Annotated in this window: 103 protein-coding genes, 2 tRNA genes and 2 pseudogenes (2 of these 107 only partly in view); 50 read left to right on the top strand and 57 right to left on the bottom strand. The window is 62.7% G+C overall.

Annotated features, from left to right (window positions below; all coding sequences use genetic code 11):
- On the top strand, nt 1–727 hold the 3' portion of the coding sequence (locus HNO52_RS20575) for an NAD-dependent epimerase/dehydratase family protein (RefSeq protein ID WP_197567006.1). 146 nt of this gene lie to the left of the window's left edge; only the last 727 of its 873 coding nucleotides appear in the window; the start codon falls outside the window, past its left edge; it ends in the stop codon at nt 725–727.
- A gap of 90 nt (nt 728–817) precedes the next feature.
- Here the strand turns inward: HNO52_RS20575 and HNO52_RS20570 are convergent, their stop codons facing one another.
- From HNO52_RS20570 to HNO52_RS20525, 13 genes and pseudogenes are all read right to left on the bottom strand, one after another.
- Nucleotides 818–1,324 carry an acyloxyacyl hydrolase gene (locus HNO52_RS20570; protein WP_197567005.1) on the bottom strand — a complete coding sequence of 169 codons (507 nt, stop codon included), beginning with the start codon at nt 1,322–1,324 and terminating at the stop codon, nt 818–820.
- 69 nt (nt 1,325–1,393) lie between these two features.
- Entirely contained in the window at nt 1,394–1,906 is a 513-nt protein-coding gene (thpR, locus tag HNO52_RS20565; protein WP_197567004.1) for an RNA 2',3'-cyclic phosphodiesterase, read from the bottom strand.
- 7 nt (nt 1,907–1,913) lie between these two features.
- Entirely contained in the window at nt 1,914–2,303 is a 390-nt protein-coding gene (ridA, locus tag HNO52_RS20560) for a deaminase RidA (RefSeq protein ID WP_167112872.1), read from the bottom strand.
- Between the two features lie 89 nt (nt 2,304–2,392).
- Nucleotides 2,393–4,528 (bottom strand): RelA/SpoT family protein, encoded by a 2,136-nt coding sequence (locus HNO52_RS20555; protein WP_197567003.1) that lies wholly within the window; start codon nt 4,526–4,528, stop codon nt 2,393–2,395.
- Between the two features lie 22 nt (nt 4,529–4,550).
- Complete coding sequence (gene rpoZ / locus HNO52_RS20550) at nt 4,551–4,811, bottom strand: DNA-directed RNA polymerase subunit omega (RefSeq protein ID WP_167112868.1); 261 nt, start codon at nt 4,809–4,811, stop codon at nt 4,551–4,553.
- A 164-nt stretch (nt 4,812–4,975) separates the two neighbouring features.
- Nucleotides 4,976–5,590 carry a guanylate kinase gene (gmk, locus tag HNO52_RS20545; RefSeq protein WP_197567002.1) on the bottom strand — a complete coding sequence of 205 codons (615 nt, stop codon included), beginning with the start codon at nt 5,588–5,590 and terminating at the stop codon, nt 4,976–4,978.
- Between the two features lie 141 nt (nt 5,591–5,731).
- Nucleotides 5,732–5,860, bottom strand: coding sequence for a glutaminase (locus HNO52_RS21370; protein WP_332107655.1), 129 nt, complete (start codon nt 5,858–5,860; stop codon nt 5,732–5,734).
- A gap of 48 nt (nt 5,861–5,908) precedes the next feature.
- Nucleotides 5,909–6,154 (bottom strand): glutaminase, encoded by a 246-nt coding sequence (locus HNO52_RS21365; protein WP_442907187.1) that lies wholly within the window; start codon nt 6,152–6,154, stop codon nt 5,909–5,911.
- Nucleotides 6,155–6,241: 87 nt separating this feature from the next.
- Nucleotides 6,242–6,376: pseudogene (locus HNO52_RS20535) on the bottom strand (sigma 54-interacting transcriptional regulator); the annotation flags it as partial.
- Nucleotides 6,377–6,476: 100 nt separating this feature from the next.
- Nucleotides 6,477–6,611, bottom strand: a pseudogene (locus tag HNO52_RS21180) (ATP-binding protein); the annotation flags it as partial.
- Between the two features lie 54 nt (nt 6,612–6,665).
- Nucleotides 6,666–7,604: a hypothetical protein gene (locus tag HNO52_RS21360; protein WP_442907083.1), complete on the bottom strand. Its 939-nt coding sequence runs from the start codon at nt 7,602–7,604 to the stop codon at nt 6,666–6,668.
- Between the two features lie 15 nt (nt 7,605–7,619).
- Nucleotides 7,620–8,195, bottom strand: a complete 576-nt coding sequence (locus tag HNO52_RS21515; protein ID WP_442907082.1) for a transporter substrate-binding domain-containing protein — start codon at nt 8,193–8,195, stop codon at nt 7,620–7,622.
- A complete protein-coding gene (locus HNO52_RS20525) occupies nt 8,196–9,482 on the bottom strand; it encodes a cation:proton antiporter (RefSeq protein ID WP_197567001.1) in 1,287 nt (428 codons plus the stop codon).
- A gap of 379 nt (nt 9,483–9,861) precedes the next feature.
- On the opposite strand from HNO52_RS20525, the gene HNO52_RS20520 reads away from it, so the two are divergent.
- Nucleotides 9,862–10,482 carry an SOS response-associated peptidase gene (locus tag HNO52_RS20520; RefSeq protein ID WP_197567000.1) on the top strand — a complete coding sequence of 207 codons (621 nt, stop codon included), beginning with the start codon at nt 9,862–9,864 and terminating at the stop codon, nt 10,480–10,482.
- A gap of 88 nt (nt 10,483–10,570) precedes the next feature.
- Here HNO52_RS20520 and istB read toward each other — a convergent pair whose 3' ends face one another.
- From istB to HNO52_RS20505, 3 genes are all read right to left on the bottom strand, one after another.
- Nucleotides 10,571–11,374: an IS21-like element helper ATPase IstB gene (gene istB / locus HNO52_RS20515; protein ID WP_442907081.1), complete on the bottom strand. Its 804-nt coding sequence runs from the start codon at nt 11,372–11,374 to the stop codon at nt 10,571–10,573.
- Nucleotides 11,374–12,555 carry an IS21 family transposase gene (istA, locus tag HNO52_RS20510; RefSeq protein WP_197566998.1) on the bottom strand — a complete coding sequence of 394 codons (1,182 nt, stop codon included), beginning with the start codon at nt 12,553–12,555 and terminating at the stop codon, nt 11,374–11,376. Before istA ends, istB begins: the two co-directional genes overlap by 1 nt.
- A gap of 1,069 nt (nt 12,556–13,624) precedes the next feature.
- Nucleotides 13,625–14,368 (bottom strand): hypothetical protein, encoded by a 744-nt coding sequence (locus HNO52_RS20505; RefSeq protein ID WP_197566997.1) that lies wholly within the window; start codon nt 14,366–14,368, stop codon nt 13,625–13,627.
- Between the two features lie 149 nt (nt 14,369–14,517).
- On the opposite strand from HNO52_RS20505, the gene HNO52_RS20500 reads away from it, so the two are divergent.
- From HNO52_RS20500 to HNO52_RS20485, 4 genes are all read left to right on the top strand, one after another.
- Entirely contained in the window at nt 14,518–15,954 is a 1,437-nt protein-coding gene (locus HNO52_RS20500) for a hypothetical protein (protein ID WP_197566996.1), read from the top strand.
- A gap of 53 nt (nt 15,955–16,007) precedes the next feature.
- Nucleotides 16,008–16,205 (top strand): helix-turn-helix transcriptional regulator, encoded by a 198-nt coding sequence (locus HNO52_RS20495; RefSeq protein WP_197566995.1) that lies wholly within the window; start codon nt 16,008–16,010, stop codon nt 16,203–16,205.
- A gap of 275 nt (nt 16,206–16,480) precedes the next feature.
- On the top strand, nt 16,481–17,188 hold the full coding sequence (locus HNO52_RS20490) for an inovirus Gp2 family protein (RefSeq protein ID WP_197566994.1): 708 nt from the start codon (nt 16,481–16,483) through the stop codon (nt 17,186–17,188).
- 7 nt (nt 17,189–17,195) lie between these two features.
- Nucleotides 17,196–17,738, top strand: coding sequence for a DUF4236 domain-containing protein (locus HNO52_RS20485; protein WP_332107653.1), 543 nt, complete (start codon nt 17,196–17,198; stop codon nt 17,736–17,738).
- On the opposite strand, the gene HNO52_RS20480 is transcribed toward HNO52_RS20485, so the two are convergent.
- The 18 genes from HNO52_RS20480 to HNO52_RS20395 form a co-directional block, all read right to left on the bottom strand.
- Nucleotides 17,664–18,314, bottom strand: a complete 651-nt coding sequence (locus tag HNO52_RS20480; protein WP_232090425.1) for a hypothetical protein — start codon at nt 18,312–18,314, stop codon at nt 17,664–17,666. The two genes, HNO52_RS20485 and HNO52_RS20480, sit on opposite strands and share 75 nt — an antisense overlap.
- Nucleotides 18,315–18,391: 77 nt before the next feature.
- Nucleotides 18,392–20,422, bottom strand: coding sequence for a BREX-3 system phosphatase PglZ (pglZ, locus tag HNO52_RS20475; protein WP_197566991.1), 2,031 nt, complete (start codon nt 20,420–20,422; stop codon nt 18,392–18,394).
- Nucleotides 20,419–23,115, bottom strand: coding sequence for a DEAD/DEAH box helicase (locus tag HNO52_RS20470; protein ID WP_232090424.1), 2,697 nt, complete (start codon nt 23,113–23,115; stop codon nt 20,419–20,421). The genes pglZ and HNO52_RS20470 overlap by 4 nt, the downstream gene beginning before the upstream one ends.
- A gap of 137 nt (nt 23,116–23,252) precedes the next feature.
- The gene (locus HNO52_RS20465) at nt 23,253–25,088 is read right to left on the bottom strand and encodes an RNA/DNA-binding domain-containing protein (RefSeq protein WP_232090423.1); all 1,836 of its coding nucleotides are present in this window, start codon (nt 25,086–25,088) and stop codon (nt 23,253–23,255) included.
- Nucleotides 25,078–27,942, bottom strand: a complete 2,865-nt coding sequence (locus tag HNO52_RS21165) for a DNA methyltransferase (protein ID WP_232090422.1) — start codon at nt 27,940–27,942, stop codon at nt 25,078–25,080. The genes HNO52_RS20465 and HNO52_RS21165 overlap by 11 nt, the downstream gene beginning before the upstream one ends.
- Nucleotides 27,943–28,105: 163 nt before the next feature.
- Nucleotides 28,106–31,831: a DUF6079 family protein gene (locus tag HNO52_RS20455; protein ID WP_197566989.1), complete on the bottom strand. Its 3,726-nt coding sequence runs from the start codon at nt 31,829–31,831 to the stop codon at nt 28,106–28,108.
- 11 nt (nt 31,832–31,842) lie between these two features.
- Nucleotides 31,843–32,310, bottom strand: coding sequence for a BREX-3 system P-loop-containing protein BrxF (gene brxF / locus HNO52_RS20450; RefSeq protein ID WP_197566988.1), 468 nt, complete (start codon nt 32,308–32,310; stop codon nt 31,843–31,845).
- Nucleotides 32,311–32,317: 7 nt separating this feature from the next.
- Nucleotides 32,318–33,229 (bottom strand): helix-turn-helix transcriptional regulator, encoded by a 912-nt coding sequence (locus tag HNO52_RS20445; RefSeq protein WP_197566987.1) that lies wholly within the window; start codon nt 33,227–33,229, stop codon nt 32,318–32,320.
- A 275-nt stretch (nt 33,230–33,504) separates the two neighbouring features.
- Entirely contained in the window at nt 33,505–34,002 is a 498-nt protein-coding gene (gene radC, locus HNO52_RS20440; protein WP_197566986.1) for a RadC family protein, read from the bottom strand.
- A 10-nt stretch (nt 34,003–34,012) separates the two neighbouring features.
- A complete protein-coding gene (locus HNO52_RS20435; RefSeq protein ID WP_197566985.1) occupies nt 34,013–34,624 on the bottom strand; it encodes a lambda exonuclease family protein in 612 nt (203 codons plus the stop codon).
- A 112-nt stretch (nt 34,625–34,736) separates the two neighbouring features.
- Nucleotides 34,737–35,525 carry an ERF family protein gene (locus HNO52_RS20430; protein WP_197566984.1) on the bottom strand — a complete coding sequence of 263 codons (789 nt, stop codon included), beginning with the start codon at nt 35,523–35,525 and terminating at the stop codon, nt 34,737–34,739.
- 11 nt (nt 35,526–35,536) lie between these two features.
- On the bottom strand, nt 35,537–35,722 hold the full coding sequence (locus HNO52_RS20425; protein WP_197566983.1) for a hypothetical protein: 186 nt from the start codon (nt 35,720–35,722) through the stop codon (nt 35,537–35,539).
- Between the two features lie 112 nt (nt 35,723–35,834).
- On the bottom strand, nt 35,835–36,803 hold the full coding sequence (locus tag HNO52_RS20420; protein ID WP_197566982.1) for a DUF932 domain-containing protein: 969 nt from the start codon (nt 36,801–36,803) through the stop codon (nt 35,835–35,837).
- A 64-nt stretch (nt 36,804–36,867) separates the two neighbouring features.
- On the bottom strand, nt 36,868–37,185 hold the full coding sequence (locus HNO52_RS20415; protein ID WP_197566981.1) for a hypothetical protein: 318 nt from the start codon (nt 37,183–37,185) through the stop codon (nt 36,868–36,870).
- 191 nt (nt 37,186–37,376) lie between these two features.
- Complete coding sequence (locus tag HNO52_RS20410; RefSeq protein ID WP_197566980.1) at nt 37,377–38,147, bottom strand: hypothetical protein; 771 nt, start codon at nt 38,145–38,147, stop codon at nt 37,377–37,379.
- Nucleotides 38,144–39,229: a hypothetical protein gene (locus HNO52_RS20405; RefSeq protein ID WP_197566979.1), complete on the bottom strand. Its 1,086-nt coding sequence runs from the start codon at nt 39,227–39,229 to the stop codon at nt 38,144–38,146. The genes HNO52_RS20410 and HNO52_RS20405 overlap by 4 nt, the downstream gene beginning before the upstream one ends.
- 432 nt (nt 39,230–39,661) lie before the next feature.
- The gene (locus HNO52_RS20400) at nt 39,662–40,903 is read right to left on the bottom strand and encodes a tyrosine-type recombinase/integrase (RefSeq protein WP_197566978.1); all 1,242 of its coding nucleotides are present in this window, start codon (nt 40,901–40,903) and stop codon (nt 39,662–39,664) included.
- A gap of 349 nt (nt 40,904–41,252) precedes the next feature.
- Nucleotides 41,253–42,131 carry a YicC/YloC family endoribonuclease gene (locus HNO52_RS20395; RefSeq protein ID WP_197566977.1) on the bottom strand — a complete coding sequence of 293 codons (879 nt, stop codon included), beginning with the start codon at nt 42,129–42,131 and terminating at the stop codon, nt 41,253–41,255.
- Nucleotides 42,132–42,295: 164 nt separating this feature from the next.
- Between HNO52_RS20395 and rph the strand changes: the two genes are divergently transcribed.
- A complete protein-coding gene (gene rph, locus HNO52_RS20390; RefSeq protein ID WP_197566976.1) occupies nt 42,296–43,033 on the top strand; it encodes a ribonuclease PH in 738 nt (245 codons plus the stop codon).
- An 85-nt stretch (nt 43,034–43,118) separates the two neighbouring features.
- Here rph and HNO52_RS20385 read toward each other — a convergent pair whose 3' ends face one another.
- Nucleotides 43,119–43,886 carry an exodeoxyribonuclease III gene (locus HNO52_RS20385; RefSeq protein WP_197566975.1) on the bottom strand — a complete coding sequence of 256 codons (768 nt, stop codon included), beginning with the start codon at nt 43,884–43,886 and terminating at the stop codon, nt 43,119–43,121.
- A gap of 142 nt (nt 43,887–44,028) precedes the next feature.
- Here HNO52_RS20385 and pyrE point away from each other — a divergent pair, with 142 nt between their 5' ends.
- From pyrE to rep, 4 genes are all read left to right on the top strand, one after another.
- Complete coding sequence (pyrE, locus tag HNO52_RS20380) at nt 44,029–44,700, top strand: orotate phosphoribosyltransferase (protein WP_197569324.1); 672 nt, start codon at nt 44,029–44,031, stop codon at nt 44,698–44,700.
- Nucleotides 44,701–44,741: 41 nt separating this feature from the next.
- Complete coding sequence (locus HNO52_RS20375; protein WP_197566974.1) at nt 44,742–45,308, top strand: YfaZ family outer membrane protein; 567 nt, start codon at nt 44,742–44,744, stop codon at nt 45,306–45,308.
- Nucleotides 45,309–45,370: 62 nt separating this feature from the next.
- Nucleotides 45,371–45,844 (top strand): tRNA (uridine(34)/cytosine(34)/5-carboxymethylaminomethyluridine(34)-2'-O)-methyltransferase TrmL, encoded by a 474-nt coding sequence (trmL, locus tag HNO52_RS20370; protein ID WP_197566973.1) that lies wholly within the window; start codon nt 45,371–45,373, stop codon nt 45,842–45,844.
- A gap of 4 nt (nt 45,845–45,848) precedes the next feature.
- On the top strand, nt 45,849–47,900 hold the full coding sequence (gene rep, locus HNO52_RS20365; RefSeq protein ID WP_197566972.1) for a DNA helicase Rep: 2,052 nt from the start codon (nt 45,849–45,851) through the stop codon (nt 47,898–47,900).
- 89 nt (nt 47,901–47,989) lie between these two features.
- Here rep and HNO52_RS20360 read toward each other — a convergent pair whose 3' ends face one another.
- Nucleotides 47,990–49,255, bottom strand: a complete 1,266-nt coding sequence (locus tag HNO52_RS20360; RefSeq protein ID WP_232090421.1) for a c-type cytochrome — start codon at nt 49,253–49,255, stop codon at nt 47,990–47,992.
- Nucleotides 49,256–49,499: 244 nt separating this feature from the next.
- Here HNO52_RS20360 and lhgD point away from each other — a divergent pair, with 244 nt between their 5' ends.
- The 4 genes from lhgD (at nt 49,500) to HNO52_RS20340 (ending at nt 52,905) form a co-directional block, all read left to right on the top strand.
- Entirely contained in the window at nt 49,500–50,699 is a 1,200-nt protein-coding gene (lhgD, locus tag HNO52_RS20355; protein ID WP_197566971.1) for an L-2-hydroxyglutarate dehydrogenase, read from the top strand.
- A 61-nt stretch (nt 50,700–50,760) separates the two neighbouring features.
- Nucleotides 50,761–51,588, top strand: coding sequence for a hypothetical protein (locus HNO52_RS20350; RefSeq protein ID WP_197566970.1), 828 nt, complete (start codon nt 50,761–50,763; stop codon nt 51,586–51,588).
- The gene (locus HNO52_RS20345) at nt 51,585–52,703 is read left to right on the top strand and encodes a hypothetical protein (RefSeq protein WP_197566969.1); all 1,119 of its coding nucleotides are present in this window, start codon (nt 51,585–51,587) and stop codon (nt 52,701–52,703) included. The genes HNO52_RS20350 and HNO52_RS20345 overlap by 4 nt, the downstream gene beginning before the upstream one ends.
- A 125-nt stretch (nt 52,704–52,828) precedes the next feature.
- Nucleotides 52,829–52,905: transfer RNA gene (locus tag HNO52_RS20340), tRNA-Arg, on the top strand.
- A 5-nt stretch (nt 52,906–52,910) separates the two neighbouring features.
- On the opposite strand, the gene HNO52_RS20335 is transcribed toward HNO52_RS20340, so the two are convergent.
- Complete coding sequence (locus tag HNO52_RS20335) at nt 52,911–53,135, bottom strand: amphi-Trp domain-containing protein (protein WP_197566968.1); 225 nt, start codon at nt 53,133–53,135, stop codon at nt 52,911–52,913.
- 157 nt (nt 53,136–53,292) lie between these two features.
- On the opposite strand from HNO52_RS20335, the gene HNO52_RS20330 reads away from it, so the two are divergent.
- Nucleotides 53,293–54,336, top strand: a complete 1,044-nt coding sequence (locus tag HNO52_RS20330; protein WP_197566967.1) for a hypothetical protein — start codon at nt 53,293–53,295, stop codon at nt 54,334–54,336.
- A gap of 91 nt (nt 54,337–54,427) precedes the next feature.
- On the opposite strand, the gene HNO52_RS20325 is transcribed toward HNO52_RS20330, so the two are convergent.
- The 5 genes from HNO52_RS20325 to HNO52_RS20305 form a co-directional block, all read right to left on the bottom strand.
- Nucleotides 54,428–55,186 (bottom strand): M15 family metallopeptidase, encoded by a 759-nt coding sequence (locus HNO52_RS20325; protein ID WP_197566966.1) that lies wholly within the window; start codon nt 55,184–55,186, stop codon nt 54,428–54,430.
- A 4-nt stretch (nt 55,187–55,190) separates the two neighbouring features.
- Nucleotides 55,191–56,468 (bottom strand): TRAP transporter large permease, encoded by a 1,278-nt coding sequence (locus HNO52_RS20320; protein ID WP_197566965.1) that lies wholly within the window; start codon nt 56,466–56,468, stop codon nt 55,191–55,193.
- Nucleotides 56,465–56,956, bottom strand: a complete 492-nt coding sequence (locus HNO52_RS20315) for a TRAP transporter small permease (RefSeq protein ID WP_197566964.1) — start codon at nt 56,954–56,956, stop codon at nt 56,465–56,467. Before HNO52_RS20315 ends, HNO52_RS20320 begins: the two co-directional genes overlap by 4 nt.
- 68 nt (nt 56,957–57,024) lie before the next feature.
- Nucleotides 57,025–58,062 (bottom strand): TRAP transporter substrate-binding protein DctP, encoded by a 1,038-nt coding sequence (gene dctP, locus HNO52_RS20310; RefSeq protein ID WP_197566963.1) that lies wholly within the window; start codon nt 58,060–58,062, stop codon nt 57,025–57,027.
- 119 nt (nt 58,063–58,181) lie between these two features.
- Entirely contained in the window at nt 58,182–59,126 is a 945-nt protein-coding gene (locus tag HNO52_RS20305; RefSeq protein WP_197566962.1) for a LysR family transcriptional regulator, read from the bottom strand.
- 202 nt (nt 59,127–59,328) lie between these two features.
- On the opposite strand from HNO52_RS20305, the gene HNO52_RS20300 reads away from it, so the two are divergent.
- The 8 genes from HNO52_RS20300 to etfB all read left to right on the top strand — a co-directional run bounded on the left by HNO52_RS20300 (nt 59,329) and on the right by etfB (nt 69,679).
- Entirely contained in the window at nt 59,329–60,066 is a 738-nt protein-coding gene (locus tag HNO52_RS20300; protein WP_197566961.1) for a FadR/GntR family transcriptional regulator, read from the top strand.
- A 280-nt stretch (nt 60,067–60,346) separates the two neighbouring features.
- Nucleotides 60,347–61,504, top strand: a complete 1,158-nt coding sequence (gbdR, locus tag HNO52_RS20295) for a choline metabolism transcriptional regulator GbdR (protein WP_197566960.1) — start codon at nt 60,347–60,349, stop codon at nt 61,502–61,504.
- Nucleotides 61,505–61,771: 267 nt separating this feature from the next.
- Entirely contained in the window at nt 61,772–62,749 is a 978-nt protein-coding gene (locus HNO52_RS20290; protein WP_197566959.1) for a dipeptidase, read from the top strand.
- A 67-nt stretch (nt 62,750–62,816) separates the two neighbouring features.
- Entirely contained in the window at nt 62,817–63,362 is a 546-nt protein-coding gene (locus HNO52_RS20285; protein ID WP_197566958.1) for a DUF5943 domain-containing protein, read from the top strand.
- A 10-nt stretch (nt 63,363–63,372) separates the two neighbouring features.
- Nucleotides 63,373–65,445: a dimethylglycine demethylation protein DgcA gene (gene dgcA / locus HNO52_RS20280; RefSeq protein ID WP_197566957.1), complete on the top strand. Its 2,073-nt coding sequence runs from the start codon at nt 63,373–63,375 to the stop codon at nt 65,443–65,445.
- A 187-nt stretch (nt 65,446–65,632) separates the two neighbouring features.
- The gene (locus HNO52_RS20275; RefSeq protein ID WP_197566956.1) at nt 65,633–67,600 is read left to right on the top strand and encodes a (Fe-S)-binding protein; all 1,968 of its coding nucleotides are present in this window, start codon (nt 65,633–65,635) and stop codon (nt 67,598–67,600) included.
- Nucleotides 67,597–68,871 (top strand): electron transfer flavoprotein subunit alpha, encoded by a 1,275-nt coding sequence (gene etfA, locus HNO52_RS20270; RefSeq protein ID WP_197566955.1) that lies wholly within the window; start codon nt 67,597–67,599, stop codon nt 68,869–68,871. The genes HNO52_RS20275 and etfA overlap by 4 nt, the downstream gene beginning before the upstream one ends.
- Complete coding sequence (gene etfB, locus HNO52_RS20265; RefSeq protein ID WP_197566954.1) at nt 68,861–69,679, top strand: electron transfer flavoprotein subunit beta; 819 nt, start codon at nt 68,861–68,863, stop codon at nt 69,677–69,679. Before etfA ends, etfB begins: the two co-directional genes overlap by 11 nt.
- A 70-nt stretch (nt 69,680–69,749) precedes the next feature.
- Here the strand turns inward: etfB and HNO52_RS20260 are convergent, their stop codons facing one another.
- Nucleotides 69,750–70,277 carry an invasion associated locus B family protein gene (locus HNO52_RS20260; protein WP_197566953.1) on the bottom strand — a complete coding sequence of 176 codons (528 nt, stop codon included), beginning with the start codon at nt 70,275–70,277 and terminating at the stop codon, nt 69,750–69,752.
- Between the two features lie 234 nt (nt 70,278–70,511).
- A complete protein-coding gene (locus HNO52_RS20255) occupies nt 70,512–72,083 on the bottom strand; it encodes a BCCT family transporter (RefSeq protein WP_197566952.1) in 1,572 nt (523 codons plus the stop codon).
- Between the two features lie 278 nt (nt 72,084–72,361).
- Between HNO52_RS20255 and fdhA the strand changes: the two genes are divergently transcribed.
- Together fdhA and HNO52_RS20245 are read left to right on the top strand one after the other, a co-directional pair.
- On the top strand, nt 72,362–73,555 hold the full coding sequence (gene fdhA / locus HNO52_RS20250; protein WP_197566951.1) for a formaldehyde dehydrogenase, glutathione-independent: 1,194 nt from the start codon (nt 72,362–72,364) through the stop codon (nt 73,553–73,555).
- Nucleotides 73,556–73,819: 264 nt separating this feature from the next.
- A complete protein-coding gene (locus HNO52_RS20245) occupies nt 73,820–74,059 on the top strand; it encodes a hypothetical protein (protein ID WP_197566950.1) in 240 nt (79 codons plus the stop codon).
- A 102-nt stretch (nt 74,060–74,161) separates the two neighbouring features.
- On the opposite strand, the gene gbca is transcribed toward HNO52_RS20245, so the two are convergent.
- A complete protein-coding gene (gbca, locus tag HNO52_RS20240; protein ID WP_197566949.1) occupies nt 74,162–75,448 on the bottom strand; it encodes a glycine betaine monooxygenase oxygenase subunit in 1,287 nt (428 codons plus the stop codon).
- A gap of 329 nt (nt 75,449–75,777) precedes the next feature.
- Between gbca and gbcB the strand changes: the two genes are divergently transcribed.
- Nucleotides 75,778–76,884: a glycine betaine monooxygenase reductase subunit gene (gene gbcB, locus HNO52_RS20235; protein ID WP_197566948.1), complete on the top strand. Its 1,107-nt coding sequence runs from the start codon at nt 75,778–75,780 to the stop codon at nt 76,882–76,884.
- 11 nt (nt 76,885–76,895) lie between these two features.
- Here the strand turns inward: gbcB and HNO52_RS20230 are convergent, their stop codons facing one another.
- Nucleotides 76,896–77,969, bottom strand: a complete 1,074-nt coding sequence (locus HNO52_RS20230) for a substrate-binding domain-containing protein (RefSeq protein WP_197566947.1) — start codon at nt 77,967–77,969, stop codon at nt 76,896–76,898.
- A 194-nt stretch (nt 77,970–78,163) separates the two neighbouring features.
- Here HNO52_RS20230 and HNO52_RS20225 point away from each other — a divergent pair, with 194 nt between their 5' ends.
- From HNO52_RS20225 to HNO52_RS20200, 6 genes are all read left to right on the top strand, one after another.
- Entirely contained in the window at nt 78,164–78,661 is a 498-nt protein-coding gene (locus HNO52_RS20225) for a formate dehydrogenase subunit gamma (RefSeq protein WP_197566946.1), read from the top strand.
- Complete coding sequence (locus HNO52_RS20220; protein WP_197566945.1) at nt 78,661–80,196, top strand: formate dehydrogenase beta subunit; 1,536 nt, start codon at nt 78,661–78,663, stop codon at nt 80,194–80,196. The genes HNO52_RS20225 and HNO52_RS20220 overlap by 1 nt, the downstream gene beginning before the upstream one ends.
- Before the next feature lie 17 nt (nt 80,197–80,213).
- On the top strand, nt 80,214–83,114 hold the full coding sequence (fdhF, locus tag HNO52_RS20215; RefSeq protein WP_197566944.1) for a formate dehydrogenase subunit alpha: 2,901 nt from the start codon (nt 80,214–80,216) through the stop codon (nt 83,112–83,114).
- Entirely contained in the window at nt 83,107–83,931 is an 825-nt protein-coding gene (fdhD, locus tag HNO52_RS20210; protein WP_197566943.1) for a formate dehydrogenase accessory sulfurtransferase FdhD, read from the top strand. The genes fdhF and fdhD overlap by 8 nt, the downstream gene beginning before the upstream one ends.
- A gap of 7 nt (nt 83,932–83,938) precedes the next feature.
- Nucleotides 83,939–84,181, top strand: coding sequence for a formate dehydrogenase subunit delta (locus HNO52_RS20205; RefSeq protein ID WP_197566942.1), 243 nt, complete (start codon nt 83,939–83,941; stop codon nt 84,179–84,181).
- Nucleotides 84,182–84,485: 304 nt separating this feature from the next.
- Entirely contained in the window at nt 84,486–85,136 is a 651-nt protein-coding gene (locus tag HNO52_RS20200) for a L,D-transpeptidase (RefSeq protein ID WP_197566941.1), read from the top strand.
- Nucleotides 85,137–85,151: 15 nt separating this feature from the next.
- On the opposite strand, the gene HNO52_RS20195 is transcribed toward HNO52_RS20200, so the two are convergent.
- The 9 genes from HNO52_RS20195 to HNO52_RS20160 all read right to left on the bottom strand — a co-directional run bounded on the left by HNO52_RS20195 (nt 85,152) and on the right by HNO52_RS20160 (nt 94,996).
- Nucleotides 85,152–85,247: transfer RNA gene (locus tag HNO52_RS20195), tRNA-Sec, on the bottom strand.
- A gap of 28 nt (nt 85,248–85,275) precedes the next feature.
- On the bottom strand, nt 85,276–87,204 hold the full coding sequence (gene selB / locus HNO52_RS20190) for a selenocysteine-specific translation elongation factor (RefSeq protein ID WP_197566940.1): 1,929 nt from the start codon (nt 87,202–87,204) through the stop codon (nt 85,276–85,278).
- On the bottom strand, nt 87,201–88,766 hold the full coding sequence (selA, locus tag HNO52_RS20185; RefSeq protein ID WP_232090420.1) for an L-seryl-tRNA(Sec) selenium transferase: 1,566 nt from the start codon (nt 88,764–88,766) through the stop codon (nt 87,201–87,203). Before selA ends, selB begins: the two co-directional genes overlap by 4 nt.
- Nucleotides 88,767–88,830: 64 nt before the next feature.
- On the bottom strand, nt 88,831–89,760 hold the full coding sequence (gene fdhE, locus HNO52_RS20180; RefSeq protein ID WP_197566939.1) for a formate dehydrogenase accessory protein FdhE: 930 nt from the start codon (nt 89,758–89,760) through the stop codon (nt 88,831–88,833).
- A complete protein-coding gene (locus tag HNO52_RS20175; protein ID WP_197566938.1) occupies nt 89,757–90,452 on the bottom strand; it encodes a formate dehydrogenase subunit gamma in 696 nt (231 codons plus the stop codon). The genes fdhE and HNO52_RS20175 overlap by 4 nt, the downstream gene beginning before the upstream one ends.
- Nucleotides 90,449–91,378 (bottom strand): formate dehydrogenase subunit beta, encoded by a 930-nt coding sequence (gene fdxH, locus HNO52_RS20170; protein WP_197566937.1) that lies wholly within the window; start codon nt 91,376–91,378, stop codon nt 90,449–90,451. The genes HNO52_RS20175 and fdxH overlap by 4 nt, the downstream gene beginning before the upstream one ends.
- A 16-nt stretch (nt 91,379–91,394) precedes the next feature.
- Nucleotides 91,395–93,857 carry a formate dehydrogenase-N subunit alpha gene (gene fdnG, locus HNO52_RS20165; RefSeq protein WP_503488602.1) on the bottom strand — a complete coding sequence of 821 codons (2,463 nt, stop codon included), beginning with the start codon at nt 93,855–93,857 and terminating at the stop codon, nt 91,395–91,397.
- A gap of 12 nt (nt 93,858–93,869) precedes the next feature.
- Nucleotides 93,870–94,463: a molybdopterin-dependent oxidoreductase gene (locus tag HNO52_RS21525; protein WP_232090417.1), complete on the bottom strand. Its 594-nt coding sequence runs from the start codon at nt 94,461–94,463 to the stop codon at nt 93,870–93,872.
- Nucleotides 94,464–94,522: 59 nt separating this feature from the next.
- Complete coding sequence (locus HNO52_RS20160; RefSeq protein WP_197566935.1) at nt 94,523–94,996, bottom strand: hypothetical protein; 474 nt, start codon at nt 94,994–94,996, stop codon at nt 94,523–94,525.
- 271 nt (nt 94,997–95,267) lie between these two features.
- Here HNO52_RS20160 and HNO52_RS20155 point away from each other — a divergent pair, with 271 nt between their 5' ends.
- From HNO52_RS20155 to HNO52_RS20105, 11 genes are all read left to right on the top strand, one after another.
- Nucleotides 95,268–97,448: a S8 family serine peptidase gene (locus tag HNO52_RS20155; RefSeq protein ID WP_197566934.1), complete on the top strand. Its 2,181-nt coding sequence runs from the start codon at nt 95,268–95,270 to the stop codon at nt 97,446–97,448.
- A gap of 137 nt (nt 97,449–97,585) precedes the next feature.
- Nucleotides 97,586–98,890, top strand: a complete 1,305-nt coding sequence (locus tag HNO52_RS20150; protein ID WP_197566933.1) for an MFS transporter — start codon at nt 97,586–97,588, stop codon at nt 98,888–98,890.
- Nucleotides 98,891–98,947: 57 nt separating this feature from the next.
- The gene (locus tag HNO52_RS20145; protein ID WP_197566932.1) at nt 98,948–100,108 is read left to right on the top strand and encodes a ChaN family lipoprotein; all 1,161 of its coding nucleotides are present in this window, start codon (nt 98,948–98,950) and stop codon (nt 100,106–100,108) included.
- Nucleotides 100,109–100,220: 112 nt separating this feature from the next.
- Complete coding sequence (locus tag HNO52_RS20140) at nt 100,221–100,625, top strand: ribonucleotide reductase subunit alpha (RefSeq protein ID WP_197566931.1); 405 nt, start codon at nt 100,221–100,223, stop codon at nt 100,623–100,625.
- A gap of 132 nt (nt 100,626–100,757) precedes the next feature.
- Nucleotides 100,758–101,321 carry an alkyl hydroperoxide reductase subunit C gene (gene ahpC / locus HNO52_RS20135; RefSeq protein WP_197566930.1) on the top strand — a complete coding sequence of 188 codons (564 nt, stop codon included), beginning with the start codon at nt 100,758–100,760 and terminating at the stop codon, nt 101,319–101,321.
- Nucleotides 101,322–101,498: 177 nt separating this feature from the next.
- A complete protein-coding gene (gene ahpF, locus HNO52_RS20130; protein WP_197566929.1) occupies nt 101,499–103,055 on the top strand; it encodes an alkyl hydroperoxide reductase subunit F in 1,557 nt (518 codons plus the stop codon).
- Between the two features lie 195 nt (nt 103,056–103,250).
- The gene (locus HNO52_RS20125) at nt 103,251–104,273 is read left to right on the top strand and encodes an amino acid ABC transporter substrate-binding protein (protein WP_197566928.1); all 1,023 of its coding nucleotides are present in this window, start codon (nt 103,251–103,253) and stop codon (nt 104,271–104,273) included.
- A gap of 176 nt (nt 104,274–104,449) precedes the next feature.
- On the top strand, nt 104,450–105,478 hold the full coding sequence (locus tag HNO52_RS20120; protein ID WP_197566927.1) for an amino acid ABC transporter substrate-binding protein: 1,029 nt from the start codon (nt 104,450–104,452) through the stop codon (nt 105,476–105,478).
- 116 nt (nt 105,479–105,594) lie between these two features.
- A complete protein-coding gene (locus HNO52_RS20115; RefSeq protein ID WP_197566926.1) occupies nt 105,595–106,785 on the top strand; it encodes an amino acid ABC transporter permease in 1,191 nt (396 codons plus the stop codon).
- A gap of 10 nt (nt 106,786–106,795) precedes the next feature.
- A complete protein-coding gene (locus HNO52_RS20110) occupies nt 106,796–107,896 on the top strand; it encodes an amino acid ABC transporter permease (RefSeq protein WP_197566925.1) in 1,101 nt (366 codons plus the stop codon).
- 51 nt (nt 107,897–107,947) lie between these two features.
- Complete coding sequence (locus HNO52_RS20105) at nt 107,948–108,676, top strand: amino acid ABC transporter ATP-binding protein (protein ID WP_197569321.1); 729 nt, start codon at nt 107,948–107,950, stop codon at nt 108,674–108,676.
- 145 nt (nt 108,677–108,821) lie between these two features.
- On the opposite strand, the gene HNO52_RS20100 is transcribed toward HNO52_RS20105, so the two are convergent.
- Together HNO52_RS20100 and HNO52_RS20095 are read right to left on the bottom strand one after the other, a co-directional pair.
- Nucleotides 108,822–109,250: a hypothetical protein gene (locus HNO52_RS20100; protein WP_197566924.1), complete on the bottom strand. Its 429-nt coding sequence runs from the start codon at nt 109,248–109,250 to the stop codon at nt 108,822–108,824.
- Nucleotides 109,251–109,363: 113 nt separating this feature from the next.
- Entirely contained in the window at nt 109,364–109,954 is a 591-nt protein-coding gene (locus HNO52_RS20095; RefSeq protein ID WP_197566923.1) for a histidine phosphatase family protein, read from the bottom strand.
- 159 nt (nt 109,955–110,113) lie between these two features.
- On the opposite strand from HNO52_RS20095, the gene phnD reads away from it, so the two are divergent.
- From phnD to HNO52_RS20065, 6 genes are all read left to right on the top strand, one after another.
- Nucleotides 110,114–111,127, top strand: coding sequence for a phosphate/phosphite/phosphonate ABC transporter substrate-binding protein (gene phnD / locus HNO52_RS20090; RefSeq protein WP_197566922.1), 1,014 nt, complete (start codon nt 110,114–110,116; stop codon nt 111,125–111,127).
- 59 nt (nt 111,128–111,186) lie between these two features.
- Nucleotides 111,187–111,993, top strand: coding sequence for a phosphonate ABC transporter ATP-binding protein (gene phnC, locus HNO52_RS20085; protein WP_197566921.1), 807 nt, complete (start codon nt 111,187–111,189; stop codon nt 111,991–111,993).
- On the top strand, nt 111,980–112,789 hold the full coding sequence (phnE, locus tag HNO52_RS20080; protein ID WP_197566920.1) for a phosphonate ABC transporter, permease protein PhnE: 810 nt from the start codon (nt 111,980–111,982) through the stop codon (nt 112,787–112,789). Before phnC ends, phnE (HNO52_RS20080) begins: the two co-directional genes overlap by 14 nt.
- Nucleotides 112,783–113,592: a phosphonate ABC transporter, permease protein PhnE gene (gene phnE, locus HNO52_RS20075; protein WP_197566919.1), complete on the top strand. Its 810-nt coding sequence runs from the start codon at nt 112,783–112,785 to the stop codon at nt 113,590–113,592. The genes phnE (HNO52_RS20080) and phnE (HNO52_RS20075) overlap by 7 nt, the downstream gene beginning before the upstream one ends.
- Nucleotides 113,593–113,687: 95 nt before the next feature.
- Nucleotides 113,688–114,116: a host attachment protein gene (locus tag HNO52_RS20070; RefSeq protein WP_197566918.1), complete on the top strand. Its 429-nt coding sequence runs from the start codon at nt 113,688–113,690 to the stop codon at nt 114,114–114,116.
- A 123-nt stretch (nt 114,117–114,239) separates the two neighbouring features.
- A protein-coding gene (locus HNO52_RS20065) for a methyl-accepting chemotaxis protein (protein WP_197566917.1) crosses the window boundary here: on the top strand, nt 114,240–114,507 show its beginning. 1,802 nt of this gene lie beyond the right edge of the window; the window shows 268 of its 2,070 coding nt (coding positions 1–268); the start codon lies at nt 114,240–114,242; its stop codon lies off the right edge, out of view.

Genomic DNA, 114,507 nt, shown 5'->3' with positions numbered 1-114,507 from the left:
CCTGGTCGACGAAGACGCGCTGTCAACCCTGCCCGATGCCGATTACGTGGTCTACATCCTCAGCGCCGACCGCTTCGACGAGGCGGCCTATCGGACTGCCTATCGCGATGGCCTCATGGCAGTGCTGCGCACCTATGAGGGTCGTGAGACGGCACCGGAGCGCCTGTTTTTCGTCTCTTCCACCAGCGTCTATGCCCAGAAGGAGGGCGAGCAGGTCGATGAGGAGAGCCCAGCGGAAGCGGCCGGCTTCTCCGGAACGGTGATGCGCGAGGCCGAGCAGGCCCTGCGCGAGAGTGCGTTGGCCGGCACCACGGTGCGCTTCTCCGGCATCTACGGTCCGGGACGGGATCGCCTGATCCGCCAGGTGCTGGAAGGCCGCATCGCGCCCAAGGCTCCGCCGATGTACTCCAACCGCATTCACCGCGACGACTGTGCCGGCGTACTGTCCCATCTGATCGGCCTCGATATGGCGGGTAAGCCGCTCGACGACCTCTACCTGGCCAGCGACTGCGCAGCGGAGCCGCTCCATGAGGTCATGCTATGGCTCGCCGGCCAGCTCAAGGTGGAACCCACCGAAGTAATCCAGGCTCCCTTGCGCAAGCGCGCCAGCAAGCGCTGCGACAACTCGCGCTTGCTCGAGACGGGCTACGTCTTCCGCTACCCCAGCTACCGCGAAGGCTATGCCCAGGTGATGAAAGAGGGCGGCTTCCTGGTCGAACCCGTCTGATGACATTCTGACGCGACGGGCGCTGCGAGAAACAGCGTCCGTCGCTTCGGTGCCCGTCATTGCTCGCTGCCGGGTTCGATCGCCCGACGCTCACAGCGGCAAGCGATAGCCCAGGGCCAGTACCTCGATGCCCTCGTTGGGGTCCTTGATCCCCCCATTGGAATAGTGCGTGAAGCTCAATGAGAGTTCGCCAGGCCCCATCGAGCCTCCCAGAGCCAGGCGGTCCTGGAATTGGAACGCCGTCGAAAGGTCGCGTGAACCTATTCGCGCGTCGAGAAATATAGCGGCGCCGATGCCCCCTTCGACGAAGACGTTACGCTCCCCGTCGAAGGTATAGCGCAGCATTGGGGTAAGCAACCAGGCGGCATTCTCGTCGCTCTCATCTCCATCGAGCAGCAGCAGACCGGTAGCCAGACGAAGATCGAACTGCGGATGCAGATGATCAAGGCCGATCAGGGTGTCGAATTCGACTCGAGCGGCGGCGGCCGTTTCGCTGGTGATGCCACCTGCCACGTAAAGATCTGCCAGACAGGCCTGGCTGACGGCCATCGCGAGGCTGGCGGCGAGCCCAGCCAACTGGGTCCTTGTTCGAAGCATGTCGTTTTTCCTTTTCTTGTGTGCCATTAATTGGTCGGCCAATAAAAGGCTCACCTTCATCCTTGATGTTCAGCTCTGCGATATGGCTAGACGCCGGTAACGGGCACCTCGTTCGTCGGTGATCGATTGAATCAGCTCAAGCTGATTATAGAACCACGACAGCTCAATGGGGGGAAGGTACTCCAACGGTAGTGTCGCAGCGCGTCGCAGCAGGGTGACATGCGGGACGAACTGGGTGGGGCGCGTGCCGAAACCGAGCGGCTCGAGGGTGCTCCAGAGCCGGCCCTGCAGCTGCGACAGGGCCGGATCCGCTGCCTGAGCGCCGACCCAGACAATGCCGGGTCGGCGAAAGCCGCCCCAGCAGTCGAGGTGCCACTCGCCGGGTGGGATGGTGAGGCCTTGTACCCATTCGACCAGTTCGGCCGCTCTCGCTTCCTCCACTTCGCCGAGAAAGGCCAGCGTCAGGTGCAGGCTCTCATCGGGCATGCGGCGCCCGCCACAGCGGGCATGGGCGATTTCCGCCAGTTCTCCGAGTCGCTCTCGCAGCTCGGGCGGCGGCATCAGGGCCAGGAAGAGGCGCACGCTTGCCTCAATCTCCTATCACCATCACCGCTTCCGCTTCGAACTGCGCCCCTTTGGGTAGCGCCTTCACGCCCACCGCGGCGCGCGCCGGGTAGGGCTTGGCGAAAAACTCCTCCATGACTTGGTTGACGATGGCGAAGTTGCCCAGGTCGACCAGGTAGAGGTTGATCTTGACGATCTCGCCGAGCGAGCCGGCAGCCTCCTCGCATACCGCCTTGAGGTTGGTGAAGACCTGGCGTGCCTGGGCCTCGAAGTCGTCGGAAACCAGTTCCATGGTGGCCGGGTCCAGCGGGATCTGGCCGGAAAGATAAACGGTGTTACCGGCCTTGATGGCCTGGGAGTAAGGGCCGATGGCGGCGGGAGCCTTTTCGGTATTGATGACGGCCTTGTTGCTCATGACGCTCTCCTTGTGATGTTCGCGTTGTGTCGCAAGGGTCAATGAAAAACCCGTCCGCCGCGGTCGGCGGCGGACGGGCCGAAACGGGTTCAATTACCTACGCGGGTGATCTTGCCGACGTGGGACAGGTTGCGGATGCGCTTGATTAGTCGCGCCAGATGCACGCGATCGCGTACCGCCAGGGTCAGATGCACGATGGACAGGCGGGCGTCACGCTCCTCGATGCCGATACGCTCGATGTTGGCGTCGGCGTCGGTGACCAGGCTGGCGAGCTCGGCTACCAAACCGCGGCGGCTCTCGATCTCGATACGCAGCGCCACCGGGAAGTCCTCGCTGATCTGGTTGGACCACTCCAGCGCGAACAGCTTGTCGGGATCGTTCTTCAGCTCGTCGAGGTTGCGGCACTCGGTACGGTGCACCACGATGCCCTTGCCCACCGACAGATGACCGACCACCGGATCGCCCGGCAAGGGATGGCAGCAGCGGGCGAACTTGATCACCATGCCCTCGGCGCCACTGATGACGATGGGCCCCTGAGGCGTGAGCACACGCTCGCTGGCTTCGGCCGAGTCGCCGTGGAGCAGGTCGATCAGGCGCCGCGCCACCACATGGGCCACCCGCGTGCCGAGGCCGATCGATTCCAGCAGGCTCTCCTCGCCCTTCAGCGACAGCTCATCCAGTAGCTCCGGCAACACATTTTCCGGCAGCTCCTCCAAGCTGGTCTCGAAATCGGCCAGGGCCTTGTTGAGCAGTCGCCGGCCGAGTTGCACCGCCTCGGTGTGCTGTTGATGCTTGAGCGCATGGCGGATCGCCGAACGTGCCTTGGCGGTGACCACGAAGTTGAGCCAGGCCAGGTTGGGTCGTGCCCCGGGCGCGGTGATGATCTCCAGCGTCTGGCCGCTCTCGAGGCGGGTGGAGAGCGGCGCCAGATGGCGATCGATGCGACAGGCGATGCAGCTGTTACCGATATCGGTATGCACGGCGTAGGCGAAGTCGATCACCGTGGCTCCCTGGGGAAGCTCCATGATGTCGCCGCGCGGCGTGAATACGTAGATGTCGTCGGGGAACAGGTCGTTCTTGACGTGCTCGATGAACTCCAGCGAATCGCCGGCGTGGCGCTGCATCTCGAGCAGCCCCTTGACCCACTCGCGAGCGCGGGCGTGGCTGCCCTCGGCGATGGGATGGTCGGTCTGGCCGGCCTTGTAGAGCCAGTGGGCGGCAATGCCGTTGTTGGCCATGGCTTCCATCTCGCGGGTGCGGATCTGCACCTCGATGGGCATGCCGCCGCTGCCGAACAGGGTGGTGTGCAGGCTCTGGTAGCCGTTGGCCTTGGGTATGGCGATGTAGTCCTTGAAGCGCCCCGGTACCGGCTTGTAGAGGTTGTGCACCACGCCGAGGATGCGATAGCAGCTGTCGACGTCCTCGGTGATGATGCGAAAACCGAACACGTCCATGATCTCGGCGAACGGCTTGCGCTGGTCGCGCATCTTCTTGTAGATCGACAGCAGGTGCTTCTGGCGGCCCATCACGGTGCCCGGCAGGCCCTCGTCGTCGAGGCTCCGCTGCAGGGCATTCTGGATCTGGCGTATTGCCGAGCGGCGGTGGCCACGGGCGCTGGAGACGGCGCGCTTGATGCGCTCGGCGCGCATCGGGTGCAGGGCCTGGAAGGAGAGATCCTCGAGCTCCACGCGGATGGTGTTGATACCCAGGCGGCTGGCGATGCGGGCGTAGATCTCCAGCGTCTCGCGGGCGATGCGGCGCTTCTTCTCCGGACGAAGGGCGCCCAGGGTGCGCATGTTGTGCAGGCGGTCGGCGAGCTTGACGATGATCACGCGGATGTCACGCGACATCGCCAGCACCATCTTCTGGAAGTTCTCGGCCTGGGCGACGGCCTTGTCCTCGAAGGTGATCTGGGTCAGCTTCGAGACGCCGTCCACCAGCTCCGCCACCGGCTTGCCGAACTGTTCGGCAAGGGCCTCCTTGGAGACGCCGGTATCCTCGATAACGTCGTGCAGCATGGCCGACATCAGACTCTGATGGTCCATGTGCATGTTGGCGAGGATGTTGGCCACGGCGAGGGGGTGGGTCACGTAGGGCTCGCCGGAACGCCGGCGCTGGCCGTCATGGGCCTGCTCGGCATAGTAGAAGGCGCGCTTGACCTGCTGGATCTCGTCGGGAGGAAGGTAGCCGCCGAGTCTGTCGGCCAGGTCGTCGATGGTGAACATTAGCGCGCCTTGGGTGACAGCCTTACTCCTCGAAGGACATGCCCGGTTCGCCTTCGCGGCGAATCCTGACCGGCGCCTCGATCGGCTCGTCCAGCACGGTATGGTCGACCAGCCCGGCGGCGATCTCGCGCAGCGCCATCACGGTGGGCTTGTCGTTTTCCCACGGCAGCTGGGCGTCGCGCGAACCGCGCGAGAGCTGACGAGCGCGCTGGGTGGAGATCATCACCAGCTTGAAGCGATTTTCGACGTTATCCAGACAATCTTCGACGGTGACACGCGCCATATTGGGGTCTTCCGAAAGCGTTTGGGGATTAGCCAATCAGCGGCAATCCAGGGTGGAACAGGACAGACTAGATTACTCGACGCCCGGCGGCTCTGACAAGCGCCAGCGGCCGGGGGAAGGACAAGCGCCTGAGACTGAGGTCATGACAAGCGCCGGCGGCTGGGTTATGACAACAGCGCCGCCAGCAGCGGGCCATGCGACTCCTGCACCCGGGCCAGGCTGAGGCGTCGGCCGATCACCAGCGACTGCAACTCGCGCAGGGCGGTGGTGAAATCGTCGTTGATGACCAGGTAATCGTACTCGTCATAGTGCGACATCTCACTGACTGCGTCACGCATGCGCCGGGCAATGGTGGCGTGCTCGTCGGTGCCGCGGCTGGCCAGGCGCCGCTCCAGCTCGTCGCGTGAAGGCGGCAGGATGAAAATAGAGACCGCTTCGGGCATCTGCTCGCGGACCTGGCGCGCGCCCTGCCAGTCGATCTCGAGAATCACGTCCTGGCCGGCATCGAGCAGGGCTTCCACCGCCGGCCGCGACGTGCCATAGAAGTTGTCGAATACACGGGCGTACTCGAAGAACTCGCCGCGTGCGATCATCGCTTCGAACTCGCCGACCTCCACGAAGTGGTAGTTGACGCCGTCCACCTCGCCACGCCGCCGGGCCCGGGTGGTGTGCGACACCGAGACCCGAATGCCATCGAGGCTCTCGATCAGCTCGCGCACCAGAGTGGTCTTGCCGGCGCCGGAAGGCGCGGAAATGATGAAAAGCGTACCTTGGGACATATCGGGCTCCGGATCGCAAATGCCCCCGTTCGCACGAGGCAAAGGGGGGCGAGCGCCATGGCTGCGCATTCGAGCGGAACAGTATACCCGCCCGGCCGTGGGCGCGTCATGGGCTGCGGCCGACGGCACGGGCCAGGCGCCTCATGTTGCCATCTGGTGTGAATCGAATTCCTCGGCGAACAGCTCCAGGGCGTGCTGGGCGGCGACCCAGTTGCCGTTCCCGTCGAGCGCCGGCGACCAAGCGCAGACAGTCATCCTGCCCGGTACCACCGCGACGATACCGCCGCCGACACCGCTCTTGGCCGGCAGACCGACACGCTAGGCGAAGTCGCCGGCCGCGTCGTACATGCCACAGATGGTCATGGTACGCAGGGCGAGGGTAAGCAGCAGCACCTTGGCGATGCTCTGGATCGAGAAGGGAGTCCCGGCGTCACCGGCGGTATACAGTTCGCCGGCATTGGTATACACGGCGATGCCGAGCCGTTCGGGATCCTGCTGGGCCAACGCCGGGATATAGCTGGCGACGCGACCTTGGCCGAGCCGCGTTTGCGCTCGCGTGTGGATACTTTCTATCCAGCTCTACATGTCCGTCCTCTGCGGCCGAGCCCCCATGCCTGGGTCTGTTCGGCCGGCCTCGACGTATCGAGGCCGACCCGCCACGTTGACGCTGATCAGTGGACCCTGCCGGCCGCTCAGGGTATGGGCCGCCCGGGCGATCAGCTCCTTGCCCACGCCGCTCTCGCCGGAGATCAGAATCGACTGCTGTGTCAGCGCCACCGACTCTATCGGTGGCGCCGCTCGGCACCGCCGCGGTAGGGGGCGCGGTCGTCAGCGACAGGGTCACACAGGTTCCCCGGCCGGGCTGGGAGTCGAAGGTCAGGCTGCCCTGGTGTTCGCCGACGATGCCGGCGGAAACGGAGAGGCCCAGGCCGGTGCCGCCACACTCACGGCGGGTGGTGAAAAAGGGGTCGGTCAGCCGATGCATGGCGTCGGGCGCGATGCATCGGCCCTGGTCGCGCACTTCCAGCGCGACCCTACCCTGGGCGCGGTCGTGGCGTGTGGTCAGGCGGATTCCCTACGCAGGCTGCTCGAGGGCCTGGCAGGCGTTGAGCACCAGGTTGATCACCACCTGCTCGATGCGCTGGGCATTGCCCGAAAGCGCCGGAAGATCGCTGGCGTAGTGCGTCTCGAAACGGCTGGTCGCCTGGCGGATCGAGTTGTCGACCAGGCGCACGGCGGTGGCCACCATCGTATTGAGATCGAAGCTTTCGGCCTGTTCGTCGCCGCCCTGGCGGGCAAAGTCCTTGAGGTCGCCGACGATGCGCTTGATGCGCCGGGTGCCCTCCTGCATGTCGTCGATCATGCCGGGAATCTCCTCGCGCATCCGCGAATAGGGCAGCCCGCCCAACGGGAAGTCGCCATGGTCACGGTAATGCGCTTCGAGAATCGGCTCGGCGTCGGCAAAGGCGTCGCGCAGCACCGGCAGGTTCAGCAGCAGCAGGCTGCTGGGGTTGTTGATCTCGTGGGCCACGCCCGAGACGAGCACGCCGAGCGAGGCCATCTTGTCGGCCTGGATAAGCTGCTGCTGATGCTGGTGCAGCTCCGCGGTGCGCGCTGCCACTTCGCGCTTGAGCATGCGGTTCCAGATCACGATGGCGCCCAGAATCAGCAACAGCAGTGCGGAGAGCGCCGCACCGATCTGGCCGACCTTCTGCCACGGGATACCCTCGCGGCCCTCCAAAGGGCCCAACCACTTGTCGTAGATCGCCTGGTGGCGGCCGGTGTTCTTGAGAATGGCCAGCCCCTCGCTGAACTTGGCCAGCAGGTTGGCGTCGCCCTGGCGCACCGCATAGCCGTAGCGCAGCGCGAAGGGCCGCGCCACCGGCATCAGGTTGGTCAGCCCCAGTTCGCGGCTGAGGTAGAGCGCCGGCAGGTTGGCGACCAGGGCGTAGTCGTGCTGACCGGCGGCCAGCGCCCGCAGCGCGTCGGCGTGGGTATCCACGGGGATCACCACGGCGCCGATGTCGTTCTAGACCAGGTAGTCGTGCATGATGTCGCCGCGCTGGACGATCACTTCCTTGCCGCGCAGCTCCTCGACCTCCACCAGCGGGTCGCCGCGGCGGGCGAAGATTGACTGGTGGACGATGGCGTGGGGCGGCGAGAAGTCGAAGCGTTCGGTAGGTGCCTCGGAGTACGACATGCCTTGGAGAATGTCGATCTCACTCTGCTCCAGCCCGCGGCGCACCTCGCTCCACGGCTTCAGCTCGATGCGCACCTCGATGCCCATCAACTCGGCGATGGCCTGGGTCAGCTCCACGTTGTAGCCGGCCGGCTCACCGTCCTCGTCGAGGAACTCGTAGGGCGGATGAAGTGATCGCCACCGACGACGATCGTCTCGCCCGTGCCGTCGGCTGTGGCGTCGGGCGAGGGTTGCCCCCAGCCCGGCAGGGGCACAGCAAGGCAAGCGGATAGCGCCGCCAGCCGCATCCACACCATGATGCTGGAAGGAAACCTTCGATTGGGCAGCGCCCGGCTTGCCGTCATTAAGGAACGACTCGATGTTCTGAATCTTGAAAGTAGGGCATGGAGAATTTTCATAATCCAATCAAATTCGAGGCTTTCGCGAACGCCAATAACGCTTAATGGTAGGCTTTACGCTGATCCCGTGAACCAGTATCGACAAGGCAATTACCACGAGCGTCAAGTGTATCAGCTCCAGTGCGATCTCCTCTGGCAGCCCATGCTGGATGGCGTACATCAGGTAGTACAGTGAGCCGATACCACGAACACCAAACCAACCCATGAGGTTGCGCATCCGCTTAGGCGCCCTGCTCCCGAGTACGCCAAGATGCACGCTGATGGGGCGGGCAATAAAAAACAGAAATGCCGCGAAACCCACGGCTCGCCAACTCCAGGAGTCCCAAAAGATCGAACCTCCGAGCAGTAAGACCAGCACGATTTCTGCCAGCCGTTCGAGGTGCTCATTAAAGGCTAGAGAGCTTTCGCTGACGTGCACATGCGCTTGCGGCTCACCTTCACGGCGTGCCTCGACAGCTGTCGAGTAACCTTGCATGAGGCCGGCCAATTTCAATTCGGTATGGCGCAGAGCGACTGCGGCACAAAAAACGGCCAGAAACCCCCAGGCATTCACTAACAGACTGATTCCGTATGCGAATGCGATCAGCCCCAAACCGAGAAAACTTTCCAGAAAAGCAGTGTTTGCATAGCTAGTGCGTATCTTGGTTACCAGCCAACCGACACCGGAGCCGGCCAAGATTCCGATGCCGATGCCTGTACCGCTTGCCCAGAACACATCGACTGCCAGCCACCGCCAACCGGCATCGCCAAGATCGTGCAGACCCAGCAACCCCAGGCCGAGCATCACGAACGGGAAGGCGCTGCCGTCGTTCATTCCGGCCTCGCAGGTCAAAGAAAAGCGGAGTTCGTCAGGGTCATCAGCGTGACGCACCTGAACCTCGGTCGCCAGGACTGGGTCGGTTGGTGCCACAACAGCACCCAGCAACACGGCAGCCCCAAGGGGGAGAGCGAGCCCGTAGTAACCGAACAGCGTCACTAGTCCGACGGTAAGCACCATCGAAAACGTCGCCAGCTGCAGAGGCGTTCGCCATCGCTTCATGGACACCGGCGCAGGCATTTTCACGCCGGCACAATATAAGGAAATCAGAACGGCTATTTCGGTCAAAAGTTCTAATAAAGCCGATTCTTGGAATGGATTGAAATGGAACAACTCAAAACCCATCGGCCCCACGATGAAACCGACGGAAAGGTATATAATGGCGGAAGTGGCTGGCACGCTTTTGATGTAGGAGAAGGTAAATCCTACAATCAACAGCAACAAACCAATCAGAATAAACCAAGTGGCGGTTGTCATAGATGGCTCGTCAGGTGTGCACGAACACATAAATGTGCTCGCCCGTAATTCAAAAACCAGCCCCCCATGATACCCTCCACTTGGCCTGTCTTAACTCGTTTTTATCGACAATGTTCTGACATCACTCGATATTCTGGATCTGAAAATAGTGCGTGAATAATTTTCATAATCCAATCAGGCGCTTGCGGGAAAAATGAGCAGCCAGGCGTGACTTTACTCCCCAGAGTACTCCCCGTTTGGCTGAGGTTGTACGATGCCGCCCTTGTCTGGCAGGTAGCTTGGAGTGAAGGGAACATTCTACCCAAGCGCTGGCGCAGTGGCTATCAAGCGAAAAGATGGGGATGATGGATCTTCTGTCGGCATTGTGGAGACGTCTCGCATGTGTGGCCGTTTCGCTTCCTACAGCGCCTATCCCAAGCTCGCTCGGCGGATGGGTGTCGTGATAGCAGAGGAGGGACCGCCGCCTCGCTACAATATCCCGCCGGGAACTTGGATCAGCGGGTTTCGTCAGGTGGCGCATGAAGCCCCACCCGAGCAATTTGAGCTGTGGTGGGGCTACCGGCCGAAGTGGGCCAAGGGCAAGGCAGCACAGCCAATCAATGCCCGAGTCGAGACGGTGGCCGCCAGCGGCTACTTCAATTACGCCTTCGCAAAGCAGCGCTGTCTCATTCCCGCCGACGGCTGGTTCGAGTGGTTAGTGACCGAAACCGGCAAGCAGCCGCACTACCTTACCCGTACCGAGCGCGAGGATGGCAGCCTGGGCTGTGCAATCCTCACCGCGCCTGCACGCGGTACCGCCGCTGAAGTGCACGACCGCATGCCATTGATCCTGGACGACGCGAGCCTCGAGCCATGGCTCGATCCCGACCTGACGGATCGGGAGACGATTCGGCATGTGGTGCGCCACTTGGATGCGTCACTGATCGAGCATTGGGCGGTGAGCCGGGCCGTGAACCGGCCGGGCAACGATGAGGATGCGGGGCTGATCAACCCCGCCTAGTGACCGTGTCGAGATTGCAACAAAAAGAAGCGTGTCAACGTCAGCGAAGGTTGCCCGCTTTTTATCAATACAGATTGTCCGGTTTTCATCAGTGCTCTTTTATCGGAACAGATTCAGGGTCGTGTGAGGGGTCGTCCTCCTTCTTGGCTTGGGTGGTCACCAGTCCGGCGCGTCGCTTGTCCTTCAGCCGGTAGCTTTCGCCCTTGATGTTCAGCGTGGTCGAGTGGTGCAGCAGCCGATCCAGGATCGCCGTAGCGATGACCTGATCGCCAAAGATCTCGCCCCAGTCCATGAACGATTTGTTCGAGGTCAGGATGGTGCTGGCTCGCTCGTAGCGCCGATTGATCAAGCGGAAGAACAGGCTGGCCTCTTCGCGAGTCATGGGCAGGTAGCCCATCTCGTCGAGCACTAGCACCTTGGGGTAGGTCAGCTGCTGGAGCTGGCGATCCAGGCGGTTCTCCTGCCGTGAGCGCATCAGCGTGCTGACCAATCGATCCAGAGTCATGAACAGCACGCGGTGGCCGGCTTCGGCGGCCTTCACTGCTAACGCCACGGCGAGGTGCGTCTTGCCCACCCCGGGCGGGCCGAGCAGCACCACGTTTTCGCCACGTTCGACGAAGCCCAGGCCGGCCAGGTCGCGCACGATCTTGTGATCGATGCTGGGCTGGAAGCTGAAGTCGAACTGCTCCAGGGTCTTGATCCAGGGCAGTCGAGCCTGCTTCAGGCGGGACTCAAGTCCCTTCTGGTGGCGGCCGCCCCACTCCTGGGCGAGGGCCTGCTCGAGGAACTCGCGGTAGTTCAGGTCCTGCTTGCTGGCGTGCTCGCAGAGGCTGTCGAGCGAGGCCTGCAGGTGCTCCATCTTCAGGCGGTTGAGTAGCTGATCCAGGGCCATCACAGCACCTCCTCGTAGACGCTCAGGTCGCGCTGCTGAACGGCGTGGGTCTGCTGCCACAGGGCGGCATGGTGCTCCGGCACGGTGCGCCAGCCGGCCTGTGGGGCCTGGAGGCGATGCTGGGCGATCCGGTCACCGGCCGGGGTATAAACGCTCAGTTCGTCATCCAGGCTCAAGCGAATCACTACGGCCTGGCCGCAGTAGCCATCGGGCACGCTGTAGCGGTTGCCACGCACTTCGATGTAGCCGTCCCAGCCGACCTGGCGCAGATCATGGTAACGAGTATCGAAGTCCGTTGTCGGCAGCGTCTGGAGGGCTTCCAGTTCGGTGGTAAAACGTTCGGCCGGAGTTTGCCGGAACTGCCGTAGCGGTCGCTGATCGGCCACTCGCTCCAGCCATTGCTGGAGCAGCTGGTTGAGATGGGCATAGCTCTCGAACTGCCGGTAGCGCTGGAAGAAATGCTGCTTCACGTAGCCCACCATGCGCTCGGTCTTGCCCTTGGTGCGTGGACGCTGCGGGCGGCATGCCTTGGGGGCGAAACCGTAGTGGTTGGCCAGTTGCAGAAAGCCGGCATTGAAGATGACGCGGTGATCCCGGTCATGCTTGAGTACCGCGGCCTTCTGGTTATCTACCAGCACCGTGCGCGGCACGCCGCCGAAGTGACGGAAGGCCTGCACCAACGCTTCGTAGGTATGCTCGGCATCCTGGCTGGGCGCTGCCCAGGCATGGAAGCGGCGCGAATAGCCCAACGTGTTAACCGCGAAGTTGACCTTGCAGCGCTCACCGGCCACCACCGTTTCAATCTCGCCCCAGTCATGTTGTAGCTGGAAGCCGGGCGGGGTCTCGAAGCGCACGGTCTGCTTGCTGGGCCGCAGAGCTCGCTTGGGCTGGACGTACATCCGCACCATGGTGCTACCGCCGGTATAGCCCTGCTCACGGATCAACTGGAAAATCACCGTGGCGTTCCAGACGTTATCGGCCAACAGCTGATCGATGACCGGCTTGTAGGAATCCAGCTTGCTCGCTCGTGGCTTGGTCGGACGGCCGGTCGGCGCTGCCTCGCGGCCCAGATGACGGCGTACGGTACGTTCACAGCAGCCGATCTGATGGGCGATGTCCACGAGGTGAGCGCCTCGCTGGTGAAGTTGCTTTATCATGAGAAAGTCCTCTCGGCTCAGCATGGCCAAGTCTCTTGTAGGCTTCGTCACCAACAAGGGAAGGCCATGCGGGTCGGGGGGACAATCTGTTTTGATGATCTACGGACTTATAGCTCTGACGCTGACAAGCGAAGACTTACAGCGCTTCATAACGTGGGTTAACACGGTTTTCGTTCAGGTCTACTACCTTGGTGGATAACGGGCTAGGGAGAGCCCTACAGGGAAGGCCGAGCGATGGAGCGCTCAGAACCAAGGATGCTTGGGCAGGAAGCCTAAGGTTGGTTTGATAGGGAAGCGTTGTTAGCAAGCCCGGCCCCAGTGGTCGGGCTTCTTTCTGCAGGCCGACTCGGCGTATGGCTCCCTATTGCAGGTTTCCCCCTGCGAGAGACGCTTTGGATTCGCGTTCTCCATGGGTTCGCCAAAATATCGCGTCTCATCGCGCCTGCCCTGGCTACTGCCAGGGCTCTTTTACTTGGCCCGTGCGATCGGCAGTTCGTTCCATCGCGTCGAATAATGCAGCATGAAATTGGCGTAGCGAATTTACCGGTAGGCACCTATGATGGGCGTGCCGAGCATCACCGTAACTCGGCTCATCCTGGTGTTCAGATTGAGCATCACGTTCATCAGCTTCAGGCTGCGCCATTGACAACGACATTGCTTTAGGGCGCGTAGAGTAATAGTAGCTGCTGGTGACTGGTATCGATCAGATCGAGCCACATCCCTACGGATTTCTACTACCGGAGACGGTATTAGCGAGGGCCTAAAGGCATTACCTCATCCTTCTGGGGCATTTTCCCCTCTTGGAGAAAGATTACCTCCGTGTGGATTATAGCCACGTTCTTATTTTCTTCTTATTCAAGCGCCTTTTCCTGCACGCGCCTAAGTAAATCACGCCTCGAGTAAGAAACCATAACGCCTCGATTCTGTGGGGTTGAGTGCTCGCATGATGATCTCTCTTCCGCTTAAGCGCGTGAGCTTAATCGACTGCTTGAGCCAAGCTAAAAGAAACTGGCTTGAGCTGGGCTGCGAGTGGAGATTATTCGTTAAGCATTAAACCTGTTTTTCCTTTATCTTGGTTTAACTAAACGTTCGTCTATCCATCAGAATGTGTCTTATCCTCCAAAAGGTTTTGTGTTGTTGATAAGTAGGCTCTAATTGGTTTAATTCCAGTCCTAAGTAGGCGAATATCTGATATTGGCTCTAAAATTTCTTCGATTCTCTTCCGTAGAGTCTCGTTAAATTTTTCATTTTTAAATTCTTCCAGCTCTTCTTTATTTATTGGCCCCATGGCTTCTTCATATAAACTTCTGAGCATGACCTCTTCGGCGAGCTTTTCTGAGAGGGTGTTGATGATTTTGTTGCGAATTTTTTCAGCCGCGGCCTTTTCGCCGCTTAGCGCTTTTAAATTCTTCTGCAGAGTTTCGATTTTTTTCTTTGATTGCTTGTTTAAGCGTTGATTTTGATTTGCTGCATCGTGGATGATCTGTCGCAACGTTTGTGTCCTTGAATGACTTCTATCTTTCGCTATTTTTTCCAATTCGCTGACTGTTTTTTCGGGAAGCTGAAAGCTGACCTGCTTACCTTTTTTCTTCCGGTATGATTGTTGATGCCAGGCGGCTCGCATCTTCCTTATAATTTCGCGAAATTCAGCATTGGGAAGTTCCTTCTCAAATATTTTTATAAGTGTTTGATTGCTACCATCAAGGGTAAAAAAACCCCCTAGAAACGCTTGCATATTTTTCTTGTAGAGATAGTCCACTATCCAGTCTATTTGATCCTGGTTTTCATTAGTCATCCAGTTAAGTAGTGACTGATGCTCAGCGTGACAGCGCTCCATGGCCTTCTCCGAATGCAATATGCTTCGCTACGTGCAACCACCCGTAAATATACATGAACAATCACACTGTGACCATACCAGTGCTAAGCTGGTATGGTGCTAGGGTTCATTTCGGAACAAAAAAAGGAAAATGGTGTTACCATGTACTCATGGACACTCGCATCCTTCACTATGTAGAACCTGGCTTGGGCCCGGAAGAGCGCTGGTTTTTACTTCAGTGGTCGATGGTCTTTGGGCTTGATCAGATGCTTACGTGCACCTTGTTGGAGCTCAACAACCGCCTTGGGTTGTCGCCCCAGCATGCGAAAAAGGCACTGGCATCCTTGAAAGTAAACGGCTATCTCTCTTGTGAGACTGTTCGCCATGGCAGGGGACGCCCTGTCTCTAGCCACCGTGTCTCGTCAAGGCTTCTTCGCAGTCTCGAAAAGTTGGATGCGACTATACCTCCCCACCAGCCGGAAATCGAAGCGCTCTGCCGCAATGCAATTACTATCCGGGCATCCCGCAAAGAAAAGACACAAAACCTGATGAGCGGCGAGCAGAGATCCAATATTTTAGTCCCTGCTACTTATTGGCTGCTGACTGTTCTCCTCGCCCATGCAGACACACCAGGAATTGTCAGAGGCGTAAGTTTTGGGAATCTCAGATCAGTCACTGGAATGACGAAGGAAAGGTTGAAAAGCCAACTTTCCAAGCTCAAGAAGCTTGGGGTCATTGCCAATCATGAGCCAGGCGTATTGAGAAGCCAAGAAGGGAGTATGCGTTCCGTTTTTTTTCTCAATCTGGCTCACCCTCTTCTTATGGGAGAAGACTCCAGAGGTCTATCAGTAATTATCAGTTCCACTGGTCGGCCTGGGAATAAAAACTTCCTTTCGGGCTTCTATGATGCAGCCTTGGTCGCCAGCGAGGTGATTGAGAATGCCGAGAAGATACGTGAAAAGATCGATGAGATCACTGTCGTAGATTTGGGTTTAGAAGAGCATGAAGCCCAATGGGAGAGCATGCTCTTGAAGAATCGCTACGCGAATACCTACAACCACCTGCTCCAAAATGCACGATCTCTGCTCCCCCCACTAAAATTCTTGGAGCCGGTAGTCGACGAAGTTTTGGAGTTTCACCGGCTAGGCATGGGATCCATCCTCAAAGCTCATATCCTCAGCTATGCCGTTATGCTACTTTCCAACCATTGGGTCGAGATCGAGCATGGGCGGGGAAAACCCAGCGACCCCATCGGTTCTATAATGACGACAATTAAGAGGGACTGTTCATCCTTGGTTGTGGCTGATGACAGCCAAGATGCTGTCGATTTCCACACCTTCATCTATGCCTTGGCACACCACCTAGCAGTGGAGCTATATTACGTTTTGAAACAAGTCGAGCAGCAGCAGTTCGATTGCGATTTTGCTGTTGCCTTCTTTTCAGTAGAACCGTTAAAGCATGAAGGAAATGAATTATGGAAACTAGATGTTCACTTTCGCCCATCGGATGGAGTCATGTATCTCAATAATGTCCTCATTTCTATCCGCAGCGTCAACATTTCATTGCCTGTGGAATTTAATGTGCTTGCGGGGGGTAAGGAAAATTAATGTAAAGTAATACTCGCCTGCTTCATCTCATGAACGAATCACAGGAGTTCGTCATGAGCATGAAACTGATCCGCATTAAGGAGGTCATGGACCGCACCGGACTCGGTCGGTCCACGGTCTACAAGTACATGAACCTCGGGCTTTTCCCCAAGCCCATCAAGCTTGGCACTCGGGCCGTGGCCTGGGTCGAGAGTGAGGTGGTGGCATGGATTCAACTCGGCATCGAATGTCGGGATGGCGAGTCCACCTAGTATCCTTTTTTAGTAAGACCTGATTTAATTAAAGAGCGGAGAATCCGCCTTCATCCCCGCTGTCCCATCAGTGCCCACCTGCATTTCTGGTCCTCGCATCAGCATTTACGGCCCTTGTTTAATTGTTATTACCGTAATCAAGAGAGCAGGGAGGGGCCTTCAGCCCCGAATCCAAGCGAGCAAGGGAAGAGTCACAGCAACAGCAGCATCCACCCACCTACCAACCCTGAATCCAGCATTAGCTGGAGGATTAATCGTGCCTGATATCAGCGCCGATGACCGACAAGGCATCGGCGTTTACTCATGTCACTGGAGATTTGAAAATGACTACGAGACACCCCACCAATCCCAACCTTCACCTGACTCACTCCGCCTCGTTCAACGGGATGGATGTCCAAGAGAGGGCCTTACCCATGGTGAGTGAATACTTACAGGCGCTCCAAGACACGCTAGAGCGAGCCACCAGCGACTACCAGCGAGTGCTGGCCTTCCGTGTTGACCCGGTCATCCCTACAGCGATCAGCGACCGTATGACGCTGCAAGACCATCAGAGCCTGATTCGGCGGTTCATCGCTGCCCTCAAGGCCATTATCAAGCACGACCAAGAAATGAAGCTTCGGAGCGGCTGGAGGCCAGGAACTAAGGTTCGCTACGTCTGGTGCCGTGAGGTCGGCGACAATGGCAAACCGCATTATCATTTCTTCCTGATTTTCAACCGCGAGGCCTATCACAGGCCAGGAAGGGCATGCTCGTCCAACGAGAACCTTATCAGCCGTATCTCTCGGGCCTGGTACAGCGCGTTAGGGGTGGCGTGGAACCCCCAGGAACCCTGGATTCATGTTCCACAGAACCCGTGGTACTGGGTCGACCGAGATGATGCGAAAAGCTTTGAGGAGGCCTTCTACCGGGCATCGTACCTCTGCAAGGCCGAGACGAAGCTCTACGGACAGGGGATGAGGGCATTCAGTACCAGTCGGAACTGAGAATACTATGCCCCTGCCTACACAGCAGGGGCAGTTTCTTTTTTGGTTTCGTGGACCAGACGTTATTCAGGGAGGGTTTATGGCTTTTCGATCCCAGCGCCGTATCACCCTCGCGCCAAGGCTGCGGCTGAACCTCAGCAAGCGTGGCCTTGGTCTGTCGGTGGGTCCGCGCGGGGTTAGTCTCAGCGTTGGCTCAGTGGGATGTAGGTCATGCCGGCCTTCCGGCACAGGCCTGGCTTACCGCCAGAAGCTCGACAACAAAGATGCTGATCGTCGGGGTGCTGCTTCTCCGTCATCAGCAGGGTGCAGTGCCGCGACAGTCCTGGAGGAGTTGATGGCCGAAGGCGCTTGCCTGCCGGTGCACCTGGAGGTTCTCGACAACGTGAAGTTCGATTACTTCCACGTCTTCGGTTATGAAGAACGGCTCAGGTTGATCGCTCTCTTGGATCGATACGTTTTCGTCTTGAATCAAGTCTTAGTCATCCGTCCGCAAGCCGACCACCTGGCTGCCAGGGCCTTGGGCGTGGAGCGTCAGGCTCGGGCTTTGTGACGCCAAGTAGCCCAACGGTTGATCGAGAACGAATGGATAGAGCACGGCCAAGGATGACAGGGCTGGCACGGACACCGATTTGCCGCCGTAGCGCAAGGCAGCCTCGATCAGCCAGGCGATCGTCTCGGCATCATTGAGCACCAGGGGTTTCAGGCGGACCAGGCGATTGCCTTTCTCCGCGCGCTCGATGGCGCCCCAGTTGGCTTGCGACTGCAGGACCATGTTGGTCATGCGGTAGGTGCCTTCCCGTTCACCATAGACTTCGCTCATACGACGATGGACTTCTGTCGAGGCGCAGTCTCCCTGGAGTGCGGACAAGCGGCCCACCAATTCAGCGACCTTGCCGAAGAATGGGTAACTGGCGATTGCCATTCCCCAGGTCAAGGCAGCGGTTGGAACGCCAGGGTTGGCCTTGTAGAGGGCGATACCGCGTTCAGCGAAGCTGGCCAGTTCCGGTCGTGGTTCGAGCCATAGGCGATTCAGTACGGTGCGCGTCTTTTTGCGCGCCGCCACGCCGAGCCCAGCCTCATCCAGCAGGGCATTCAAGTCATCGGGTTCAGCCAGGCCTGCACGCATCCGTAAAGCCGCTGATGCCCACTCCAGCGCTATGTATCGGTCAAAGCCGATTTTTGGGGCAGGCGGATTGGTCGTTTTCAATTGACGTAACTCACTTTCACAAAGGGCACGATAAGTTCTTCCAGGGACATGCCACCGTGAACCACCACCTGGTCCCCCTTTGGAACAAAGGCTCCGCGCTCTCCTGCAAACAGCGGCATGAAGTTGGCCGGCAGTCCAGCGATATCCAGACGAAAGCTGGCCGGTATCGCAGTTGCTGTCTCGGCAATCATAGTTTCACTGCGATAGGTGCGCACCCGTTCGCCGCGCAGCTCCGAGGCAACCCCCTGATTTGGGCGGCCAATGCCCACGGCTTCCGCATTGCCGTGGTCGGCAGTCAGGTAAATGTGGAAGCCCTGGTCGAGCAGCATTGCTAACAGCCGATCAACAAACCCCGACTCACACCAGCTGTTGATCTGCGCAGCCACTCCGCGTTTGCCGAGCACAGCGCCGTGGATGATTTCATCCACGGTATCCACCACCAGGCCGGCGACTTTCAGGGCAGGATTCGAGAGCAGCTCCTGCAACTCCGGCAGCTCATCAGTGCGCTTGATCGCCTTTCGATAGAGGATCTCGTTGGCACGCAATCCCTGGTCCTGCCAGAATCGGGTCCAATGCTGAGGTTCTTTTGAGGTTGTCTCGATGTGCTCAGCGAACTCGCGTGGGCGCAGGCCGGAGAATAACGCCTGCCTGGAAATGGATGTCAGCGTAGGCAGCCAGGCAAAGCAGGCGTTTTCATTAAACATCAGACGCGGCGCATGCTGGATGAGGTTCTCGCGAATCTGTGTCCACTGATCGACAGCCAACCCGTCGAAGACGACCAGCGCAATTTTTTCCTCACCGTTTGCTCGGCGCATCGCCAGGTAGCGCGGCACTTGATGCACCATCACCGGCCCCTTGGCAGCGGGCAGGGAAGGTAGGTCAGCGTAGTGCGCCTGAACCCAGGTTTGCAGCTCACTGTCGGCGCGAGCCACCAGATCCTTCATGTCCGCCTTCAGACCTTCTGCACGCACGGCATCCAGGCTATGGAAGCGCGAAATTACTTCACCAAGCCGCCGCGCAAAGTGGGTCCAGTCCCTGTGCGGCGATGTGACGCCAGGCAGCTCTTCACTGAGGCTCTTGATGCCCTCCAGCACCAGGTTGCGCATTGCTGCCGGGTCCTGCACTACGCCAGCCTTTGCCCATTCCGGCAAGCTGACCGGTACGCCCTGAATGGCCAGCGGGTGTAGCGTGCCGTCCAGGAACATCGAATCAACGATGACGCGGATGTCGTGATGTTCGAAGGGAATGTCGAGCTGCGGTATGTAGTCCGGCGCTACCGGCTCCGCCGTGCGCCTGCCGATCAGCCCCAGTTTGTTCAGGTAGCGGTACCAGGCGTCCTGCACCACACGCAGCGCATAACTTCTGTTGGAGAACAGCTCGGCAATCGGGCTGCTGGCGAACACCTGTCGGTCAGCCAATACTTGGTGGATATGCTCGGCCAGGGTCTGAGGTAGCAGCGTCTCGCGATAGTGCAGCCGCAGCAGCTCACGCCACAAATCCTCTGGGCGGCTAATCAAGTGGGGGCTTACCCGGTAGATGTGCGTCAGCACAAACTCTTTTGTGGCGGCTTCGCCCATCGCCTGAGTCGCGTGGCGCGCCTGCACCTCGAACAGCGACGGCAAGATCTCACTACCCAGCTGCCTGAGCACCGTATAGCTGAGTTTTGGAAACAGCTCTGCGAGCGAGAGACTGACCTTGCGCGCCTGGCGTAAGTAATCCCAAGGCAGCTCCGCAGTGCTGGAATCGCGCACCTGGATGACCAGGGCGCCGGGTGCATTGGGCTCTCCAGCCTCCCAGGCGGCGCGGTAGCGTTCTTCGTATTCGGCACGAAAGGCGATGCTGTCCTCAAACGGCAGCACCTCGAAGCCGCGTTCACGCAGTCCGGCCAGTACCTGCTCGTCCAGCAGCACGTTGTCCGGGTCCGCCACAATCCACAGCCGGGCCAGGTCGGACGGGAATTCCTTCAAAATGCGTTCAGCCAGCAGCGTGCTGCGGTGGGCGACATTGTCCTTGGATAAGTACGTCATGCTGCGGCCCCTCCCGCCGAGCCAATGCGCAGTATCAGCACGGCATTCAGCTCTGGCGTGCAGGCTTCTGCTTCCGCGAGATCTGCCATACGGGCCTGATGTTCGGTTTCAAGGCGCTTACGCCGGTGCTCGCGGACGGCAGGCAGGCCGATTCGGCCAATGGCCTGAAAGCGCGACTCGAAGGCATAGCGGGCGCGCTCACGTTCCTCGGCAAGCCAGGTTCGGTGCTCTTCCAGCAGCTCGGAGAACAGCCGCTCACCCTGACCTTTGGCTGCCGTCAGCGATTGCTCAAAGAGTGCGGCTGCATGCTCACTGTCCGGGTCCGCCGTCAGGCGCACCTCTTCAGTCAGCAACAGATCCCAGATCCGCTTGGCGGTGGGAACAAAGCTGCGTCCATCATCGGTAATAAAGATCGGCAGGAAACGACGCCGGATGAAGTTGGCCGAGCTGTTGGAAGCAGCCAGGCTCACGCTCCACAGCGACCAGGTGCCCTGTATGGTGTCAGGGAGACCGGTTACCTGAACAACAGGCAGCGGCTGGCCGGCCACGCAGCGCGGCAGATCGCCGATCAGCGCACGGGCTCGGGGATCTTCCAGCGTGATCCACTCCATCTCCGGGTTCTGCTCAGCGGTTCGCGCATCAAAGCAGACAGGGAAAGATTCACTGCCATCCGCCCACATTAAACGCCAGGTATGGTCTGACTGCTCCGCTGCGCCGCCACGGGTGGGCAAGCCGGTTGTTACCGCACGCTCCAGCCAGTACTGCGCTGGGTGGTCCCGCCATTTCTGGGACTCAACCGCTTCCAGCGAGTGATCATCGGTCAACAGATCCGTATCGGCACGGCTTGCGGCCACTTTCTCGCGTACCTGGTTGATGACTGCGTCGCACTCCTTGTCGATGGACGCTGGATCTTGCAAGCCATACACAAACAGCTCATCAAACAGCGGCTCGACTTCCACGGAGTCCATCACGTCGGCGGCTTTATCGACTCCGAACTCCTGGGCAATGATCTCCAGCTTCTGTTCCAGCACCTCGCGCACCCGGTGCTCCACCGTGTCTTCCAGCACGAAGTTGATGGCGCGCACCACATGGGGCTGTCCAATACGGTCAACGCGGCCGATTCGCTGTTCCAGACGCATCGGGTTCCAGGGCATATCGAAGTTGACGATCACATGGCAGAACTGCAGGTTCAGGCCTTCACCACCGGCGTCGGTAGAGATCAGTACCCGTACGTCGCGAGAAAATGCCTGCTGGGCGCGGGTGCGCGCCTCCAGATCCATGCCGCCGTTAAGCAGGACAATGGAAAACCCGCGGCTTTCCAGAAACTCGGCCAGCATGGCTTGGGTGGGCACAAACTCAGTGAACACCAGCACCTTCAGTTCAGGGTCGTTCTCTTCCTGTTGCAGCTTGTAGATCAGCTCCAGCAGCGCTTCGGCCTTGGCATCGGTGCCTTGCCGCTCGGTTTCCCGAGCCAGATCAAGCAGCATCTCGACTTCGGCTTTTTCCTGCTCCCAGTTGCTGGCCTGCAGCGCCACGTCGAGTTGTGACTGCCCGTCGAGCTCAGCCCACTCGTCCAGGTCCACGCTATCAAACAGCGTAGCCTGTGGCTGTGGCGCATCCAGCAAGGCCTGGCGTCTCTCCAGCGTGGCACGGATGGCTGCGGTGCTGGAGGTCACCAGCCGTTGCATCAGGATCATCAGAAACCCGATGTGGCGCTGCTTGGCGGCCATGGCCTGGTTGTAGCCGTGGCGCACATAGTCGGTGACTGCGTCATACAGCTGCTTCTGCGCCGTGTGCCGTGCCTGCCAGGCAACCGCCTGCAGCCGCGTAGAGCGTGGCTTGAACAAGGGCAGGCCATCGGCGTTGATGGCGGAACGCTTTTCGGTGCGGATGACAAAGGGCTGCACCCGGTCACGGTGGATGCTGCCTTCATCAACAAAGGCCTCGCGGTCGAGCAACTGCATCAGGCGCAAAAACTGATCAGTCTTGCCCTGGTGTGGCGTAGCGGACAGCAGCAACAGGTAAGGGGCAGCTTCTGCCAGAGCGGCGCCCAGCTTGTAGCGGGCGACCTGGTCGGTACTGCCACCCATGCGGTGGGACTCATCAATGATCACCAGATCCCAGCCGGCGGAAACCAGATCTTCGAATCGCTCGCGGTTGTAGGTGTTGAGTTGTTCCAGGCTCCAGCCACGGCGGCCCTCAATGGGCTTGACCGAGTCCAGCGACACGATCACCTGGTCGTGCATAGCCCAGAGGTTGTCGTCGTTCTGGGTGCCCTCAGCGCGCCAGGCGCGAAAGGCTGCCAGCTCGGTGGCTTCGATAAAGCGCAGGTGCTCGCCGAAATGCAAACGCATCTCCGCCTGCCATTGCCGGATCAGGCCTTTGGGGGCCACCACCAGCACCCGTCGCACCATGCCGCGCAGCTTCAGCTCGCGCAGGATCAGGCCAGCCTCGATGGTCTTGCCCAGGCCCACCTCGTCGGCCAGCAGGTAGCGAATGCGGTCGCGGCTCATGGCCCGGTTCAGCGCGTACAGCTGGTGGGGCAGCGGCACCACACTGGACTGGACGGGGGCCAGCAGCAAGTTGTCTTCCAAAGCATCCAACAGCTTTGCGGATGCCGCCGTATGCAGGATCTGCTCAACCGCCGGGCGCACCGCTGCCAGGTCATCGAGATCCTGGGCGCGGGCACGCACCACCGTATTCTTGGCCGGCAGCCACACACGATAGGCCACTTCGCCCCACACGTCCTGGCGTTCAACGACGCGGCACGGAGTTGCCTGCCGGACGAACCAGCACCAATCGCCAATGGTGTAATCGCCTGGTCGCCGTGTCATTCGCCGTCACCATCACGCAGCGCCTCGCCTTGCTCGGTGAGTCGATAGCGTTGTTTACTGGAGCGAGGCTTGTCCGGCTGGGTCATCTCAACAAGGTTCAACTCCAGTAAGGGGGTCAGTACCGCCTCTCGGAACTTGCTGCGATTACTGCGTCCTGCCCATTCCATCAGGGTGGCGATATCGTGCTCATCCTCTAATCGCATCAACACCGTGCGTTGTTCAGCACTGAGCCCCGACATGATCCCGACTTGGTCCCGACTTGGTCCCGACTTGGTCCCGACTTGGTCCCCGGCCGGAGCTTCTGCCTCACGAGCAAAACGCTGACGGATTTCCTCCCGCACCTGGTATTGGGTATCACTGAGCTTGTCGAGCAGCTGCTGCAGCACCAGATGATCAGCCACTGCCCGGGCTTGTTGGGTGGTGCTGATGCCCAGGCTGCGGATTGCGGTGAGGGTCAATGGCTCGTCTTGCGGCAGGGTCAGTGCCAAGGCCAGCGCGTCGGCCTGCTCCGGCGTCAGGGTCGCGCCCAGGGTTTCACGAAAACGCTGCATGGCATCGGTGACCAACGGCTGGTTGATCAGCTCCAGCTCGAACTCCTTGCGTGCCTTGTCGTTGTTCAGTCGTGGCGGCGTGCGCCCCAGCTCGTGCCAGTTGCGGAAGATGGCGCGAATCCCGGTACCAGCCTGGTCTGATAAACCAATACGGCGGAAGGCCTTCACGATGGCAGGGTTGCGCACTTCCTTCTCGGTCGGGTCCAGCAACTCCGCTTCGGTGGCAAAGGCATCGCCGGGGTTCCAGAACACCGTGCGGTCGGTAAAGAGCTTGATGGATGCCTTGCGGCCGTGATCACCGTAATCCTGGTGGATCAGCAGGTTGATGGCCGCTTCGCGAAAGGCCACATAGTCCGGCGGATCGTCGTTGCGGCGCAGTGTTGCCGGGTCGAGTGAAAACGGATGTTCGGCAATGCGCATATAACGCGCCACCAGCCCTTGCCAGGTCTGGAAGATGTTTTCTTCAAACACATAGCGGTCATGCCAGCGCTGATCGGCCGACCAGTTGCCGAAGCTGGTATCAATACGCTGATAGTCGAGCACAGGGCGGGGCAGAATCTGGCGAACATAGCGGCCAGTACCAAACAGCAGCACGCCAGCACGGGTTGGCAATGTATTGCCACCCTGTTCAACCACAAAATTCCAGTTCAGAAGAAAGGCAATCGGATCAGTGATCTCCACGTGCTCGGGATTACGCCGGGCAAACTGTTCCTGGTACCAACGCACGGTGGTTTCATCAAAGCACTGGTCGACCGGGATGTCGGTGAGTACCACGCCGTCGTATCTGTCCTGCGCGGCATCACGCAGGAAGCGTTCCAGCTCACTTTGGGTAACCTGTTCATCCCCCGCCGCACGCCGAATGTAACTCTGCCGGGGGTCGCCCTTGAGGTAGACAGGCTTTTCAGACCGGGATAGCTCTGGCACATGGAAGGCAAATACATGCTTGCCGTCGATCTCGAAACGATGGGCATCGACCACAATCACCCGATTCAGCTTTTGCCCACCGCGCAGCACCGCCAGGAAATCATTCTGGACCTTGTCCGGCTCCGAGACGCCGGTCACTTCCAGCTGGCCGTTGGCCTCACTGACACCGAACACCAACCAGCCGCCCGCAGTATTAGCAAAGGCAGACACGGTCTTGTAGGCATCCTCCGGCACACCACGCTGGGCTCGCTTGCACTCGAAATCAATCCATTCGATGCCGTTAAGCCGTGCCAGCAATTCGTCCTGGTTCATTGCACAGCGACCTTTGCCGAAATCAGGAATGGCCTCATAGGCCATCCTCGGTACGTGTCAGAGCATAGTCATACCACCGCAGCAGCTTTTCGTCTTCTTGGAGTGCCTGCTCGGGGATCTTTTGTGCTACAGCAAGGATGGTTTGGTAGTCCTTCTTGCCCCAGGCATCATTGAAGCCGGCGCGCAGCGCTTCCAGACGGAACTCCTTGAGGCGGCGGCCAGTGAAGGCCTCGTACTCCTGGAATTCCTTGAGCAGTGCCTTTTCGCGCTTCTTCTCCAGATCTTGTGCCTTGTTCGGATCAGGCACAAACCAACGGTCTTTGGCTTTTGCGATCAGGCGCGGGTCGCTTTTCTCCAGACCACGCAGATCCTTGTGGTTGGTGGAGAGGTAGCTGTGAATCTGGCTGGGCACTTCGCCAGTGCCGTCGTATTTCAGGAAGTTGTTTTCCAGCAGTGCCATCAGCTCAGGCTTGGCTTCGTGTTTCTTCCAACCGGCGCCAAGTTGAGCAGTGAGCTCAGGATGGACCTCTTGATAGGTCGAGGGACGGCGCTTCAAGAAGTCGGTCAACCAGTCGATGGCGCTGCGCTCGTCAGAAACAAACAGATCCATCTGCGGAGCCTGGGCGACTTGGGCACGCTTCTTGTCATACTCGGCCACTTGGTCAGACAGAAAAACCATGCCGTCGCGGTCGGGGAAGCGACTACGCAGACCGTCTCGAAACTCCTGACTGGAAAACGGCACGGGCGCGCTATGTCTCACGAACCACGCCACCATTCGGTCAAACAGGATGCGCGGATCACGCTCAGCGACAAACTCCAGTTCGCCGTTCCTCATCTTCACCACGGGTAGTTGCTTTAGGTGGGTCTGAACAAAGTCCCATGCCGATTCCGGTGTGGCCCCGCGTTGTGCGAAACGTTGCTCCAAGCCACCGTTGGGTTTGTAGGCGGAGATGACCAGATCTTGTTTGACCGCAGTCACGCCAACAATTGCGTTCAACCCCCCACGTTTCTTGTCAAGGGCGGACACATTGGCAACAACAAAACCTGCCTCTTGCAATCCCGTCTGAATTGCGTTCCAAATAACGGCTTGTGTGTTTGAAAACTCCACTGTCATCCAACGACCTGGTTTCAGCACCCTATAAGCCTCTTTAAAGCACCGTATCATCAAGTCCCGGTACTCATTAACCGACTTTTTCTGGTGTCGATCTTCGATCGCCTCCGGCTCTCGGTTAGTCATAACTCCAAGCCAAGACTCCATAATGGAGTTAAGTTCTGAGTAGCTAATATTTTTACCGAACGGCGGGTCAAAAAAGAAATAATCAACAGAATCATCGGGCATCAAGAGTTGAGTAGTCGATTGTGTTGAAATCGCAGGCCTGCCTAGGTCATTTGATAGTATTGCCTTTCTGAATGCGGCGAGTCGGTCAGAAATCAAGCCAATAGCGTTCACCTCGACCTGATTGGAAGGCACGTATAATGTCCCCCGGCGGTGTCCTGCTGTAGCGCCTCCTACACCTGCTTTTTCACCGCCAACGCGAGTGATAGCGATCTGATGCTGCTTTGATCCTCTTTGAAGGCTGCCAGAAACAGCCCACTTCAGATCAAATGGCATTTTCTCGAAGGCATAGGCGAAGACAGAGAGGTTTCTTTTCGTGTAGAAGTGATGGACATGTGTAATTCCGATTGGGTCGTTACGTCGGGTCTCACCACCCTTGAATAGTCGATTCGAGGGGTATTGAGCTTCAATATCTTCTTTGTCTACCCGAGCGCATAGCGTGAGGTCGGCGACATCTGGGCTCTTGTCGAATCTTTTTGATCCAACCGAATAATTTATTCTTACGGGTGCTATTTTCGCCTGTTTAACAATATCTCCGACAGCCGAGTCATGAAAGCTGACAAGGGCATGATCGAGAGATCTTTTCGTTTGTGTCGACTGGCAATGCGGACAAGGGAAGCTCTCCCTGACTTTTCCGTTTTCAACATCTACCGCGGAGTTCCAAAAAACGATCTCGCCAGCACATTCAGGGCAACTGAAAACATCAGACCAAACAACATAGTTGATGCGGCCTATTTTTACGCCGCTCACCGACTCCAGAGTCCCGCCTGCTATTAACTCTTGACATGTGGCTTCCAGCTCAGCTTGAGTAGGCAGGTGTAGTGTTTGGTACATCCAACCAAATCGTTTCTCAAGCTCAAAGATTGCGTCTTTTGCCCGGATATCGAATTCTATTCTGTCTTTGGGAACGTTGTAGTTATGGGAGATGAAAGTTGCTGCGGGTGACAAGTCCCCAAGCAAGGCACGCCTAGCTCCCAGCTTAGAAAATTTGGTCCATGTAGCTTGGCCATTGTCTTGATCCTCTTGGAAGATATTCCCTTCAGAATCAATTCGGTAGCCAAGTGACTGAACAGCTGCTCGATCCCCACAAAGTTGCGCAGCAACCCCTGTCATACCGGTTCCGCAGAACCCATCAAAAACAACATCGCCAGGCTGTGTATAATGCAAGATATACCGCATGATTGCTTTATGCGGAACCTTTGTGTGGTAACCGTGTGCATTGTATATAGGGTCGTTCTTTCCCTCGGTCACATCCGTAGCAAATGGCTCTTTGCTGTATGGAGTTGACGGATCATACGCCTTGCCATAACTGCGAACGAAATCTTCGATGAATGGATTGGGACAAGCTGTGAAGTATGGCGGATCTGAAAGCCTCAGTATGGCTTCATCAGATCCAGTGGGGAAACCTTCGATTTTCCTAAATTCAGGATCTTTCAGCTTTTCAGCCAGCAGCTTCAGATAATGCTCGCGGCGTACCTGGTCGCTGGGGAAGGTTTGGCCCAGGCATTCCACCGGGCCAGCGGTGGCCTCTGATCTCAAATCCAGGGTATCAGTCGAATTCATTGCGGTACGTCCGTTGTCTGTTGGCCTGCAAGTTGGCAAGAGCCACGACTTGCGGTCGAATATTGATTAGCCGAACAAGTGACTGAACATGTGCGGCAGAAGCCTGCTGCGCCTAGTTCAGTCACTTGTTCAGAGATTGTCTGTACGGTGGTTTCGGTCACGGTCACTCCACCACAAACCGCAGTTTGCTGGCGTCCTTACCCTTGCAGCGCTCGGTCATGAATGACTCGAAGCGTCGGCGCAGGTCTTCCGGAGTGGCCGGAGAGCCGCCGGCCAGCAGTGCCTGTTTGATGTCGTCGCCGGTGACCAGGATCTTCTCCAGGCCGGACAGCGCCTCCTGAATCGTGGCCACAAATTCGGGCGTGGCCGGGTCGGGCAGTGTTTTGGTCGCCAGGAACGCGGTGATCAGCTCGCGTTGGTTACCCTTTAGCAGCTCGAAGTTGGCTTGGATAGTGGGGTCATCAAGGTTGTCCAGCAGGGTCTGTTGCCAGCCTTCGAGCAGGCGGTCCAGCTCTTCATCCAAAGCCTTGAGTACGTTGGCTGCCGGCAGCAGGTCGGCTTGCTCGTTGGCCGGCCGGAAACCGCAGTGCGGGCATACCGGGCTGGTGGCCAGCTCGGCCTCGATCAGCGAGGCACAGCTTTTGAGCTTGTCGAGCTTGTCTTCGAAGCTGGTGAGCTGTCCGGTAGGCATCAGCGAGATGCCCGCCAGGGCGCGCAGCGTGGTGATGCGCGAGTCGCGGCGCAGGGCTGTCTTGGTCTTGTCCTCGGCTACCCCGAGGCGTGCCTTGCTGTGCTGGGCCACATAAGCGTTGATGTAGTCCTTCTTGAGAGCTGCCAGCTGTTGGCGGTAGGCGGCGGCGTGGGCTGCGCTCTTGTCCTGGGCGAGCTTATCGAGAATGTCATTGCGGGCCGACTGAGCCTGCTGCACCCAGGCGTGGTCACTCGGCAGGACCATTTCCGCCTGGGACAGGTAGCCGGCCACACTGCCCAGCTCGGTGACCAGGTCACGTAGTTTCTCAACGGCGGTGAGCACGTCCAGGTTCTTTTGCTGTGCCTCGATGTCGGCCTGGGTGATCCGCAGGTTCTTCAGCTTACCCACAGTGTTGTAGGGCGACAGGCTTTCCAGGAAGCTCTTGAGGGCCTCCAGGCGGCCCCGCCAATCACGCAGTTCTTCCTCGCGCAGCAGGGATTGACCCCAGAAGCTCAGACGGGTTTCCAGGTCGGTACCTACGGTAAGCACCCGGTTGACCAGTTTGGCAACAGCCTCCAGCAGCTCCTTGACAGGTTCTTCCTTGCCCTGGGTTGCCATCTGCGCAAAACCGCTAGGTAGGCCCAGTAGTTCGAACAATGAGCGCAGGACGGCGACGTTGATTTCCTTGGGAGCTTCAACGTGCTTGAAGGTCTTCAGATCATCCTGGGCGCGTTCCACCAGCAGGGAGAGTTTACCGGAGTCGATCTTGTCGCCGGTGATGGCGAGCACAATGTCGCCGGAGTAGACCAGCCCACCCAGCACGGCCATCAGCAGATCGGGCTCCAGGCGGAAGCGTATCGGTGCGAAGTACTCGACATCGGTGGCGCCACTGATCAGTTCGGCGCGGTTAAGAACTTGGCCATGGCCCTTGGCGGTGAGGCGGCTCAGGATTTCCTGGGCGTAGCGGGAGCGGGTCGGCTCAATGCGGTCCCCGTCGAGCATTTCCAGGGCATCCAGGATGACGATAGCGTCCTTGGTGCGGGTGCCGCCGGCAAGTGCCTTCAGCGCATTACCGATGAGCTGCTTGCGGTTGGCTTCGGTAACCAGCGCGGAAAACGTCGGATACTCCGGTGCCAGATCGGCAAAATGGGTGCCGAGGGCCAGGCCTGAGGTAACGTTGACGATGTCACGGAAGTTGGCGCGCTCATCCGGCCCCAGGCGCAGTTTGTCACGCATGGAAACGCCCTTGGCCCACTCCTGCAGGGATTTGGTCTTGCCCTGGTAGGTGACTTCGAAGGCCGTCATCTGCTTGTCCTGCAGCCACTTGCTCATGTCGCGCAGAGCTTCTTTTGCCTTGTCCAGATACACCGACTTGGCGCCACCGCTGGCCGAGGAAGCCAGCTCCTGGGCTGCGGCATAGCAGGCCAGGTAGCGTTTGATGGCATCGTCCAGGCCTTTCAGGCGGAAGAACACTTCATCCGTGCGGCTGTCGTCGCGAAAGCGCGGGGGCTCGAACGGCTGGATGAAGTAGATGTAGAAATCGCGCTCCGGCTGGGCGGTCGGCCGGTCGTTGGGGGCGCCAAGGAACAGGTAGCCGTTGCGTTCGACACGCCGCTCCTGCCATTCCACCTGGTGTTGCCAGATCCGGTAGCCGGTTACGTAGGTGTCTTCCTCGGTGCGCTCCATCAACTGCATGAGGGCGCCGTAGTAGGCACGATCCAGGGCGTCGTCGGACAGGGCTTCGGCGCGCTTTTCGATTTGTGCGTCGTAGTCGACGTCTTTCTTTAGGTCGAGATAGTACTGCTCGGTATCGGGAGCCTTGGAGATAAACTGCCCGTTCACCGTCTTGACGATCTCGCGCAGGGTGGTTTGCACGGCAGTCAGCAGGTCGTCCGCCGGCTCGCCGCCCATGTCCTCAATGCCGGGCTGGTACAGACACAGGGTGTCGCGCAGCTCTTCTGCGGTCGGCCCCACGGGCACGTAGATATCGCCACCGGTGGTCAGGCGGTGGACTGACAGGCCCTTGATGACGCGCACGGCCATAGCCTTGTAGGCAGGGCGAGAAAACGCTTTTTGCACGCGCTCGCCCAGCACTTCAGCGACATTGAGTACCGGACCGATATTCGGGTCTGAGCGCAGGACCGAGTTGGATGTGACCGTTTCCCAGAATTTGTCGAAGCCGATCAGACCAGGGCGGTCGGTGGGCACTTCATCGTCCAGGATGGCCTGGATCTGGTCGCGCAAGGTGACCAGCGCGCCGCGCTTTTCGGTAAAGATCAGGCGCTCGAAGGTGCCGATGTAGTCCGGGTGCACCGGAAATAGTCGCACGTATTCATCCATCCGCTCGTTCATGTTGTGGTAGAACTTGGCGAAGGGTGTGAGGTAGGTGCGGATCTTGTGCTGCTGGTCAGCGGATTTTTTCAGCAGCCGCTCGGCGACCACGAAGCTGACATCCTGACGGGCCAGCAACACCTGGGCGAAACGCTCATTCACGCGGCGCAGGCTGTCGGCAACATGCTGGAAGCGGCTGTTATCGAAAATGGCTTCCTGTACGCCGGCCACAAAACGGAAACGCAGGTGCTTGGTGACTTCGCCGATCTCGCGCAGGAAAGACAGATCCAGCACCAGGTCGTGGTCCTTGCGCGAGCGCAGGAACTCAAGGAACTCGTCGACCACCAGCAGCACGCCCTTGCCAGGGTGTACTTCGTCAAAGGCGGCCATCATTTCCTCGAACGCTGCCTTGTTATTGACGACTTTGTCGGCCGGTGGGAAGGCGTAGCTGACGCCCTGCTTCTCCAGGAAGATCTCTAGCTCCTGGGTGATGATGTCGCGCAGGGACATCTGGCTGGAGATCTCGATGCGGTGCACCTTGAACTTGCCGGCGATGCTGCCGGCCGTCTCGGCGACTTTGGGGTGCTGAACCATCGGCACATAGGCGGCGTCTTCGGCGATCAGAGACAGCACCGACATCAAGTGCGATTTACCGGTGCCGTAGTTGCCGACCACCAGCACGCCTTTATGGTCAACCGACTCATCGAAGGAGAGCTGCGGGATCATCTGCTTGGCAATGCGCTCGGCCATGTCATCGGAAATGACATAGGTGGCGACGAGCTTCTTGGCCTCGTCGGGCCGATTGGCGTCGAGCAGCTGAATGACCGACTCAATCGGCTCGAACTGAATAAGATCCCCGTAGCGCATGTGCTTCCCCTTTACCCCATCGATTCAATTTCAAATGGAACCAGGCCATCCAGGCCGTAGTCCTGATATTCCGGATGCCCCATCTCGGCATAGACGAGCCGGCCTTCGCGCAGCTCACCCGGCCACACTGCGACTACGCGGCGGCCATGGGCGTGGCGCTTGAGCAGATCCAGCGGGTCCAGCTTGAGCGAGCGGTCAAACAGCAGCTCGAGATTGTCGAGCAACAGCAGGTCGCCCTCGGCATATTCATCAGCCAGATCCCGCAGGACCACATTTGCCTGAAGTGCTCGCTGCCGCTGAGACATCGCAGCCAATTGGCGGCCCAAGGCGGCACCAACATTCATCACACGGATGCCGTGTTGCTTCGCTAATGCACCGATCAAGGCACTCTTGCCGCTACCAGGGCGGCCAATCAGCAGGACCAGCTTGGTTTGCAAGGCGCCTACTTCGTTAACTCGTTGTTCGAGCTGCTCCAGCATGGCGGCCTCAGTCCAGTTCGACCGCTTGCTGCTGCTCTGACGAGCAGTAGCCGGGTGCGAGCAAAGCGCTCTTGACGCCATAAATGGCCAGGTGATCTTTCAGCCACAGGCGATACTCTGGCCCCCGCAGGCTGTGATCCGGGGAGCAGTCGACGCTCCATTTGCGCAGGATGTATCCCGCCGTGGCAGCCCGCAGCTTCATGCGCAGGCTGCCGTCATCCATGCCGTAATCCATTTGGGTGATCTCTGGGCGCGGTTGTGCTGGATGCGGGACCAGTTCCAGCTCCACGATGCGGGTCCACTGGATATCCTGGTCGCTGCGCTCGTAGGCTTGCACGCCGGCATCCCGTGGACCCGTCGGGCGCTTTATCCGTGTAATCACGAAATCCCTGAATTCCTGGGTTTTGCGATCAAAAGCGCGGACGTGCCAGCGCAGCCCGTTGTCGATCAGGGCAAAGGGCACGATTTCGCGCTGGGTGCGGCCGCTGGAAATGGAGTGATATTCGATGGCCAGGGGCCGCTCTTGGTGAATGGAGCGGGTGACGGCGGCCAGCACGTCCAGATCTGGATGCGTGAGTCTGGATGGGATCTCACTGGCTACCCAGGCCCTCAGCCGGGAGGGTTCACCATCGCCAAACCCTTGGGTCAACCAGGCCAGGACCCGCTCGGCCTGGAAGTCAAAAACGGGTTTGAAATGCTCGCCAAGGATGTAGTACTTCGCTTTGGTGTCGTATTCAATATTGCCTGGCGCCAATTCCTTGTAGATCGCCAGATCCCTCGTGGCAGCGGCCGACTGGATGCCGAAGCGCGATACCAGATCCTGGCGGCGGATATCCCCAATGAAGCGCACCCGCAGCTCTACAAAGGCAAGGCGGTCGCGCTGCGGCTGGGTAAGGTCGTCAAGCTGTTCGTTGGACATTCCTGAGACTCATGCTGGAATCGGGCCTTGATTGTTTCAGAAAGTATATGGCACGCCCGAGCATGCGTCCATTGCACACATGAGGATTCTATGTGGCGATCATAGTGATCATGACCATGCCGAGGCGATGTTGGTTGGGGGTAGGGTCGAGACAGGTCCTTTCATATCCCAAACCGGCCAGTAGCTAATAAAAAATAAAATGCTAATGGTGATGCCGGTGCCACCCATGAGGGCGGCACCAGCGCTATGGTGTGAATATCTGATTCTGATCAACGCTACAGATACCCCCGCTCTGCAAACGACTCGCATCCTTCGCTACCTACCAGGATGTGATCGATGACGCGGATCTCCACCAGGCCCAGCGCTTCCTTCAGCCGCTGGGTGATGCGGCGGTCGGCATTGCTGGGCTCGGGATCGCCGCTTGGGTGGTTGTGGACCAGTATGACGGCGGCGGCGTTACAGCCCAGGGCCTGCTTTACCACCTCACGGGGATAGACGTTGGCTGCGTCGATGGTGCCGCGGAACAGCTCCTCGAAGCATATGACGCGGTGTTGGCTATCGAGGAAGATGGCACTGAACACCTCGTGCTCGTAGTCCTGTAGCAGGATCTGCAGGTACTCGAATGCCAGTGCTGGCTGGGTGATCTTGCGACCCCTGGCCAGCCGACGACGGGCGAAGGCCTTGGCGATGCTCAGGAGCTCCGCTTCGGTCACCGTGTCGGTGATGCGATAGGTACCGGCGGTCTCGCCGGCACTCAGCTTGCGATGGTTCATGATTGTCTCCTCAGGCCGCCATCACTTGCGCCATGCGGCGCTCCATTTCTTCGTAGAACGCCTCGACCCGCTCGGCGATGGTGCGGATCAGCGCCTCGTCCCGATAGGCGCGCTTCACGAACAGCGGCATGCCGGGCCAGTAGCTGACGAAGTCGATCCATTCCCGCTCACTGACCCACAGGCCTCCCTGGCACTGGGCCACGTGCTCCTGGGGCAGCTCACCCTCGATCAACAGTTCGATCTGGTACTTGGGCAGCTTGGTCTTGATCTCGGCCAATCCCTGGCTGTCCACCAGGCAGTCGGGTGAGTAGCCCACGCCGTGGTTGAGGATGATGCCGACCTGCTCCAGCCGTGGCAGACCAGTCGCTTCCTGGTAGAGCTCCCGGGCCACCGGTTCCAGTTCATGGCCGCGCTGGGTGTGGACGTTGCCCTGGAAGGCATCCGAGGGCTCGCCGGTGATGCATTCACCGATCAGCTGATGCATGTAGCTGATGGCGCCAGTACCGAAGCCTCCCGGCCCCTTGCCCTTGACCAGCAAGGTCTTCAGCTCGGACATGGTGACGATACCGAGGCGTGCGGCATGCCACTCGGGCGTGCCCTGTTCCAGTGTCAGGATCTGCATGACGATCTCCTTGGAGACACCACGGCATAGCGGCGAGGGTTATCCCTCGCCGGTTTATGCAGGCGTCATGGATTGGGTGATGGTGGTTGAGATGGCTAGGTTTTGTGGTGGATCAGTGGCGTTGACGCAGGGGCACGGCGCGTTTCTGCAGGGAGGCACGCAGCTTGTCGAAGTCGCTGCGCGGCACCTTCGCCACGTCGCCGTATTTGCCGACGAACCACTCCTGGGTGGTGACGGGGCAGGCACTGATCAGTTGCTGGAGCTGACTCGCCTGGAAAGGCGTGACCACCTTTATCGGTGGTGCAGCGCCATGACCGTTGTCGTCCTGCCCGCGGGTGGTAATGTTTAGCAGCGCGCACAACACATAGCGCTTGCCGTAGCTTGTCGAGGAGCCGAAGGCCTGCACGGCATTCTTGCTGCCGCTGGTATCGGCCGGCAGCAGCATGCTGGTCTCCTCACGGTGGCCATCCTTGTGCATCAGCACGCCGGTGACCTGGATACCCCGCTCCTGGGTCTGAATACGGAAGCTCACCGCAAAGCCGTGCTGCTTCATGATCGGCCGCACGGTATCGACGATATCCTCCAGGGTGGCGTAGGCCCCGTTGTTGCCCTGGCCGCGCTCGGCGATGCTTGGCAGCTCCGTCTGCATGGCCGCCATGGCGGCGCTATACGCCATCAGCGCCTGGCGGTCGAGAACGCGCTCCTGCATCTGCAGCAGGCGCTCCATCTTATCGATATCGACCTCAGGATTAAGCGCAGCCCGTTCGATCACCTGGATGATCGCGGTGCTCTCCTGAAGCGGCGACGCCGGCACCGATACCGCCTCGGTGACCGGGGCCTGGCGGGTAGCCGGAGCCCGGCCATTGGTCTTGCTGCGTGAGGGTTGGCTGGGTGTGGTCATGTGACCTCCTTTTACTGATAGTGCTTGAAGACATCCTGGAGCTGATCGGCAGGCACCGGCTCCAGCGACACGACCACGCGAAACACTTGGCCATGGGCCATCACGTGGGTCTGGGCTTGCTTCTCGCCAGCACCGAGCAGCTGACGGGCCAGCTGCGTCAGCGCCCGACAGGCCTCCAGTGAGAGGGGCAGTGGCATGGGACCTCCAGAATCGAAAACGCCCGACCTGGTGGGGTCGGGCGCTATGCCGTGAAAGGAAGAAGTGCAGTGGGTGGGCTGGACCGCAAGGGATACGTCATGTCGCAGTGGGTCAGGCCACCAGGGCTATGGCAGACTCGAGCGCCTTCTCCTTGAGGCTCGCCCCCTGACCGAACCAGGCCGAGTCCATGCGGTAGTCGTTGCTGCGGGCGCGCTTCTCGTGATCGACATACTCGGTGATGGCGTTGAGCAGGCCCCAGGCGGTCCCTTGGGCGGTACAGAGCTGCGAGCCTCGCCCTTCTCCGTGGTAGAGCTTACGCACGCGATTAAGAGCGCGGTAATTGGGTAGCTTGGAAGGATCATCCAGCGGCTCCTCGGCGTTGCAGATCACTGCCTGGAAGTAGGTCTTCACTTCCTCCTGGCTGACCTTACGCTCGGCCAGGGTCTTTATGCGGTACATGAAGTCGTCCCACTGTGAGACCGAAATGCCCAGCTGCTGCTTGACCCGCTGGGGGTTGAATTCGGTGCTGTGCGGCACCTTCACCCCCTGGCTCATGCCATCCACCGCGATGCTCAGCGTGTTGTTGCACACCACCCGCACCGAGGTGGGCGTGGCTACCGTGGCCAGCGATCCGTCACAGGACGTCGCCAGCAGCAGGTAGGCGTTGACCTGATCCTGCCCCTTCAGAGCCGTACCCAGGCCACTACGGGCCAGCGCCCAAAACTTGCGCCCACCCTTGAGAACACCGGCGGTCTCCAACTCGTAGCCGGCGTACTCGGTCAGATCACGGTAGAACTCCAGCACCTCCTCGGGCTGGACCACCTTGTAGCGCTGCGAGACCACCGACAGTGGTGCCCGGGTATCCGAGCGGTAGAGCACCTTCTGCTCGGGGAAGGAATGGATGCTGCCCAGATGGCAGGTGCCATCTGCGATGAAGCGCACCGGCGATTCCTCGATGTGCCAGTCCATGCCGGCCTGTTGCCGCCAGACCTCCAAGGGTTGATGCCGTGAAAGTTGCTGCCCCAGGCCATGCCAAGGGGTGTCGCCAACGTAGGCCATGTATTCGATTTGGTGTGCCATGAGAAAGCTCCTTGACGAAAAAAACCGGCAGATCGCCGGTGGTAGGGGGAAGGGTGTAACCGAGTCAGTCGAGAATGCGGAAAGCGTGGCCGCAGCCCAGGCACAGCCAGGGCGTGCCCTCACCGGGCGGGAACAGACTCTTGATCATCTGATTGCCGGCGGTGGCTCCCGCGATTCCTCCCGTTGTGGCAGCCACCACCGCAGTGGCGACTCGACTGAGAGGAAACTGGGTTGAGGCCACCAGCAGCCGACCATGCGAGTAGAGCGACGCATAGGCACCCCTGAAGGAGCCAGCCAGTGCACCGGCAGCGGTGCCCAACTTGCGGGCGGTCTCAAGGTTGATGACACGCGGCGAGTTACAGCGCGAGCAGGGTGGGGACATGTCGGGTCTCCTGTGCTTGTCCGTCAAGCCCGGGGAGGGCTCAGCTCACAGGAGTGATATAGATCTCAAGCTGAGTGGGATAGAAAAGGCGTCTCACTAATAGTAAGTTGGAGCGATTAAGGACTCTTGTTGGATCGTCAAAAAAAGAGCCAGCAACGCTGGCTCAAGCACTTCCTTGGAGTATTTCGGTATCAGGCGCTGAGAGCAGTAATCTTGTCGTATAGGGAACGGCGCGCCCGGTCCAGCTTGTCCGGGTTGACCTTGTTCGACAATGCCTCGCGGGGCTTGCGGCCCAAGAAATAGGCGATGCGTTCTGCATTGGCACCTGAGGGGTGAGGCATGCCGGCCAGCACCTGGTCTTCGTTGATCAGGCCTTGAGCTACCAGTTGCTGGAATACCTCCTCCACCCTCGGGCCGAGAGGCAGAAACAGGTTGTCTGGCAGGGCGCGAACTTCTTCCGTCAGCCATGTCTCGACCTGCCGGCGCAATGTAGGTTGCTTAAGCACTGATGGGGCGCCGTTGTAGTCTTTTCCATTGACGAAGACGGGATAACGCAGCGCCGAGGTATAATGGACCAAGTGCGAATGACAACCAAACAGTTGCTCACAACTATCTATACCCAACCAGCCCTGTAAGCCAAGCCCGTCAAGTAGATCCACCAGGTTGCGTCGCATCGGCCCGGAGAAGCTTGCGATCTTCTTGGCCTCCGCCATGGCGCTTTCGTGGGACTGCCCTTCTGCCAGACAGGCGCGAGCAGCATTGAGGGCATTGCGAGCCTGCTGCAGTCCCGGTGTGATCCCGCAGATGGTAATTCTCGCCTCTCGGTTGATGTGGTCAAAAGGGGCATAGTAGGTCTCTAAGCTGCCCGAGCGGTCCAATAGTAGCGTTTCTGGCAGGCGGTCATTTTGGCCGAGCGTGGGCATTGCACAAAGAATATCGGCGAAACGGGCGAACTGGCTCATGAGTAGCTTTTCTCGTTATTGGTGTGCGTAACGGGGTTCAGGGAGGCGCGAGAAAGGATCTCGATGACTCCTTTTAGGGCTTCGAGCGACGGAACGGTGACTTGCCATAGTTGGGCCGGACGTCCGCCTGGAAAACCTCTGTCGTGGAAATGGCTCGTGGATTCCTTGCTCCGATCAGTCTTGTTAGTTAGTCCCACAGCCATCAGTTCATTGCTGGGTTCAAACGGGAGTGTCAGGACACACTGGCGTCGGCCTCCCGAGTTGACCATCACGTAACGATGCGAGCGTGGTATCCGCCAAGTAGAGACGGTCTCTTGTGGCTCACTGTAGATTCTCTCCCAGTCAGTTGTGGTGTTCAGCCAGGCATCTGCATACTGGCCGTTCAGGGGAAGGTGGGGATCAAGGAAGTAGCAGGTCACGCCCCAAGGGAAACCATCTTTACGAGACATCCATGCAATTGCTGGCCATGCTGCAATGCGTTTTTGTCGATCGCGCGGGAGCTCACCCCTTGATACGGCATTCTTGATGGTTTCCAGCTTGAGCCCCGTTGCGATGGAGATCTCCTCGACCGTTATGAAGCGCTCATCTTCAAGGCCGGCAGGGCTCAGGTCGTGCCCGCCCAAGAAGGCGTCTTCATAACCAAAAGCGCGATCCAGGGAAAGTATCCGTTCTACTTTGTATCGCACCAGGAATGCAGCCAGCAGGTGGCAGAGCGACTGGTAACTGGCCTCGCCATAGTATTCAGTGGCGATCGCGCCCAAGCCCACGAAGACACGGAAATCGAGGACGTCATCTTCTAGCGCCCCGACTTTTTCAGGTAGTTTGACGTGATCCAAGACCGCAAAGCGGTAGAGGACCTCAGCGATGGCAGTAAAGCGCTTGGTGACTATATCGCTATTGGCCCTGACATTGCTGTCCCCACGAGGGTACTCGCCGGTATACAGCAGTGTTGGCAGGGTAGAGGTGGAAAAGGCGGCGATATCCTTGATGGCTTCGCAGATCTGCTCCCTATCGAGGGCCTCTGGGATGGAAAGGCCAAACGGGTAGTAGGTCAGCAGATCTTGGAAATTAAGTGTCGGCATGGCTAGGTCCTGTCTTTCCGTCAAGATGCGCTAAGTCTCTGTCAAAAAATAAAAAACCACAAGAGTGAATATCAAAATCACAAGATGCGTTTTGTCTGTGCCTCATGGCTCCTGAAGTGACGGGGCGAAAAAAATTCTATTCAGGACAAGTGCCACAGATTTCGTTTGATCTGGGCGCTGTATTGCTACAGCCAAGGGGGCGGGGTGGCTCAGAAGAGCAATACGAACAGCAGGTAGGTCCAGATCCAGACTGGGGCCAGCAGGACGGCAATGAGCAAGTATTTCAGTGCCCCTTCTATGATGACTCTCAGAAGCTCACAGATAACAAGAAATTTCAGGAACACAGCTGGTTGCCTCTGAATCGTTCCCGGTATTATAGGCGCCATAAGGTCCTACAGGACATGGTGCCTACCGGCATTCGATTGGGAGTGTTCAGCTCCACAAACTCGCCTCCTGTGCTTCATGGATGGCCGGCTCCACCAGCTTCGCCACCTTACCCAGGGCTTCCTTCCGCTCATCAAAGTAGTCGTGACGGTCGTAGATGCCCTCAATACCCTTGAGCTTATGGTTCAGGCAGCGCTCGGCGACATGACCCGGGACGCCAGCGGCGGCCAGCAGGCTACGGCAGGTGCGGCGTAGGTCATGCACCGTGAACTCGGCGATGTCGCCCATCCTGTTCTCCGGCTGCGGCTTCTTGCCGGGCTCCTTGCCAAACAGCTTGGCAATGGCGCGATTCAAGGTGTCCTTGCCCATGTGTGGCCGCTTGCTGCTGCGGCGGCTGGGGAAGACGTAAGGCGAGCCACAGGCGCGGATCTTGAGCTCTTCCAGCCAGGCGATGGCTTGAGCCGGCAGCGGGATCACGATACCGGTGCCAGTCTTGCTGCGTTCTCCCGATAGGTTCCACCGCTTGCCCTGCAGGTCAAATTCTGACCACTGGGCCTCGGTCAGCTCGGTCTTGCGTACCCCCAGGACGAGCAGCAGGGCGCACGCGAGGTAGTTGTCGCGGGTGAAGCTCTCCCGGTTGTCCCTGAAGATTTGAAAGACATGGTGTATCTCCTCGACGGTGAGGGCGCGGTCACGGCTTTTCTCGATGCCGCCAGCGTCGTTGACGCTGAAGGCAGCCGCCGGGTTGTAGGTGAGCAGTCCCAGCTTGATGGCGTGATTGAACAACTGCTTCAAGTACAACAAGGTGTCGTTGGCGACGGCCTGGCGCCCGCTGCTGGCAACCTTGCGGATAATGTCTCGCACGTCCATGGGGGTGACCTTGTCCAAGGCCTGGTGGCCTATGGATGGGGCGACCTCCTTCTCGAAGATGCGCTTCGGGATGCGTGGGTGCTTCAGACGTTTCTCCAGATCATGGTACCAGTCGTCAAACAGCTCTCTGACGGTGTGGATGGTAATCTGCTCTTCCCGCTTGCGCTCCTCGACGGGGTCGATGCCGCTACGTATGGCTCTCTGAGCTTCGACAGCTTGCTCACGGGCCTCAGCCAAGGATAGGTTCGCGCACTTGTCCAGCGTCAGCTCACGGCGCTTTCCAGCGAGCGTGTACCGATGCATCCAGTAGGGAGCGCCCTTTTTGGGGATCATCAGGTACAGGCCGCTTCCATCGCTGTAGCGGCCAGGAGCACCGTCCTTGATAAGGGACTGGACCTTCTTGGCTGTAAAATTCCCCATCACCCCCTCCTGGCAAGTGCCATCAAAAATTTGAAACAAATGTTTGGATTCTTGGCGGCCAAGGCCGGGCGTCGCTCATTAACTTCATGTTTAGCCAACACTTCGTGCCTGGCATGCAGGAGAGGGCTGTCGCTGGAAAGGATGGCCGTGTCCGGTAGTGAGCGTTTGAAGTGGGGAGTACCCATGGAGAAATTTTGCCTTTTTGTGGGGAGTACGCAGGGATACTCCCCATTGTACTCCCCATTTGGCGTGGGCTTAAGATAGATCTTCGTAGACAAGCGTAGACGATGCGTGGAAATTTTTACTTAAAAATTAATGATTTGTGGATTGTGGCGGATGAGCGTGGAATTTACTCGATATTCTGGATCTGCTCGCGCATCTGCTCGATCAGCACCTTGAGTTCCACTGCGCAGCGCGTGGTGCTGGCCACCGCCGACTTGGAGGAGAGGGTGTTGGCTTCGCGATTGAGTTCCTGCATCAGGAAGTCGAGGCGGCGCCCCTTGGGGCCCTTCTGGTCGAGCTGGCGTGCCACCTCGCCGACGTGGGTCTCGAGGCGGTCGAGCTCCTCGTCGACGTCGGCCTTCTGGGCGAGCAGCACCAGTTCGGCCTCGAGCCGCTGGGGGTCGAGCTCCGTCTTGACCGCCTCGAGTCGCTCCAGCAGCAGGGCTCGCTGGCGCTCGAGGATCTCCGGCATTAGGCGGCGCACCTCGACGACCTGCTCGCGCACGCCGGCCAGGCGATCACGGATCAGCGCCGCAAGCTTGTCGCCCTCGCGGGCGCGAGCCTCGATCAGTTCATCAAGCGCGGCTTCGAACAGCGCCGTGGCTTCCGCCTTCACCGCGTCCAGGTCGACTCCTTGGGCGTCGAGCACGCCGGGGTGGTCGAGCAGCGACAGTGCATCAGGCATGGCGACCTGGGGTAGCGCCTCGCGTATCTCGCCCAGGGCCTCGGCCAGAGCAATAAGCCGGCGGTGGTTGACGGCCAGGGTCTCGCTGATGTCGGTAGGTTCGAAGCGCAGGTGGCACTCGACTTTGCCCCGCGACAGGCGCGTACGCAGCGCCTCGCGAAAGGCCGGTTCGAGGTCGCGCAGGGCTTCGGGTAGCCGGAAGAAGGGCTCAAGGTAGCGCTGGTTCACCGAACGCAGCTCCAGTTGCAGACTACCCCAATCGCCTTCGCGGCTCTGGCGGGCAAAGGCTGTCATGCTGTGAACTTTGTTATGGTCAACCATGGCGACTCCTCGTTCGGTTGCGCCGCTGCCGGAACCGGCCCGGCGACATCTCGGCAAGGAGTGTAACCGATCTCCCGGCCCGACCGTGTAGAATGGCCAGCCATTCGATGCCTCGCTGATGCGGCGAGGCCGCCCGACCGTTCTTCCATCTTTCGAGAGGTACCATGGCTTCCGAACTCACACGCCCGAGCGGGCGTCGCCCCGATCAGTCCCGCGAGATTCGCCTGACCCGCGATTACACCCGCCATGCCGAAGGCTCGGTGCTGGTGGAGTTCGGCGATACCAAAGTGCTGTGCAACGCCAGCGTCGAGGCCGGCGTGCCGCGCTGGCTACGTGGTAAGGGCCAGGGCTGGGTCACCGCCGAGTACGGCATGCTGCCGCGCGCCACGCATACCCGTGGCGGCCGCGAGGCAGCCCGGGGCAAGCAAGGCGGGCGCACGCTGGAGATTCAACGCCTGATCGGCCGTTCGCTGCGTGCCGCGGTGAACCTGAAGAAGCTGGGTGAATTCACCGTCACCGTGGACTGCGACGTGATCCAGGCTGACGGCGGTACCCGCACGGCTTCGATCACCGGCGGCTGCGTAGCATTGGTGGATGCCATCCGTTACCTGCAGCGCAAGAAGATGATCAAGGGCGACCCCTTCGTGCAGCTGGTCAGCTCGGTCTCGGTGGGGCTCTACAAGGGCATGGCGGTGGTCGACCTCGACTACCCCGAAGACAGCGGCGCCGAGACCGACATGAACGTGGTGATGGCCGAAGCTGGCGGGCTGATCGAGGTGCAGGGTACCGCCGAGGCGGGGGTCTTCTCGCGCCAGCAGCTCAACGCCATGCTGGAGCTGGCCGAAAATGCCGGGGCCGAGCTCTTCGACCACCAGCGCGAGGCGCTGGGCATTCGTCGCTAAGAACGCTTGAGGTTCAAACGCAGCACGCCGGCACGAATGCCGGCGCGCTGCAGCCCCGAGTCGGGCCGCGACGTAAGGGAGAGCGTCAGAGCGCCAGATCGTACTCGACGAACAGCGGGGCGAACTCGCTGAAGGTGGCATCGTAGTCGATCCAGGCGTCGACCACGTGGCGGCGCAAGTTAGGTCCGACGATCTGGTAGTCGATACGCCAGCCTTCCTGGCGCGAGCGCGGTACTTCCTGGTCGAGCTTGGGCCACCAGGTGTACTCGCCGGCGTCGCGGTTGATCTCGCGGAAAGTGTCGATAAAGCCGGTGGGGCCGAACACTTGGTCCATCCAGGCGCGCTCTTCCGGTTTGAAGCCCGGTGTGGCCTGGTTGTCGGCCCAGTTCTCCAGGTCGACGGTCTTGTGCGCGATGTGCCAGGTACCGCAGATGATGTATTCGCGCCGCTTGCGCGCCATCTTGTTCAGGTATTCCTGGTACTGGCCCATGAAGGCTTGCTTGGCGGCGTAGTCGCTGCCGTCGGGCATCAGGAAGCTGGCGATGCTGAAGCGGTCGTAGTCGGCCTGCAGGAAGCGCGCCTCGTGATCGCACTGCGGAAAGCCGAGGCCGTACATGATCGCCTTGGGAATCTTGCGGCAATAAATACCCACGCCGGAGAAGCCGTCTTCCTCGGCATCCAGAAAGTAGCCTTCGTAGCCTTCCGGGTAGAGAATGCTGTCATCCAGCTCGAAGCTCTTGGCCTTGAGATTCTGTACGCAGATGACGTCGGCGTCCTGTTCGGCCAACCAGTCGAGAAAGCCTCGCCCGACGGCCTCGCGGATTCCGTTGACATTGATGGTGGCAATTTTCATACATGGTCCCTTTGACGTCGCGCGTGTATGATACCCGACGTTTCGACGTTTGGGTAAATGGCCCGCATGGATATTCGTGGTAGGCACAGCAAACCATGCCATCGGGCTTATGGATAGCAGGGGGAGCACCGTGTCGGCCAGCATGCACGCCTATCAGCGTGAGTTCATCGAGTTCGCCATCGAGCAGGGTGTGCTGAAGTTCGGTGAGTTCACCCTCAAGTCGGGTCGAGTCAGCCCCTACTTTTTCAATGCCGGCCTGTTTCGAAGTGGCTGCGCGCTGGCACGTCTCGGCCGCTTCTACGCCAACGCCATCGAAGCCAGCGGGCTCTCGTTCGACGTACTGTTCGGCCCCGCTTACAAGGGTATTCCGCTGGCGGCGACCACCGCCGTGGCGTTGGCCGAACATCACGGACGCGATCTGCCTTTCGCCTTCAATCGCAAGGAGGCGAAGGCGCACGGCGAGGGCGGCAACATCGTCGGTGCCGAACTTACCGGACGCATCCTGATCATCGATGACGTGATTACCGCAGGCACTGCGATTCGCGAGGTGATGGCGCTGATCGACGCCGCCGGAGCCGAGGCGGCAGGCGTGGTGATCGCGCTGGATCGCCAGGAGCGCGGGCAGGCCGGCAGTGAGACGGAAAGCCGGAGCGCCATCCAGGAAGTCGAGGCGCGCTACGGCATGCCGGTGATCAGCATCGTCACGCTGGACATGGTGCTGGCCTATCTCGAGCAGCAGGCCAGCCAAGAACTTCAAGGACATGCGGCAGCCATTCGCGACTATCGCGAGCGCTATGGCGTCGCTGCCGATTGATGTTCTGTAACGTAATGCGAGCAGTGAGCAAGGAATCATTCATGAAAACGCTCCGACAGTTCGCCAGGGCCACCCTGGTCTCGGGTATCGTACTTGCCGCCGGCGGCGCCCACGCCGCCGGCAGTCTGGACCTCAATCTCGGCGCCGATGCCGTGCAGTTCGAAGCCGCCGCTGAGATCACCCAGGGGGTAGCCTTGGGTGGCGGTGTCATCAACAGCGAGTATCGCGAGGACGCCACCATCTACCACGCCCAGTTGCTGGGCGTTCAGCGCAACCACGATCGCGACGTCGGCATCGGCGCGCGCTGGACCCAGTTCGATACCGACTACGGCAACGGCGGCGGTGTGGGCCTGGGCGGCTACGGCTATGTCTACCTGCCGCAGGCACCCGCCGTCTCGCTGGGGGGCTACGGTTTCTACACTCCCGGCGCGGTGACCAGCGGTGATCTGGATGACGGCTACGAGGTCGGCGTACGCGCGCGCTACGCCTTCACTCCCAACGTCGATGGCTACGTCGGCCTGCGTCAGGCGGCGGCCGGCTTCGACAACCGCCACGGCAGGCGTACGCTGGATCGTGGCGCCCAGGTCGGGGTTCGTCTGAGCTTCTGATCGCCCCACGCTGTAGCGGCGGGCTCCTGCGGGAGCCCGCGCTCACTACCCGGCAGGCCGCCATGCTCGATGTCGTACTCTTCGAACCCGAGATCCCGCCCAATACCGGGAATCTGATTCGTCTATGCGCCAACAGCGGCTTTCGCCTGCACCTGATCGAGCCGCTGGGCTTCGTGCTCGACGACAAACGCCTGCGCCGCGCGGGGCTCGACTATCACGAATGGGCTGCCGTCAGCGTGCATCGCGGCTGGCCGGCTTTTGTCGATGCTGTCTCACCCTCGCGGGTATTCGCCATATCGACCCGAGGCCGAACGGGCTACCATGAGCCGAGCTATCGCCCCGGCGATGCCCTGCTGTTCGGCCCCGAGACCCGCGGCCTGCCTCAGCCCATGCTGGATGCTCTGCCGCCGGAGCAGCGCCTGCGCATCCCCATGCTGCCGGGCAGCCGCAGCCTCAATCTCTCCAACGCCTGCGCCATTGTGGTGTTCGAGGCCTGGCGCCAGCTAGGCTTCGCCGGCGCGGCGCAGCCCGAGTGAACCCATGAGCATTCAGCAACGCCTCGCCAAGCTCAATCCGCGCCAGCAGGAAGCCGTGCGCTACATCGACGGCCCCTGCCTGGTGCTGGCCGGCGCCGGCTCGGGCAAGACCAGCGTGATCACGACCAAGATTGCCTATCTGGTGCAGGTGTGCGGTATGAGCGCGAGGCGTATCGCCGCGGTGACCTTCACCAACAAGGCCGCCCGCGAGATGAAGGAGCGGGTAGGCCAGATGCTCAAGGGCAAGGAGGGGCACGGGCTGACCGTCTCGACCTTTCATACCCTGGGGCTCAACATCATTCGCGGCGAGCTCAAGGCGCTGGGCTACAAACCTGGCTTCTCGCTGTTCGACCCCGAGGACGCGAAGGCGCTGCTGCGCGACCTGATGAACAAGGACGCCCAGGTCGACGCCGAGCAGATCAACGCCGTGCAGCACCAGATCTCGGAGTGGAAGAACGATCTGGTGCTGCCCGGCCAGGCGCTGTCCCATGCCGTGGATGAGGACGAACAGTACGCCGCGCGGGTCTACGAGGCCTACGTGCGCCATCTCAAGGCCTACAACGCGGTGGATTTCGACGACCTGATTCTGCTGCCGGTGGTGCTGCTCAAGGACAATCCCGAAGTGCTGGCGCGCTGGCGGCGCAAGATCCACTACATGCTGGTGGACGAGTACCAGGACACCAACGTTTCGCAGTACCTGCTGGTCAAGCTGCTGATGGAGGAGCGCAAGACCTTCACCGTGGTGGGCGACGATGACCAGTCGATCTACGCCTGGCGTGGGGCGCGGCCCGAGAACCTGGTGACCCTGGGCGAGGACTTCCCGCGCCTCAACGTGGTCAAGCTGGAGCAGAACTACCGCTCCACCGGCACTATCCTGCGAGCCGCCAATACCCTGATCGCCAACAACCCTCACGTCTACGACAAGACCCTGTGGTCGGAGATGGGACAGGGCGCACCGATCCGCGTGGTGGTCAACCGCCACGAGGAGGCCGAGGCCGAGCGGGTGGCCAGCGAGATCCTCACCCGGCGCATCAAGGAGCGCGCCGAGTGGCGCGACTTCGCGGTGCTCTATCGCGGCAACTTCCAGGCCCGCCTGCTGGAACTCAAGCTGCAGCACTACCAGATTCCCTACAAGCTTTCCGGTGGGACATCGTTCTTCTCGCGCAACGAGATCAAGGACGCCATGGCCTACCTGCGGCTGTTGATCAATCCGGCCGACGACAACGCCTTTTTGCGCATCGTCAACGTGCCGCGCCGGGAGATCGGCCCCGGGACCCTGGAGAAGCTGGCCAACTATGCCACCGAACGCGGCGCCTCGCTGTTCGACGCTTGCCACGAGCTGGGTCTGGAGCAGCAGCTGCCGGCGCGGGCGGTGGAGCGGCTAGGGCGCTTCACCCACTTCATCGACGGCGTGCGCCGGCGCATGGACGAAGGTGATTCGCTGGCCGCGATACGCGGCATGCTGCACGAGATGGACTACGAGGCGTGGCTTTACCAGAATGCCAGCGCGCCCACCATCGCCGAGCGGCGCATGGCCAACGTGTGGACGCTGATCGACCAGCTCGAGAAGTCGATGAAACGCGACCCCGAGGAGATCGAAGCGGAAGACAGCGCCGAAACCGACGACGTGGAGGCGGCCATCTCGCGGCTGGTGCTACGCGACATCCTCGAACAGCAGGCCGAGGAGGACGACACCGACAAGGTTCAATTACTGACCATGCACGCCTCCAAGGGGTTGGAGTTTCCCCACGTCTACCTGATGGGCCTCGAGGAGGAGCTCCTGCCCCACCGCAACGCCATAGAGGCCGGCACGGTGGAGGAGGAGCGCCGTCTGGCGTATGTCGGCATCACCCGCGCGCGCCAGACCCTGACCCTGACCCTGGCGCGCCAGCGCAAGGCCTTCGGCGAGTTGATGGACTGCACGCCGAGCCGCTTCCTCGACGAACTGCCGCCGGACGATCTGGAGTGGGTGGGCCGTGCCGACAAGGAGGATCCGGACAAGAAACAGGCGCGGGGGCAGGACGCCATTGCTGGGCTGCGTTCGTTACTGGGTTAACTCCGACCGGGTGTCGGGTGGGTGAAGCATAAACGACGACGGGGCGCCACAAGGCGCCCCGTCGTTGGTTTCCATACCCGCGCTGCAGGTTACTTGACGGGCTCGACCAGGAAGTCCACGGCGGCACGCACCTCGTCGTCGGAAAGGCCCATGTTGCCACCCTTGGGCGGCATGGCGTTGAAGCCGTTGATGGCGTGGTCGTATAGCGTCTCGATGTCCTGATCAATGCGCCCTTCCCACTCGCCGGCTTCGCCGCGGCGGGGCGCACCGGCGGCACCGGTCATGTGGCAGGCCATGCAGGCCTGGTTGTAGATCGCTTCGCCGTCGATCCCGGCATGGGCCGGCTCGTCGCCCGCGGCCTCTTCGTCGGCAGACGCTTCCTCATCCGCGGCTCCGTCCTCGGTCGCTACGGCGGCGGCTTCGGCATCTTCTTCGATGGCGCCTTCTTCGGTCACGGCCTCGGTCGTGTCTACCTCTTCGCCGGTCGCTTGCTCTTCGGCTGCAGCTGCGTCACCGGCGGCCGCCTGCTCATCGGTCGCGGCTTCTTCCCCGCCAGAGGCTTCTTCACCGCCGCCCAGCTCCGGCACTTCCATCACCGGGCTTACCAAGTGCGCGGTGGCGGCGGCGACTTCCTCGTCGGAGAGGTTGGGGTTGCCGCCACGTGCCGGCATGGCGTTGAAGCCATTGAGGGCATGATCCAGCAGCGTGTCCCAGCCTTTTTCAGCGCGGTCGGCCCAGGCGTCCTCCTGGCCACGTACCGGTGCGCCTGCGGCGCCGGTTTCATGGCAGGCCATGCATACCTGGCTGTAGATGCCCTCGCCATCGGCACCTTCACCACCGCCACTCGAATCGCTCGCGGCAGCGCCACCGGCGGCTTCTTCACCGGCAGCGGCTTCTTCACCGCCGCCCAGCTCCGGCACGTCCATCACCGGACTCATCAGGTGCGCGGCGGCGGCGGCGACTTCCTCGTCGGAGAGGTTGGGGTTGCCGCCACGTGGAGGCATGGCGTTGAAGCCATTGAGGGCATGATTCAGCAGCGTGTCCCAGCCTTTTTCGGTGCGGTCGGCCCAGGCGTCTTCCTGGCCGCGTACCGGTGCGCCGGCGGCGCCGGTTTCATGGCAAGCCATGCATACCTGGTTGTAGATGCCTTCGCCATCGGCGCCTTCCCCAGTGCCACTCGAATCGCTCGCGGCGGCAGTTGCCGTGCCACACTCTTCACCCTTCAGGCAGAGTTCGCCCACCGGCTTCAGACGCTCGGCAATGGCATCGCGGTCCACTTCGGCCTGAACGGACGCGGCGCCCGCGACCAGGCCCAGGGTGGCCAGACACCCCATGATCAGCTTGCTGGATTTCACTCTCACCACCTCTCGACGGTCCTGTAATCGTAATCTGTTGGCGACGACGGCACGCGACAGCCAGAGCGCCGTGATACACACAATGGGCGCTAGTATACCGATATAGCAAACCGCTGGAAAACGCCGTCGCCCACGCCTTTGGCATGACTCGGCGTAGCGGCCCGGGCCGGCTGGCCAGCGCAGCGGCTGGCGAGTATCGTGGTAGCTAACTTCGGTGTGTTCCCACTGGCGACGCGAGGCCTGCGTGTACGATTTCATCATTCTTGGTGGCGGCATTCTCGGTCTTTCCACCGCGATGCAACTCAGCGAGCGCTATCCCGACAAGAAAATGCTGTTGCTGGAAAAGGAGAGCGGCCCTGCGCGGCACCAGAGCGGCCACAACAGTGGCGTGATTCATGCCGGTGTCTACTATACGCCGGGCAGCCTCAAGGCGCGCTTCTGTCTCGAAGGCAATCGCGCTACCAAGGAATTCTGCGACCGCCATGCCATTCCCTACGAGGTCTGCGGCAAGCTGCTGGTGGCGACCAATCCGCAGGAGGTGCAGCGGATGGAAGCGCTGTGGGAGCGCACCGCCGCCAACGGGCTGGAGCGGGAGCGGCTCTCTGCCGGGGAGCTGAAGGAGCGCGAGCCCCACATTACCGGGCTCGGTGCCATCTTCGTCCCCTCCAGCGGTATCGTCAGCTATGCCCGGGTGGCCGAGGCGATGGCCGAGGAGTTCCAGCGCCGTGGCGGCCAGATCCGCTATGACCACGCGGTTACCGGGATAGCCGAGCGTACCGGGGAGGTCCTCGTCGCTACGTCCAAGGGCGAATTCCACAGTCGCTACCTGGTGACCTGTTCCGGACTGATGGCGGATCGCGTCGTGCGCCTGCTGGGGCGAAACCCCGGCTTCTCCATCTGCCCGTTCCGTGGCGAGTACTACCGTTTGCCCGACCGGCTAAGCGGTATCGTCAAGCATCTCATCTATCCCATCCCCGACCCTTCGATGCCGTTCCTGGGGGTGCACCTGACGCGCATGATCGACGGATCGGTGACCGTGGGGCCCAACGCGGTGCTGGCGTTCAAGCGCGAGGGGTATCGCAAGGGCGACGCTTCACTGCTCGACATGGCGCGCATGTTCAGCAATCCCGGTATTCTCAAGGTATTGGGACGCAACCTGCGGCCCGGTCTGCAAGAAATGAAGAATTCACTGTGGCGTCGCGGCTATCTGGAAGAGGTGCGCAAGTACTGCCCTAGCCTGACGCTGGACGACCTCGAGCCGTGGCCCGCCGGCGTACGCGCCCAGGCCGTCTCCCGCGACGGCCGGCTGATCGACGACTTCCTGTTCGTCAATACCCGGCGCACGGTCAACGTCTGCAACGCTCCATCGCCGGCAGCCACCTCGGCGCTGCCCATCGGTCGGCATATCCTGGAGAAGGTTGGCGAGATGATCCAGGGGACGTGAAAACTGCAGGCGGCAGCGGCGGGCGCCGTAGCGTTCACCCACCACTCGCATGAGAGGACCATTGAGCGAGCGGCGTTACGCCGCCTGGCGCGGCATCTTGTATCGGCATGGTCATATCGCGATGGCAGTCGTCGGGCTGCTGGCGTGGTCTCGGCTGGGGCCGGGGCTGGCCAGCATGCTGTTGCTGCCGGCCTGGGCGGTCGCCGGTCAGTTGATCTTCGCCGGCAGCTTCGAGGCCGCGCGTCTGCGGCGCAGTGCCTGGCTGGGTCAGTACCTGCGCGAGTCATCGCCCTGGCACAGCCGGTTACGGGGCGGTCTACTCATGGTTCTGAGCCATCAACTGCTTGGCCTTCTTCTGGCGCTGCTGTTGCTGGTGCAGCTTCGCCTGCTCTCTTCGGTCGCCTGGCCGGCACTGCTGCTGGCGGCGCTAGCGCTGGGGTGGCTTCAGGCCTCCCTGCGCCGACGCATGGCGCGGCACGTGGTCGCCGCCTACATCCCGTCACTCACCCGCCGCCTGCTGGTCTGGCCCGTCGGTGGCCTGCTGGCGCTGCTGCTGATGCTTATGGCGCTATGGTTGCCGCAACCCTATCTGATCGGACTAGCCTGGGAGGAGGCCCTGGTGCGGCATGTCTCTACCTCAGCGGGTGGCACTTTGCTGGGTTTTTTCGAGCGCCTCGCCCAGGCCCTGGAACTGACGCAATACTGGGCGATGCAGAATGCCGTGACCCGAACCGGGGTCGATGAATTGATGGTGCTGATCGGCTGGCTAGTACTGATGCTGTCGCAGAGCGCATTTGCCTGGGCGTGTGTCAAGCTGCTGGTGGGTGTCGACTCCTTGCGCGACCGACTGACGCGGCGGCCCGAGAACGGACGGGAGGAACCCGTATGACGACACGCGCCGACACCCTATGGCGCCTGCCGGTAATAGCCTGGATTCTGGGTCCGTTGCTGGCGACGCTGCTGCTGCTGGGACTCGCTCTGGCTTACTACCAGCTGCAGTCGCGCAGCGAGGCACCGCTTTTCCGGGTCGTGATCGACGGTGAAACCCTTACCCTTGACGCCGAGACCCATGCCGACCTGGGGCGCGAGCTGGGCGAACTCGCCGTCGGCCTGGACCTGCGGCTGCGCCAAGAGATGCAGCTCTGGCTCGATGCGCGACTGGATACCACCTTCGCCCCGCTCGATGCCGCGGTGCCGGAGTACCTCGATTGGCATTTCTCGCTGCAAGGCAGCTATATGCGCCTGGCGATGGCGCTTACGGGTGGGCTGGACGAGTGGCTGGAAGCGCAACTGACCGAGCGATTGGTCGAGCGCAGCGGTTTCGAGACCGCGCTGAACGAGCTCGAAGCCGATTACGCCACGCGTCTCGAGCAGGCCCAGCGGCGATTGGCACAGGGCATCGCCCTGACGCTTCATGCTCGCTACGGCGAGCGGCAGACAAGTGCCACAACACGGGAAATCCACGAGATCGACCTCGATCTGGCATTGCAGCATGCCTTCCAGGGCCGCAGGGACGAGATGCGCTGGGGAATGGCTGCCACAGGGGGCGTTCTTGGCTTCACTGTCAGCCGGGCGCTTGCCCAGCGCCTGACGGCGGGTGCGGCGATGCAGGGGTCAAGAGCCGTGGCCGGCCGGATTGTGGCGCGCCTGGGCGGTCATGCGACGCGCTCACTCGGCAGTGGAGCGACGGCTTCGGTGGTCGCCTCCCCGACCGGCCCTGCAGCGCTGCTGGCCGGTGCCACCGCCACGGTAGTCGCCTTGGCCGGCTTCGCCGGTACGGAATACGCATTGCTCAAGGCCGAGGAGCATCGTTTTCGTGATGCCATGGAAGCCGAACTGACCGGTGAGGTGGCGCGTACCCGGGCCGAAGTGCGCTATGCGCTCGAAGCCGATGCGACCCGCCGCGCCGAAGCACTCGAGCGCTCCCTGGCGGATGCGGCACGTGACGCCGAAACGGTCGGTGAGGTGCCGCAAGCGTACCGTATCTTCGACCCAGGCCGCTGAGTCTGACGGTCAGGCTGTCAGGCTGGACAGCGCGGGCGCTGACGGTTACGATGTTGGCCGTTTCTCGGTAGCAACACGCTGCCGCCGTGCGGGATCGACAAGGTTCCCTGCGCCATCTTGCATAAGCGCCCGTAGCTCAGTTGGATAGAGTGTTGGCCTCCGAAGCCAAAGGTCGCAGGTTCGAATCCTGCCGGGCGCGCCAAGAATTTATTCTCTCTTCCATTTGATTTGAAACTCTATTTCCTCTTCGTCGTCAGAACGCTCGTGTTCGATGGTGTACTCGGCACGTACCGGCACGTAAATCCGTTCCCCGGCTATCTGGATATCGAAGCGCCCCTCGTTTTCGATGGTATCTGCCAGACGGCGTAGCTTCGCGACGAATTCGGCTTTCGAATAACCTTTTTCAACGTCCCGTTCTGCCTTGGTTGGCATATGTTTCCTTCCTTTCGTTCTGATAGTTAGGCCCACCCAGTCTAGCAGGTGGCGGGCCCTGTCCGCTCGGCAGTGCCGCATGGCAACGGCAGCTGCGGATTCGACCCATGGCTTGGGGAAAGGCTATGCTGGCTCGAGCACACCAAGGAGGCCTGCCATGCCGAGCGCCAGCATTCTGCAACAAGGCACCATCCGCTGCTTTCCCGTCGGTCTTCGCGATGATGGGGGCAAACTGGTCAATGCGGAAGTTTCCGCCGTGGTGTACGACGGCAAGCGCCTGATACTGGCCAGCGACAAACCGATTCCTGGCGACGATCGCTCAGCGGTATTCGCCCTGCCCATGACGGCTGCGGGGCCGGACGATACACAGCTGGAATATTTCACGACGCCGCTGATCAAGCAGGCGGTCAAGTATGAAGACTTTGCGCTCACTGCCGACAGCCGCCATGTCCTGGCGACCACCGGGTTCGACCGCATCGATGACGCCAGCCACGACCTCAATGCCTACAACCATCTGTTGATATGGCCGCTGGGCGAGCCGGACAAGGTGCAGGCCGTTGATCCGGATCCGCGTGACGGCGTGGAGGGATCGCTGGAACTTCGCAACAAGCTCGATGGGGCGATCGGCTTCCCGTACTACAAGATCGAAGGGCTGGCGGCGATACCGGGCGAGCGCGGAGACGGCCTGTTGCTCTTCGGCCTGCGTGAGCAAGGCAATACGCACGATGACTTCAGCTATGTGAGCCGGCTGGTGGGAGCGCACTACGAGATCAGCCAGACGGGCAATCTCGTCTTCATCGACGAGATGCGCGAGTTCTATGCGTTTGATCCCGGGCATCACGCAGGGGTGAGGTTCGAGTGCGGCTTGTCCAGCCTGGAGTACGATCCCTACCATGCCCGGCTCTACCTGCTGACGAGTTTCGAGACGGAGCAGAACGGCGAGCCTTGTATCGGCGGCTACTTGTGGGTGATGAGCCTCGACGATCTACGTGCCGGCCGGCTCCCTCGACTGGTCACTGCGGCGGATGGCTCGCCGCTGGAGTTCGAGCACAAGGCCGAAGGGTTGGCGGTTCTGGACCACGAGCGCATGTTCGTTGCCTACGACAACGACCGTCATCTCGGGCTGGGAAGCATTGACGAGCGCGATGAGCGACACGCCTGCGAAGCGCCCTTTACCTTGCTGCGGATGAGTCACCTGTAGCGGTGTGAACGCCAGTGCAGGCATCTGAACTGGTGTGTCACCCATTCGAAGCCCCACGGTTCCAAGCCGTGGGGTTTTTTCGCTGCAGCGCTTAGCCCAGTTGCCGGCGCCAGCGGTTCTCGATGGTGTCCAGTTCGGCGGGGCCGTAGCAGGCCTCGGCGTGGCCGCCGTAGTAGGCCCACAGCTGATCGCCCAGGTCGTAGTGCCACCACTCGCTGGGCAGGTTGGTGAAGCCCTGTTCGCTCATGATGCGATGGAGCAGCCGACGGTTGTCCCGCGCGCGGCGCTGCGCCTGGCTGAGCGGCTCCAGTCGTTCGTAGTGGTCGCTGTGCGAGGCGGGCAGCGCCTCGTCGAACAACGTGCCCATGTCCAGCGGCAGGCCGTCGGCATCGCACAGGGTGACGTCCACGGCGCCGCCGGTGAGGTGCGGGCTCGGCGCGGCCGGGTCGCGGCTCGGTAGCGAGACGAACTCGCGGGTGCGCTCGAGCAGCTGCTCCTCGCCAAGACCGGGGTGGTGCAGATGGATCGCCTCGTACAGCGTGTCGAACAGGTACTGCTGCACTCGCCAGGGGCGCCAACCGTCGAGTACCACCAGGCCGAGGCCCTCGGGCAGCGCTCGGGCCGCGGCGAGCAGCGCCTTGTAGACCCCCTCGCGTACGAAGCACTCCGGCACCGCACCGGGTATGCCCAGCCGGGCATAGGCGGGGAACACCTTGAGCGGTGGCGGCGCCAGGCCGATGGGCACCAGGCGTTCACCGTTGTCGCGTATCGGCAGGCGGCTGACCGATTCCCAGCCGGGGAATGGCAGGCTGGGTACGGCCTCGGGTTCGGTCGAGCTATGGCGGGGCATGGGACTATCCAATGGCAGCGGGCAGCCAGAGTGTCAGCTGCGGAAAGAGAATCAGCAGGAGCAGTACGCCGATCGCCGTCAGCACGAAGGGCCAGATGGTGCGGAACAGCGCGACGATCTCGATTCGGCTGACGGCAGCGGCAACGAATACGCAAGCGCCCATCGGTGGGGTGATCAGGGCGATGGTGATGTTGAGCGTAATGACGACACCCAGGTGCACCGGGTCGATGCCCGCCATCATCGCCACAGGGGCGAAGATCGGCGTAAGCAGCATCAGCGCCGACACCTCCTCCATGAACATGCCGGTAACGAAGGTGATGGCGCTGAGCAGCAGCAGGATCAGCACGGCATTGTCGATGTAGGGGGAGAGCAGCGAGACGAACTGGGCCGGCACCTGGGCGTAGGAGAGCAACCAACTGATGGTGGCCGAGGCCGCCATGATCAAGAAGATCGCCGAGGTGAGACGGGCGGTGTCCAGCAAAGCGCGCCAGAAATCTCGCAGGCGCAGCCCGCCGAGCAGAATACCGCACAGTGCGACATAGAGCGCCGTCAGCGCCCCGGACTCGGTCGGTGTGACGAAGCCTAGCACGATGCCCGCGACGATGATGAAGGGAGCAATCAGAGCGGGAAGTGCGGCCAGAGCAGCGAGGCCCAGCTCGCCGAGCCGCGGCAGGCCGCCGCGCTTGGGCAACCCGTGGCGCCAGGCGTGCCATGCGTTCATGCCCATGAAGGCGAGGCCCAGCAGCAGCCCCGGAATCACCCCGGCGAGAAACAGGTCGCCTACCGAGGTATTGGTCAACGAGGCATACAGGATCATGAAGATACTGGGCGGTATGATCGGTCCGATCAGCGAGCTGCCGGCGGTGAGCCCGGCGGCGAAGGCGCGGGAGTAGCCCTCCTTCTGCATGGCCGGCACCAGCAGCGAGCCCAGCGCCGAGGTGTCGGCCACGGCGGACCCGTTGACGCCGGCGAAGAATACGCTGGAGACCACGTTGACGTGCCCCAGGCCGCCGCGCAGATGGCCGACCAGCAGGCGTGCCAGGCCCATCAGTCGCTCGGTAAGGCCGCTGGCGTTCATCAGGTTGCCGGCCATGATGAACAGCGGAATGGCCATCAGCGAGAAGACGTTGATCCCGCCGAAGAACTGCTGCGGCAGCATGCGTGGAATCATCCCCGGGTCGACGAAGAAAAAGCCGACCACGGCGGTGGTGAGCAGGGCGAGGAACAGCGGTAGCCCGAGCAGCACATGGGCGAGGAACACCGCCAGCATGGTGAGGATCATGGAGCCTCCTCGGTGATCGTCGGCAGCGGTGCCGGTCCGTACCACAGGGCGTGCCAGGCGAGCAGGGCGAAGCCCAGCGGTAGTGACATCAGCGGTATGGTACGGCTGATGCCGAGGCCCGAGGTGGTGAACATACCCACCGACAGGGCATACCGGTAGCTGAACCAGACGCCGCCCAGGGCCAGGGCCAGGGTCAGCAACCATTGGTAGACATTGAGCGCCCGCGTCAGGCCGCGCGGCAGCAGGCTCTCGATCAGCGCCACGCGCATGTGGCCTCCCTCGACCCACACGGCACCGGCGGCGAGCATTACGGTGGCGATGATCAGGAAGCGTGCCAGTTCGTCGGTCCAGATCGGGGCCCCGCCGGCCAGGTAGCGCATGAAAACGCCATAGAGAATGGCCGCCAGGTTGATCAGCAGCAGCAGCGCCGCTGCCGTCAGGGTGAATGTCCGGCTCACGGCCAGTACCCGTTGGCGAAGCGAAAACATGGAGAACTCCGGCCGTCACGAGCGAGGGCCGGCGTGAGCGACCCTCGCGGAAGGTTTGTCGGGTTGGTTCAGTCGAGCAGCTCGGTCATACCGGCATCTTCCAGCGCCAGGTCGACCCAACGCTGTTCGATGCCACGCTCGCGCAGCCACTCCAGGTAGGCCGGCTGGCCCACGTCGCGGAAGGCAGCGATATCCTCCTCCGAGGGGCGGATCACCTCCATGCCTTGCTCCTCGAGAAAGGCGATGCGTTCATCCACCTTGGCCTCGTTGTGCTCGCGGGCATTGCGGTTGGCCTCGGCCACGGCCTCGAGGAAGACCTCGCGGGTTGCCTCGTCCCAGCCCTCGATCATCTCGGCGTTGCCCACCAGGAACTGGTTGGAATACTGGATGTTGGCCAGGGTCAGGTAATCCTGCACTTCGTAGAGGCTGCCCAGGATGATGTACATCGGTGGGTTCATCTGGCCGTCGGCAACACCGGTGCGCAGGGCCATGTAGACTTCGGTCCAGGGGATCGGCGTGCCCGAGGCACCAAAGGATTCATATAGTGCCACCTGACTCGGGTCCATGGCGCGGAAGCGCAGGCCCTCGAAGTCGTCGGGATGGCTGATCGGCTTCTCATCATTGGTGAAGGCGAGGAAGCCGCCCTCTTCCACTACCGCCAGCATCTCGACCCCGGCCCGTTCGCGCAGGGCTGCCTCGACCTCGTTCCAGTACTCGCCCTCGTCGAAGAAGGTGCGTGCCGCCTCGAAGTCCTCAAACAGGAAGGGAATGGCGCTGACGAAGATCTCCTCGACCAGGGGCGACACGCCGGCGAACGAGGCCACGTTGAGGCTCGGCGTGTTCATGGTCTGCTCCATGCGTTCCTCTTCCTCGCCGAGCATGCTGTTGGGATAGAGTTTGAGCACGAGCTCGCCATCCGTCTTTTCCTCGACCAACTCCTTGAGGTTGGTCGCGAAGACGTGAACGGCATTCTTGTCCGGGTCGGGGGCGCCGTTGTAGCTGAGGTTGATACTGGTGGCCGCCTGGGCGGAGCCGGCCGCCAAGATGCCAGCCACAAGGCCGAGGGAGGCAAATCCCTTGAGCGCAGAGGGAAGGATACGGTTCATGGTTGTTCTCCTTGTGTTGTTGTTCGGGGCAAAAGGCCACTGCTTCGCCCTGTGGGCGGGCCATCCATTAGCAGACTAGAAATTGATGCGTTGACTATGCAATACCGCAAGCGTTGTTTTTAAGGCAACGCTTCATAGGCCTGGGCCAGTCTCGGCGCATCGCCACGAAAGAATCGCATGCCTTTTTGCAGGTGTTCGACACAGGCCTTGGCCGCTACCGTGAGCTCGCGCCCCTCGAGGCTGACGATCTGTGCCCTGGCGCCGTTCATGATGGGATAGGCCATGGGCAGGGCAAGAATCTCGCCGCGCTGGATCTCGTCGCTTACGGTCAGTTCGGGCATGAAGGTCACGCCGATCCCGGAGCGCACGAAATTCTTGAGCACCGCCACGGAATTGGTGTGCAAGCGGGCGTCGAGGTGCACACGCTCATGATGGGCCACCATGTTGGCCATTTGGCGCATGCCGAAGGGGTTGTCCATCAGCGCTAGTGGCGCCCCCTCCAGGTCACGCAGGCGCACCGGTCGAGGCAGTTTGGCCAATGCGTGGCCCGGCGGCACGATGAGGTCGAGCGGCTGACGGGTTTCCACATGAGCGTGAATCAGGGGGTCGACGGGTGGCGCATAGAGCAGCGCCAAGTCGACTTCCATGTCCTTGATCAGCGAAATCGCCTCGTTGACACCGGCCATACGGATCTCCACATCGATCCCGGCGAAGGCGGACATGAAGGCCCCTAGCGGCGCCGTAATCAGGTCGGCGATGAAGCCTTCACCCACAGCGATGCGTACCTCGCCGCGGGCCAGGCCCTGGATGGCCATCAACTGCGACAGCACGGCTTCTTCGGCGGAACGCTGGGCATGGAAATGCTTGACCAGCAGGCGTCCCGCCTCGGTGGGGCGCATGCCGCCCCCATGGCGCTCGCACAGCCTGATGCCGAGATCTTCCTCCAGTGCTTTGAGCTGACGGCTGATGGCCGAAGCGTCCACGCCGAGTCGGGCCGCGGCACGGCGCAATGAGCCCTGCCGAATCACTTCGTTGAGATAGGCAAGGGCGCGCTGGTTGAGCATAAGAGCTCCTCCATGGATGAGTGAGTAGACATCCGTTCGCTTCGAGGGGCGTAGCATGGCGGTGCGGAAAATAATATGATGTATGACTAATCGTTATCAGAAAGAACGCTCGCCTCTTGCTGGCGCTCGCGCTGGCATATTATGAAGAAAAAGACGGTGAAAAGAGACGGAGAAAAGAGGCGTCAATGCTCAGGGTAACCATATGACAATCGATATTTCGGATCTGAACGTACAGAAGGTCTCGAAGCAGGGAAGCCTCCCGACCCACGTCGCCGATAAGCTTGAGGCACTGATTCTGGAAGGAAAAATAAAGGTCGGCGACAAGCTGCCGACCGAGGCTCGCCTATGCGACTCGTTCGGTGTCAGCCGTACGGTGATTCGCGAGGCGGTAACCCACCTGAAATCGCTGGGTCTGGTGGAGACGCGAAGGGGAGTCGGCACGACGGTGCTGCGGGCCACGGCCATCGAAGCTCGACCGGCCGAAAGGATCAGCCCCACCACGATCGAGGACATTCTGCATGTGCTCGAACTCCGGTTGTCGCTGGAGCCGGCGGCCGCGGAGCTGGCCGCCTTGCGATACGACGAAGAGGACCGCCGCAACCTGGAAGCCAAACATGCCGCATTCATCAAGGCGCATGCCGAGAAATCCCAGGCACGCGTGGAGGATTACGAATTCCACTACGCCATCTTCAAGGCCGCGAAGAATCCCTTTTTCCTTCAGCTCTACGCTCAGCTCAGCCAGAGCATGATCCCGCGCGCCAAGCTGCTGGCCGTCGACATCAACCGGGCTGCCGCGGAACGCTACATCGGGCGGGTCAAGGAGGAGCATGGCTATATCCTCGAGGCCATCCTGGCTCGCGATGAGGAAGCGGCAAGGGAGACCATGTATCAGCATCTCAACCGCTCGTGGAATCTCTACAGGAATTACCTGGAGAGATAGAAGCGCTCGTGGCTTTTGCCCTTCACCCATTCTTGCCTACAAGCGACGCTCATCGCACCTGGCTGCGACACCAGGGGGCCGCCTGACTGGCGGCTTCCCGGCGAATGACCGATTTTTAACGTATCCGAGAGCGACATATTGGAATATCTTTGAGGTCAGGCTTGCCTGATCGCGACACCTCAAAGGCACGGATCCAAGCCCGACCCACGACCCTGACACAGCACCCTGATGGGTAAAACATGCCGATAACCATAACGATACACGGCATCGGAGTATGACTATGGCCACGTCCAACTGGACTTCGTCCCCAACCCAGACCTCGTGCAAGGAACCGGCTCCCCAGACGTTGGGTTTCCTGCTGTTGGAAAACTTCACCCTGTTCTCGCTGGCTTCGGCCATCGAGCCGTTGCGCATGGCCAACCAGCTGGCAGGACGAGAGCTTTATCGCTGGTTCACACTGAGTGTGGATGGCGGGCCGATCTCGGCCAGCGACGGGCTGCAGGTTACCCCGGATGGCGCCATCACCATGCCTTTGGCGCTGGACATGGTCATCGTCTGCGGGGGTGTGGGGCCGGCCCGCGCCGTACAGCGCGAGCACGTCAGCTGGCTGCAGTCCCAGGCGCGTCTATCGCGCCGGCTGGGCGGTATCTGCACCGGTAGCTGGGCGCTGGCCAAGGCGGGACTGCTGGACGGCTACGAGACCAGTGTGCATTGGGAGTGCCTGGCGGCGATGCGCGAGTCGTTTCCCCGCACGGTGCTGACCACACGGCTGTTCTCCATCGACCGCGACCGGGCTACCGCCTCCGGCGGCACCGCGCCGCTGGACATGATGCTGACGCTGATCGGGCGCGAGCACGGTCGTGATCTCTCGGCCGGCATCTCCGAGATGTTCATCTGCGAACGTATGCGCGGTGAGAACGACCATCAGCGCGTGCCGCTCAAGCACGTGCTGGGTACCACCCAGCCCAAGCTGCTGGAGATCGTCGCGCTGATGGAGGCCAATCTGGAGGAGCCCATCGCGCTCGAGGAGCTGGCTACGTACGTCGATGTCTCGCGTCGGCAGCTCGAGCGCTTGTTCCAGAGATACCTGGACTGCTCGCCGTCGCGCTATTACCTCAAGTTGCGTCTCACCCGGGCGCGTCAGCTGCTCAAGCAGACCTCTATGTCGATCATCGAGGTCGCCTCGGCCTGCGGCTTCGTCTCCACGCCGCATTTTTCCAAGTGCTACCGGGAATACTTCGGCCTGCCGCCGCGGGAGGAACGCCTGAACATGAGCCCGCTGCGGCCTCCCGTGCTACCGGGACAGGCAGCCGGCAGCTTGCTGCTGCAACCGGTCGCCTTCCAGCCCGTGCCGGAGCAGCCGATCTCGGCGGCGCTGGTGGCACTCGACCAGGCCCGCGGCGAACCGACCTACGCCAGTGTGCGCCTGGACCATTGAACTGAGCCACTGAAGCGGCGGCTCGCAGCCATTGCGCCGTGAGCCGTCGCTTTTCCCCCGCTTCGTTGCCGTCATCCCCCGTTCCGGAGGTGATGGGCATTGTCGTGCCCACGCTTCCTTGCGTATCCGGGTGACACTACTGTGCCGTTCGTCGCAGTCACGACAGAAATGACGTTTTTGGGATTACCGCCGTCGCTTCCAGAAGTCGGGTTAGGCCTGGCCGGCGCTATGCTGCCATCAGTCAACCCCGATCCGGAGCACTCCCCCATGACTCCCCAAGACCTGCACGACGACGCCATCGTCATCGACGGCCTGATTATCGCCAAGTGGAACCGCGAGCTGTTCGAGGACATGCGTCGCGGTAGGCTCACCGCGGCCAATTGTACCGTCTCGGTGTGGGAGGGTTTCCAGGCCACCGTCGACAATATCGTCAAGTCCAACCAGCTGATGGCCGAATGCAGCGACCTGGTGCGCCCGGTGCGTACCACCGCCGATATCACCCGGGCCAAGGAGGAAGGCAAGACCGGTATCATCTACGGTTTCCAGAACGCTCACGCCTTCGAGGACCAGATCGGCTACGTCGAGATCTTCAAGCAGCTCGGCGTGGGCATCGTGCAGATGTGCTACAACACCCAGAACCTGGTGGGCACCGGCTGCTACGAGCGTGACGGCGGGCTCTCGGGCTTCGGCCGCGAGATCGTCGCCGAGATGAACCGCGTCGGTATCATGTGCGACCTGTCGCACGTCGGCGCCAAGACTTCCGAAGAGGTAATCCTCGAGTCCGGCAAGCCGGTCTGCTACTCCCACTGCCTGCCTTCCGGCCTCAAGGAGCATCCGCGTAACAAGTCCGACGAGGAGCTGCGCTTCATCGCCGAGCACGGCGGCTTCGTCGGCGTGACCATGTTTACCCCCTTCCTGCGCGCCGGCATCGACGCCACCGTGGACGATTACGTCGAGGCCATCGAGTACGTGATGAACATTGTCGGCGAGGACGCCATCGGTATCGGTACCGATTTCACCCAGGGCCATGGCAAGGACTTCTTCGAGTGGCTGACCCACGACAAGGGTTACGCCCGCCGCCTGACCAATTTCGGCAAGATCGTCAATCCCGAGGGCATTCGTACCATCGGCGAGTTCCCCAACCTGACCGAGGCCCTGCTGCGCCGTGGGTTCAGTGAACCCCAGGTGCGCAAGATCATGGGCGAGAACTGGGTGCGTGTCTTGAAGGACGTTTGGGGCGACTGACGATATCGGCTGCCCTGGGAAAGCCCTGACGATTTGCCAAGAACAACGATTTTCGAGGAATACGACCGTGACCAAGATGGCCCCCGAGCTTCCCATCGAAGTGGATAGCGAAACTGGCGTGTGGACCACCGACGCCCTGCCGATGCTCTACGTGCCGCGCCACTTCTTTATCAACAACCACACCGCCGTCGCCGAGGCGCTGGGTGTGGACAAGTACGCCGAAATTCTCTACAGCGCCGGCTACAAGAGCGCCTGGCACTGGTGCGAGAAGGAGGCCGAACTGCACGGCCTGGCCGGCGTGGAAGTGTTCGAGCACTACATGCTGCGGCTCTCCCAGCGCGGCTGGGGCAGGTTCGTGACCGAGGACATCGACCTCGACGCCGGCACCGCCCGGGTACGCCTGGAGCACAGCGCCTTCGTCTACCAACTGGGCAAGACGGGGCACAAGGAGGAGTACATGTTCACCGGCTGGTTCGCCGGCGCCATGGACCAGATCCTCGCTGCCCGCGGCAGCAGACTGCGCACCGTCGCCGAGCAGACCCAGAGCGCCGCCGAGCCCGGCTGCGAAGTGGGCATCTTCACCGTCAAGCCGTTGCCCGACGCCCAGGGTTGAGGAGGTTTCCATGGCATTCGACGCGATTTTCGAGCCGATCCAGATCGGCAAGCTGACCATCCGCAACCGTGTGGTCAGCACCGCTCATGCCGAGGTGCACGCCACCGACGGCGGCATGACCACCGAGCGCTATGTGCGTTACTACGAGGAGAAGGCCAAGGGCGGCTGCGGCCTCGCCATCTGCGGCGGCTCCTCGGTGGTCTCCATCGACAGCCCCCAGGGCTGGTGGAGCTCGGTCAACCTTTCCACCGACCGCATCATCCCGCACTTCCAGAATCTGGCCGATGCCGTGCACAAGCATGGCGGCAAGATCATGATCCAGATCACCCACATGGGGCGGCGCTCGCGCTGGGACGGCTTCGACTGGCCGACCCTGGTGTCGCCCTCGGGTATCCGCGAGCCGGTGCACCGCTCCACCTGCAAGACCATCGAGGAGGAGGAGATCTGGCGCATCGTCGGCGACTTCGCCCAGGCTGCGCGGCGGGCGAAGGAGGGTGGCCTGGATGGCGTCGAACTCTCCGCCGTGCACCAGCACCTGATCGACCAGTTCTGGAGCCCGCGGGTCAACAAGCGTACCGACCAGTGGGGCGGCAGCTTCGAGAACCGCATGCGCTTCGGCATGGAGGTGCTCAAGGCGGTGCGCGCCGAGGTGGGCGATGACTTCGTCGTCGGCATGCGTATCTGCGGCGACGAGTTCCATCCCGACGGCCTGACTCACGACGACATGAAGCAGGTCGCCGCCTACTACGACGCCACCGGCCAGGTCGACTTCTTCGGCGTGATCGGTTCCGGCTGCGACACCCACAACACCCTGGCCAACGTCATTCCCAACATGTCCTACCCGCCGGAGCCCTTCCTGCACCTGGCGGCGGGCATCAAGGAAGTGGTCACCGTGCCGGTGATCCACGCCCAGAACATCAAGGACCCCAACCAGGCCCAGCGGATCCTCGAAGGCGGCTACGTCGACCTGGTGGGAATGACCCGCGCGCACATTGCCGACCCGCACCTGATCGCTAAGATCAAGATGGGCCAGATCGACCAGATCAAGCAGTGCGTCGGCGCCAACTACTGCATCGACCGTCAGTATCAGGGCCTCGACGTGCTGTGCATCCAGAATGCCGCGACCTCCCGGGAGTACATGGGCCTGCCGCATATCATCGAGAAGAGCGACGGTCCCAAACGCAAGGTCGTGGTGGTCGGTGGTGGTCCCGGCGGCATGGAGGCGGCCCGCGTCGCCGCCGAGCGCGGCCAGGACGTAACCCTGTTCGAGGCCGCCGAGGCCTTGGGCGGACAGATCACCATCGCCGCACAGGCCCCGCAGCGCGACCAGATCGCCGGTATTACTCGCTGGTATCAACTGGAGCTGGCGCGCCTCGGCGTCGACCTGCGACTGGGTACCCGTGCCGACGAGGCGACCCTCGAGGATTTGCGCCCCGATGTCGTGATTCTCGCCACCGGTGGCCAGCCTTTCCTCAGCCAGTTCCCGGAGTGGGGCTATTCTGAGAATCCCGAGGAGAGCCTGGTGGTCAGCACCTGGGACATCCTCTCGGGCAAGGTGGCGCCGGGCAAGAACGTATTGATCTACGACGCCATCTGCGAGTTCTCCGGCGTTTCTGCGGCGGACTACCTGGCCGACAAGGGCGCCAAGGTCGAGATCGTCACTGACGATATCAAGCCCGGCGCGGCGGTGGGCGGCACCACCTTCCCCACCTATTACCGCAGCCTCTACGAGAAGGAGGTGATCATGACCTCCGACCTGATGCTACACAAGGTCTACCGCGAGGGCAGCGGCCTGGTGGCGGTGCTCGAAAACGAGTACACCGGCGCCCTGGAGGAGCGGGTAGTCGACCAGGTGGTGGTGGAGAACGGCGTGCGGCCCGATGAGGCGCTCTACCTTGCGCTAAAGGAGCGTTCGCGCAACCGCGGCCAGGTGGATCTCGAGGCGCTCTATGCCGCCAAGGCACAGCCCTGCCTCTCCGAGGAGGGCGACGGTTATCTGCTGTTCCGCCTGGGCGACTGCACCGCGCCGCGCAACACGCACGCCGCGATTTATGACGCCCTGCGGCTATGCAAAGACCTCTGAAAGCTATGGCGCTCGGCCAGGCGTTGTTGAAGTTCGTCTCGTCATGCTCATGGAGCAAGCAGTCCACTCCGCTGACTCGCCGAACTTCGCCTAGCCTGGCCGTCGCTCATGACGCTTTCAACGTGCCGGCCTCTGTTATTGCCGGGATAGCCACAACGCCAACGGCTCCTGAGACGAGGTGAGCACCATGCTCGACACCCTCCTGCCGATACTGATCTTCTCCGCCCTGGCACTGGCGGTCATCGGCGCCGTCCGCCGAGTTCACCTGTGGCGCCAAGGGCGGCCGTCGCCGGTACCGATTCTTCAAGGCCTGGCGGCCATGCCGCGCCGTTATCTGGTAGATCTGCACCACGTGGTGGCGCGCGACAAGGTGATGTCCAACACTCACGTGGCTACCGCCGGTGGTTTCGTGGCGGCTGCCGTGCTGATGATCCTGGTGCATGGCCTGGGGCTCGCCAACCCTGTCCTCGGCGGGCTGCTGCTGGCCGCCAGTGCGCTGATGTTCGTGGGCAGCCTGTTCGTTGCCAAGCGGCGGCGCAATCCGCCGGCACGGCTCTCCAAGGGACCGTGGATGCGGCTGCCAAAGAGCCTGATGGCATTCTCGTTGAGCGTGTTCCTGATTACCCTGCCGACGGTAGGCGTACTTCCCCAGGGAACGGGCAGCGTGATTCTCGCCTTGGTGCTGGCCGCGGTGCTGGCCTGGGGCCTGGGCGAGATGTTCTTCGGCATGACCTGGGGCGGGCCGATGAAGCACGCCTTCGCCGGTGCCCTGCACCTGGCTTTCCATCGCCGCCCCGAGCGCTTCGGTGAGGGCAATCGCTCCACCGGCCTCAAGGCGTTGAACCTGGACAACCCCAAAGCCCCGCTCGGCGTCGAGACGCCCAGTGACTTCACCTGGAACCAGCTGCTTGGCTTCGATGCCTGCGTGCAGTGCGGTCGCTGCGAAGCGGCCTGTCCGGCCTTCGCCGCGGGCCAGCCGCTCAACCCCAAGAAGCTGATCCAGGACATGGTCGTCGGCATGGCCGGCGGCAGTGATGCCAACTATGCCGGCTCGCCCTATCCCGACAAGCCGGTGGGTGAGCATGCCGGGAGTCCCCACGGCCCGATCGTGGCGCGCGAGGGAACGGCGCTTGTCGATGCCGAGACGCTGTGGTCCTGCACTACCTGCCGCGCCTGCGTCGAGGAGTGCCCGATGATGATCGAGCACGTCGATGCCATCGTCGACATGCGACGCTTCCTGACGCTGGAACATGGCAATACCCCTAACAAGGGCGCCGAGGTGCTCGACAATCTGATCGCCACCGACAATCCAGGCGGCTTTGATCCCGGCTCGCGCATGCACTGGGCCGCGGACCTGAACTTGCCCCTGATGCGCGATGTGGGACAGGTCGACGTACTGCTGTGGCTCGGCGACGGTGTCTTCGATATGCGCAATCAGCGCACGCTCAGGGCCCTGGTTAAAGTACTGCGTGCGGCCGACGTCGACTTCGCCGTGCTCGGTAACGAAGAGCGCGACAGCGGCGACGTGGCGCGCCGCCTGGGCGACGAGGCGACCTTCCAGGCCCTCGCTCGACGCAATATCGCCACTCTGGCGCAGTATCGCTTCCAGCACATCGTCACCTGCGACCCCCACAGCTTCCATGTCCTCGGCAACGAGTACGGCGAGCTGGGCGGAGTGTACGAGGTGCGCCACCACAGCACTTATATTGCCGAACTGTATGAGGCGGGACGCTTGCACTTCGCGCCCTGGAAGGGCGGCAAGGTCACCTATCACGACCCCTGTTATCTCGGCCGCTACAACGGTGAGTACGAGGCGCCGCGCAACGTGCTCAGGGCGCTGGGTATCGAAGTCGCCGAGATGGCGCGCTCGGGCTATCGCTCGCGCTGCTGTGGCGGTGGTGGCGGTGCACCGATCACCGACATTCCCGGCAAGCAGCGGATACCCGACATGCGCATGAATGATGTCAAGGAGACCGGCGCCGAGTTGGTCGCGGTCGGCTGTCCGCAGTGTACCGCCATGCTAGAAGGCGTGGTGGACGGCCCGGCCGAGGTGCGTGACATCGCCGAACTGGTGGCCGATGCCCTGATGGAGCGTCCCGCTGCCTCGGGTAGTGTCCAGGCCCTGCAGCCATCCGTCGAGGAGGTGACACCATGAGCGACATCCTGCGCCGCGATCCGCGCCGCGAGTGGATCGCCAGAAACCGCCTGCACCCCGAGCACCTGAGCGTGCTGGCGGAACTCGGCGAGGACGCGTCCGCAGCGACGGAGTGGATGGGCCCCAACGGCGTGATACGCAGAAATCCTCACGCGGTGGGCTTCATGGGGCCCAACGGAGTCAAGCGCATCGACCGCAGCGGCGCCCAGCAGGGCGGCCAGGCTGCCGCCGGTGCGGCGGAGGCGAAGGACAGCCGTCGCCAGGTGACAATCGAGGATCCGGCCTTCCTGGTGGCGGTGGTACCGGACATGTCCGGCGGGCGCCTCTCCAGCCACGACCGTGACCTGCTGGGCCTGGCCCGGCAGCTGGCCGATGCCGATGGCGAGCGGCCGGGGGCGGTGCTGGCGGTGGTCTTCGGCACGCATAAGGAAGAGGCTTTCAACGAGGCCGGTGTCGACCGCCTGCTGCATTTCGATGACGGACTGTTCGATGGCCATGCACCGGAAGCTCGCCTGGCAGCGCTTGCCGTCGTCGAGGCTGAGCTCGCCCCGTCTCATTGGCTGCTGCCCGATTCCAAGCTGGGCGGCGCCGACCTGGGACGGCGTTTGGCGGCACGTCTTCAGGAGCGGCCCGCTGCCGGTGTCTGGCAGATCGAGCCCGATGCCACGACGCCGCTGGGCTGGCGCTGTACCGGGCGGGGTGCCGCCGGCACCACCGATATCCAGCGTGCTCTGCCGCGTATCGTACTGGCGCTGGCCGAGTGCGCCGAGCCGGTTTCCGAGACCCGCCATGCGGCGCAGACGCTCGCCTTGACGCAGCCGTTGCCTTCCCTGCTGGCGCGTATCGAGGATCTGGGCTCGGTGGCCGTCGACCCGGCCGGCGTGGCGTTGGCCGAAGCCGAGTTCATTCTCTCCGCCGGCAACGGCGTCAAGGAGTGGGAGGGTTTCCACCATGCCGCCAAGATGCTGGGAGCGACCGAAGGCGCCTCGCGGGTGGCGGTGGACGACGGCTACATGCCGCGCGACCGCCAGGTGGGCGCCACCGGCACCTGGGTCACTGCGCGGGTTTACGTGGCGGTGGGCATCAGCGGTGCCATCCAGCACCTGCAGGGCATCCAGAGCTGCGAGAAAGTGGTCGCCATCAATGTCGACCCTGGGTGCGACATGATCAAGCGCGCCGACCTGGCGGTGATCGGCGACTCGGCGAGCATACTCACGGCACTGGTCGAGATGGTGGCGCGGCTACGAGAGGAGAAGCGCAATGCAGCCTGAAGCTCAAGTCCCTTACGCCCAAACCCCGGGGCGGCTCGAGGTGGCGGTGCTGGTCTCCGTCGGCCGGCATCCGTTGACCGGTCGCTCCCGTCGCGCCGACCAGGACGCTCGCGGCGTGGAGCTGGCGATGTCGCTCGACAAGGCGCATATCAGACTGCTGCATGCAGGGACGCTCGACGAGCAGAGCGAGAGCGCCCTGCGCGGTTACCTGGGCATGGGCCTGCCGCAGTTGACCCTGGTCGAGCAGCCGCCTGGCGCCGATGTGGTTCCCGCCCTGGCCGATATGCTTGATGAAGCAAGGCCGCAGTTGGTGATCGCCGGTGAGCGTGCCGAAGAGGGGGAAGGCTCCGGGTTGTTGCCCTACCTGCTATCCGAACGTCTGGGTTGGCCGCTGGTCAGCGGTCTGGCCGCCGTGGAAAAGGTCGAGAATGGCGTGGCTACGCTGCTTCAGGCCTTGCCGCGCGGCCAGCGCCGTCGGCTCCAGGTACGGCTGCCGGCGATCGTCACCGTCGACGCCGCCGCCGCGACGGCCCGCCAGAGCGCCTTCGGCCCGGCCCGGCGCGGTGAAGTCGAGGTCGAAACCGCCGCCGTGGTGTGGGACGAGGCCCAATCGGAATGGAGCGTGGCCCCGGCCCGCAAGCGCCCCAAGCGGCTCAAGCTCATCAAGGCGACATCGGCGCGGGAGCGTTTCAAGGCTGCCGCGGCCAAGGCCGAAGGCGGCAGCGGCCAGGTGCTCACCGACATGACACCGGAGCAGGGCGCCGAGGCGATCTTCAAGCTATTGAAGGAGGAGGGTGTGCTGAGGTAACGGCAAGCGTTACCCGCGACCCAACGAGCCCCGGCGCAATGCCGGGGCTCTTGTATGAGAGGCCCCGCCTTCAGGGCGAGATGCGGGTGCTGGCGTCGGTGAAGCCCATCAGGGAGATATCCAGATCGATGCGGTTGCCGCGTGGGCCGAACAGGCTCAGGGTGGCCGTACTGCCGCTGCGTAATGCCTGCAGCAGGGACGGTTGAACGGGAAGGTCGGCACGGCAGCCCTGTTGCACGCAGGTCTGGTAGGGGAACTGGACCGGCTCTCCGTCACCTACCTGGAGCTGCAGGCCCGAGGCGAGATGTACCCCCAGCGGCAGCAGGAAAGACATCGCCGGACCGTCGAGTTGCGGCGGATATGCCATCACCACTTGCATCAGCGGCTGGTCGCTGTCCGAGTCGTTGACCACTTGGCCCATCGTGCAGTTGCCCCCGCCCTCGCTTGGGCAGATGACCTCCCAATCACGGATTTGCTCGGTGGTGACATCGGCGGCGTCGGCCCCCGGCGAGGCTTGCTGGGCGAAGGCAGGGGGGGCCAGGGTCAGCAGCGACAACAGGCCGGCCAGGCCCAGGCATCGGATGAACCGGGTCGACATCAGTGTTCCTCCTTCGACTTGGGTAACCATGGGCTCTCGTCGCGTCGTGACCACACGACAGGGAGGGGGACACTTGCCACCTCGACGAGGGACCAGAATGGAAACCACTACCATGCCCGTTCGTTCCCTCGAGGTCGAGCCCGATCTGAGGTGGCGTGGCGAGAAGAGAAGCAAACAACACAACAACCCCGGCCGAGGCCGGGGTTGTTGTGTTAGTACAAAGGGGCTTGCGTATCAGGCCGGCTTGGCCGCCAGCCCATGCTGCTCTTCCATCAATCCCTTCACCAGGCAGAAGGCCATGCCCAGCAGCACCAGGGTAAAGGGCAGTCCGGTGGCCACGGCGCCGGCCTGTAGTGCGCCCAGCGCGGTGCTGCCACCGCCGTAGAGCAGAATGCCCGCAATCACGCCCTCCAGAACGGCCCAGAACACACGCTGGCCGCGGGGTGCGTCGGTCTTGCCGCCGGCGGTGATGTTGTCGATCACCAGCGAGCCGGAATCCGACGAGGTGACGAAGAAGATCAACACCAGCAGGATAGCCAGGCTGGAGGTCAGGGTGGTCAGCGGCAAGTGCTCGAGCATCTGGAACATCGCCAGCGAGACATCACTGATGCCGTCGGCCAGGGCGCCGACGCCAGCGGCCGACTGATCCAGCGCAGTACCACCGAAGGCGCTCATCCATACCAGTGTGACCAAGGTCGGCACCACCAGCACGGCGGTGAGGAACTCGCGCACCGTGCGCCCCCGGGAGACCCGCGCGATGAACATGCCGACGAAGGGCGACCAGGAGATCCACCAGGCCCAGTAAAACACCGTCCAGCCGTGGTACCAGGTGGTGTCGTCGCGACCGATCCAGTTCGACAGCGGCGCGATATGGCTGACATAGGCCAGCGTGGTGCTCCACAGGTTGTTGACGAACAGCAGCACGCCGCCGGTGACGATCACGAAGGTGAGCAGCGCCAGGGCGACCACCATGTTGATGTTGGAGAACAGTTTCACGCCGCCATCGATACCGCGCCACACCGAGAACAGGGCCACGGCGGTGACTACTACGATAATGGCCAGCTGAGTGCCGATGCTGTTGGGCACGTCGAACAGGTAGTTGAGACCGCCGGCCGCCTGGGAGGCACCGAAGCCCAGCGAAGTGGCCAGGCCGAAGATGGTGGCCAGCACCGCGACGATATCGATGATGTGGCCGAACCAGCCGCGCACTCGCTCACCGAGAATCGGCGTGAAGGCCGAGCGCAGGGTCAGCGGCAGGCCGCGGTTGTAGGCGAAGAAGGCCAGCGACAGCCCTACCACGCCGTAGATCGCCCAGGGGTGCAGACCCCAGTGGAACATGGTGGCGCCGATCGCCGCGCTGGCCCCGGCCGGGGTGTGCGCTGCGGCATTCAGCGGAGTGCCGTACCAGTCGGTGTAGTAGGCCACCGGCTCGGCGACGCTCCAGAACATCAGGCCGATGCCCATGCCGGCAGCGAATAGCATGGCGAACCAGGAGAGCGTCGAGTATTCCGGCCGGGCCTGGCTGCCGCCCAGGCGAATGCGCCCCACCGGCATGGCGATCAGCGCCAGGCACAGCAGCACGAAGAGGTTGCCGGCAATCATGAATAGCCAGTCGAAGTACTCGATCGACCAACCGCGGGCCGCAGTGAGGTGGCTGTTGGCGGCATCGGGATAGACCAATGCGTAGAGAATGAAGCCCAGGATGGCCAGGGCCGAGAGAGGAAAGACGGGATGATGGAAATCCATCCCCAGCACCTGGGCATTGTCCTGCCCCGGTTTGAGGATCGGTGCATCGTCATGCTTCATGGGGATTCCTCGTGATTATTTTTGGTGTTGCGCGGGAGCCGGGCGCGTCGGTGCGCCCGGGTCGGCCATTGTTCGCTTCCTGGGAAGTTGGTGGTGTCGTGAAAGCGACCTGCGGTTACCTTGAGCGGCCCTGAGCATGGCGATATCACGCATGGCAATGTCGTCTCTGCACATACGGGGCGTTACGGGTGTGGCGTAGGCTGGCTCGGTGGCGTCTCGCCATCACTCGGAACCGGGTCCAGGTCCGGTCAGCCGCATAACAACGTAAGGAGTCACCCATGAGCCAAGCCAATCGCGGAGTCGTCTACAAAGGCCCGGGTAAGGTCGACGTCGAATCCATTCCCTACCCGGAACTCGCTCTCGGCAATCGCAAATGCGACCACGGCGTGATCCTGAAGGTGGTCACTACCAACATCTGTGGCAGCGACCAGCACATGGTGCGCGGGCGCACCACCGCGCCGTCCGGCCTGGTGCTGGGCCACGAGATCACCGGCCTGGTAATCGAGTGCGGGCGCGACGTCGAATTCATCCAGCCGGGCGATCTGGTCTCGGTGCCGTTCAACATCGCTTGCGGCCGCTGCCGCAACTGCAAGGAGGGCAGGACGGGGATCTGTCTCAACGTCAATCCGGCGCGTCCCGGTGCGGCCTATGGCTATGTCGACATGGGCGGCTGGGTCGGCGGCCAGACGGAATACGTCATGGTGCCCTACGCCGACTTCAACCTGCTGAAGTTCCCGGACGCCGACCAGGCCATGGACAAGATTCGCGACCTGACCCTGCTCTCGGACATCTTCCCCACCGGCTTCCACGGCTGCGTGACGGCCGGCGTCGGGCCGGGCAGCACCGTCTACATCGCCGGGGCCGGTCCGGTGGGCCTGGCGGCGGCGGTTTCGGCGCAACTGCTGGGGGCGGCCTGCGTGATCGTCGGCGACATGGTCGAGGAGCGTCTGGCCCAGGCGCGGAGCTTCGGCTGCGAAACCATCGACCTGACCCAGGACGGCGACATGGCCGACCGGCTCGAGGCGATTATCGGCGAGCGCGAAGTCGATGCCTTCGTCGACTGCGTCGGTTTCGAGGCTCATGCCTGCGGTTGCAACCATGGCAAGGAAGCGCCCGCCACCGTACTCAACTCGGCGATGCAGATGACCCGCGCCGGCGGCCAGATCGGCATTCCGGGCCTCTACGTGACCGAAGATCCGGGTGCCGCCGACGACGCCGCCAAGCAGGGCGCGTTGAGCATGCGCTTTGGCCTGGGTTGGGCCAAATCCCACTCCTTCCATACCGGCCAGTGCCCGGTGATGAAGTATCACCGTCCGCTGATGCAGGCGATCCTGTTCGAGAAGGTCAAGATCGCCGATGCGGTCAACGTGCAGATGATCACTCTGGATCAGGCCCCGCAGGGCTACGCCGACTTCGACGGCGGTGCAGCGAAGAAATTCGTCATCGACCCCCACGACAGCGTGCCCGCATAAGGGAGAACCCGAGTTCGCCGGCGGTGCGCAGAAAGCGGTGCGGCGAGCCATTTCGGGTTATCGACCCCCACGACAGCGTGCCCGCATAAGGGAGAACCCGAGCTCGCCGACGGTGCGCAGAAAGCGGTGCGGCGAGCCATTTCGGCTATCGACCCCAAGGCAGCGTGGCCACTTGAGCGCTGGCTGGGCGGGTCTAGCTGATTCGGGGCTGGCCGGGTAATGTAGTCAGGGGACGACAGCCAACGCTAGTGAGAGGTGGAAGAGATGATGTACGCCGACTTGATCGATGCGGAGGATTTCCGTGATCGCCTGGTGGCGCTGGGCATCGACCTGCCTGCCGATGCCGATCCCGACGAGAGCGCCCGGCTGGTCGCGCAGCAGCACGCACGCAGTGCGTTGCCCGGTCTGTCGGCCCTGGTTGCCGAGCTGCAAACCCAGGCCGGCGTCATGCAGCCGGAAGTGCGCGAGGCGCTGGAGCGCCACTTGCGGCCTGCCCTCGACTAGACACGAAGCTCGAATTACCCCTTCCGAAAGTGAGCATGAACGAATCGCCCCCGGCCTAGGCCGGGGGCGATTTCATGATGCCAGAAGGGGCAAGTTGCGAATCTAGCCGCGCACCAGCTGCAGGTGGGGGGCGCTGTGGCCCAGATTCTCCTGCATGCGCTCGCTGTACCAGTCGATGAAGTCGATCACACCGAACTCGTAGGTTTCCGAGTAGGGGCCCGGCTGGTAGGCCTGGGAGTTGATGCCGCGCTGGTTCTCCTCGGCCAGGCGCTTGTCCTGGGCGTTGGTGGCGTCCCATACCCGGCGCATCTCATCGGGATTGTAGTCGACGCCTTCCACGGCATCCTTGTGCACCAGCCACTTGGTGGTCACCAGGGTTTCCTGTGGCCCCAGCGGCAGCACGCGGAACACGATGGCGTGGTCGCCCATGAAGTGGTTCCAGGAGTTGGGCAAGTGCAGGATGCGCAGCGAGCCCATGTCGGGACTGGTCAGGCGGCCCATCAGCTTGCGGCAGGCCGGCTTGCCGTCCATGGTCATGGAGACCACGCCATTCAGCAGTGGCGTGCGGGTCAGCCGGTTGCGCTTGCCGAAGCGCTTGAGCTGCCAGGCTACCTGCTGACCGTCCCAGTCGGACTGCTTCTTCGCCACAAGCTCCTTGTAGGCGGGCGTGGCGCGGGGATCGTCGGTATCGTCGAACTCCTGCAGCGAGTTCAGCAGCTCCGGGTGGGCGCCGTTGCAGTGGTAACACTCGCGATTGTTTTCGATCACCAACTTCCAGTTGGCCTGCTCGACGATGTTCGACTCCACGGCGACCTTGAGGTTGGGCATCTCGTAGGGCTCGAGATAGTGCTCCAGGGTGACCAGGAAGTCGTCGATGGCCGGCGGCTGTTCGGCCAGGCTGATGAAGATGAAACCGCCACCGGTGCATACGTGGACCGGCTTGAGGCCGTAGGCGGAAAGATCGAAATCCGTGCCCATGTCGCTACCGGCGAACAACAGGCGGCCGTCGAGTTCGTAGGTCCACTGGTGGTAGGGGCAGACCAGCTTTGCGACCTTGCCCTTGTCGCTGACGCACAGCCGCGAGCCGCGGTGGCGGCAGACGTTGTGGAAGGCATGGATCGTACCGCCGTCGCCGCGCACCAGGATCACCGGGTTGTCGCCGACCTGCAGGGTCATGTAGTTGCCCTTGGCGGGGATCTCGCAGGTCATGCCGGCGAACAGCCACTCCTTGCCGAAGATCTCCTGCATATCCAGGGCGAACAACCGGGCATCGTTATAGAAGGGCTGGGGTAGCGAGAAGTTGTGCGCGCGTTCGGCAAGCATCGCGGCAGTGGCTTGCCGCGCCGGATCCAGGGGGTCGTCCAGGGGGGCTGGGGAGAGAGTGTCCATGGAAGCTTCCTCATTGCTGGCCGCGTCGGCGGCATCGGTCGGATTGTTGGTGTCGTCCGTAGTTCGGCATTGTCATTGTGCAGGGCACCGGGGTACGAATACGGCGAGTGTGGATCAGCTGCCGGAAGCCGAGTTGTCTGCCGACGACAAGCATGGATGCAGGCGCGACGCGCAGGAGAAGAAAAGACACATTCGGTGGGAATCATGGGTATGCCCATGTCGCAGTCAGGCAAGTCGTAGCCTTGCCGCCTGGCGCAAAATTCGTTCAACGGCAGGCGGTGTTCCGCAGTCGGAGCCCTTCCAAGCTGATCAATGCCAGGCGACACGACATGACCATGAACTTTCTCAACCCCGTCACGACCCAGACCTGGACCAACGGCCGCCACCAGGTGCGATGCGTCAAGGTGATCCAGGAAACCTGGGACGTCCGCACCTTCTGCTTCATGGCCGAGCAGCCGGTACTGTTCTTTTTCAAGCCGGGGCAGTTCGTGACCCTGGAGCTGGAGATCGATGGCGAACCGATCATGCGCTCCTACACGATCTCCAGTTCGCCATCGATCCCTTACAGCTTCTCGATCTCCGTCAAGCGGGTGCCGGGCGGCAAGGTCTCCAACTGGCTGCACGACAACATGAACGTCGGCGACGAGCTGGCGGTGCACGGTCCGGTGGGCAACTTCAACTCGATCGACTTTCCCGCCGACAAGGTGCTGTTCCTCTCCGGCGGCGTGGGCATCACGCCGCTGATGTCGATGACCCGCTGGTTTTTCGACACCAACGCCAGCGTCGACGTCGAGTTCATCCATAGCGCCCGTGCTCCCCGTGACGTCATCTACCATCGCGAACTGGTGCACATGTTCTCGCGCATTCCCGAGTTCAAGCTGCATATCGTTTGCGAGAAAAAAGACGATGTCGGCGAGGCCTGGGCCGGCTATCGCGGGTATCTGACTCAGCCGATGCTGGAACTGATGGCACCCGACTTCCTGGAGCGGGAGATCTTCTGCTGCGGCCCCACGCCCTACATGAACGCGATCAAGCGCATCCTGCGCGATAACGACTTCGACATGAGCCGTTACCATGAGGAGTCCTTCGGTGCCACACCGCTGGATGTGCGCGAGGATGTGTTGGAGCTGGCTGAACAGGCCGAGGCAGAGGCCGAGGAGATCGATGTCGCCGACATGCTCAGCGTCGAGTTCTCCGGCTCGGGCAAGAGCGTACGCATTCAACCGGGCGAGACGGTACACGCCGCCGCCTCCAAGCTGGGTCTGCACATTCCCAAGGCCTGCGGTATGGGCATCTGCGGCACCTGCCGAGTTGGGCTCAAGTCCGGCCAAGTCGACATGGAGCACAACGGCGGAATCACCGACGAAGATGTCGCCGAGGGCTACATTCTCTCCTGCTGCAGCAAGCCGCTGGGTAACGTGGTGGTCGAGTACTGAGCCGACGGAGCCTAGTCGCGCTGAGCCTCCTCGAACAGCTCGTCGACGCTGCATACCTCGCCGCAGCGATTCGGCGAGTAGCCGGGCAGCTCGCCGACGGCTTGCAGGAACGGTTCGCTGCGGATCATCTCGAGCAGGTGCCTGACGCTGGGGTCGGCGAGGCTTTTGCGCTGGCAGACTAGCAGATAGTGCTCCTGGGCCAGGGGCAGGAAGGCCAGGCCGAACTGGTGCGCGGCGGCTTCGACGCCGAAGCCGACGTCGGCCATGCCGGCGGCGATGTAGGCGGCCACCGCGGAGTGTGTGTACTCCTCCAGCTCGAAGCCGGGAATTCGCTGCGACGAGAGCCCGGCGTCGCGCAGCAGGATGTCGAGCAGCGCCCGCGTGCCCGAGGCCTTCTGGCGGTTGATGAAGCGCACATCGCCGCGTGACAGATCGGCCAGGCCGGCAATGTCCTTGGGATTGCCCGGCCGCACCATGAGCCCCTGGGAGCGAGTGATGAAGCGAATGATGCAGTGGCTGCGCGGGCGCAACTGGCGGCGGTAGCCCTGCATCAGCGGGCCGCGGGTCGCCGAGGTCGGCATGTGGTAGCCGGCCACGTCGCAGGCGCCGCGATTGAGCGCGGCCAGCGCCTCCTGGGGGCTGCAGTACTGCAGGTCGAGCTGGAAGTCGTTGGCGAACCGGGGTAGCAGCGCCACCGCGTAGCCGTGGCTGGCGTGCACGCGCAGTACCGGCTCGACGCCTTCGAACAGCTGCTGCAGTTCAAGGTTGAGCTCCGAGCCCAGGCTCTCGAGCTGTGGCCCGAGCCGGGCGGCCACCCGCTGGCGTGCCCAAAGCAGCTTGTCGCCCAGCGGCGAGAGCCTGGCGCCTCGCCCCTTCTGCATCTCCACCAGCGCGACGCCAAAGAAGTCCGCCCACTTGTTGAGCAGGTTCCAGGCGTGGCGGTAAGAGATACCGGCCTCGGCGGCGGCCGCGGTCAGCTTGCCGCTGCGATGGATGCCCTGCAGCAGCCCGAAAAGCTGCGGATCCAGGCGGTTACCGGCCTCGTCGGTGAACGACCAGGCCGGTTCGATTCTAATGCGTTTCATATGCTGTGTTTTTCATATTTCGCAACGGAAGCAGGACTGCTACCTTCACAAGTACGTAAAACTACGCACGAGCAAGTGATGCTGCAGGCACTCTAACCAATATATGCACTGTAGTACATAACTAGACCGTAACCAGCAGCTTCGAACGTATCACCGCAGGAATACGCGCCATACGTTCGCTTCGAGGCCAGGCCATGCTCAACAGCACCTTCCAACCGTGGACCCCCCAACTGGTTCGGGACGAGATCGACGCCCTGAAGCACAAGCCGGGAGCCCTGCTTCCCATCCTGCATGCGATCCAGGACCGCTGCGGCCATGTTCCGCACGAGGCGGTGCCGATCATCGCCGAATCGCTGCAGCTGACGCGTGCCGAGGTGCACGGCGTGATCAGTTTCTACCATCACTTTCGCACCGCGCCGCCGGGGCGCCATGTGCTGCAGATCTGCCGTGCCGAGGCGTGCCAGGCACGCGGTTCGCGGGCGCTGGAGATGCACGCGCGGGAAGTGCTCGGCATCGACTACCATCAGACCACCGCCGATCGCGAGATAACCCTGGAGCCGGTCTACTGCCTGGGCAACTGTGCCTGCGGCCCGTCGCTGCGCATCGGCGACAGTATTCACGGCCGGGTCTCGCCCGAGAAATTCGACCGTCTGGTCGACGAGATGACCACCCAAGTGCTGGAGGTGAGCTGATGAGCGTCACGATCTTCGTGCCTCGCGAGACCACGGCGCTCGCGCTCGGCGCCGACGAGGTCGCCGCCCGCATTCAGGGGGAGGCGGCCGCACGCGGTGTCGAAGTCGAGCTGGTGCGCAACGGCTCGCGTGGACTGTTCTGGCTGGAGCCGCTGGTCGAGGTCGAGACCGCCGCGGGGCGCATCGCCTACGGGCCGGTCGAACCCGGCGACGTGGCCGGCCTGTTCGACGCCGGGCTGCTCGAAGGCAGCAACATGCCCCCCCTCTGCCAGGGGCCGACCGAGTCGATTCCCTACCTGCAGGCCCAGCAGCGTTTGACCTTCTCGCGCATCGGCGTCACCGATCCGCTCTCCATCGACGACTACTATGCCCATGACGGCTTCCGTGGTCTGCGCCGTGCTCTGGGGCGCGAGCCCCAGGCCATCGTCGACGAGGTCAAGGCCTCCGGCCTGCGCGGCCGCGGCGGGGCGGCCTTTCCCACCGGCATCAAGTGGCAGACCGTGCTCGGTGCACCGGCCGAGCAGAAATACATCGTGTGCAATGCCGACGAGGGCGACTCCGGCACCTTCGCCGATCGTCTGGTAATGGAGTGCGACCCCTACCTGCTGATCGAGGGCATGACCATCGCCGGCCTCGCCGTGGGCGCCACCCAAGGCTACGTCTACCTGCGTTCGGAATACCCGCTGGCCCATGAGATCTTCAATGAGGCGATCGCCCGCGCCGAGGCCGCCGGCTATCTCGGCGCCGACATTCTCGGCAGCGGGCGGCGCTTCGATCTCGAGGTGCGACTCGGCGCCGGCGCCTATATCTGCGGCGAGGAGACCTCGCTGCTCGAGAGCCTCGAGGGCAAACGCGGCATGGTGCGCTTCAAGCCGCCGCTGCCGGCGCTCGAGGGCCTTTTCGGCCAACCCACCGTAGTCAACAACGTGCTATCGCTGGCCGCTGTACCCTTCATCCTCAGCCGCGGGGCCACGGCCTATGCCGACTACGGCATGGGCCGCTCGCGTGGCACCCTGGCGCTGCAGCTGGCCGGCAACGTCAAGCGCGGCGGGCTGGTGGAGCTCGCCTTCGGCACCAGCCTGCGCGAGTTGATGGAGGACTTTGGCGGCGGCACCGCGAGCGAACGCCCACTGCGCGCGGTGCAGGTGGGCGGCCCGCTGTGCGCCTACCTGCCCGAAAGCCAGTGGGACCTGCCGCTCGACTACGAAGCCTTCGCCGAAGTCGGCGCGGGGGTCGGCCATGGTGGCGTGGTGATGTTCGACGACACGGTGGACATGGCCGAACAGGCGCGCTTCGCCATGGAGTTCTGCAGCGTGGAGTCCTGCGGCAAGTGCACCCCCTGCCGCATCGGCGCAGTGCGTGGCGTCGAGGTGATCGACCGCATTCGCGCGGGCGACAACCGCGAGGCCAACCTGGTGCTGCTGGGTGACCTTTGCGAGACCATGGTAGACGGCTCCCTGTGCGCCATGGGCGGCATGACGCCGTTCCCGGTACAGAGCGTGATGAAACACTTTCCCGACGACCTGCAGCGTTGAGCGGGAGGAGGTACGACATGTTGCAATACTTCGACCCCAAGCACGCCTCTCCGGAGCGCGATTACGGCACCCCGGCGCGGCTCTCCGGGACGCTCGTCAGTCTCGAGATCGACGGCACCGAGATCAGTGTGCCCGAGGGTACCTCGGTGCTGCGTGCCGCGGCCCTGGCCGACATCAACATTCCCAAGCTGTGCGCCTCTGACAATCTCGAGGCATTCGGCTCCTGCCGCCTGTGCGCGGTGCAGATCGAGGGCAAACGCGGGCTGCCGGCCTCCTGCACTACGCCGGTCGAGAACGGCATGCAGGTCACCACGCAGAATTCGCGGCTGGCCAAGCTGCGGCGCAACGTGATGGAGCTCTACATCTCCGACCACCCGCTGGACTGCCTGACCTGTCCCGCCAATGGCGACTGCGAACTGCAGGACATGGCCGGCGCGGTGGGCCTGCGCGAGGTGCGCTACGGCTTCGATGGCGAGAACCACCTGGCGGCCGAGACCGACGACTCCAATCCCTACTTCAGTTTCGACCCCAGCAAGTGCATCGTCTGCTCGCGCTGCGTGCGGGCCTGCAATGAGGTGCAGGGCACCTTCGCCCTGACCATCGAGGGGCGCGGCTTCGACTCCAAGGTCGCTGCCGGGCAGAGCGAGGCCTTCATGGACTCCGAGTGCGTCTCCTGCGGCGCCTGCGTGCAGGCCTGCCCGACCTCGACGCTGATGGAGAAATCGGTGATCGAACAGGGCCAGCCGGAGCACAGCGTGATCACCACCTGCGCCTACTGCGGCGTGGGTTGCTCGTTCAAGGCCGAGATGCAGGGCGACCGAGTGGTGCGCATGGTTCCGTACAAGGGCGGCGACGCCAACCACGGCCACTCCTGCGTCAAGGGCCGCTTTGCCTTCGGCTATGCCACCCATCCGGACCGGCTCAAGACGCCGATGATTCGCGAGTCGATCGACCAGCCCTGGCGCGAGGTGGGCTGGGAAGAAGCGATCACCTTCGCCGCCGAACGGCTCAAGGCGATCCAGGCCAAGTATGGCCGCGAGAGCATCGGCGGCATCACCTCGTCGCGCTGCACCAACGAGGAGACCTACCTGGTGCAGAAGCTGGTGCGCGCGGCCTTCCACAACAACAACACCGATACCTGTGCGCGGGTGTGTCATTCGCCCACCGGCTTCGGCCTCAAGGCGACGCTGGGCGAGTCCGCCGGCACCCAGACCTTCGACTCGGTGATGAAGGCCGATGCCATCGTGGTCATCGGCGCCAACCCCACCGACGCCCACCCGGTATTCGCCTCGCAGATGCGCAAGCGTCTGCGCCAGGGGGCCGAGCTGATCGTCGTCGACCCGCGGCGTATCGACCTGCTCAAGACGCCGCATCATCGCGGCGCCCAGCACCTCGCCCTGCGCCCCGGCACCAACGTGGCGATGGTCAACGCTCTGGCCCACGTGGTGATCAGCGAGGGGCTGGAGGATCGCGAGTTCATCGCCAAGCGCTGCGACGAGTCGGGCTACCTGGCCTGGCGCGAGTTCATCCTCGAGGAGCGCCACTCGCCGGAGAACGTCGAGGCAATCACCGGCGTGCCCGCCGAGCAGGTGCGCCGTGCCGCTCGCACCTACGCCAACGCAGCCAACGGCGCGATCTACTACGGCCTCGGCGTCACCGAGCACAGCCAGGGTTCGAGCATGGTGATGGGCATCGCCAACCTGGCCCTGGCCACCGGCAACATCGGCCGCGAAGGGGTGGGCGTCAACCCGCTGCGCGGACAGAACAACGTCCAGGGCTCCTGCGACATGGGCTCCTTCCCCCACGAGCTGCCGGGCTATCAGCACGTCGGCGATCCCGCCGTGCGCGAACGCTTCGAGGCGGCCTGGGGCGTGCCCATCGACGACGAGCCGGGGCTTCGCATCCCCAACATGTTCGATGCCGCTGTTGCTGGCGAATTCAAAGCGCTCTACGTGCAGGGCGAGGACATCGCCCAGTCCGACCCCAACACCCAGCACGTCGAGCTGGCGTTGCGCTCGCTGGAGTGCCTGATCGTGCAGGACATCTTCCTCAACGAGACGGCCAAGTTCGCCCACGTGCTGCTGCCGGGCTCCTCCTTCCTCGAGAAGGACGGCACCTTCACCAACGCCGAGCGGCGCATCAATCGGGTGCGCAAGGTGATGCCGCCGCTGGCAGGCAAGCAGGACTGGGAGGTGACTGTGGACCTGGCCAACGCGCTGGGCTACCCCATGAACTACGACCATCCGGCGCAGATCATGGACGAGATCGCCACCCTTACGCCGAGCTTCACCGGCGTCAGCTACGCCCGGCTCGACGAGCTGGGCAGCATCCAGTGGCCGTGCAACGAAGAGCACCCGCAGGGCATGCCGACCATGCACATCGAGGACTTTCCCATCGGCCTCGGCCAGTTCGCCATCACCGACTACGTGGCCAGCGAAGAGCGCTCCAACCGTCGCTTCCCGCTGCTGCTGACCACCGGGCGCATCCTCTCCCAGTACAACGTCGGCGCCCAGACCCGACGCACCGACAACCAGGCCTGGCACGACGAGGACGTGCTCGAGCTGCATCCCGCCGACGCCGAGCTGCGCGGCGTGCGCGACGGCGACTGGGTCGGCATCACCAGCCGCGCTGGCCAGACGGTGCTGCGCGCCCGGGTCAGCGACCGCATGCCGCCGGGGGTGGTCTACACTACCTTCCACCACCCGGGCAGCGGGGCCAACGTGATCACTACCGACAGCTCCGACTGGGCGACCAACTGCCCGGAGTACAAGGTAACCGCCGTGCAGGTCGAGAAGGTCAGCCAGCCGTCTGCCTGGCAGCGCCAGTTCCAGAGCTTCGACCGGCTGCAGCTCGAGCTGCTGCACGGTGGCAAGGACGCAGTGGGCAAGCAGCCCTCAACGGAGCGTGCCAATGAGTGACGACCAGAGTCGCTGCCAGGCCCCGGTTGATGTGCGCCGGGGTAGCAGCGCCGAGCGGTTGAAGGACAGCATCGCGGTGGAGACACCGGTGGCGCTGGTCTACAACGGCATTTCCCATGCCGTAATGATGGCCACGCCCGCGGAGCTGGAGGACTTCGCCCTCGGCTTCAGCTTTACCGAGGGGATCCTTGAGGCGTCCGAGGAACTCTATGGCATCGAGGTGCTGGAGGAGACCGCCGGCATCGCCGTGCACCTCGATATCGCTACCCAGCGCTTCATGGAACTCAAGCAGCGACGGCGCAGCCTGGCGGGCCGCACCGGCTGCGGCCTGTGCGGTACCGAGTCGCTGGAACAGGCAATTCGCCCGGTGGTTTCGGTGACGGCACCGCGGGTAGAAGATGCGGCCATCCAGCATGCATTGGACGCCTTGAAGTGGCATCAGCCGCTGCAGCGCGAGACCGGTGCCACCCACGGTGCCGCCTGGTGCGACCTCGACGGGCAGGTGCTGCTGGCGCGTGAGGACGTGGGTCGCCACAACGCGTTGGACAAGCTGATCGGCGCCATGCTGAAGCGTCGCTTCGACCCGCATCACGGCTTCGCGCTGGTCTCCAGCCGGGCCAGCTACGAGATGGTGCAGAAGTGCGCCAGTGCCGGCATCGGTTGCCTGGTCGCGGTATCGGCGTCCACCTCGCTTGCCATCGAGCTGGCGCGCCAGGCGGGCCTGAAGCTGGTCGGCTTCGCCCGCCCGGGGCGCCACGTCATCTATCATCAGCCGGCCGTCGAGACAGCGCCGGCAGCCCATGCCAGCGGAGGTTGATGTCACCATGAGCCGCAGTCAGCTCGATACCCTGATCCACATGGCGAACCAGATCGCCATCAACAATGCGCATTACGGCGACGCTGCCGAACGCATCCATACCCACCTGAAGAAGTTCTGGGCCCGCAGCATGAAGCATCAGATCATCGACTACCTGCGCGAGGACGGCAGCCAGCTTTCTCCCCTGGCCAGGCAGGCCATCGAGCAACTGGCACAGAGCCAAGGAGATGCTTGTCCGGCGAGTGCCTGAGCCGCTGGGATCACGTTTTTCAACGATACCAGGCGCGCCCCCTCTTTCGCCTTAAGCACCCTGTGCTATATTCGACTCATGCGTCTCATGGTCCGGCCAGTGGCCGTGCCGACGGGCCAGGGGTCCGAAGCGAAGGCCAATTCAAGAGCGCCGCAGAGCGCTCTTTCACGTCCTTGCCATGCGAAGCATCCGTCGAAGGGAGTCGTGCCACGATCATCGTAGCGCGGGCCACGGCTGGCCTGAATAAATAACCGATCGGTTCCAAGCCGACAGCCATACCTCCATACGCACGGGGCAGGGACTCATGAACAGGGCATTCTTCCAGGCTGCCGCCTTGACGGCAGGCTTCTTGACGTTCGGACCGACGGCACAGGCCAATCTTCCCGCTTCTCTCGATGGCATGCAGGCCGGCCAGCCGACGCTTTGGCAGGTGCTGGATGCTGTGGCCATGCCCGAGGGGCTGACCGCCGACGAGGTCTGGCTCAGCATTGACCTGCGCACCCGCCAGGTAAGGGTGATGCGCGGCGAGACTGTGATCACGCGCATCGAGCATCTGGCCTTCGGTGCCGGCGGCGCAGCGCCGCTGCGGGCCAAGGGCAGCTCGATGACGCCGCTGGGTGAGTTTCGCGTCGACCGCATCAACCGGGCCTCGCGCTTCGGGCTGTTCTTCGGCTTCGACTATCCCAACGCCCAGGTCGCCGAAGAAGCGCTGAACACCGGCAAGATCACCTTGCAGGAGTACTGGTACATCGAGAATTACCGCGCGCGCCATGGCCGGGCGCCGCATACCACCTCGCTGGGCGGGCTGATCGGCATTCACGGCCTGGGCAGAGGCGACCCCCTCGTTCACGAGAGTTTCGACTGGACCGAAGGCTGCGTAGCGGTCAGCAACGAGGAGATTCGCGCGCTGGACCCGTGGCTGCGGATCGGTACTAGGGTAGTGATCAACGGTTAGAAAGGCGGGTGAGGTTGGCGGAAGAGCGTGGGAGTCGAACCCACCAGGGACCGCTGGCAGCCCCTGCCAGATTTGAAGTCTGGCCGCCCCACCGGGGGTCGATCCTCTTCCGTGAGCCTTTCGTCGACAGTACTCGGGACTACTGCCACATGCCTGCTTGGCGAATCTCGCGCTCGTCGCCGATGCGGCGCGTGTAACCTACCCTATCAAAGAATTCGAGGATGTGAATGGCCAGTTTGCGGCCGGTGCCGATGCGGTCGCGAAAGGCGGCCGCGCGTATCCGGCCGTGCTGCTGTTCCAGCGCCTGCAGAATGGCGGCCATTTCGGTCACCGTCTCGGCCAGGTAGAAGTGGTCGCGGCGCACCTGGTAGAGCCGGCCCAGGCGAGCACAGGCGGTGAGGGCGGAGCGAATAAGCGCCTCGTCGAGATCCGCGGCGATGGCCAGGTCACGCACCCGCGGCGGCTGGAAGGAGGCGGCGTCGATGAACGGCTCGAGCCGCTGCCACAGCGCCTCGTCGGCCTCGCTCAGTGCCGCGCGGTGTTCGGGCAGGGCAACGAAGGGACCGTGGGCGGACAGGGCCCCGCGCTCAACCAGCGCCGCCAGTAACTCCCGGCAAACCGGCTCGGGCAATTCGGGCATGGTCTGGCGCGCTAGCCGGCCACGCTCGGTGCCAAGCATCGAAGGCTCACGTTCATGGTTGGCGGCGAGGGTGTCGAGCAGGCGCGCCTGCAGCGCGGCCAAGGCTTCCTGGGAGAAGGCGCGGCGCTGGCCCTGGGCGGTGACGACCCGGCCGCCTAGGGCCTCAATGCGCGCAGTCATCTCCGCCGCATCCGCATTGGCGTTGCGCGCCATGGCGACCAGATCGAAACCGTCGGGCCGTCGCTCCAACGCTTGGCGTAGCGGTGGATCCAGATCGAATGGTGGCCCCGCAGCCGCGCACTCGGTCAGTGCCGAGAGCCAGGCCAGGCGCTCGGGGCGGCGCTGGCCGCGGCGGGGCGGGTCGCCGTCGAGCACCACGCCGCCGCCCAGAGTGAGGCGTCCGCCGGGGTCGCGAATCACGAAGCGATCGCCCAGGCAGGCGTGCACCGGTTCGTCGAGCACCAGCTGGCCCAGCATGTTCGCTCCCGGGGCGAGCCGCTGGCCCTCGAGCAGCGAAAGCCGGCCGCTGAGCCGGGAGACGCCCAGGTGCACATGAATCGGCGCCCAGTGCTTTACCGCCGGCACGCCCTCGAGCAGGTGCAGCTGGACGTCTAGGCGTCGCAGCAGTGGCGTCTCCAGCGCTTCGGCCACGATCCAGTCGCCGCGCTGAATCGCCTCGCGGCTGATGCCCGGCCCGGCGAGGTTGAGCGCCACGCGGTCGCCCTGCTGAGCCCGTTCGCTGTCGCGGTGCTGTCGACGCAGCCCACGCACTCGCGCCTTCAGGCCGGCCGGCACCAGGCGCACTTCGTCGTTCCGGCTTACGTCGCCGGCGAAGGCCGTGCCGGTCACCACCAACCCGGTGCCGCTCTTGGTGAAGACCCGGTCGACGGCAAGACGAAAATGGCCCTGTGCCGGAGTGGCGCGCTGGGTGGCCGCCAGGGTCCATAGCCTGTCGCGCAGCGCTTCCACGCCTTCGCCGCTGTGGCTGGACGCCTCGACGATCGGCGCTCCGGCCAACGGCGTGTCGCTCAGTAGCGCGGCGATCTCCTCGCGCACCTGTCGCCGACGTATGGCGTCGACCCGGTCGATCTTGGTCAGTGCCACCAGGCCGCGATCGAGTCCCAGCAGGCTGAGAATCTGCAGATGCTCGACGGTTTGCGGCATGATGCCGTCGTCGGCGGCCACCACCAGCAGTACCGTGTCGACGCCGGCGCTGCCTGCCAGCATGTGATGCAAGAAGCGGGCATGACCGGGCACGTCGACGAAGCCGAGCTCGACGCCGCCGGCCATCTCGGGATAGGCGAAGCCGGGCTCGATGGTCAGCCCGCGCGCCTTTTCCTCTTTGAGGCGGTCGGTGTCGATGCCGGTGAGCTGCTGGATCAGGGCGGTCTTGCCATGATCGACATGGCCGGCGGTACCGACGATCAAGGCGTGCTCCCTTGCATGACGCTGATGGCGACGATGTTCTCTGCCTCGCCGGCAGCGCTCCTACCATCTATGGCCCGCTTGCTCCCGTCGCTGGCCGTATAGCGCCGCTGCAGTTCTTGCAACTGGTCCAGGAAAATTTTCTCTTCTTCCGCACCGACCAGGCAGCGCAGATCGAGATGCAGGGCGCCGTCGCTGAGCCGGCCGATGATGGGGCGGGGCAGGTCGCGCAGGGCCGCCTCGAGGCGCCGCAGGTGGTGCTCGCGCAGGCGGCGCTGGTTATCCTGGGGCCGCCATACCAGGGCCCGGCTGGGCAGACGATCGACCGGCAGCGAACCGCTGCCGAGCTGGCTCGAACATGGCTCCAGCGTCACCGTGACGTTGGCAAGCAGGTCCTGGACTTGGGGCAGCAGCCGCTCGCCGGTGGCGGCGATGTCGGCCTCCGGGCGGGTCAGCAGTGCCAGGGTGGGAATATCGTGTTGCGGAGCATCGCTGTCGCGATAGAGGCGCAGGGTGGCCTCGAGTCCAGCCAGGGTCAGCTTGTCCAGGCGCAGGGCACGCTTGAGCGGGTGGCGCTTGATGGCCTCTATCGCTGCATGGCGGCCGACGATGATGCCGGCTTGAGGGCCGCCCAGCAATTTGTCGCCGCTGAAGGTGACCACGTCGGCACCGGCGCCGATGGCGTCGGAGGGCTGCGCTTCGTAGGGTAAGTCGAGGGCGGCGAAATCGGTCAGCGCGCCGCTGCCCAGGTCAATCAGAAAGGGCAGGCCGTGGGTGTGGGCAATCTCGGCCAGGCGGGTCTCGGGAACGCTGCTGGTGAAGCCGGTAATGGCGTAATTGGAAGTGTGGGCCTTGACGATCAGTCCGGTTTGCTCGCCGATGGCTTGCTCGAAGTCGCGTGCGTGGGTGCGGTTGGTGGCGCCCACCTCGCGCAGGCGGCAGCCCGCCGCGGCCATGATGTCGGGCATGCGAAAGGCGCCGCCGATCTCGATCAGTTCGCCGCGCGATATCAGCGCCTCGCGACCGCCACCCAGAGCCCCCAGGGCCAGCAGCACGGCACCGGCATTGTTGTTGACCACGGTGGCGGCCTCGGCACCGGTCAGCTCGCACAGCAGGCTCTCGACCAGCCGATCGCGATCGCCGCGACTGCCGCTGTCGAGATCGTACTCCAGCGCCACCGGATGGCGCGCCGCTTGCGTCATGGCTTCGATGGCCGCTTCGGCGAGTGGCGAACGGCCAAGGTTGGTGTGAATGACGGTGCCGGTGAGGTTGAATACCGCGCGGCTAGCCGGCCGGGCCAACTCGGCCAAGTGACCGAGCACTAGGCGTGCCAGGTCGTTCACGTCGAGTGTGGTGGGGGAGGCCGGCTGCGCCAGGTCGCGGCGAGTCTCGTTCAGTACCTGGCGTACGGCACGCCGGGTGAGGCGATGGCCATATCGCTGGCGGGCCTCTTGCACGTCGGGATGGCCCAGCAGTGCATCCACCGCGGGCAGGCTGCGTCGAACGTCCATTGTCGTCATGTCCATGCCGGGGTCGGTCATCCCCTTCCAGTCGCGGGGATCCATCACCCTTATGGCATAGCATGCCAGGCCGGGGTGCGTCCATTCCTCGTCCCGGCTTTCGCGAGTCCTAACCCTCCACGATCAGCAGCGGGTTGAAGCCGCTACGCCGGTAACGCTCCTCTTCGCCCAGCAACAGGTCGAGCGCCAGGCTGGCGAGGTCGTCGGCCAGCGGTTCGGCGTCGACGTCGAGCTCGCGCGGGAAGATCTTGAGGTAGCTGCTGCAGTCGCCGCAGGCTTCGGCCTGGGCCGGCAAGGGAACGGCCCCGTCGCTCTCTTGCGCCAGGCTCAAGTAGTCGAGCTTGCCGCTCTGCTCGCAGACGCTGCAGATCGAGCGCTCCAGGTACCACTGGGTGGCGCACAGCCCGCACTGCAGGTACCGCACGCCGTTGTAGCGCGGATCGGATTCGATCACGCTGGCCAGCGGCGGCGAGCCGCAGCCGGGGCAAAGAGTGCGCACCTCGTCGGAGGGGCGCGCCGGTGCCTGGGGCAGCGTGCGCGCCAGGCGCAGCCATGCAACCTGCAGCGCGGCGGCCACCAGTGGCATCAGCCCGCGCAGATGGGCCTCTCCGGCTTCGCCCGCGAGCACATCGTCCGCTAGCCGGTCGACCTGTTCCCGCGACAGTTGCCGCAGAGTATCGAGCAGCGTGCGCTGGGCTTCGCTGACGTGCAGCTCGAGCGCGTCCAACAGGCCGTCTAGCTCGGCCCCGACACCGATGTCGTCGCGCAGCGCTTGCACGTTGAGCGGCGGCATGCCGTGCTCGAGGGCCAGGGCGAAGGCCTCGGGCCCGGGCTGCCAGCTCGGCGGAGTGCGTTCCAGCGCAACCTGCTGGGCGTGGGCCAGCTGCGCCATGAAACGCAGGAAATCACCAAGCGGCGCGACGCGCTCGGCGAGTGCCTCCAGGCGCCGGGCGCGGCGGGCGAAATGGTCGGCGTCGGGCAGGCGGACCTCGGGGGGGTGCATCACCCCCGTTGGGGCATTGCCGAATGCATGTGTCACGGTGACTCCTGTCGATTCGTGGGCGTGTCATGGCGACGGCTGATCGCGCGATGCTTGCGTGCCTTCTCGCGCTCCTCTTCGTACCAGAGGCCATGGTGATGACGTGCCCAGGCCCAACTGACTCGGCCGCGCACCATGGCCTGGAACGAGCCCTTGACCCAGATCCCCGAGTAAACGTGGATGACCAAGGTAATGATGGCGAGAAAGGCGGCGAAGGCATGCCCCAGCGACGCCAGCCGACGCAGGGTGATGGGGATGGCGTCCGCGAAGTAGGGCTGCCAGATCAGCAGGCCGGTGATCAGCAGCAGGAAGATGCAGCCGAGCATGATCCAGTACACCAGCTTCTGGCCGGCGTTGTTCTTGCCCACCGGCGGCAGCTTTTCGTCGCGATTGGCCAGCACGTCGCGGATCTGCTTGAGCCATTGGACGTCGCGGCGGCGGATTATGCTTTCCCGAAAAAAATGGATCGCCATGGGCACGAACATCAGAACCAGGAACAAGCCGATCCAAGGATGCAGGATGCGCGTCATGGTGGGCCCGCCGAACAGCGCCGTTAGCGACCAGAAGAAGGGATGGAAGAACGGCAGCCCGCTGAGCACCAGCAGCACGAAGCTGATCGCGACGAGCCAGTGATTGAGGCGGATCCATACGCCGTAGCGCAGCAGTGCGGGATCCGATTTGGCCAGGCTCATGGGCGCTCCTCCTGCTCGCGTTCGCGGGCTTCGTCTTCGCGCACCGCCGCTTCGTCCTTCTCTCCATGTTCCTTGGGGCCAGCGGTCGCGTAGTGGAAGAAACCGGTCAACGCCGCCACTCCGATGGCGATCGAGGCCAGCGGCTTGGTGACGCCCTTCCAGGCGTCGACCAGCGGGCTGATGCGCGGATCCTCGGGCAGACCGCTGTAGATTTCCGGCTTGTCGGCGTGCTGCAGCACGTAGATCACGTGAGTGCCGTCTACCCCCTCGGGGTTGTACACACCAGCGTTGTCGTGCCCGCGGCGCTTGAGAAAATTCGTGCGCTCCTCGGCCAGGTGCAGCATGTCCTCGCGGGTGCCGAACATGATCGAGCCGGTAGGGCATGACTTGACGCAGGCGGGCTCCAGGCCGTGAAACACCCGGTCGGAGCACAGCGTGCACTTGTAGGCCTTGTGATCCTGCTTTGAGATGCGCGGCACATCGAAGGGACAACCCGACACGCAGTAGCCGCAGCCGATGCAATGCTCCGAATTGAAGTCGACGATGCCGTTGGCGTACTGCACGATCGCTCCGGGGGCCGGGCACGCCTCGAGGCAGCCCGGCTCGGCGCAGTGCATGCAGTTGTCCTTGCGGATCAGCCACTCGAGATTGCCCTGCTCGTCCTCGTACTCGTTGAAGCGCATCACCTGCCAGGTATCGGGCGTGAGGTCGAGGGGGTTGTCGTACTCGCCGACGCACTCGCCGACCTCGTCGCGCAGGTCGTTCCACTCGGCGCAGGCCACCTGGCATGCCTTGCAGCCGATGCAGCGCGATACGTCGATCAGCTTGGTCACCCGCTCCACCCCGCCGTCACGCTGTTGAGGGGATTCCACCTGAGTCGCCGAGCGGGCGATGACGTTCTGCAGATTGATCTGATCGCCTCTCATTTATCGCCTCCTTGCGTCACACTTTGTCGACCCGCACCAAGAACGACTTGAACTCCGGCGTCTGGGTGTTGGCGTCGCCGACGAAGGGCGTCAGGGTATTGGTCAGGTAAGACTTCTTCGTCTCGCCGAGAAAGCCCCAGTGCAACGGAATACCCACCTGGTGCACGGTGCGCCCTGCTACCTGCAGCGGACGGATGCGCTTGGTCACCACCGCCACTGCTTCAATATGGCCGCGCTTGGAGCTGACCCGCACTCGGTCGCCCTTGGCGATGCCCAGCTCTTCTGCCAGGCGTTCGCCGATCTCGACGAACTTCTCCGGCTGAGCGATGGCATTGAGCCGGTTGTGCATCGTCCAGTAATGGAAATGCTCGGTCAGGCGATAGCTGGTGGCGGCGTGAGGGAACTCCTCCAGGGTGCCGAAGTTCTCCCGATCCTGCTCGAACACCCGCGCCGCGGGGTTGTGCTTGGCGCGCGGGTTGTCCGGATGCAGCGGATTGTTGGCGATGGGTGTCTCGAAGGGCTCGTAGTGCTCCGGGAAGGGCCCCTCGTTCATGCGGTCGCGAGCGAAGATCTGGCCGCGGCCGGTCTGGTTCATGATGAAGGGGCCCAGGCCCGCCTCCGGCGGTGAGCCCACCGGGAAGTCGGGTACGTCATTGCCGACCCAGCGCTCGCCGTTCCACCACACCACGGCCTTGCGTTGCGACCAGGGAGAGCCGTCGGGCCGTGCGCTGGCTCGGTTGTACAAAATGCGGCGATTGGCCGGCCAGGCCCAGGCCCAGCCCAGCGTTTGGCCGGTGCCATAGGGGTCGGAGTTGTCGCGCCTGACCATCAGGTTGCCCTCGCGCGGCCAGCAGCCGGCGAACAGCCAGCAGCCACAGGCGGTGGAGCCGTCGTCGCGCAGCATGCCGAAATCGGAGAGCTGCTCGCCAGCGCGCACCACCAGGTTGCGCTCTTCGTCGTAGACGTCCTCGATCGCCCAGCCGTTGTATTCCCGGGCCAGCTCCTCGGGGCTCGGCTCCTCGCGATAGCGGTAGGGCCACTGCAGATTGAGGATCGGCTCGGGGAAGGCGCCGCCCTCATCTTGGTAGAGCCGTTTGAGACGCAGAAATATGCCGGCCACGATCGCCGTATCGGCACGCGACTCTCCGGGCGGCGGCGCCGCTGACCAGAACCACTGCAGCCAGCGAGAACTGTTGACGATGGTGCCGTCCTCCTCGGCGAAGCAGGTGGTCGGCAGGCGGAAAACTTCGGTGTCGATCGCCTCGGGGTTCACGTCATGATATTCGCCGTGATTTTTCCAGAATTCCGCCGTTTCGGTGCGCAGCGGATCGATCACCACTAAATATTTCAGCCGCGACAGGGCTTCGGTGTTCTTGGCCTTGTGGGGGAAGGCCGCCAGCGGATTGAAGCCCTGGCAGATGTAGCCGTTAACCTCGCCCCGGTGCATGCGCTCGAATGTGTGCAGCACATCGTAGAGGGGCTGTCCCAGCTTGGGCAGCCAGTCGTAGCACCAGTCGTTTTCCTGACTGGCGGCCTCGCCGTACCAAGCCTTCATCAGGCTGACGTGGAAGCGCTCGTAGTGGTGCCAGTAGGAGACCTCGTCCTCCACCAACGGCGGCCGGGCGCGATCGCCGATATAGCCGTCATAGGACTGTTCATCCGATTGGGGCAGCTTGAGGTAGCCCGGCAGCAGGTTGGAGAGCAGGCCCAGATCGGTCAGTCCCTGAATGTTGGAGTGGCCGCGCAGGGCATTGACCCCGCCGCCGCGCATGCCCATGTTGCCCAGCAATAGCTGGACGATGGCGGCGGTACGGATGATCTGCGAGCCGATCGAGTGCTGCGTCCAGCCCAGTGCATAGAGAAAGGTCATGCTCCTGTCGGCAACCGAGGTTTCGGCGACCATGTCCCACACTCGCTGGATCTTGTCGGGTGGTGTGCCACACACTGAATGCACCACGTCGAGCGTGTAGCGGCTGTAGTGCCGGCGCATCAGCTGGAAGACACAGCGTGGATGCTGCAGCGTTTCATCGCGCCGGGCATGGCCGTTCTCGTCATGCTCATAGCGCCAGCTCGTCTTGTCGTACTTACCCGTGTCGACGTCGTAGCCGCTGAACAGGCCGTCCTCGAAGCCGAACTCGGGGCTGACGATCAGGCTGGCATCGGTATAGGCACTCACATACTCCCGGTGAAACTGTCCGGACTCGATCAGGTAATGGATCAGCCCACCGAGGAAGGCGATATCGCTGCCGGTGCGGATCTCGGCGTAATAGTCGGCAACCGCCGCCGTGCGATTGAAGCGGGGGTCTACGACCACCAGTCTGGCATCGTTGTACTGGCGCGCCTCCATCACCCAGCGAAAGCCTACGGGATGGGCTTCGGCGGGATTGCCGCCCATGGCGATAATCAGATCGGCGTTGCGGATATCGACCCAGTGATTGGTCATGGCACCGCGACCGAATGTTGGGGCAAGACCTGCCACCGTCGGTCCGTGTCAGACGCGCGCCTGGTTGTCGAAGGCCACCATGCCGAGGCTGCGTACCACCTTCTGCGTCAGGTAGGCGGTTTCGTTGGTCGAGGCCGAGGCCGCCAGCATGCCGGTCGTGGTCCAGCGATTGACGGTATTGCCGTCTTCGTCCTCGGCGACGAAGTTGGCGTCGCGGTCGTCCTTCATGTGGCGCGCAATGCGATCCAGCGCCTCGTCCCAGCCGATCCGCTTCCACTCGTCGCTGCCGGCTTCCCGCACCATGGGGTAGCGCAGCCGGGAGTCGCTCTTGACGTAGTCGAGCAGGCCGGCGCCCTTGGGGCAAAGCGACCCTCGGCTCACTGGATGATCCGGATCGCCCTCGACGTGGTAGATGTCGTCGACGCTATTGATGGCTCCGTCACCCCGGCTATAGAGCAGCACGCCGCAGCCCACCGAGCAGTAGGTACAGTTGCTGCGCGTGATCTTGGCGCCGGTCAGCTTGAAATGGCGTATCGAGGCGACGGCGGGCTCCGGGGCGAAGCCCATCATGGCCATGCTGGACGTGGCCATTCCCGCTGCGCCGAGCTTGAAGAATTGTCTGCGTGTCACCCGTAGTGTCATAAGGCCTCCTGCCGGTTTCTTCTACCTTTGTAACTTGCTCACGGTCTTGGTGAGAACTGTCATTCGGTCGGCGCGTCCTCGTCGCTCTGGTCGGTGTTGCTGCTTTGCGGTAGGCCGTTCTCGAGCATCGCGTCATCGTCGCTGACGGGCCCGCCGGCGCCGGGGCGTTCACTCGCCTCGGTCTGCGTTTCGGGAGTCTGCACGTCGTAGTCGGGGCCGGCCTCGGAGCCGGCCGCCGGCGTCTGGAACAGGTCGTCCCCCTGGGCCTGGCCGCTGCCGACGTCTTCTTCCCGGATCAGCATGTCCGAGTTGGTGATGCCGCTGCTGGTCCCGTACTGGCCGGTGGAGACGTCGGGGGGAGGAGTGGTCTCGGCGGGGTCGGGAACCCTTGCGCTGGTAGCACCTGAAACTGCGGGGCTGGCCTCGGAGGCCGGGTCGGCCTCCTGGGCGTTGGCACCAGCCAACCAGGCGGTGCCCAGCAGGGTGGCTCCCCAACACAGGCAGCGGCGTGCCCGTATACGCATCCTTGCCATGATCGTCCTCCACGAACTCGCGTTGGTTTTTCAGCGTAGACCCATCGCAGCGAGGACGAAAACGAGTCGCGGAGAAAATATCGTCGTTGAGTGAAGGAAATAGCGCCGTTAAAACTCCGTTTATTGAGATTTGAGCGACAAGGAAACGCCGTATCCTGCATCTCGGCCAGTTCTCTGGCAATTGCTTCATACCCACGCTGTATTCAGCAAGGAAGAGAGGGCGCTTCGCTTGTTCTCGCTATTCATGTCTACTTCCCGAATTACAACTCCTTTGCTCCTGCCTTTGGTCGTCGGTTTGTCTGCTTGCGGCGGTGGCGGGGGTGGTGGCGGTACCAAGCCCACCAATTCACACGGCATACACGAGCCCGCACCGACCCCCACCCTACGCTCCTTCGACAATGCAGGTGTGGTGGTCGGGGTTGCCGACACTGGCTTTCGGATCACCCACGAATCGCTGGCGTCTTCGCACCTCGCAACCTTCAATCTAGTGGACGGCAGTGGCGATGTCAGTGGCGATGAGGGCCATGGCACCGCCGTGGCGTCGCTGATCGAGCAGGGCGGCGCCAGCCCCGCGCTCTATCTGGCCAAGGTTTCGTCCGACAGCAGTCAAGGCCGCGCCGCGACCAACGTGCTCGACTACAGCGTTGGTTATCTGGCCGACGAAGGGGCCAGGGTAATCAACCATAGCTGGAGCGGGCGCGCCAATGCGCCTTCCGCGAGCTCTTCCTACCTGGGTGTCGACTCGCTCGACTCGCTGCGGCGGATCGCGACCAGCAATGGCGGGCTGGGAAGCGTTTATGTCGTCGCGGCAGGCAATGACGGCGTGGCGCTTCAGGCCGACCGCCCCATCCATCGGTACGACGACATCTATTCCCGCATGCTCATCGTCGGTGGCTCCGTGCGGGATGACGGTGACACCAAGCTGGCATCTCGGAGTAACCGGCCGGGAGAGGATCTGGACTGGCAGGCGCGCTTTCTCACCGCGCCGTGGCAGCGGGCTGCGGCCGATGCCTCCGGGGACGACACCTACGGCGCGTGGGCAGGCACATCGATCGCTGCCCCCCAAGTGGCAGGCTACGCGGCGGCGATGATCACGCTCTGGCCGCATCTCGATGCCGCCACGATTTCACAGCGCCTGCTGGATACCGCGGACCGCAGCTCATCGCTCTACCAGGACGAGAGTTGTGGTGAGGGCGGTGACCTCAACTGTGGCTACTACTACCTCGGCCAGGGCGAGGCGGACCTGGACGCAGCGCTGGCGCCGGCGGGTTCGCTATCGCTGGCAACCGGCGATCACCTGGACGAGGGCGTCCAGGCGCTGGACCATAGCCTGGTGCAGCTCTCGGGTGCCTATGGCGACAGCCTGGCGAGTTCGGGGGCGCTTGCCGACGTTGCTGCCTTCGATGAGTTGGGTCGCGACTACCGCATCGACCTGACGGATCACGCCTTCCAGAGAGACTCCCATGAAGCGAGTCAGCGCAGCCGCATGACGCGGCTCTCCAGCGCATCGCCAGATCGGCGCCAGGAGCAGCAAGGTAGTGCAGGTGCGCTGAGTTGGTCCACGCAGAAAAACGGTCATGGGGAGACCCTTGCCAGTCGCCTCGATGGCCGCTTCGGTGGCAATGCCTGGACACTCACCCGTTTTGCCGGCCACGAGCTGGACCCGGCCAGCGCCTACGCCGAATCGGGCATCATGCCGCTACTCGCCTTTCAGGGCGGCTCCGACCTGACTCGAGGACTGGATACCGTGCATGGATTGCGCAACGTCTATGCGCTGAACGACCGAGTCACGCTTCAGGCGCGTCACTGGATGGGGGACGGCACCGAGTGGGGCGCCGCGCTGGGCGAGGAGTACCAGGCCAGCCGCAGCGACGTGGGCTTGCGGTTCGATGTCTCGCCGCAGTTGGGTGTGAGCACGACAGTCGGCGTGCTCGATGAGCGCCACGGCCTGCTGGGTGGGCAGGGCAGTGGAATGCTCACGCTGGGCGAGCGCAATCGCACCGGTTTCGCCAGCCTGGGGCTGGACGCTCGGCTGGGCCGGTACTGGCAGGCCTTCGCCCACTACGATCGGGGACGTGGGGATGCCGAGGGTCGTGGCTTCATTCAGCACATCGATATCGACCAGGTCGAAGAAATGAGTGTCGGCCTGCAGCGTAATCGGGGACGGCACACTACGGCGTTCGCTTACCGCCAGCCGATGCGTATCGGCCGGGCCGAGGCCATGCTCTCCGTTCCGGTGGGCCGGGCCATCGACGGCGAAGTGATCCGCGAGGGGCGTAGTGTCTCGCTGTCCCCGAGCGGGCGCCAGCAGGAGTTCGAGCTGGGCTACCGCTACCGGACCCAGCGACGCGGGGCCATCGGTTTCAACCTCAATCACACGCGCGAACCCGGGCATGACCGCAACGCCCGTTCTGATACCACTCTGCTGCTCAACTACGAAGTGGCCTTCTGAAGTCGCCGTCGGGTACGAACGGCGACTCTCGCTTGGTGGCTGGCGACAGTCCGGGGGAACGCTCTACACTGAAGCGCGCATGAACCCTGCCGGACGCGGTGCAATACCGCGTCCGGCATCGTCAACGGAGTGACATCTTGCGCAGTCTACCGGCTACCCTTCCGATTCTGTTCGTCTGCGAAATCAGTTTCCTGCTCGGCCACGGCCTGATCATGACCCTGCTCGGGGTGCGCATGTCCATGGAGGGCTTTCCCTCGCACATGGCGGGCCTGCTGATGTCGAGTTTCTCGCTCGGCTTCGTGCTGGGCAGCTATGCGCTGGAGAAGCGCATCCGCAGCGTTGGCCATATCCGCGTTTTTTCCGCCTGTGCCGGCCTGCTGGCGGTCACTGCCATGCTCCACGGCCTGTGGGTCAACCCCTGGGCCTGGCTGGCCTGGCGGCTGATCGGCGGGGTTGCCACCGCGGGCATGTTGATGGTGATGGAGTCATGGGTCTCGGGGGAGTCGACCAACGAAAATCGCGGCCGGGTGCTGGCGCTCTACATGATCATCTCGACCCTGTCGCTGGCCGGCGGGCAGTGGCTGCTCAACTTCGGCGATCCGGCGGGGCCGGCGCTGTTCTCCCTGGTCGGCATGCTGTTCGCCCTGTCGCTGGTGCCGCTATCGATCGTACGCATCCACGGCCCACGCCAGGCCCACGACTTCCAGCCGCAGAAGATCCGCCTCAAGGCGCTGTTCAAGCGCGCCCCGGTAGGCCTGGTCGGCGCCTTTACCGCCGGCATGATGGTGCAGGCCTTCTTTGCCATGACGCCGTTCTACGGTCAGGAGATCGGCCTGACCACCGGCGAGACGGCGCGCTTCATGGCGATCACCACCATGGTGGCGCTGTTCGCCCAGTGGGGGTTGGGGCGGCTTTCGGACTACATCGACCGGCGCAAGGTGATCCTCGGCATGGCCGTGATGATGACCTTATCCGGCATCTTCGTGTCGATGATGGTGCGCATCGATTTCTGGATGCTGGTCGTGGCGGCCTGCTTCCATACCGCCATGCTGCATACCCTCTACGCCCTGAGCCTGGCGCATACCAACGACTGGCTCGAACCCGGCGAGGTCGTGGCCGCCAATGCCAAGCTGATGATCTGGTACGGCATCGGCTCGATCATCGGTCCCTTTACCGCCTCGCTGGTCATGCGCCTGGTGGGCCCCGATGGGCTATGGGTGTTCCTTGGCGGTGCCTCGCTGATCCTGGCGGCGTTCGTGGCGCTGCGCTTGCGCCGCCGTCCCGGGGTTCCCATCGAGGAAGTCGAGCAGGAGCCCTTCGTCGCGGTGCCCACGCTGGAGACGCCGCATTTCGCTGAACTCGACCCGCGCCTGGAGCCGACCCAACTGGAGTTCCACTTCGAAGAGAGCGCTGGCGACGAGAGGCAGGAGGAGGCAGCCTGATGCTGCTAGGCAGGGCGCAATGCGCCATCATGGTCGGCAGCTCGATTGGAGATGCCGATGCGATACTCGTTCCCTTGGTTGCACACGCCGGCCATGCTGGCCTGCCTGTCCCTGACACCTGCGACCCTGCCGGTGCGTGCCGACACCTGCCCCGACCCCGGCCAGTGGTATGAGCCCGGCGGTGAGCATCTGGATAGCGCCGCGCTGTTCGCCGAACTGGCCGGGCGCGACGTGGTCATGCTTGGCGAGCAGCACGATCGCATCGACCAACACCGCTGGCAGCTGCACGTGCTGGCCGGGCTGTATGCACTGCGCCCGGATATGGCGATCGGCCTGGAGATGCTGCCGCGCGAGGCCCAGCCGGCCCTGGACGCCTGGGTGGCGGGCGAACTCGACGAGGCGAATTTTCTCGAAGCGAGCGACTGGTACGGCGCCTGGGGCTTCGACCCCGAACTCTACCTGCCGATTCTCCATTTCGCCCGACTGCAGCGAGTGCCGGTCGTGGCCCTCAACGTCACGCCCGACCTGCGAGGGAGGCTGGTCGAGGAGGGCTGGCAGGCGATACCCGAAGCAGAGCGCTTCGGTATTTCCGCTCCGGCCGAGGCCTCACCCGACTATCGTGAGCGCCTGACCGCCATTCATGCTCAGCACTCGAACTCGGATGACAACGAGGGTCTCGAGCGCTTTATCGCGGCGCAACTGGTGTGGGATCGGGCGATGGCCGCCGGGCTGGCGAAGGCGACTGGCGAGGCCGAACTGGTTGTCGGTCTGATCGGCCAGGGCCACCTGCAGTATGGTCACGGTGTGCCCCACCAGCTCGCTGACCTGGGTGTCGAGGACCCCGTCGCCCTGTTGCCCTGGGCGGTAGGCGCTGAAGAGTGCGAGCCGCTGCCCGCGGGCTTGGCTCGGGCCGTGTTCGCACTGTCCGAGGTGGCGGAAGCCGAGCCGGCGATGCAGCTGGGGGTGCTCGTCGCGTCCCACGCAGATGGAGTCGAGATCCAGGGCATGCTCGAAGACTCCGTGGCCGAGCGCTCGGGCCTGGAGGAGGGGGACATCATCCTGCGGGCGGCCGGTGAGAGCCTGGCGCAACCCGCCGACCTCACGCGGCGGGTGCAGCGCCAGCCGCCTGGCACTCTGCTGCCGTTGGAAATCGTCCGCAGCGGCGAGCAACGTGAAGTGTTGGTGCGCTTTCCGGCACGAACACAGACCACACCTTGACCGAGGTCAGGCATGCCGTTGGCGATTGCGCTATGGTATCCGCAACAGCGCCGGGCAGGCCGGCGCCCGTACTTATCGCCCCATGCCGGGGCTGCAATTCACGGAGGTCCGCTTGGCCATTTCTCGTTTTGCCGATCTGCTGGAAGAAGCTCGGCGTCAGTCCGAGCCGCAGCGGCTGCTGTTCGTCTTCACCCGCGCCGAGCTGCCGGACAACCCCACCGCTGAGCAGCACCGGCGCTTCGAGCAAGGGGAGGGCGGCGTCCTCACCCCGGTGCTGTGCGTCGACAAGTCGCCTGAAGAACTCAGCGACATGGCGGCACTGGAGGAGGAGTCGCAGCGTACCGGGATCGAATGGGACATCGTGTTCGTCGGGGCACTGTCAGGCAGCGGCGGCGAGGCCGTGGCCGACGATGCCGTCGAACGCCAGCTGCAGCGTATGGTCGAAGCGCTGCAGATGGGCAATACCCAGAGCTTCCTGGCGCTGAACCGCCAGGGTGAGGCAGTCGCCTTGCAATGAGGCGCGGGTGTCACCATAGACAAGCCTTATCGGAACCATGGTGGCAATCAATTTTCGCCTATCGGTTGCGATGGATATGATATGCCCCGTATTCGGATGACCCCACTAACGACTGAAATGGAGCTTTGCTGAATGTCCCTGATCAATACCGAAGTCAAGCCGTTCAAGGCCACCGCTTACCACAATGGCGAGTTCGTCGACGTCTCCGACGCCGACCTGAAGGGCCAGTGGAGCATTTTCTTCTTCTATCCGGCCGACTTCACCTTCGTCTGCCCCACCGAGCTGGGTGACCTGGCGGACAACTACGCGGAATTCAAGAAGCTGGGCGTTGAGATCTACAGCGTCTCCACCGACACCCACTTCACCCACAAGGCGTGGCACGACAGCTCCGAGACCATCGGCAAGCTGCAGTATCCGATGCTGGCCGACCCGACCCTGCAGATCTCGCGTAACTTCGAAGTGCTGATCGAAGACGCCGGCCTGGCCGAGCGCGGTACCTTCGTGGTCGACCCCGACGGCAAGATCCAGATCGTCGAGATCAACGCCGGCAATATCGGCCGTAACGCCGAAGAGCTGCTGCGCAAGGTCAAGGCCGCCCAGTACGTGCGCAGCAACCCGAACGAAGTCTGCCCGGCCAAGTGGAAGGAAGGCGAAGAGACTCTCGCTCCGTCCCTGGACCTGGTCGGCAAGATCTAAGCGGTCTGCCAAGACCCGCGAGGCTATCCCCTGACCTCGTGCATGTAATACGCCCGGGCATGTGCTGCCCGGGCTCTCTTTCCAAGACGTGCAAGCCGGTACCTGCGCAGACTCCGATCCGCGCTGTGGTGACGACTTGTCGTCGTTCTTGAGCCAGACATGAAGGAAACCGCTGTCATGTTGGACGACAATCTGAAAAGCCAGCTAAAAGCCTACCTGCAGAAGGTCACTCAGCCGTTCGAGATCGTCGCGTCCCTCGATGATGGCGCCAAGTCAAAGGAGCTTCACGGACTACTCAAGGACATCGAGAGCCTCTGCGACAAGATCAGCCTGCGCCTCGATGGCGGGGACGCGCGCAAGCCCTCCTTCGCGCTGAATCGCCCCGGCGAGGAGACCGGCCTGGTATTCGCCGGCATCCCCATGGGCCATGAGTTCACCTCGCTGGTGCTGGCCCTGCTGCAGGTCGGCGGCCATCCGCCCAAGGTCGGCGACGACACCATCGAGCAGATCAAGTCGCTCGAGGGAGAGCTGCACTTCGAGACCTACTATTCGCTCTCCTGCCAGAACTGCCCCGACGTGGTGCAGGCACTGAACCTGATGGCGATCCTCAACCCCAATGTGCGTCACGTCGCCATCGATGGGGCGCTGTTCCAGGACGAGGTGGAAGAGCGCCAGGTCATGTCGGTGCCGAGCATCTTTCTCAATGGGGAACCCTTCGACCAGGGTCGCATGAGCCTCGAGCAGATCCTGGCCAAGGTCGACACGGGGGCGGCCAAGCGCGAGGCGGCCAAGCTCAACGAGAAGGATCCGTTCGACGTGCTGGTGGTGGGCGGTGGCCCGGCCGGCGCCGCGTCGGCCATCTACGCTGCGCGCAAGGGTATCCGCACCGGTGTGGCGGCCGAACGCTTCGGCGGCCAGGTGCTCGACACCATGGCCATCGAGAACTTTATCTCCGTGCCCTATACCGAAGGCCCCAAGCTGGCCGCGGCGCTGGAGGAGCACGTCAAGGAGTATGAAGCCGACATCATGAACCTGCAGCGCGCCGTGAAACTGGTTCCGGCGGCGGATCAGGGCGGCGAGCATGAGGTGGTATTCGAATCCGGTGCCAGCCTCAAGAGCCGGACGCTGATTCTCTCTACCGGTGCCCGCTGGCGCGAGATGAACGTGCCCGGCGAGGCCGAGTACCGCAACAAGGGTGTGGCTTACTGCCCCCACTGCGATGGCCCGCTGTTCAAGGGCAAGCGCGTGGCGGTGATCGGCGGCGGCAACTCCGGCGTCGAGGCGGCCATCGACCTGGCCGGCATCGTCGGCCATGTGACGCTGATCGAGTTCATGGACGAGATGCGCGCCGACGCGGTGCTGCAGAAGAAGCTGCGCAGCCTGCCCAACGTCGAGATCATCCTCGGCGCCCGCACCACCGAGGTCAACGGCGACGGCACCCGGGTAACCGGTCTCACCTTCGAGGAGCGCGTCAGCGGCGAAATCAAACAGCTCGAACTGGAAGGCATCTTCGTGCAGATCGGCCTGGTGCCCAATACCGAGTGGCTTACCGATTCGTCGATCGAGCTGTCGCCGCGCGGCGAGATCGTGATCGACGAGCGCGGCATGACGTCGGTTCCCGGCATCTTCGCCGCCGGCGACGTAACCACCGTGCCCTACAAGCAGATCGTCATCGCCATGGGCGAAGGTTCGAAAGCCGCCCTGGGCGCCTTCGACTATCTCATTCGGCACTGACCTCGATTCGTCACTGGCAGAATGTTCGCCCCGCAGGCCCGGCCTGCGGGGCGTTTTCTTTAGTGGCTAAATATTCTTCGTTGAAGGCAAGGGGAGAGCGGGCAGCGAAGCGTCGTGCAGGAGTCGTGAGGATGCGCTAAGCATAAGCGAGGCCTTGCTAGAGGGCCTGATGATCAACAATAACGAGGGAACGACATGACCCAACATGGCAGGTTGGCTTGGCTGGCATCGTCGGTGCTGATGCTTGGCGGCATCGGCTTGGCCCAGGCGGCCACGCTCGACGATGTTCGCGAGCAGGACCAAGTGCGCTGTGGCGTCAATGCTGCCCAGCCGGGCTTCTCGGCGCTGGACGACGAAGATGACTATCGAGGCCTGGATACCGACGTCTGCCGGGCCATCGCCGCCGCGGTGCTGGGTGACGCCGAAAAGGTGCACTTCGTGCCGCTGAACTCGGTGGAACGGTTCACGGCCCTGCAGTCGAGCGAAGTGGACGTGCTCTCGCGTACCACGACCTGGACCTCGAGCCGGGATACGACGCTGGGCGTCAACTTTACCGGCGTCAGCTACTACGATGGCCAGGCCTTCCTGGTGGCCAGCGATCTGGGTGTTGAGAGCGCCACGGAGCTCGATGGGGCTGCAGTGTGTACCCAGTCCGGCACTACCAGCGAACTCAACTTGGCCGACTACTTCCGCGCCAACGGCATGGAGTACGAGCCGGTGGTGTTTGACTCACCGGAGCAGTCGATAGCAGGTTTCGAGGCAGGGCGCTGCGATGTGCTCAGCTCCGATGCTTCCCAGCTCTACGCTCAGCGTATGCAGCTTGCCGACCCTGACAGCGCCATGGTGCTGCCCGAAGTCATCTCCAAGGAACCGCTGGGGCCGGCCGTACGGCAGGGCGACGACCAGTGGTTCAACATCGTCAAGTGGTCGCTGTTCGCCATGCTCAATGCCGAGGAGTTGGGCATCACTCAGGCCAACGTCGACGAGATGCTCGAATCCGACAACCCCGACATCGCTCGCCTGCTGGGCCGCGATGGCAACTACGGCGAGGGCATGGGGCTCACCGTGGACTGGGCTTACCGGATCGTCAAGCAGGTGGGCAACTACGGTGAGATGTTCGAGCGCAATGTGGGTGCCGGCTCCGGTTTCAATATTGAGCGCGGCCAGAATGCCCTGTGGACCGAGGGCGGGCTGCATTATGCGCCGCCGGTGCGCTGAGGCATGCCCGGTTGCACCAAAGCGGGGCGGCGGTTCAGGCTGGATCGCCTCCGGCACGACCGTTGAATAAGAGTTTTGCCTGCACTATCCCTGCCTTGGAACAAACCTTGCTAAGGTGCTGGCACATGCTCCGGCATGCATCGTCCAAAAGACAATAGACCTACGAGGGATCTTTCATGCGCGACAACAAGAACAAGTGGGTGCTGCTCACTTCCGCAGCGGCACTGGCTTTGGGAACCGCCGCCGTGGCCTCCGCCGACACACTGGAGAACACTCGCGAGCGCGGCGCCGTGCAGTGCGGCGTTAGCGATGGCCTGCCGGGCTTCTCGGCACCGAACGACCAGGGCGAGTGGCAGGGTCTCGACGTGGATGTCTGCCGCGCCGTGGCGGCGGCGGTGTTCGGCGATTCCGAAGCGGTGCGCTACATCTCGCTGAACGCCGTCGAGCGCTTCACCGCTCTGCAGTCGGGCGAAGTCGACGTTCTCTCGCGCAACACCACCTGGACGACCACCCGTGACACCACCTTGGGTCTGAACTTCACCGGTGTGACCTTCTACGACGGTATCGGCTTCATGATCCACAAGGACCTGGGAGTTTCCAGCGCCAAGGAGCTCGACGGTGCGGCGATCTGCGTCCAGTCCGGTACCACCACCGAGCTCAACGTGGCCGACTATTTCCGCGCCAACGACATGCAGTTCGACCCCATCGTCTTCGACACTTCCGAGCAGACCGTGGGCGGCTACGAGGCCGGCCGCTGTGACGTGCTGACCTCCGACTCCTCGCAGTTGGCAGCGCTGCGCATCCAGCTCTCCGATCCAAGTCAGTCGGTCATCCTGCCCGAGATCATCTCCAAGGAGCCGCTGGGCCCGGTCGTTCGCCAGGGCGACGACCAGTGGTTCAACGTCGTCAAGTGGTCGCTGTTCGCCATGCTCAACGCTGAAGAAATGGGCATCACAAGCGAGAATGTCGACGAGATGCTCGAGTCCGAAAACCCCGACGTCGCCCGTCTGCTAGGCCGCGATGGCAACTACGGCGAGGCGATGGGCCTGGACGCCAACTGGGCCTACAACATCATCAGCCAGGTAGGCAATTACGGCGAGATCTACGACCGCAACGTGGGCATGGACTCTCCGCTCGAAATCGAACGCGGCATTAACGCGCTGTGGACCGAAGGCGGCATCCACTACGCACCGCCGATTCGCTGATCGTACCGCCCGGGGCATCGTCGCGATGCCCCGATCCTCGTACTGCCACCGGCCCGAATACCTCCCGGGCCGGATGGCTGATACCTGCTTGACGGATCCAGGCGGAGAGTTCCTTCATGTCCGTTCGACCCAAGGCCCAGTCTGTGGGCCCAAAACCGCCATTCTGGCGCGACCGCGCCAAGCGTGCGCTGATCTTTCAGTTCTTGTTGGTCGCCGCGGTCGTGTTCTTCCTGCTCTACATCGTGGGCAATACCCAGGACAACCTCGCTGCCCGCGGCATTACCACCGGCTTCGGTTTCCTGACCAACACTGCCGGCTTCGGCATCGTTCAGAGCCTGATCGACTACTCGTCGCAAAGCACCTATGGCCGTACCTTCGTGGTGGGCCTGCTCAACACCCTGGTGGTGTCCGCGCTGGGGATCCTGGCGGCCACCGTGATCGGCTTCACCGTCGGCATCGCCCGGCTTTCGCCCAACTGGCTGATCGCCCGGCTGGCCAACGGCTATATCGAAATCTTCCGCAACATCCCGCTGCTGCTGCAGATCTTCTTCTGGTACTTCGCCGTGCTGCGCGCCATGCCCAGTCCACGCGACAGCCTGACGCTGGGCGAAGCGGTCTACCTCAACGTACGCGGCCTGTTTCTGCCCGAGCCGCTGTTCGAGTCGGGGTTCGGCCTGATCCCGCTGGCTATCGGGGTTGCCGTAGTGGCCAGCATCGCCCTGGTGATCTGGAACAAGCGCCGCCACGAGGCAACCGGCAAGCGTCTGCCGGCAGGCTGGATTTCGCTGGGCATGATCGTCGGCCTGCCGCTACTGGTGCTGGTCGTGACCGGCGTGCCGGTAACCTGGGAACTGCCGGAGCTGCGTGGTTTCAACTTCCGCGGCGGGGTCACCATCATCCCCGAGTTCCTGGCCCTGTGGCTGGCGCTCTCCATCTATACGGCCTCGTTCATTGCCGAGATCGTGCGTTCGGGCATCCAGGCCATTCCCCACGGCCAGACCGAAGCGGCCCAGGCGCTCAGCCTGCCGCGCAATCTGGTGCTGCGCCTGGTGGTGCTGCCCCAGGCCCTGCGCGTGATCATTCCGCCGTTGACCAGCCAGTACCTCAACCTGATCAAGAACTCCTCGCTGGCCACGGCCATCGGCTATCCGGACCTGGTTTCGGTGTTTGCCGGCACGACCCTCAACCAGACGGGGCAGGCGATCGAAGTCATTGCCATGACCATGGCGGTCTACCTGACCATCAGCCTGCTGGTGTCGATGTTCATGAACTGGTTCAACGCCCGCGTGGCGCTGGTGGAACGCTAGGAGAGGCGCCATGACGATTCAACACAAGATGATCGAGGCGCGTCCGGCGCCCAAGAGCACCGTGGGGCCAATGGCTTGGTTGCGTGCCAACCTGTTCAGCGGTCCGGTGAACAGCTTTTTCACCCTGCTGGGCCTCTACCTGCTCTACCAGCTACTGACGCCAACGATCCAGTGGGCTTTCATCAATGCAGACTGGATCGGCACCACCCGTGACGACTGTTCACGCGAGGGGGCCTGCTGGGTGTTCGTCAGTGCCCGTTTCACCCAGTTCATCTACGGACTCTATCCTCGCGAAGAGATCTGGCGGGTCGATGTGACGTTCATCACCTTCGCTGCCCTGATCGCTTGGCTGGCGATTCCGCGACTGCCATTCAAGCGCTGGGTGGCGTTGGCGGTGCTGGTGGCGTTCCCCATATTCGCCTACTTCATGCTCTATGGCGGCCATTTCGGTCTGCCGCTGGTGCCGACCCATCGCTGGGGCGGCCTGATGCTGACCCTGGTGCTGGCCGTGGTGGGCATGGTCGGTGCGCTGCCGATCGGTATCCTGCTGGCCCTGGGACGGCGCTCGCAGATGCCCATCGTCAAGAGCTTCTGCGTGGTGTTCATCGAGTTCTGGCGCGGCGTGCCGCTGATCACGGTGCTGTTCATGGCATCGGTGATGCTGCCGCTGTTCATGCCGGCCGGTGTGAGCGTCGACCGCCTGATCCGGGCTTTCATCGGCATCACCCTGTTCCAGAGCGCCTACATGGCCGAGGTGATCCGCGGCGGGCTGCAGGCCATTCCTCGTGGTCAGGAGGAGGCAGCGGCGGCGCTGGGCATGAGCTACTGGATGCGCATGGGCCTGATCGTGCTGCCCCAGGCGCTGAAGATGATGATCCCCGGTATCGTCAACACCTTCATCTCGCTGTTCAAGGACACCACCCTGGTCATGATCATTGGGCTTTTCGACCTGCTGGGCATCGTGCAGGCGGCATTGTCGGACTCCCGCTGGCTGGGCTTCTCCTTGGAGGGCTACGTGTTCGCCGCGTTCATGTTCTGGATCTTCTGTTTCAGCATGTCGCGCTACAGCCAGTACTTGGAAAGAAAACTGCATACCGGCCACAAGCGGTGAGGAACGAGAACAATGACTGAGCAAGCAACCCAGGCCGGCGCCGAGACCCGCATGGTCGAGATGCGCAGTGTCAACAAGTGGTACGGCGACTTCCACGTATTGCGCGACATCAACCTCGAAGTGAAGAGTGGCGAGCGGATCGTCATCTGCGGGCCCTCAGGCTCGGGCAAGTCGACGCTGATTCGATGCATCAATCACCTCGAGGAGCATCAGGCCGGCGAGATCGTGGTCGGTGGCGTTCCGCTGACCCAGGACGTCAAGCGTATCGAACAGATTCGCCGCAGCGTGGGCATGGTGTTCCAGCACTTCAACCTCTTCCCGCACCTCACGGTGCTGGAGAACTGCTGTCTGGCGCAGAAATGGGTGCAGAAGAAGCCGCGTCGCGAGGCGGAACGGCTCGCCATGCAGTACCTGGAGCGAGTCAAGATCGCCGAACAGGCCACCAAGTACCCGGGCCAGCTCTCCGGCGGTCAGCAGCAGCGCGTGGCGATTGCTCGCTCGCTGTGCATGCATCCCGATGTGATGCTCTTCGACGAACCCACCTCGGCTCTCGATCCGGAGATGATCAAGGAGGTGCTCGACGTCATGGTGGAGCTGGCGGAGGAGGGGATGACCATGCTCTGCGTGACCCACGAGATGGGCTTCGCCAAGACCGTGGCCGACCGTGTGATCTTCATGGATCAGGGCCAGATCATTGAGGAGAACGCGCCGGAGCCCTTCTTCAACGACCCGCAGTCCGAGCGCACTCAGCTCTTCCTCAGCCAGATCCTGGGCCACTGAGGGAGGCCGCCGCCGGGCCCGTGCCCGGCGGCGTATCGTCGATCGCTCAGCCGATCAGGTGCGCTATGCCGCCAAGCACACCGGACGCTGTGGTTCGGACATAGCGCAAATGCCTGGCGTATGGACTAAGCCGCCATGGAAGCGGCTAGACGCTTCCGTGGGGCTTGAGGGGCTCGGCGGGGCGGGTCACGCGAGCGTTGCCGAGCACGCTGGGTTCGGTTTCCACCGGGCGTGCCTCGCTGGTCCAGGCCGCCTGGTTGTCGTGCACGGCCGGGCGGCGCTCGAACGAGCGGGTGACCATGTCGCCGGGGGTAAAGCCGACCCGGTTGCCCACATGATGCGGAAGCAGGCAGAGCTCGACGAGCAGCCGCAAGCCCAAGGTCGCGGCCAGCCAGAGTGCGGCGCCCAGCGCCAGAGTGGGCCAGGCCTGGCCCCAGTCGAGGGTACTGAACCAGGGGCTGCGTGGCAGCAGCCACAGTGCGGCGCTTGCCAGCAGGCCGAGCTGCAGCACGAAATGGCTGAAGAGCAGGACGCCGCGGGACATCGGGCGGCGGGGAAACAGGAACTGTCGCATCGGGCTCCTCCCGTAGATGCATCGCACGACGATGAACTGGCCGACATCCCTGCCGGCGATTCGATGCTAACCCAGATTGCGATGAGCGTCAGCCGTTACCTTGGGCCACTCGCTCAGTCGAGCACAGTGATGCTGGCCGGAAGCAGCGCTTCGCGTCCGCGATGCTCCGTCAGCAGGCGACCCTCCAGGGCGGTCAGCATGATCTGCAGCGGATCGCCGTGGCTCACCAGCAGCACGGTTTCGTCACGCAGTGCGAGCTCCAGCGAGGCGATCACGCCCTGCATGCGGGCAGCCACGCTGGCCACGCTTTCGACGCCGTATTCGCGATGTTCGGGGTCGCGAGCGTCGTGCGCCCAGACGTTCTCGTAGTGGCTGTCGGCCAGGCCCTCGAAGTCACCGAAGTCGCGTTCACGCAAGCGCGGCTCGGGCTGCAGCTCGAGGCCGAAGTGAGCGGCCACTCGCTGGGCGGTTTCCGTGGTACGCAGGAAATCCGAATGCAAGATGCGGGTCGGTGCCGGCCAGTGCCAGCCGGCGAGCAGTGTTTCCAGCTGCGCTTCGCCCTGCTCGGAAAGACCGAAGTCCGCCAGACCCCGGGCAGGGGTACTGATGATCAGGCGTCGGGCATTGGCTTGGCTATGGCCATGTCGCATCAGCAGGTAACGGTTGCGGTAGCGGCCCGAGGCGGAGTGAAATCGGATTGACATCGTCTTGTCATACTACCTAGATTGTGGGTTAGTTTCGTTTGCGATCATGCAGGTTTTTTCGTGTTCGCTTTCGAGCAGGATGAGCGGTTTTTCTGGGTGTCCTCGCCCTCGCCATCCCTTAAAAACAACATAATGACAGTGATACAGAGAGACACGCCAATGACAATATCAAAGACGTTCGGTCGTACCTCCTTCGCCACCCTGGCCCTCTCCTCGCTGCTGCCGCTGGCCCTGGTGATGTCAGCGCAAGCCCAGGCCCAGGCCCAGGCCGACTGCCAGCGAGGCGATCTGGCGGACCTCTATTGTGACGAAGATGGCGATATGGTGGCCGATCGCCCCGACGACGAATCCGAATGGGTCAATCCCGATACGCTGATCTTCGCCTATACCCCGGTCGAGGATCCGGCTATCTACTCCGATATCTGGCAGCCCTTCATCGACCACCTGCAGGAGGTCACCGGTCGCGACGTTCGCTTCTTCGCCGTGCAGTCCAATTCGGCCCAGGTCGAGGCCATGCGCAGCGGTCGGCTGCACATCGCCGGCTTCTCCACCGGCCCGACGCCGTTTGCCGTCAACCTGGCCGGTGCGGTGCCCTTTGCCCTGATGGGCTCCGACGACGGTCAATTCGGCTATACCCTGCAGGTTTACACCCACGTCGACTCCGACATCGATGAGATGGAGGATCTCAAGGGCAAGCGTATCGCTCACACTTCGCCGACTTCCAACTCCGGCAACCAGGCGCCGCGTGCCCTGTTCCCCGAGATGGGCGTCGTGCCCGACGAGGATTACGAGGTGATCTACTCGGGCAGTCACGACCAATCGATGCTGGGCGTGGTCGCCCGCGACTACGACGCCGCTCCGGTGGCCTCGGAGGTGGTCGAGCGCATGGCCGCGCGAGGTCTCTACGACCCGGAGGAGGTGCGCCTGATCTTCGAGTCGGATCGTTTCCCCACCACTTCATACACCTATGCCCACAACCTGCATCCCGATCTGGTCGACAAGATCGAGGAGGCTTTCTTCAGCTTCGAATTTGCGGGTACCGAACTGGGCGAGGAGTTCGAGGGCGTCGAGAAATTCATCCCCATCAACTATCAGGAGCACTGGAAGGTCATCCGTACTATCCAGGATGCCAACGGGGTCGAGTACACCCCCGAGAACCTGGATCAGGAGTGAGCCTCGTTCCCCCGGCGAGGCCGGGGGAACGCTCTCCGTGTACTGGATGAGGGGATGGAATGCTGGAAATTTCGAAACTGGTCAAGCGCTACGGCCGTGATGCGCCGGTGCTGGAAGGGCTCGACCTGGCGGTAGAGGGCAGCAGTGTGGTGTCCATCGTCGGCGCCTCCGGGGCCGGCAAGAGCACCATGCTGCGCTGCATCAACCGCCTGGTGGAGCCTACTTCGGGTTCGATCAGGCTCAACGGCACCGAGCTGGTCAACCTCAGGGGGCGCGAGCTGCGCAGGGCCCGGCGCAAGATCGGCATGGTCTTTCAGGGCTTTAACCTGATCGACCGGCTGACGGTGATGGAGAACGTGCTGGCCGGCCGGCTCGGCTACGTCAATCTGTTCCAGGCGGTGACTCGACGCTATCCCCAGAGCGATATCGAGCGTGCCTTTCAACTGATGGAGCGGGTGGGCATCGCCCACTACGCCAACAAGCGCGCCGACGAACTCTCGGGCGGCGAACGCCAACGCGTCGGTGTGGTACGGGCCTTGATGCAGGAGCCCGAGATACTGCTGGCCGACGAGCCGACGGCATCGCTCGACCCGCGCACCTCCGAGCAGATCATGAAACTGTTGCAGAGCCTGGCCAGCGAACTCTCGCTGCCGGTCTTGATCAACATCCACAACGTCGCCCAGGCCAAGGCCTACACTGAGCGCATCGTTGGCCTGCGTCACGGGAAAATGATCTTCGATGGCCTGCCGGCCGACTTCGACAAGGAGGCGCTGGACGCCATCTACGGCGGCATCGAAGCGGCAGGTGACGAGATCACCGAGGAGCCCGGCCGCTCGACGCAAGGGGTGGCGCATGACTCGACCTGATCCGGGCGGCGTGCCGCACACCTGGCGCAAGCCACCCTTCATCGCTAACCCGGTGCTGCGCTACGGGCTGTGGCTGGTGGTGGTGGTTTATCTGATCTGGGCCTTCGGTTCGCTGCCGTTCAACTGGGAGCGAATCAGCGAGGGCCTGCCGCGGGCGGCGCGCATCTTCGGCGGCGGCTTTCCGCCCAGCTTCGAGCGCAGCGAGCTTCTGCTCACAGGTTTCAAGGAGAGCTTTCAGATTGCCATCCTGGCCACCCTGCTAGGCGTGGCGCTGTCGATTCCCTTCGCCGTGATGGCCGCCAGGAACGTCGCACCCAAGCCCATCTACGTGCTCGGGCGTGCGGTGATCATCGTCTCGCGCAGCTTTCATCCGGTGATCGTCGCCATCCTGTTCGTCGCCGCGGTGGGTTTCGGTCCTCTGGCGGGGATCCTCACACTGACGATCTACTCGATCGGCTTCGTCGGCAAGCTACTGGCGGAAGAGATCGAGGAGATCGACTGGGGCCAGGTCGAGGCGATGAAGGCCGCCGGGGCGGGCTACCTCGCCACCCTGGTCTACGCCGTGTTCCCGCAGATCCTGCCGCGTCAGGTGGGGCTCTCCATGTACCAGCTCGACAGCAACCTGCGAGCTTCGGCAGTAGTCGGCATCGTCGGCGCCGGAGGCATCGGCGGCACGCTGATGAATGCCTTCGGCCGCTACGACTACGATTTCGCCTTTGCCATCCTGCTCACGATCATCGCCGTGATCCTGATCAGTGAAGGCATCAGCGGCTGGGTGAGGAAGAAGATATGGTAGATCATGCCGGAGCCTTGGCCGACCGCGTGTGGCGGCGCTATGACCGCAAGCAGCGCCTGATCCGCTACGCCGTGCTGCTGATCACCCTGATGGTGGTCTACTGGGCGGTACGCGACATCGACATCTTCTGGCCTTGGGTATGGGACGCGCCCAACCAGATTTCGAGCCTCGGGGCGCGCATGTGGCCGCCCGATCCCTCGCGGCTGGCGGCGATCGTCAATGCGCTGCTCGAGACGGTGCATATCGCCACGCTGGCCACCGCGCTGACGATCTTCATTGCCCTGCCGGTCTCCTACATCGCCGCGCAGAATACCACTCCCAATCGCGCCTGCCTGTGGTTGGGGCGCTTCATCCTGGTCGCCAGCCGTTCGGTGAACACCATCATCTGGGCGCTGCTGTTCGTGGCGATCTTCGGCCCGGGGGTGCTGGCGGGCATACTCGCCATCATGTTTCGCTCGGTGGGTTTCATCGGCAAGTTGATGGGCGAAGCGATCGAAGAGATCGATCGCCGTCCGGTGGAGGCGATGGAGGCCACCGGCGCCTCCAAGGCCAAAGTGATTGCCTATGCCATCGTGCCCCAGGTCATGCCGGCCTTCTTCGCTATCGTCATCCTGCGCTGGGACATCAATATCCGCGAATCGACGGTGCTGGGCCTGGTCGGTGCAGGCGGCATCGGGGTGATCCTGCAAGGGGCCATCGATACCTTTGCCTGGCCCACCGTGGCCACCATCCTTATCGCCATCGTCGTGCTGGTCCTTATCGGCGAGGCGGTTACCGGTCTGCTGCGCAGCAAGGTGCTCTAGTCAGTTGACCCTGAGGGGTCTGGTTGCCATGTTGAGGAAAGAGAGTCCGCAACGGGATGGCGGACTTTTCCTTCAACCCGACTCAAGGAGAGGCTATGACAACGTATATCGTGGTGGCCGATGCGGCACGGGCGCGCGTATTCACGCGCGATGCGCTCAAGCTGGAGGAGAAGGAGAGCCTGGTGCACGCCGAAGGGCGGCTGCACGAGGGAGATTTGGTCACCGGTGCCACGGGCAGCGTCGACGAGTCGACCTCCCACACCCGGCGATCCAGTCGCGGCGACAGCGTGGCCCTGGATCATGAGGCGGAGATATTCGCCAAGCAGGTCGCCGAGCGCATCTACAAGGCTCGGGTCGACAACAGCATGGACAAGCTTATCCTGGTCGCCCCGCCACGCTTCCTGGGCGTGCTGCGCGACAAGCTCGACGGACCGAGCAGCAAGCTGATCATTCATACCTTGGACAAGGATCTGTCCAAGGCGCCGCTGAACGATATTCAGGAGGCCGTCAGCGATATGCGCTGACCACATTGCGTCTTTCATCTCAAACTTTCGTCTCAAGATAGGCGCGTTCTTGCCGATAGAGTGGCCATGGATGCGAAGTTTTCTTCGCTGCCAACTGCTTCCAACATCAGCGAGAACGCCCACATGCATCTCAGATCGATCCGCCAGTTCGTGGTCCTGCTGGCCGGCCCCTGCCTGTTGGCCGTGGTCGTGGCCTTGGTGGTCTACGGCCTGTTCTCCTCGGCGCGTACCCAACAGACCGTCGAGTCCCATACCCGCGAGCTGCTCGAGGGGGCCGTCGATGAACGCCTGGCGGTGCTGGCCACTGCCGAGGCCGGGCGTATCCAGCGCGAGCTCGAGCATGCGCTGACGCTGGCCACCCAACTGGCCGACACCAACGCATTGATGGGCC

It is taken from the genome of Halomonas sp. MCCC 1A13316 (assembly GCF_014931605.1).
Taxonomy (GTDB): Bacteria; Pseudomonadota; Gammaproteobacteria; order Pseudomonadales; family Halomonadaceae; genus Halomonas.
The sequence above is the reverse complement of the archived record's forward strand: the minus strand, read 5'-3'. Positions and strand labels throughout refer to the sequence as shown.

What these genes read in the sequence shown, in the direction of transcription:
- phnE (WP_197566919.1), top strand. Translation starts at nt 112,783, where the DNA reads ATGGTAGATCATGCCGGAGCCTTGGCCGACCGCGTGTGGCGGCGCTAT.
- HNO52_RS20290 (WP_197566959.1), top strand. Translation starts at nt 61,772, where the DNA reads ATGACTCCCCAAGACCTGCACGACGACGCCATCGTCATCGACGGCCTG.
- HNO52_RS20070 (WP_197566918.1), top strand. Translation starts at nt 113,688, where the DNA reads ATGACAACGTATATCGTGGTGGCCGATGCGGCACGGGCGCGCGTATTC.
- HNO52_RS20205 (WP_197566942.1), top strand. Translation starts at nt 83,939, where the DNA reads ATGAGCCGCAGTCAGCTCGATACCCTGATCCACATGGCGAACCAGATC.
- HNO52_RS20385 (WP_197566975.1), bottom strand. Translation starts at nt 43,886, where the DNA reads ATGAAAATTGCCACCATCAATGTCAACGGAATCCGCGAGGCCGTCGGG.
- gbcB (WP_197566948.1), top strand. Translation starts at nt 75,778, where the DNA reads ATGACCATGAACTTTCTCAACCCCGTCACGACCCAGACCTGGACCAAC.
- HNO52_RS20520 (WP_197567000.1), top strand. Translation starts at nt 9,862, where the DNA reads ATGTGTGGCCGTTTCGCTTCCTACAGCGCCTATCCCAAGCTCGCTCGG.
- HNO52_RS20230 (WP_197566947.1), bottom strand. Translation starts at nt 77,969, where the DNA reads ATGAAACGCATTAGAATCGAACCGGCCTGGTCGTTCACCGACGAGGCC.
- HNO52_RS20255 (WP_197566952.1), bottom strand. Translation starts at nt 72,083, where the DNA reads ATGAAGCATGACGATGCACCGATCCTCAAACCGGGGCAGGACAATGCC.
- dctP (WP_197566963.1), bottom strand. Translation starts at nt 58,062, where the DNA reads ATGAACCGTATCCTTCCCTCTGCGCTCAAGGGATTTGCCTCCCTCGGC.
- HNO52_RS20305 (WP_197566962.1), bottom strand. Translation starts at nt 59,126, where the DNA reads ATGCTCAACCAGCGCGCCCTTGCCTATCTCAACGAAGTGATTCGGCAG.
- HNO52_RS20115 (WP_197566926.1), top strand. Translation starts at nt 105,595, where the DNA reads ATGTCCGTTCGACCCAAGGCCCAGTCTGTGGGCCCAAAACCGCCATTC.
- HNO52_RS20300 (WP_197566961.1), top strand. Translation starts at nt 59,329, where the DNA reads ATGACAATCGATATTTCGGATCTGAACGTACAGAAGGTCTCGAAGCAG.
- HNO52_RS20435 (WP_197566985.1), bottom strand. Translation starts at nt 34,624, where the DNA reads ATGCAGATCCTGACACTGGAACAGGGCACGCCCGAGTGGCATGCCGCA.
- HNO52_RS20465 (WP_232090423.1), bottom strand. Translation starts at nt 25,088, where the DNA reads ATGGCCTATGAGGCCATTCCTGATTTCGGCAAAGGTCGCTGTGCAATG.
- etfB (WP_197566954.1), top strand. Translation starts at nt 68,861, where the DNA reads ATGCAGCCTGAAGCTCAAGTCCCTTACGCCCAAACCCCGGGGCGGCTC.
- HNO52_RS20095 (WP_197566923.1), bottom strand. Translation starts at nt 109,954, where the DNA reads ATGTCAATCCGATTTCACTCCGCCTCGGGCCGCTACCGCAACCGTTAC.
- gbca (WP_197566949.1), bottom strand. Translation starts at nt 75,448, where the DNA reads ATGGACACTCTCTCCCCAGCCCCCCTGGACGACCCCCTGGATCCGGCG.
- HNO52_RS20320 (WP_197566965.1), bottom strand. Translation starts at nt 56,468, where the DNA reads ATGATCCTCACCATGCTGGCGGTGTTCCTCGCCCATGTGCTGCTCGGG.
- HNO52_RS20245 (WP_197566950.1), top strand. Translation starts at nt 73,820, where the DNA reads ATGATGTACGCCGACTTGATCGATGCGGAGGATTTCCGTGATCGCCTG.
- HNO52_RS20145 (WP_197566932.1), top strand. Translation starts at nt 98,948, where the DNA reads ATGCGATACTCGTTCCCTTGGTTGCACACGCCGGCCATGCTGGCCTGC.
- istA (WP_197566998.1), bottom strand. Translation starts at nt 12,555, where the DNA reads ATGCTGAGCCGAGAGGACTTTCTCATGATAAAGCAACTTCACCAGCGA.
- fdxH (WP_197566937.1), bottom strand. Translation starts at nt 91,378, where the DNA reads ATGAGAGGCGATCAGATCAATCTGCAGAACGTCATCGCCCGCTCGGCG.
- HNO52_RS21525 (WP_232090417.1), bottom strand. Translation starts at nt 94,463, where the DNA reads ATGACACTACGGGTGACACGCAGACAATTCTTCAAGCTCGGCGCAGCG.
- HNO52_RS20100 (WP_197566924.1), bottom strand. Translation starts at nt 109,250, where the DNA reads ATGCGACAGTTCCTGTTTCCCCGCCGCCCGATGTCCCGCGGCGTCCTG.
- HNO52_RS20330 (WP_197566967.1), top strand. Translation starts at nt 53,293, where the DNA reads ATGCCGAGCGCCAGCATTCTGCAACAAGGCACCATCCGCTGCTTTCCC.
- fdhF (WP_197566944.1), top strand. Translation starts at nt 80,214, where the DNA reads ATGTTGCAATACTTCGACCCCAAGCACGCCTCTCCGGAGCGCGATTAC.
- ahpF (WP_197566929.1), top strand. Translation starts at nt 101,499, where the DNA reads ATGTTGGACGACAATCTGAAAAGCCAGCTAAAAGCCTACCTGCAGAAG.
- HNO52_RS20395 (WP_197566977.1), bottom strand. Translation starts at nt 42,131, where the DNA reads ATGGTTGACCATAACAAAGTTCACAGCATGACAGCCTTTGCCCGCCAG.
- rep (WP_197566972.1), top strand. Translation starts at nt 45,849, where the DNA reads ATGAGCATTCAGCAACGCCTCGCCAAGCTCAATCCGCGCCAGCAGGAA.
- HNO52_RS20225 (WP_197566946.1), top strand. Translation starts at nt 78,164, where the DNA reads ATGCTCAACAGCACCTTCCAACCGTGGACCCCCCAACTGGTTCGGGAC.
- HNO52_RS20200 (WP_197566941.1), top strand. Translation starts at nt 84,486, where the DNA reads ATGAACAGGGCATTCTTCCAGGCTGCCGCCTTGACGGCAGGCTTCTTG.
- ahpC (WP_197566930.1), top strand. Translation starts at nt 100,758, where the DNA reads ATGTCCCTGATCAATACCGAAGTCAAGCCGTTCAAGGCCACCGCTTAC.
- selA (WP_232090420.1), bottom strand. Translation starts at nt 88,766, where the DNA reads ATGGATCCCCGCGACTGGAAGGGGATGACCGACCCCGGCATGGACATG.
- HNO52_RS20175 (WP_197566938.1), bottom strand. Translation starts at nt 90,452, where the DNA reads ATGAGCCTGGCCAAATCGGATCCCGCACTGCTGCGCTACGGCGTATGG.
- HNO52_RS20425 (WP_197566983.1), bottom strand. Translation starts at nt 35,722, where the DNA reads ATGCCACTGCCCCTCTCACTGGAGGCCTGTCGGGCGCTGACGCAGCTG.
- gbdR (WP_197566960.1), top strand. Translation starts at nt 60,347, where the DNA reads ATGGCCACGTCCAACTGGACTTCGTCCCCAACCCAGACCTCGTGCAAG.
- trmL (WP_197566973.1), top strand. Translation starts at nt 45,371, where the DNA reads ATGCTCGATGTCGTACTCTTCGAACCCGAGATCCCGCCCAATACCGGG.
- HNO52_RS20405 (WP_197566979.1), bottom strand. Translation starts at nt 39,229, where the DNA reads ATGCCGACACTTAATTTCCAAGATCTGCTGACCTACTACCCGTTTGGC.
- HNO52_RS20105 (WP_197569321.1), top strand. Translation starts at nt 107,948, where the DNA reads ATGGTCGAGATGCGCAGTGTCAACAAGTGGTACGGCGACTTCCACGTA.
- HNO52_RS20335 (WP_197566968.1), bottom strand. Translation starts at nt 53,135, where the DNA reads ATGCCAACCAAGGCAGAACGGGACGTTGAAAAAGGTTATTCGAAAGCC.
- HNO52_RS20375 (WP_197566974.1), top strand. Translation starts at nt 44,742, where the DNA reads ATGAAAACGCTCCGACAGTTCGCCAGGGCCACCCTGGTCTCGGGTATC.
- HNO52_RS20430 (WP_197566984.1), bottom strand. Translation starts at nt 35,525, where the DNA reads ATGACCACACCCAGCCAACCCTCACGCAGCAAGACCAATGGCCGGGCT.
- HNO52_RS20125 (WP_197566928.1), top strand. Translation starts at nt 103,251, where the DNA reads ATGACCCAACATGGCAGGTTGGCTTGGCTGGCATCGTCGGTGCTGATG.
- HNO52_RS20490 (WP_197566994.1), top strand. Translation starts at nt 16,481, where the DNA reads ATGACCGACAAGGCATCGGCGTTTACTCATGTCACTGGAGATTTGAAA.
- fdhA (WP_197566951.1), top strand. Translation starts at nt 72,362, where the DNA reads ATGAGCCAAGCCAATCGCGGAGTCGTCTACAAAGGCCCGGGTAAGGTC.
- HNO52_RS20525 (WP_197567001.1), bottom strand. Translation starts at nt 9,482, where the DNA reads ATGACAACCGCCACTTGGTTTATTCTGATTGGTTTGTTGCTGTTGATT.
- HNO52_RS20315 (WP_197566964.1), bottom strand. Translation starts at nt 56,956, where the DNA reads ATGTTTTCGCTTCGCCAACGGGTACTGGCCGTGAGCCGGACATTCACC.
- HNO52_RS20420 (WP_197566982.1), bottom strand. Translation starts at nt 36,803, where the DNA reads ATGGCACACCAAATCGAATACATGGCCTACGTTGGCGACACCCCTTGG.
- fdhD (WP_197566943.1), top strand. Translation starts at nt 83,107, where the DNA reads ATGAGTGACGACCAGAGTCGCTGCCAGGCCCCGGTTGATGTGCGCCGG.
- HNO52_RS20160 (WP_197566935.1), bottom strand. Translation starts at nt 94,996, where the DNA reads ATGGCAAGGATGCGTATACGGGCACGCCGCTGCCTGTGTTGGGGAGCC.
- brxF (WP_197566988.1), bottom strand. Translation starts at nt 32,310, where the DNA reads ATGCTGGAGCAGCTCGAACAACGAGTTAACGAAGTAGGCGCCTTGCAA.
- HNO52_RS20480 (WP_232090425.1), bottom strand. Translation starts at nt 18,314, where the DNA reads ATGCGTGCAGGCCTGGCTGAACCCGATGACTTGAATGCCCTGCTGGAT.
- HNO52_RS20260 (WP_197566953.1), bottom strand. Translation starts at nt 70,277, where the DNA reads ATGTCGACCCGGTTCATCCGATGCCTGGGCCTGGCCGGCCTGTTGTCG.
- pglZ (WP_197566991.1), bottom strand. Translation starts at nt 20,422, where the DNA reads ATGACGTACTTATCCAAGGACAATGTCGCCCACCGCAGCACGCTGCTG.
- HNO52_RS20325 (WP_197566966.1), bottom strand. Translation starts at nt 55,186, where the DNA reads ATGCCCCGCCATAGCTCGACCGAACCCGAGGCCGTACCCAGCCTGCCA.
- HNO52_RS20500 (WP_197566996.1), top strand. Translation starts at nt 14,518, where the DNA reads ATGGACACTCGCATCCTTCACTATGTAGAACCTGGCTTGGGCCCGGAA.
- HNO52_RS20485 (WP_332107653.1), top strand. Translation starts at nt 17,196, where the DNA reads ATGCCCCTGCCTACACAGCAGGGGCAGTTTCTTTTTTGGTTTCGTGGA.
- HNO52_RS20415 (WP_197566981.1), bottom strand. Translation starts at nt 37,185, where the DNA reads ATGTCCCCACCCTGCTCGCGCTGTAACTCGCCGCGTGTCATCAACCTT.
- etfA (WP_197566955.1), top strand. Translation starts at nt 67,597, where the DNA reads ATGAGCGACATCCTGCGCCGCGATCCGCGCCGCGAGTGGATCGCCAGA.
- HNO52_RS20570 (WP_197567005.1), bottom strand. Translation starts at nt 1,324, where the DNA reads ATGCTTCGAACAAGGACCCAGTTGGCTGGGCTCGCCGCCAGCCTCGCG.
- phnD (WP_197566922.1), top strand. Translation starts at nt 110,114, where the DNA reads ATGACAATATCAAAGACGTTCGGTCGTACCTCCTTCGCCACCCTGGCC.
- HNO52_RS20445 (WP_197566987.1), bottom strand. Translation starts at nt 33,229, where the DNA reads ATGTCCAACGAACAGCTTGACGACCTTACCCAGCCGCAGCGCGACCGC.
- ridA (WP_167112872.1), bottom strand. Translation starts at nt 2,303, where the DNA reads ATGAGCAACAAGGCCGTCATCAATACCGAAAAGGCTCCCGCCGCCATC.
- HNO52_RS20495 (WP_197566995.1), top strand. Translation starts at nt 16,008, where the DNA reads ATGAGCATGAAACTGATCCGCATTAAGGAGGTCATGGACCGCACCGGA.
- HNO52_RS20455 (WP_197566989.1), bottom strand. Translation starts at nt 31,831, where the DNA reads ATGCGCTACGGGGATCTTATTCAGTTCGAGCCGATTGAGTCGGTCATT.
- rph (WP_197566976.1), top strand. Translation starts at nt 42,296, where the DNA reads ATGGCTTCCGAACTCACACGCCCGAGCGGGCGTCGCCCCGATCAGTCC.
- dgcA (WP_197566957.1), top strand. Translation starts at nt 63,373, where the DNA reads ATGGCATTCGACGCGATTTTCGAGCCGATCCAGATCGGCAAGCTGACC.
- HNO52_RS20275 (WP_197566956.1), top strand. Translation starts at nt 65,633, where the DNA reads ATGCTCGACACCCTCCTGCCGATACTGATCTTCTCCGCCCTGGCACTG.
- HNO52_RS20110 (WP_197566925.1), top strand. Translation starts at nt 106,796, where the DNA reads ATGACGATTCAACACAAGATGATCGAGGCGCGTCCGGCGCCCAAGAGC.
- radC (WP_197566986.1), bottom strand. Translation starts at nt 34,002, where the DNA reads ATGAACCATCGCAAGCTGAGTGCCGGCGAGACCGCCGGTACCTATCGC.
- HNO52_RS21165 (WP_232090422.1), bottom strand. Translation starts at nt 27,942, where the DNA reads ATGAATTCGACTGATACCCTGGATTTGAGATCAGAGGCCACCGCTGGC.
- HNO52_RS20400 (WP_197566978.1), bottom strand. Translation starts at nt 40,903, where the DNA reads ATGGGGAATTTTACAGCCAAGAAGGTCCAGTCCCTTATCAAGGACGGT.
- HNO52_RS20220 (WP_197566945.1), top strand. Translation starts at nt 78,661, where the DNA reads ATGAGCGTCACGATCTTCGTGCCTCGCGAGACCACGGCGCTCGCGCTC.
- phnC (WP_197566921.1), top strand. Translation starts at nt 111,187, where the DNA reads ATGCTGGAAATTTCGAAACTGGTCAAGCGCTACGGCCGTGATGCGCCG.
- rpoZ (WP_167112868.1), bottom strand. Translation starts at nt 4,811, where the DNA reads ATGGCGCGTGTCACCGTCGAAGATTGTCTGGATAACGTCGAAAATCGC.
- HNO52_RS20345 (WP_197566969.1), top strand. Translation starts at nt 51,585, where the DNA reads ATGACGACACGCGCCGACACCCTATGGCGCCTGCCGGTAATAGCCTGG.
- gmk (WP_197567002.1), bottom strand. Translation starts at nt 5,590, where the DNA reads ATGTCCCAAGGTACGCTTTTCATCATTTCCGCGCCTTCCGGCGCCGGC.
- HNO52_RS20120 (WP_197566927.1), top strand. Translation starts at nt 104,450, where the DNA reads ATGCGCGACAACAAGAACAAGTGGGTGCTGCTCACTTCCGCAGCGGCA.
- HNO52_RS20410 (WP_197566980.1), bottom strand. Translation starts at nt 38,147, where the DNA reads ATGAGCCAGTTCGCCCGTTTCGCCGATATTCTTTGTGCAATGCCCACG.
- pyrE (WP_197569324.1), top strand. Translation starts at nt 44,029, where the DNA reads ATGCACGCCTATCAGCGTGAGTTCATCGAGTTCGCCATCGAGCAGGGT.
- istB (WP_442907081.1), bottom strand. Translation starts at nt 11,374, where the DNA reads ATGGCCCTGGATCAGCTACTCAACCGCCTGAAGATGGAGCACCTGCAG.
- phnE (WP_197566920.1), top strand. Translation starts at nt 111,980, where the DNA reads ATGACTCGACCTGATCCGGGCGGCGTGCCGCACACCTGGCGCAAGCCA.
- HNO52_RS20555 (WP_197567003.1), bottom strand. Translation starts at nt 4,528, where the DNA reads ATGTTCACCATCGACGACCTGGCCGACAGACTCGGCGGCTACCTTCCT.
- HNO52_RS20505 (WP_197566997.1), bottom strand. Translation starts at nt 14,368, where the DNA reads ATGGAGCGCTGTCACGCTGAGCATCAGTCACTACTTAACTGGATGACT.